This window comes from Rhodanobacter sp. UC4443_H10 (genome assembly GCF_052978325.1).
Window position 1 is genome coordinate 2,440,222 of sequence record NZ_CM129668.1, and the last position, 112,602, is coordinate 2,552,823.

Annotated in this window: 104 protein-coding genes, 3 tRNA genes, 3 rRNA genes and 1 pseudogene (2 of these 111 cut by a window edge); 54 read left to right on the forward strand and 57 right to left on the reverse strand. The window is 67.6% G+C overall.

Features of this window, described 5'->3' with window-relative positions; all coding sequences use genetic code 11:
* Window positions 1–761 carry the 3' portion of an IS30 family transposase gene (locus tag ACVCMB_RS11180; RefSeq protein WP_447105661.1) on the forward strand. It extends 253 nt beyond the left edge of the window, so the window shows 761 of its 1,014 coding nt (coding positions 254–1,014); its start codon lies off the left edge, out of view; its stop codon occupies window positions 759–761.
* Window positions 762–1,145: 384 nt separating this feature from the next.
* Here the strand turns inward: ACVCMB_RS11180 and ACVCMB_RS11185 are convergent, their stop codons facing one another.
* Window positions 1,146–2,333 (reverse strand): DUF262 domain-containing protein, encoded by a 1,188-nt coding sequence (locus tag ACVCMB_RS11185; protein ID WP_447106954.1) that lies wholly within the window; start codon window positions 2,331–2,333, stop codon window positions 1,146–1,148.
* A 442-nt stretch (window positions 2,334–2,775) separates the two neighbouring features.
* Here ACVCMB_RS11185 and ACVCMB_RS11190 point away from each other — a divergent pair, with 442 nt between their 5' ends.
* A complete protein-coding gene (locus ACVCMB_RS11190; protein ID WP_395118704.1) occupies window positions 2,776–4,005 on the forward strand; it encodes an ISL3 family transposase in 1,230 nt (409 codons plus the stop codon).
* A 499-nt stretch (window positions 4,006–4,504) separates the two neighbouring features.
* On the opposite strand, the gene ACVCMB_RS11195 is transcribed toward ACVCMB_RS11190, so the two are convergent.
* From ACVCMB_RS11195 to ACVCMB_RS11245, 11 genes are all read right to left on the reverse strand, one after another.
* Entirely contained in the window at window positions 4,505–5,398 is an 894-nt protein-coding gene (locus tag ACVCMB_RS11195) for a UbiA prenyltransferase family protein (RefSeq protein ID WP_447106955.1), read from the reverse strand.
* Between the two features lie 4 nt (window positions 5,399–5,402).
* On the reverse strand, window positions 5,403–6,113 hold the full coding sequence (ubiG, locus tag ACVCMB_RS11200; protein WP_447106956.1) for a bifunctional 2-polyprenyl-6-hydroxyphenol methylase/3-demethylubiquinol 3-O-methyltransferase UbiG: 711 nt from the start codon (window positions 6,111–6,113) through the stop codon (window positions 5,403–5,405).
* Window positions 6,091–7,239, reverse strand: coding sequence for a sedoheptulose 7-phosphate cyclase (locus ACVCMB_RS11205; RefSeq protein ID WP_447106957.1), 1,149 nt, complete (start codon window positions 7,237–7,239; stop codon window positions 6,091–6,093). Before ACVCMB_RS11205 ends, ubiG begins: the two co-directional genes overlap by 23 nt.
* A complete protein-coding gene (locus tag ACVCMB_RS11210) occupies window positions 7,236–7,721 on the reverse strand; it encodes an S-ribosylhomocysteine lyase (RefSeq protein ID WP_395120557.1) in 486 nt (161 codons plus the stop codon). The genes ACVCMB_RS11205 and ACVCMB_RS11210 overlap by 4 nt, the downstream gene beginning before the upstream one ends.
* A 3-nt stretch (window positions 7,722–7,724) precedes the next feature.
* Window positions 7,725–8,963, reverse strand: coding sequence for a sugar phosphate isomerase/epimerase family protein (locus ACVCMB_RS11215; protein WP_447106958.1), 1,239 nt, complete (start codon window positions 8,961–8,963; stop codon window positions 7,725–7,727).
* Window positions 8,964–9,209: 246 nt separating this feature from the next.
* On the reverse strand, window positions 9,210–9,644 hold the full coding sequence (locus ACVCMB_RS11220; protein WP_447101415.1) for a hypothetical protein: 435 nt from the start codon (window positions 9,642–9,644) through the stop codon (window positions 9,210–9,212).
* Between the two features lie 38 nt (window positions 9,645–9,682).
* Complete coding sequence (locus tag ACVCMB_RS11225) at window positions 9,683–11,389, reverse strand: tyrosinase family protein (protein ID WP_447110564.1); 1,707 nt, start codon at window positions 11,387–11,389, stop codon at window positions 9,683–9,685.
* A complete protein-coding gene (locus tag ACVCMB_RS11230; RefSeq protein ID WP_395120564.1) occupies window positions 11,374–12,333 on the reverse strand; it encodes a hypothetical protein in 960 nt (319 codons plus the stop codon). Before ACVCMB_RS11230 ends, ACVCMB_RS11225 begins: the two co-directional genes overlap by 16 nt.
* 2 nt (window positions 12,334–12,335) lie before the next feature.
* Window positions 12,336–12,617 (reverse strand): hypothetical protein, encoded by a 282-nt coding sequence (locus tag ACVCMB_RS11235; RefSeq protein ID WP_447101412.1) that lies wholly within the window; start codon window positions 12,615–12,617, stop codon window positions 12,336–12,338.
* A 496-nt stretch (window positions 12,618–13,113) separates the two neighbouring features.
* Window positions 13,114–14,403, reverse strand: coding sequence for a cytochrome c (locus tag ACVCMB_RS11240; RefSeq protein WP_395120568.1), 1,290 nt, complete (start codon window positions 14,401–14,403; stop codon window positions 13,114–13,116).
* Window positions 14,400–15,152 carry a c-type cytochrome gene (locus ACVCMB_RS11245; RefSeq protein WP_447106961.1) on the reverse strand — a complete coding sequence of 251 codons (753 nt, stop codon included), beginning with the start codon at window positions 15,150–15,152 and terminating at the stop codon, window positions 14,400–14,402. Before ACVCMB_RS11245 ends, ACVCMB_RS11240 begins: the two co-directional genes overlap by 4 nt.
* 385 nt (window positions 15,153–15,537) lie before the next feature.
* Here ACVCMB_RS11245 and ACVCMB_RS11250 point away from each other — a divergent pair, with 385 nt between their 5' ends.
* The 18 genes and pseudogenes from ACVCMB_RS11250 (at window position 15,538) to ilvA (ending at window position 36,189) form a co-directional block, all read left to right on the forward strand.
* Window positions 15,538–16,689: a homoserine dehydrogenase gene (locus tag ACVCMB_RS11250; protein ID WP_395120572.1), complete on the forward strand. Its 1,152-nt coding sequence runs from the start codon at window positions 15,538–15,540 to the stop codon at window positions 16,687–16,689.
* Window positions 16,686–17,675, forward strand: a complete 990-nt coding sequence (locus tag ACVCMB_RS11255; protein ID WP_447106962.1) for a homoserine kinase — start codon at window positions 16,686–16,688, stop codon at window positions 17,673–17,675. Before ACVCMB_RS11250 ends, ACVCMB_RS11255 begins: the two co-directional genes overlap by 4 nt.
* Window positions 17,676–17,773: 98 nt before the next feature.
* Window positions 17,774–19,054 (forward strand): annotated as a pseudogene (gene thrC / locus ACVCMB_RS11260) (threonine synthase); the annotation flags it as partial.
* Between the two features lie 418 nt (window positions 19,055–19,472).
* On the forward strand, window positions 19,473–19,823 hold the full coding sequence (locus ACVCMB_RS11265) for a hypothetical protein (protein ID WP_447106963.1): 351 nt from the start codon (window positions 19,473–19,475) through the stop codon (window positions 19,821–19,823).
* Between the two features lie 72 nt (window positions 19,824–19,895).
* Window positions 19,896–20,246 (forward strand): hypothetical protein, encoded by a 351-nt coding sequence (locus ACVCMB_RS11270; RefSeq protein ID WP_447106964.1) that lies wholly within the window; start codon window positions 19,896–19,898, stop codon window positions 20,244–20,246.
* On the forward strand, window positions 20,243–22,267 hold the full coding sequence (locus ACVCMB_RS11275; protein ID WP_447106965.1) for a hypothetical protein: 2,025 nt from the start codon (window positions 20,243–20,245) through the stop codon (window positions 22,265–22,267). The genes ACVCMB_RS11270 and ACVCMB_RS11275 overlap by 4 nt, the downstream gene beginning before the upstream one ends.
* Before the next feature lie 39 nt (window positions 22,268–22,306).
* A complete protein-coding gene (locus ACVCMB_RS11280; RefSeq protein ID WP_447106966.1) occupies window positions 22,307–22,843 on the forward strand; it encodes a hypothetical protein in 537 nt (178 codons plus the stop codon).
* Window positions 22,844–23,261: 418 nt separating this feature from the next.
* The gene (locus ACVCMB_RS11285) at window positions 23,262–24,884 is read left to right on the forward strand and encodes a 2-isopropylmalate synthase (RefSeq protein ID WP_447106967.1); all 1,623 of its coding nucleotides are present in this window, start codon (window positions 23,262–23,264) and stop codon (window positions 24,882–24,884) included.
* Entirely contained in the window at window positions 24,881–25,876 is a 996-nt protein-coding gene (locus ACVCMB_RS11290) for a branched-chain amino acid transaminase (RefSeq protein ID WP_395120584.1), read from the forward strand. Before ACVCMB_RS11285 ends, ACVCMB_RS11290 begins: the two co-directional genes overlap by 4 nt.
* Window positions 25,873–27,288, forward strand: coding sequence for a 3-isopropylmalate dehydratase large subunit (gene leuC, locus ACVCMB_RS11295; protein WP_447106968.1), 1,416 nt, complete (start codon window positions 25,873–25,875; stop codon window positions 27,286–27,288). The genes ACVCMB_RS11290 and leuC overlap by 4 nt, the downstream gene beginning before the upstream one ends.
* Entirely contained in the window at window positions 27,285–27,866 is a 582-nt protein-coding gene (gene leuD, locus ACVCMB_RS11300) for a 3-isopropylmalate dehydratase small subunit (protein WP_447106969.1), read from the forward strand. The genes leuC and leuD overlap by 4 nt, the downstream gene beginning before the upstream one ends.
* A complete protein-coding gene (gene leuB, locus ACVCMB_RS11305) occupies window positions 27,863–28,960 on the forward strand; it encodes a 3-isopropylmalate dehydrogenase (protein WP_447106970.1) in 1,098 nt (365 codons plus the stop codon). The genes leuD and leuB overlap by 4 nt, the downstream gene beginning before the upstream one ends.
* A 325-nt stretch (window positions 28,961–29,285) precedes the next feature.
* Window positions 29,286–30,998: a dihydroxy-acid dehydratase gene (gene ilvD, locus ACVCMB_RS11310; protein ID WP_447106971.1), complete on the forward strand. Its 1,713-nt coding sequence runs from the start codon at window positions 29,286–29,288 to the stop codon at window positions 30,996–30,998.
* Complete coding sequence (gene ilvC, locus ACVCMB_RS11315; protein ID WP_447106972.1) at window positions 30,995–32,005, forward strand: ketol-acid reductoisomerase; 1,011 nt, start codon at window positions 30,995–30,997, stop codon at window positions 32,003–32,005. The genes ilvD and ilvC overlap by 4 nt, the downstream gene beginning before the upstream one ends.
* A 68-nt stretch (window positions 32,006–32,073) precedes the next feature.
* Window positions 32,074–32,415: a hypothetical protein gene (locus tag ACVCMB_RS11320; protein ID WP_395120596.1), complete on the forward strand. Its 342-nt coding sequence runs from the start codon at window positions 32,074–32,076 to the stop codon at window positions 32,413–32,415.
* A gap of 49 nt (window positions 32,416–32,464) precedes the next feature.
* Window positions 32,465–34,327 (forward strand): biosynthetic-type acetolactate synthase large subunit, encoded by a 1,863-nt coding sequence (ilvB, locus tag ACVCMB_RS11325; protein ID WP_447106973.1) that lies wholly within the window; start codon window positions 32,465–32,467, stop codon window positions 34,325–34,327.
* 63 nt (window positions 34,328–34,390) lie between these two features.
* Window positions 34,391–34,639, forward strand: a complete 249-nt coding sequence (ilvN, locus tag ACVCMB_RS11330) for an acetolactate synthase small subunit (RefSeq protein ID WP_395120598.1) — start codon at window positions 34,391–34,393, stop codon at window positions 34,637–34,639.
* Window positions 34,636–36,189 (forward strand): threonine ammonia-lyase, biosynthetic, encoded by a 1,554-nt coding sequence (gene ilvA / locus ACVCMB_RS11335; RefSeq protein WP_395120600.1) that lies wholly within the window; start codon window positions 34,636–34,638, stop codon window positions 36,187–36,189. Before ilvN ends, ilvA begins: the two co-directional genes overlap by 4 nt.
* 37 nt (window positions 36,190–36,226) lie before the next feature.
* Here ilvA and ACVCMB_RS11340 read toward each other — a convergent pair whose 3' ends face one another.
* The 9 genes from ACVCMB_RS11340 to ACVCMB_RS11380 form a co-directional block, all read right to left on the reverse strand.
* Window positions 36,227–37,363 carry a GGDEF domain-containing protein gene (locus ACVCMB_RS11340; protein WP_447106974.1) on the reverse strand — a complete coding sequence of 379 codons (1,137 nt, stop codon included), beginning with the start codon at window positions 37,361–37,363 and terminating at the stop codon, window positions 36,227–36,229.
* Between the two features lie 99 nt (window positions 37,364–37,462).
* Complete coding sequence (gene fabG, locus ACVCMB_RS11345) at window positions 37,463–38,200, reverse strand: 3-oxoacyl-ACP reductase FabG (protein WP_447097794.1); 738 nt, start codon at window positions 38,198–38,200, stop codon at window positions 37,463–37,465.
* Between the two features lie 13 nt (window positions 38,201–38,213).
* Window positions 38,214–38,648, reverse strand: a complete 435-nt coding sequence (locus ACVCMB_RS11350) for a phosphotransferase (RefSeq protein ID WP_395120606.1) — start codon at window positions 38,646–38,648, stop codon at window positions 38,214–38,216.
* Complete coding sequence (locus ACVCMB_RS11355; RefSeq protein WP_447106975.1) at window positions 38,632–40,950, reverse strand: MMPL family transporter; 2,319 nt, start codon at window positions 40,948–40,950, stop codon at window positions 38,632–38,634. Before ACVCMB_RS11355 ends, ACVCMB_RS11350 begins: the two co-directional genes overlap by 17 nt.
* A gap of 2 nt (window positions 40,951–40,952) precedes the next feature.
* The gene (locus ACVCMB_RS11360; RefSeq protein ID WP_395120610.1) at window positions 40,953–41,609 is read right to left on the reverse strand and encodes a LolA-related protein; all 657 of its coding nucleotides are present in this window, start codon (window positions 41,607–41,609) and stop codon (window positions 40,953–40,955) included.
* Window positions 41,536–42,492, reverse strand: coding sequence for an LpxL/LpxP family acyltransferase (locus tag ACVCMB_RS11365; RefSeq protein ID WP_447106976.1), 957 nt, complete (start codon window positions 42,490–42,492; stop codon window positions 41,536–41,538). Before ACVCMB_RS11365 ends, ACVCMB_RS11360 begins: the two co-directional genes overlap by 74 nt.
* Window positions 42,489–42,791, reverse strand: coding sequence for a hydroxymyristoyl-ACP dehydratase (locus ACVCMB_RS11370; RefSeq protein ID WP_447106977.1), 303 nt, complete (start codon window positions 42,789–42,791; stop codon window positions 42,489–42,491). Before ACVCMB_RS11370 ends, ACVCMB_RS11365 begins: the two co-directional genes overlap by 4 nt.
* Window positions 42,788–43,507 (reverse strand): xanthomonadin biosynthesis protein, encoded by a 720-nt coding sequence (locus ACVCMB_RS11375; protein ID WP_395120614.1) that lies wholly within the window; start codon window positions 43,505–43,507, stop codon window positions 42,788–42,790. Before ACVCMB_RS11375 ends, ACVCMB_RS11370 begins: the two co-directional genes overlap by 4 nt.
* A 145-nt stretch (window positions 43,508–43,652) precedes the next feature.
* Window positions 43,653–43,919 carry a phosphopantetheine-binding protein gene (locus tag ACVCMB_RS11380; RefSeq protein ID WP_395120615.1) on the reverse strand — a complete coding sequence of 89 codons (267 nt, stop codon included), beginning with the start codon at window positions 43,917–43,919 and terminating at the stop codon, window positions 43,653–43,655.
* A 91-nt stretch (window positions 43,920–44,010) separates the two neighbouring features.
* Between ACVCMB_RS11380 and ACVCMB_RS11385 the strand changes: the two genes are divergently transcribed.
* Window positions 44,011–45,003, forward strand: a complete 993-nt coding sequence (locus ACVCMB_RS11385) for a chorismate transformation enzyme, FkbO/Hyg5 family (RefSeq protein WP_447106978.1) — start codon at window positions 44,011–44,013, stop codon at window positions 45,001–45,003.
* Between the two features lie 13 nt (window positions 45,004–45,016).
* Here ACVCMB_RS11385 and ACVCMB_RS11390 read toward each other — a convergent pair whose 3' ends face one another.
* Together ACVCMB_RS11390 and glmU are read right to left on the reverse strand one after the other, a co-directional pair.
* On the reverse strand, window positions 45,017–45,589 hold the full coding sequence (locus ACVCMB_RS11390; RefSeq protein ID WP_395120617.1) for a hypothetical protein: 573 nt from the start codon (window positions 45,587–45,589) through the stop codon (window positions 45,017–45,019).
* A gap of 113 nt (window positions 45,590–45,702) precedes the next feature.
* Entirely contained in the window at window positions 45,703–47,097 is a 1,395-nt protein-coding gene (glmU, locus tag ACVCMB_RS11395; protein WP_447101394.1) for a bifunctional UDP-N-acetylglucosamine diphosphorylase/glucosamine-1-phosphate N-acetyltransferase GlmU, read from the reverse strand.
* 159 nt (window positions 47,098–47,256) lie between these two features.
* Here glmU and ACVCMB_RS11400 point away from each other — a divergent pair, with 159 nt between their 5' ends.
* The gene (locus ACVCMB_RS11400; protein WP_447106979.1) at window positions 47,257–47,829 is read left to right on the forward strand and encodes a DUF3016 domain-containing protein; all 573 of its coding nucleotides are present in this window, start codon (window positions 47,257–47,259) and stop codon (window positions 47,827–47,829) included.
* A gap of 24 nt (window positions 47,830–47,853) precedes the next feature.
* Here the strand turns inward: ACVCMB_RS11400 and ACVCMB_RS11405 are convergent, their stop codons facing one another.
* From ACVCMB_RS11405 to ACVCMB_RS11460, 12 genes are all read right to left on the reverse strand, one after another.
* Entirely contained in the window at window positions 47,854–48,276 is a 423-nt protein-coding gene (locus tag ACVCMB_RS11405) for a F0F1 ATP synthase subunit epsilon (protein WP_395120620.1), read from the reverse strand.
* Between the two features lie 116 nt (window positions 48,277–48,392).
* Entirely contained in the window at window positions 48,393–49,826 is a 1,434-nt protein-coding gene (gene atpD / locus ACVCMB_RS11410; protein ID WP_395120621.1) for a F0F1 ATP synthase subunit beta, read from the reverse strand.
* 190 nt (window positions 49,827–50,016) lie between these two features.
* Entirely contained in the window at window positions 50,017–50,934 is a 918-nt protein-coding gene (atpG, locus tag ACVCMB_RS11415; protein WP_395120622.1) for a F0F1 ATP synthase subunit gamma, read from the reverse strand.
* A 124-nt stretch (window positions 50,935–51,058) separates the two neighbouring features.
* Window positions 51,059–52,609 (reverse strand): F0F1 ATP synthase subunit alpha, encoded by a 1,551-nt coding sequence (gene atpA / locus ACVCMB_RS11420; RefSeq protein ID WP_395120623.1) that lies wholly within the window; start codon window positions 52,607–52,609, stop codon window positions 51,059–51,061.
* A gap of 211 nt (window positions 52,610–52,820) precedes the next feature.
* Complete coding sequence (locus tag ACVCMB_RS11425) at window positions 52,821–53,354, reverse strand: F0F1 ATP synthase subunit delta (protein ID WP_395120624.1); 534 nt, start codon at window positions 53,352–53,354, stop codon at window positions 52,821–52,823.
* A 3-nt stretch (window positions 53,355–53,357) separates the two neighbouring features.
* The gene (locus tag ACVCMB_RS11430; RefSeq protein ID WP_395120625.1) at window positions 53,358–53,828 is read right to left on the reverse strand and encodes a F0F1 ATP synthase subunit B; all 471 of its coding nucleotides are present in this window, start codon (window positions 53,826–53,828) and stop codon (window positions 53,358–53,360) included.
* A gap of 89 nt (window positions 53,829–53,917) precedes the next feature.
* Entirely contained in the window at window positions 53,918–54,196 is a 279-nt protein-coding gene (gene atpE, locus ACVCMB_RS11435; RefSeq protein WP_136257245.1) for a F0F1 ATP synthase subunit C, read from the reverse strand.
* 70 nt (window positions 54,197–54,266) lie between these two features.
* Entirely contained in the window at window positions 54,267–55,082 is an 816-nt protein-coding gene (gene atpB, locus ACVCMB_RS11440; RefSeq protein ID WP_447106980.1) for a F0F1 ATP synthase subunit A, read from the reverse strand.
* 3 nt (window positions 55,083–55,085) lie between these two features.
* Window positions 55,086–55,451 (reverse strand): hypothetical protein, encoded by a 366-nt coding sequence (locus ACVCMB_RS11445; protein ID WP_395120627.1) that lies wholly within the window; start codon window positions 55,449–55,451, stop codon window positions 55,086–55,088.
* A gap of 258 nt (window positions 55,452–55,709) precedes the next feature.
* The gene (locus ACVCMB_RS11450) at window positions 55,710–56,096 is read right to left on the reverse strand and encodes a phasin family protein (RefSeq protein WP_324895272.1); all 387 of its coding nucleotides are present in this window, start codon (window positions 56,094–56,096) and stop codon (window positions 55,710–55,712) included.
* 152 nt (window positions 56,097–56,248) lie between these two features.
* Window positions 56,249–56,611 carry a 6-carboxytetrahydropterin synthase QueD gene (gene queD, locus ACVCMB_RS11455; protein WP_395120628.1) on the reverse strand — a complete coding sequence of 121 codons (363 nt, stop codon included), beginning with the start codon at window positions 56,609–56,611 and terminating at the stop codon, window positions 56,249–56,251.
* A 53-nt stretch (window positions 56,612–56,664) separates the two neighbouring features.
* Window positions 56,665–56,741, reverse strand: a tRNA-Met gene (locus ACVCMB_RS11460).
* Between the two features lie 173 nt (window positions 56,742–56,914).
* On the opposite strand from ACVCMB_RS11460, the gene ACVCMB_RS11465 reads away from it, so the two are divergent.
* The 10 genes from ACVCMB_RS11465 (at window position 56,915) to nudC (ending at window position 65,400) form a co-directional block, all read left to right on the forward strand.
* Complete coding sequence (locus tag ACVCMB_RS11465) at window positions 56,915–57,475, forward strand: RNA pyrophosphohydrolase (protein ID WP_395120629.1); 561 nt, start codon at window positions 56,915–56,917, stop codon at window positions 57,473–57,475.
* A 100-nt stretch (window positions 57,476–57,575) separates the two neighbouring features.
* Window positions 57,576–58,358, forward strand: a complete 783-nt coding sequence (locus tag ACVCMB_RS11470) for a hypothetical protein (RefSeq protein ID WP_395120630.1) — start codon at window positions 57,576–57,578, stop codon at window positions 58,356–58,358.
* A 20-nt stretch (window positions 58,359–58,378) separates the two neighbouring features.
* Entirely contained in the window at window positions 58,379–61,180 is a 2,802-nt protein-coding gene (locus ACVCMB_RS11475) for a kelch repeat-containing protein (RefSeq protein WP_447106981.1), read from the forward strand.
* A 4-nt stretch (window positions 61,181–61,184) separates the two neighbouring features.
* On the forward strand, window positions 61,185–61,832 hold the full coding sequence (locus ACVCMB_RS11480; protein WP_447106982.1) for a hypothetical protein: 648 nt from the start codon (window positions 61,185–61,187) through the stop codon (window positions 61,830–61,832).
* A gap of 114 nt (window positions 61,833–61,946) precedes the next feature.
* Window positions 61,947–62,132: a (2Fe-2S)-binding protein gene (locus ACVCMB_RS11485; RefSeq protein WP_395120633.1), complete on the forward strand. Its 186-nt coding sequence runs from the start codon at window positions 61,947–61,949 to the stop codon at window positions 62,130–62,132.
* Window positions 62,133–62,241: 109 nt separating this feature from the next.
* On the forward strand, window positions 62,242–62,712 hold the full coding sequence (bfr, locus tag ACVCMB_RS11490) for a bacterioferritin (protein ID WP_395120634.1): 471 nt from the start codon (window positions 62,242–62,244) through the stop codon (window positions 62,710–62,712).
* Between the two features lie 114 nt (window positions 62,713–62,826).
* Complete coding sequence (locus tag ACVCMB_RS11495) at window positions 62,827–63,579, forward strand: DUF6776 family protein (protein ID WP_395120635.1); 753 nt, start codon at window positions 62,827–62,829, stop codon at window positions 63,577–63,579.
* Entirely contained in the window at window positions 63,566–64,000 is a 435-nt protein-coding gene (locus tag ACVCMB_RS11500) for a bactofilin family protein (protein WP_395120636.1), read from the forward strand. Before ACVCMB_RS11495 ends, ACVCMB_RS11500 begins: the two co-directional genes overlap by 14 nt.
* A 46-nt stretch (window positions 64,001–64,046) precedes the next feature.
* Window positions 64,047–64,415, forward strand: a complete 369-nt coding sequence (erpA, locus tag ACVCMB_RS11505; RefSeq protein WP_395120637.1) for an iron-sulfur cluster insertion protein ErpA — start codon at window positions 64,047–64,049, stop codon at window positions 64,413–64,415.
* A 10-nt stretch (window positions 64,416–64,425) separates the two neighbouring features.
* Window positions 64,426–65,400 carry an NAD(+) diphosphatase gene (nudC, locus tag ACVCMB_RS11510; RefSeq protein WP_395120638.1) on the forward strand — a complete coding sequence of 325 codons (975 nt, stop codon included), beginning with the start codon at window positions 64,426–64,428 and terminating at the stop codon, window positions 65,398–65,400.
* Between the two features lie 83 nt (window positions 65,401–65,483).
* Here the strand turns inward: nudC and ACVCMB_RS11515 are convergent, their stop codons facing one another.
* Window positions 65,484–65,804, reverse strand: coding sequence for a hypothetical protein (locus tag ACVCMB_RS11515; protein WP_447106983.1), 321 nt, complete (start codon window positions 65,802–65,804; stop codon window positions 65,484–65,486).
* 61 nt (window positions 65,805–65,865) lie between these two features.
* Here ACVCMB_RS11515 and ACVCMB_RS11520 point away from each other — a divergent pair, with 61 nt between their 5' ends.
* Both ACVCMB_RS11520 and ACVCMB_RS11525 read left to right on the forward strand, forming a co-directional pair.
* Entirely contained in the window at window positions 65,866–66,114 is a 249-nt protein-coding gene (locus ACVCMB_RS11520; protein WP_447106984.1) for a hypothetical protein, read from the forward strand.
* A 67-nt stretch (window positions 66,115–66,181) separates the two neighbouring features.
* Window positions 66,182–67,051: a beta-lactamase induction protein gene (locus ACVCMB_RS11525; RefSeq protein ID WP_447106985.1), complete on the forward strand. Its 870-nt coding sequence runs from the start codon at window positions 66,182–66,184 to the stop codon at window positions 67,049–67,051.
* A gap of 76 nt (window positions 67,052–67,127) precedes the next feature.
* Here the strand turns inward: ACVCMB_RS11525 and ACVCMB_RS11530 are convergent, their stop codons facing one another.
* Entirely contained in the window at window positions 67,128–69,002 is a 1,875-nt protein-coding gene (locus ACVCMB_RS11530; protein WP_447106986.1) for an MFS transporter, read from the reverse strand.
* A 283-nt stretch (window positions 69,003–69,285) separates the two neighbouring features.
* On the opposite strand from ACVCMB_RS11530, the gene ACVCMB_RS11535 reads away from it, so the two are divergent.
* Window positions 69,286–69,861, forward strand: a complete 576-nt coding sequence (locus ACVCMB_RS11535; protein WP_395120642.1) for a helix-turn-helix domain-containing protein — start codon at window positions 69,286–69,288, stop codon at window positions 69,859–69,861.
* Between the two features lie 52 nt (window positions 69,862–69,913).
* On the opposite strand, the gene glyS is transcribed toward ACVCMB_RS11535, so the two are convergent.
* On the reverse strand, window positions 69,914–72,061 hold the full coding sequence (gene glyS / locus ACVCMB_RS11540; RefSeq protein WP_447106987.1) for a glycine--tRNA ligase subunit beta: 2,148 nt from the start codon (window positions 72,059–72,061) through the stop codon (window positions 69,914–69,916).
* Window positions 72,058–72,975, reverse strand: a complete 918-nt coding sequence (glyQ, locus tag ACVCMB_RS11545; protein ID WP_447097776.1) for a glycine--tRNA ligase subunit alpha — start codon at window positions 72,973–72,975, stop codon at window positions 72,058–72,060. Before glyQ ends, glyS begins: the two co-directional genes overlap by 4 nt.
* A gap of 99 nt (window positions 72,976–73,074) precedes the next feature.
* Between glyQ and ACVCMB_RS11550 the strand changes: the two genes are divergently transcribed.
* Together ACVCMB_RS11550 and ACVCMB_RS11555 are read left to right on the forward strand one after the other, a co-directional pair.
* Complete coding sequence (locus tag ACVCMB_RS11550; RefSeq protein WP_395120645.1) at window positions 73,075–74,895, forward strand: GspE/PulE family protein; 1,821 nt, start codon at window positions 73,075–73,077, stop codon at window positions 74,893–74,895.
* A 27-nt stretch (window positions 74,896–74,922) separates the two neighbouring features.
* Window positions 74,923–75,645 (forward strand): glutamine amidotransferase, encoded by a 723-nt coding sequence (locus ACVCMB_RS11555; protein WP_395120646.1) that lies wholly within the window; start codon window positions 74,923–74,925, stop codon window positions 75,643–75,645.
* Window positions 75,646–75,652: 7 nt separating this feature from the next.
* Here ACVCMB_RS11555 and ACVCMB_RS11560 read toward each other — a convergent pair whose 3' ends face one another.
* The 6 genes from ACVCMB_RS11560 to ACVCMB_RS11585 all read right to left on the reverse strand — a co-directional run bounded on the left by ACVCMB_RS11560 (window position 75,653) and on the right by ACVCMB_RS11585 (window position 81,997).
* The gene (locus ACVCMB_RS11560; protein WP_395120647.1) at window positions 75,653–76,336 is read right to left on the reverse strand and encodes a rhomboid family intramembrane serine protease; all 684 of its coding nucleotides are present in this window, start codon (window positions 76,334–76,336) and stop codon (window positions 75,653–75,655) included.
* A gap of 241 nt (window positions 76,337–76,577) precedes the next feature.
* Window positions 76,578–76,691, reverse strand: a 5S ribosomal RNA gene (rrf, locus tag ACVCMB_RS11565).
* 302 nt (window positions 76,692–76,993) lie between these two features.
* Window positions 76,994–79,872 (reverse strand): 23S ribosomal RNA (locus ACVCMB_RS11570).
* A gap of 204 nt (window positions 79,873–80,076) precedes the next feature.
* Window positions 80,077–80,152: transfer RNA gene (locus ACVCMB_RS11575), tRNA-Ala, on the reverse strand.
* A gap of 1 nt (window position 80,153) precedes the next feature.
* Window positions 80,154–80,230, reverse strand: a tRNA-Ile gene (locus ACVCMB_RS11580).
* 221 nt (window positions 80,231–80,451) lie between these two features.
* Window positions 80,452–81,997, reverse strand: a 16S ribosomal RNA gene (locus ACVCMB_RS11585).
* The 16S, 23S and 5S rRNA genes sit together here with 2 tRNA genes alongside, the layout of an rRNA operon.
* Before the next feature lie 8 nt (window positions 81,998–82,005).
* On the opposite strand from ACVCMB_RS11585, the gene ACVCMB_RS11590 reads away from it, so the two are divergent.
* Window positions 82,006–82,200: a hypothetical protein gene (locus ACVCMB_RS11590; RefSeq protein ID WP_395120256.1), complete on the forward strand. Its 195-nt coding sequence runs from the start codon at window positions 82,006–82,008 to the stop codon at window positions 82,198–82,200.
* A 200-nt stretch (window positions 82,201–82,400) separates the two neighbouring features.
* Here the strand turns inward: ACVCMB_RS11590 and tyrS are convergent, their stop codons facing one another.
* Entirely contained in the window at window positions 82,401–83,612 is a 1,212-nt protein-coding gene (gene tyrS, locus ACVCMB_RS11595) for a tyrosine--tRNA ligase (RefSeq protein WP_447106988.1), read from the reverse strand.
* Between the two features lie 206 nt (window positions 83,613–83,818).
* Between tyrS and ACVCMB_RS11600 the strand changes: the two genes are divergently transcribed.
* Window positions 83,819–85,264, forward strand: coding sequence for an OapA family protein (locus tag ACVCMB_RS11600; protein ID WP_447106989.1), 1,446 nt, complete (start codon window positions 83,819–83,821; stop codon window positions 85,262–85,264).
* 13 nt (window positions 85,265–85,277) lie between these two features.
* A complete protein-coding gene (locus tag ACVCMB_RS11605; RefSeq protein WP_447107164.1) occupies window positions 85,278–86,411 on the forward strand; it encodes an anhydro-N-acetylmuramic acid kinase in 1,134 nt (377 codons plus the stop codon).
* Here the strand turns inward: ACVCMB_RS11605 and ACVCMB_RS11610 are convergent.
* From ACVCMB_RS11610 to ACVCMB_RS11620, 3 genes are all read right to left on the reverse strand, one after another.
* The gene (locus ACVCMB_RS11610) at window positions 86,381–86,683 is read right to left on the reverse strand and encodes a hypothetical protein (RefSeq protein ID WP_395120650.1); all 303 of its coding nucleotides are present in this window, start codon (window positions 86,681–86,683) and stop codon (window positions 86,381–86,383) included. The genes ACVCMB_RS11605 and ACVCMB_RS11610 overlap by 31 nt on opposite strands.
* 181 nt (window positions 86,684–86,864) lie before the next feature.
* Complete coding sequence (locus tag ACVCMB_RS11615) at window positions 86,865–88,169, reverse strand: AmpG family muropeptide MFS transporter (RefSeq protein ID WP_395120651.1); 1,305 nt, start codon at window positions 88,167–88,169, stop codon at window positions 86,865–86,867.
* On the reverse strand, window positions 88,159–88,929 hold the full coding sequence (locus ACVCMB_RS11620; protein ID WP_395120652.1) for an exodeoxyribonuclease III: 771 nt from the start codon (window positions 88,927–88,929) through the stop codon (window positions 88,159–88,161). The genes ACVCMB_RS11615 and ACVCMB_RS11620 overlap by 11 nt, the downstream gene beginning before the upstream one ends.
* 101 nt (window positions 88,930–89,030) lie before the next feature.
* On the opposite strand from ACVCMB_RS11620, the gene pyrE reads away from it, so the two are divergent.
* Together pyrE and ACVCMB_RS11630 are read left to right on the forward strand one after the other, a co-directional pair.
* A complete protein-coding gene (pyrE, locus tag ACVCMB_RS11625) occupies window positions 89,031–89,678 on the forward strand; it encodes an orotate phosphoribosyltransferase (RefSeq protein WP_447106990.1) in 648 nt (215 codons plus the stop codon).
* A 126-nt stretch (window positions 89,679–89,804) separates the two neighbouring features.
* Window positions 89,805–90,446 carry a DUF4124 domain-containing protein gene (locus tag ACVCMB_RS11630; RefSeq protein ID WP_447097770.1) on the forward strand — a complete coding sequence of 214 codons (642 nt, stop codon included), beginning with the start codon at window positions 89,805–89,807 and terminating at the stop codon, window positions 90,444–90,446.
* Window positions 90,447–90,488: 42 nt separating this feature from the next.
* Here the strand turns inward: ACVCMB_RS11630 and ACVCMB_RS11635 are convergent, their stop codons facing one another.
* From ACVCMB_RS11635 to coaBC, 3 genes are all read right to left on the reverse strand, one after another.
* Window positions 90,489–92,828, reverse strand: a complete 2,340-nt coding sequence (locus tag ACVCMB_RS11635) for a phosphomannomutase/phosphoglucomutase (protein WP_447106991.1) — start codon at window positions 92,826–92,828, stop codon at window positions 90,489–90,491.
* Window positions 92,829–92,899: 71 nt separating this feature from the next.
* On the reverse strand, window positions 92,900–93,358 hold the full coding sequence (gene dut / locus ACVCMB_RS11640) for a dUTP diphosphatase (RefSeq protein WP_447097768.1): 459 nt from the start codon (window positions 93,356–93,358) through the stop codon (window positions 92,900–92,902).
* The gene (gene coaBC / locus ACVCMB_RS11645; protein ID WP_447106992.1) at window positions 93,355–94,560 is read right to left on the reverse strand and encodes a bifunctional phosphopantothenoylcysteine decarboxylase/phosphopantothenate--cysteine ligase CoaBC; all 1,206 of its coding nucleotides are present in this window, start codon (window positions 94,558–94,560) and stop codon (window positions 93,355–93,357) included. The genes dut and coaBC overlap by 4 nt, the downstream gene beginning before the upstream one ends.
* A gap of 97 nt (window positions 94,561–94,657) precedes the next feature.
* Here coaBC and radC point away from each other — a divergent pair, with 97 nt between their 5' ends.
* From radC to ACVCMB_RS11670, 5 genes are all read left to right on the forward strand, one after another.
* The gene (radC, locus tag ACVCMB_RS11650; RefSeq protein ID WP_395120658.1) at window positions 94,658–95,329 is read left to right on the forward strand and encodes a RadC family protein; all 672 of its coding nucleotides are present in this window, start codon (window positions 94,658–94,660) and stop codon (window positions 95,327–95,329) included.
* A 423-nt stretch (window positions 95,330–95,752) separates the two neighbouring features.
* Window positions 95,753–97,465 (forward strand): arginine--tRNA ligase, encoded by a 1,713-nt coding sequence (gene argS / locus ACVCMB_RS11655; protein ID WP_447106993.1) that lies wholly within the window; start codon window positions 95,753–95,755, stop codon window positions 97,463–97,465.
* Window positions 97,465–98,142, forward strand: a complete 678-nt coding sequence (locus ACVCMB_RS11660) for an SPOR domain-containing protein (protein ID WP_447106994.1) — start codon at window positions 97,465–97,467, stop codon at window positions 98,140–98,142. Before argS ends, ACVCMB_RS11660 begins: the two co-directional genes overlap by 1 nt.
* A 4-nt stretch (window positions 98,143–98,146) precedes the next feature.
* Window positions 98,147–98,902 (forward strand): SDR family NAD(P)-dependent oxidoreductase, encoded by a 756-nt coding sequence (locus ACVCMB_RS11665; protein WP_395120661.1) that lies wholly within the window; start codon window positions 98,147–98,149, stop codon window positions 98,900–98,902.
* Between the two features lie 122 nt (window positions 98,903–99,024).
* Window positions 99,025–100,698 (forward strand): tetratricopeptide repeat protein, encoded by a 1,674-nt coding sequence (locus ACVCMB_RS11670; RefSeq protein ID WP_447106995.1) that lies wholly within the window; start codon window positions 99,025–99,027, stop codon window positions 100,696–100,698.
* Between the two features lie 163 nt (window positions 100,699–100,861).
* Here the strand turns inward: ACVCMB_RS11670 and ACVCMB_RS11675 are convergent, their stop codons facing one another.
* The 3 genes from ACVCMB_RS11675 to speA form a co-directional block, all read right to left on the reverse strand.
* Complete coding sequence (locus ACVCMB_RS11675; RefSeq protein WP_447106996.1) at window positions 100,862–102,031, reverse strand: DUF3734 domain-containing protein; 1,170 nt, start codon at window positions 102,029–102,031, stop codon at window positions 100,862–100,864.
* Window positions 102,028–102,813, reverse strand: coding sequence for a 3-hydroxybutyrate dehydrogenase (locus ACVCMB_RS11680; protein WP_395120664.1), 786 nt, complete (start codon window positions 102,811–102,813; stop codon window positions 102,028–102,030). The genes ACVCMB_RS11675 and ACVCMB_RS11680 overlap by 4 nt, the downstream gene beginning before the upstream one ends.
* A gap of 123 nt (window positions 102,814–102,936) precedes the next feature.
* On the reverse strand, window positions 102,937–104,826 hold the full coding sequence (gene speA / locus ACVCMB_RS11685; protein ID WP_447106997.1) for an arginine decarboxylase: 1,890 nt from the start codon (window positions 104,824–104,826) through the stop codon (window positions 102,937–102,939).
* Window positions 104,827–105,095: 269 nt separating this feature from the next.
* On the opposite strand from speA, the gene speE reads away from it, so the two are divergent.
* A complete protein-coding gene (gene speE / locus ACVCMB_RS11690) occupies window positions 105,096–105,965 on the forward strand; it encodes a polyamine aminopropyltransferase (protein ID WP_447106998.1) in 870 nt (289 codons plus the stop codon).
* Between the two features lie 177 nt (window positions 105,966–106,142).
* On the opposite strand, the gene ACVCMB_RS11695 is transcribed toward speE, so the two are convergent.
* A complete protein-coding gene (locus ACVCMB_RS11695) occupies window positions 106,143–106,337 on the reverse strand; it encodes an antitermination protein NusB (protein ID WP_395120667.1) in 195 nt (64 codons plus the stop codon).
* A gap of 154 nt (window positions 106,338–106,491) precedes the next feature.
* On the opposite strand from ACVCMB_RS11695, the gene ACVCMB_RS11700 reads away from it, so the two are divergent.
* From ACVCMB_RS11700 to ACVCMB_RS11725, 6 genes are all read left to right on the forward strand, one after another.
* Complete coding sequence (locus ACVCMB_RS11700; protein WP_447106999.1) at window positions 106,492–107,517, forward strand: hypothetical protein; 1,026 nt, start codon at window positions 106,492–106,494, stop codon at window positions 107,515–107,517.
* Between the two features lie 162 nt (window positions 107,518–107,679).
* Complete coding sequence (locus ACVCMB_RS11705; protein WP_447107000.1) at window positions 107,680–108,312, forward strand: nucleotide-binding protein; 633 nt, start codon at window positions 107,680–107,682, stop codon at window positions 108,310–108,312.
* Between the two features lie 39 nt (window positions 108,313–108,351).
* Window positions 108,352–108,825: a SixA phosphatase family protein gene (locus tag ACVCMB_RS11710; protein WP_395120671.1), complete on the forward strand. Its 474-nt coding sequence runs from the start codon at window positions 108,352–108,354 to the stop codon at window positions 108,823–108,825.
* 138 nt (window positions 108,826–108,963) lie between these two features.
* Window positions 108,964–110,844 (forward strand): phospholipase D-like domain-containing protein, encoded by a 1,881-nt coding sequence (locus ACVCMB_RS11715; RefSeq protein WP_447107001.1) that lies wholly within the window; start codon window positions 108,964–108,966, stop codon window positions 110,842–110,844.
* A 69-nt stretch (window positions 110,845–110,913) separates the two neighbouring features.
* Window positions 110,914–111,126: a hypervirulence associated TUDOR domain-containing protein gene (locus ACVCMB_RS11720; protein ID WP_395120673.1), complete on the forward strand. Its 213-nt coding sequence runs from the start codon at window positions 110,914–110,916 to the stop codon at window positions 111,124–111,126.
* Window positions 111,127–111,130: 4 nt separating this feature from the next.
* On the forward strand, window positions 111,131–111,676 hold the full coding sequence (locus ACVCMB_RS11725) for a DUF488 domain-containing protein (RefSeq protein WP_447107002.1): 546 nt from the start codon (window positions 111,131–111,133) through the stop codon (window positions 111,674–111,676).
* A 622-nt stretch (window positions 111,677–112,298) separates the two neighbouring features.
* Here ACVCMB_RS11725 and ACVCMB_RS11730 read toward each other — a convergent pair.
* On the reverse strand, window positions 112,299–112,602 hold the 3' portion of the coding sequence (locus tag ACVCMB_RS11730) for a DEAD/DEAH box helicase (protein WP_447107004.1). The gene runs 4,928 nt beyond the window's last position; only the last 304 of its 5,232 coding nucleotides appear in the window; its start codon lies beyond the right edge, outside the window; the stop codon is at window positions 112,299–112,301.

Here is a 112,602-nt window from a genome sequence, read left to right on the forward strand (position 1 = left end):
AAGCGCTGCTGCGGGCGCGCTGGTCGCCGGAGCAGATCGCCGGGATACTGGCGCGAGGGTTTCCTGATACAGCGAGCTACCGGGTGTCCCACGAAACGATCTACACCGCGGTGTACCTGGTGCCTCGCGGCGAACTGCGCAAGGAACTGATCGGATGCTTGCGGCAAGGCCGCAGCACACGCAAGCCACGCACGCGCGGCACCGACCGGCGCGGCCAGATCCCGGACATGCAGAGCATCCACGTCCGCCCGCCAGAGGTTGCCGATCGCCTGATCCCGGGTCACTGGGAGGGCGATCTCATCAAGGGCGCAGGCAACCGTTCCTCGGTGGGCACGCTGGTCGAGCGCACCAGCGGCTTCGTGGTGCTGGCCAAGATGAGCAGCGCCAGCGCGGCCGACGCGCTGGAGAGCTTCGGCAAGGCCTTGAAGGGCATCCCCGAAGCGCTGCGCAAGACGCTGACGTACGACCAGGGCAAGGAGATGAGTTATCACGCGGCACTGACCTTGCGCACCGGCGTGCAGGTGTACTTCGCCGACCCGCACAGCCCGTGGCAGCGCGGCAGCAACGAAAACACCAACGGTCTGTTGCGGCAGTACCTGCCCAAGGGCACGGACCTGTCCGTCTACAGCCAGGCCGAGCTGGACCAGATCGCCCTGAGCCTCAACACGCGGCCGCGAAAGCGCCATCAATTCCGCACCCCGCTGGAGGTTTACAACGACCACCTCAGACTGGCTGAGGCAGAAGCAGGAACGATTCACTGATCATGTTGCACGTGGACCTTGAAACCGCCCTTCTGATTGCGTCGGGCAAGTCGGAATAACTGGACGAACGTGATGCGATTTGATCCGCGACTACTTCCACTATCTGCCGAATGCAGTACTCAAAGCGGCCGGCTAGATATAGCTGCAATGATCCCGATAAAACTGGCAAGTCCGTTCGTCGACACTTCGAAGCTTCATGCAACGATGTCGCGGCCGGCCACAGATCCGCGTCCTCGGCGTCCTTGGCCGGAGGAGTGCTGGCTCCGAAATCCTTGAAGCTTTTTACAAGGGCAAGAAGATGCTCCGCCCGCCCCACATCTGCATCTAGGTCTCGAAGGACTGAGTCTAGCCCACTTATGTCGATCTGGCTCATGGTGATCTGCATTAGGACTGCAAAATATATGTGGCCAATTCGACGCGCTGCCTAACAGATTCGATCGTATTACCTCGACCGACAAGTATCTCGTATGAAGAGCGGTTGCTTAATGCGCGAGACATAGCCGCGTTAATCTCGGCCTTGCGGCTTTCGACAGCTGTTTGAGGCTTTAGACTAAGCGCGATCATTAGCGCATCGTACAGAGGGCGGCTCGGCCGCTTGGTCGTTGGCAATCGAAATGGCGCTTGGTCAAAGACATCGACCAAACGCGACAGAGTCTGGGTGAATCGGGTTTCTAGATCATTTTCCTCTGAGGAGCCAATGTCTTTATTTCTGTCCATAAATTTATCTAGAATCCGCCGCAATGAACCAGATCGATTATTTACTATTGCATCTTGAAGCGCGAAGACTCGGAGCACAAGCTCGGCGTCAGCGAGAGAGGCAAACAATGCGTTTTTTAGTAATTCTTCAGAAGGTTCGGTGTCTTCGGTATTTTTGAATGGCGGAATTCCCCAGGTCTTTGTGAACGGGTCGGTTCGTGCCAATCGAATCAACAGTGCATTAAGTTTTCCCGGGTAGAGTGCATTACGCAACTCCTGTGGATTAAGTCTAATCCCTCCTGTATTCAAACGGTCGAACAGTACGCGGCGGACATCAATATCATCTGCGCCTACCCCCTTCGTCTCAGCGAGCAGAACAACCGCAGGCAGACTTCGACGCAGTAATCCTTTTTGTAAAACTATCGGCAGGTCATTGAATCTTTTTTTCTCTAGTTCCGGCCAGTACTCGAGACTGGAGAGAGGGAAGTCGTTTGCCAGAAAAGATCGAATAGTTTCGATCCTCTGCCTGCCATCAATGACTTCATACTCGTTATAATCGTGCTCAAATAGGAACACGGGAGGCACAGGAATGTTGAGTAGAAACGATTCGATCAAAAGTGACCGTTTCTTATTAGTCCAACGAAGTCGTCGCTGGTAACCGGGCGCAGTATCGATCAGTTCTTTGCCAGGCTGAAGCGCGTGTTTCAAGTAGTCGAGCTGATAGTCCTTAGTCTCCCGCACGACCCTTAGCTGGCTCCGGGCGTATTTCTCGCCGGGGTCCTGCGGTTGCACGGCAGCGGCCCCGGATGCTTCTGATGTCTCATCCTCGAACCACTCTTCGACTTCGTCCTGACTAACTGTTGGTTTAGTGCTCATGAGTTTTCTTTGGTTGTTCGATGGCGGAGATTTCGAGCCTAACAACTGCGGCCAGATACATATGCGCATACTTACCCATATAGGATCATCTCACAGGCGTCCCGGACGTGCCCGTACCATAGTCATTGGCACGATGGCGAAAGGTCTATGGTCGAAAGCAGAGTTCCACAATCGGCACTAGTAAATCGGAGGACCCCTTCCCGCGATCATGCGCCGAGCTTTGGCGCGGCCAGCCTCCTCAGGGCCACACCACAACCACCGTAACGATCAGCAACAACGCCAGCGGATACAAACTGGAACGATCAAACAGTCGCGCAGCAGCACGGCCATCGCGGGTCAGCCGCGAAACCGGGACGGAGGAAATTAAATAAGGTCCTTCCGGGATTCCCGTGGGTAGCTGGGGATAGGAGGATGGGCGGGAGCGGTGAGCGGAGCCCGTCCAATGCGCGATGTAGAGCTATACCGGCAGATCCTTGGTCTATCAGCACCCTGGCGAGTAGCGGATGTTCATCTGGATCTACCAGGGAATCGGGTTGAGGTAGAGGTGGATCATCCGGAGGGATGTCGCTGGCGTTGCCCCAAGTGCGACCAGGAACTGCCGGTCCATGACCATGCGCCGGCGCGCGCTTGGCGCCACTTGGATACCTGCCAGCTGCAGACGATCCTCAAGGCACGGGTGCCTCGTGTTCGCTGCCCGGATCACGGCGTGGTGCAGGTCGCGGTGCCTTGGGCCGAGCCACGCTCTCGCTTCACGTTGCTGATGGAGCGCTGGATCATCGACGTGCTGCAGCAGTGCGCCACGGTCAGTGGCACCTGCCGGCTGCTGCATCTGTCCTGGGACGAGGTGTTCGGCGTCATGGAGCGAGCGGTGCGCCGTGGTCAGTCGCGCAAGGGGCCGCTGTCGCTGCGTCGGATCGGCGTGGATGAAAAGGCGTTCCGCAAAGGCCATTCGTACACGACCATTGTCAGTGACGTGGATCGTTCCACCATCGAGTACATGGCAGATGAGCGCACGCGTGGATCGCTGGCAGAGTTCTACGAGACCCTGACGCCGGAGCAGTGTGAGCACATCCAGGCGGTGGCCATGGACATGTGGGATCCCTATTTCCAGGCCACCGTGTCGCATGTCCCCGCGGCCACCGACAAGATCGTCTTCGATCGCTTCCACATCATGCAGCACATGGGGCAAGCCGTGGATGCGGTACGCAAGGCAGAGCATCGGGCCCTGCGCGCGACCGGGGACAACACCTTGGCGCGAACCAAATACCTGTGGCTCTACAGCCGGGAAAACCTGCCCCAGCAGCGACGGCATCAACTGCGTGACCTGATGGGGCAGAACCTCAAGGTGGCTCGTGCCTGGGCGATCAAGGAGGCCTTGCGCCACCTGTGGTCCTACCGGCGTGAGGCATGGGCACGCCGTTACTTCAAACACTGGTTCCACTGGGCCACGCACAGCCGCCTGGAGCCCATCCGGCAAGTTGCCCACATGCTCAAGCGGCGTCTGGACAACATAGTCACCTACTGTCGCCTACGCATCACCAACGCCGTCGCCGAAGGCATCAACAGCAAGCTCATGGCCATCAAGCGCCGGGCCTGCGGTTACCGCAACCCCGAACACTTCAAGACCGCCGCCTACTTCTTCTGCGGCGGCCTCGATGTTTACCCACGCTAAAGCCGGAAGGACCTTAAATAAAGGAGGAAGCGGCCGGCGCGCCGCTTCCGCTTTGCTCTGGCTCTTCTGAAAAGTGCGGGCCACGATGGCCCGCTGCTCTGCCCGGGGCCCCTGTGCGGCGGTGAGGCGGGGACGACAGGCCGCGTAGCGGGCATCGGCATGGATGCCGATGCCTTTTCGCCAGCACATGGATGTGATGTCGAAAAGCCCGGCCCCGGCTCACGGACTTGCCGGGCAGGATGCCCGGCAAGCGCCAAGCGGGGTGGCCTTTCTCTTTGGTTATCTTTCTCTTTGGCCACGCAAAGAGAAAGTAACTCGGCTGCCGTAGGCAGACGAAAGCTCTTGCCTTTGAATGCAACAAGCGCAAGAGCATCGCGCACAAGGTGCGCTCCTACAGATGGTCGAGGCAGCCTGCGCACTTGGTCCGCGGACAGACCACTCGTCAAGACAGTCCACGGCCTTCCGACTCATGCACCGAGCTTCGGCGTGGCCAACCCGTTCAAGGCAACAGCACGAACGCCGTCACGATCAGCAACAACGCCAACGGATACAAACTGGAACGATCAAACAGTCGCGCCGCAGCGCGGCCATCGCGGGTCACCGCCAGCCGCACCGCCGGCACCACCAGCAGCACCACACCAGCCAGCAACACGGCGAGCTGGAACGACCAGCCCAGCATCAGCGGCGAGAGCCGCGCCAGCAGCAGGCTGCCGGCCACAGTGAGGGCGAGCAGCCCGAGCACCAGCCAGCCGGCGACGCGCAGGCCGAACACCAGCGGGATGGTGCGCGCGCCGATGGCGCGATCCTCCTCGATGTCGTTCCAGTCGGCGGGGATGTTCTGCCCGCCCACTTCCCACAGCATCAGCCAGCCCAGCATCAGCGCCAGTCCCGCCAGCGAGGGCGACGGCACTACCGCGAACACGGCGGCGACGGGGCCGGCGGATTTCACCAGGCCGCTGACCACGGTGCGCCACCAGGTGACCTTGAGCAGTTTCACGTAGGCCAGTTCCAGCAGTGCCGCGGCAAACAGGATGGCGAGGATCCACGGGTTGAGCAGCCAGATGCCGAGTACGGCCAGCGCGAACCACAGCGCGAACCAGGCCAGCGCGCCCTTCATGCTGATCAGGTTCTGTGCCAGCGGGTAGCGCATCGTGGAGGCCTCCACCGCGTAGCCGGGAGGGAGCCCGCGCGCCACCTTCTGGCGGTCGTCGCGGACGCCGGCCAGGTCGTTCAGCGCGTAGATCGCGGTGTAGCCGGCCAGTGCGGTGCCCAGGCAGAGCGCCAGCACCGGCCAGGCGGGGAAATGGCCGAGCCACAGCAGGGCGACGAAGCCGGGCATGGCGATGTCGAGCACGCCATGCAGCGAGCGCGAGAGGGCGAGGAAGCGGCGCATGTGTTCAACCCCGCTTCGTGAAGCTGGCCATGTAGTTGATGTCCTCGCGCCCCGGCGCCACGCGGAAGCTGCGCTTGAGCGGGTGGTACATGAGGCTCGCCACGGCGTTGAACTGCAGCCCCGCTGCGCTTGCCCACGCGCGCATCTCGGTCGGGCGGATCAGCTTGCGGTAGCTGTGCGTGCCGCGCGGCAGCAGGCCGAGGATGTACTCGCCGGCCACGATGGCGAAGGCGAAGGCCTTGAAGTTGCGGTTGATGGTGGAGAAGAACGCCACGCCGCCGGGCTTGAGCAATCGTGCGCAGGCGGCAATCACGCGCGCCGGCTCGGGCACGTGTTCGAGCATCTCCATGCAGGTCACCGCGTCGAACGTGCCGGCTTCCTCGCGCGCCAGTGTTTCCACGTCGATCTCGCGGTAGTCGATGGCCAGTGCGCCGCGCTCGGCATGCTGGCGCGCGACCTTGAGCGACAGCGTGGACAGGTCGATGCCGGTGACCCGCGCGCCGTGTTTCGCCAGCGCCTCGGCGAGGATGCCGCCGCCGCAGCCCACGTCCACGACGCGCGGCGCGGTGCCGGTCAGCCGATCGGTGATGAAGCGCAGGCGCAGGCCGTTGATGGCGTGCAACTGGCCCATCTTGCCGTGCGGGTCCCACCACAGTTGGGCAATGCGGTCGAAGTGGGCGATCTCCGCGGCGTCAACATTCGGCGAGTCGGTCATGGGCGGGTGCGATCCAGGATTGCAGGGTGGCGATGGCGGCGTCGAGTTCGCCGCGGCGGATGTCGTTGACGAACACGCCGGCACCGACGGCGATCGGCAGTGGCACGCGCTGGGCGCCGTTGCGGTGCTCGACGCGATCGAGCAGCGATTGCCACATCAGCGCGCCGTCGAGCAGTTCCAGCGGCGGCGCGAGGCCGAGCCGGCCGACCAGGGCGAGGATGCGCGCGGCGGCGGCATCGGCGAGCAGGCCGCGATGGTGGGCGATGGCGACGGAGACCAAGATGTCCAGCAGCACCGCCTCGCCGTGCAGCAGGCGATCCTCGTGGCGCGTTTCCAGGCCGTAGCTGAAGCTGTGGCCGAAGTCGACCACGCGTGCCAGCTCGTCCTCGAACAGGTTGGGCGCCAACTCCTGCAGCATGTCGTCGATGGCGCGGTCGAGGATGGCGCCGCCGTGCTCGCCCTGGAACGCGCCGGCCACGCTGGCGGCGCCGTGGCGTTCCAGTTGCGCGAACAGCGCCGCATCCTTGATCACGGCGAGCTTGATGATCTCGCACACGCCGTTGTGCAGGTGGCGGCGCGGCAGCGTGCGCAGCAAGCTGCGATCCAGCAGCACGCGGCGCGGCGGCTCGAAGCTGCCGAGGCGGTTCTTGCGGCCGTTGAAGTTGATCCCGGTCTTGATCCCCACCGCCGCATCCACGTAGCCCATCAAGGTGGTGGGCACCTTGATGTGCGGCACGCCGCGGCGATAGCTGGAGGCCACGAAGCCGACCACGTCGGTGAGCACGCCGCCGCCGATGGCCAGGATCGGCTCGTCGCGGCGGTGGATGGGGAACTCGTCCAGCGCGCGCAGCAGGTGCTGCCACGCCTCCATCGTCTTGCCGCCCTCGCCGCCGGGCAGCGCGACGATGCGCGCGGTCACGCCGTGCTGCGCAAAGTAGGCGGCGAGGCGCACGCCGTGGTGACGCAGCACCACCTCGTCCACCACCACGAACCGGCGGCCGCCGGCGCGGCGGCCGTCGGCCAGCAAGGCGTCGCAGGCCGGGTCGAACACGTCCGCGACGTTGCACAGCTCGTACTCGACGCGGCGCGTCTCGCTGACCCGCCAACGCGCGACCGCCGCGTTCACGCGACCTCCCGCCACGCCGCGCGCCGCGCCAGCACCTCGCGCGCCACCGCCTGCGCGGCGGCCAGGTCGTGGTGGCGCCAGTGGCCGCATTGCTCGATGCGCGCGTAGGGCACGGCGGTGGCGCCGAGCACGCCGTAGAGCACGGTTTCCAGGGTCCGCTCGATCACCTCGCGGCGACCCTCGTTCAACAGCGTGAGGTAGAAACCGGTCCGGCAGCCCATCACGCCCACGCCGATGAAGTGCCCCGGCAGCAGGCGGCCGAAACCCTCCAGCAGGAAGTGCTCCAGCGAATGCGCCTCGACCGTGCTCAGGCAGGCGTCGGCATTGGGCAGGCGCCAGCGCAGGTCGATGGTGCAGACCACGTCGCCGCCCGCCCCCGCGTGCACGCCGCGCAACTTCACGCTGGGTGCCTTCAACCGGCGGTGGTCCAGCTCGCCGACGGTGTCGGCGGCCCAGCCCCAGGCGTCGAGGTCGATCCGCATCGATCAGCCCTGCGCGATGGCGGCGAGGTGGCGATGGCTGGCCTGCAACGCCTCCTGCCACGCATCCACGTGGTGATAAAGCTCCACCGAACCGTAGCCATGGAAGCCGTGCGCGTTCAGCGCGGCGAAGCTGGCCGCCAGATCCAGCGTGCCCTCGCCGGGGATCTCGTGGAAATGCACGACGCCGGTGCGCGTGTTGGCGACCATGGCGTCCACCAGCGCGGGGCCGCGCGCGCCGCGCAACCAGGCGAGGATCGGGTGGGCGCGCTCCAGCGCGTCGAAGCTGATGCCGGGCACCGAGATCAGGTAGGTGAAGATCTCGTCGTCCAGCGGCGAGGTGCCGGCGTGCAGGCTGCCGTAATCCACCCAGCGTGCCGCTCGCGCGAGACCGGCACGCGCCAGCAGGGCATCGATGCGCCGCTGCCGCGCGGCATCCGGCGCGCGATCGGCGAAGTACAGCGGGTGACTGCCATCCAGCAAGAGGTAGTCGGCACCGTCGGGGAAATACACCAGCGTGCTGGCGTGGTCGAGGTTGACGGCGAGCGCGTCGCTGTCTTCCGCGATCTTCAGGTTCCAGCCCGCGCGCGCATCGGAGATGTGCAGGTAACGCGCCTGCGGCGCGGCCTGCGCCAGCGCGGCGAGGTAGTCCGGCTCGGAGCAGTAGGCATGGCAGAGGTCGATGTGCAGCGCGAAGCGCGGCGAACCGACCGCGGCGATCAGCGCCTGGCCCTGCGCCAGCGTCTCGATAGCCATGCCGGGCTCGGGTTCGATCAGCAGGGTGATGTCGTCGTCGTCGCGGATCTCGCCCAGACACTCGCGGATGGACTCGGCCAGCACGTCGAGCGGGTCCACCTGCGGCTGGCGCACATGCTCTTCGCGCACGAAGCCGCTGCCGCAGGTGACCAGGTTCGTGCCCAGCTGTCGCGCCACGCGAATGCCGCGCTTGACCAGGTCGATGCGCCGCTTGCGCCCGGCCGTGTCCAGCGACATCAGCGAAGGCTCGTGCGGCCGCGAGGGCGTGAAGAAGTGCGAAGCGGTGGCCACGCAGGCCGGCGCGATGCCGGCGCGCGCCAGTCGATGCTTCACTGCACCGAGATCGTCATCTCCGAGGTCGAACGGATTGAAGTGGTCGCGATGAAAGGCGATCTCCATCCCCGCATAGCCCGCGCGCGCCACCGCGTCGATGGCATCGAGGAAGGGCAAACGGGTGAGTCCGAAGCTGCTGTACGCGAGATCGATCATGCGCCGTGCCGGAGCGTGAGCCCGGTGTGGACAAAGTGGCGCAAGCGTGTCGGCGCGGTGGCCGGGTCGCCTTGATTCAGGTCAACGAAAGCGGCAACGGGAAGCGGGCGCGACAAAACGCGTCGATGCCGGCGACCGCCATCGTGCGCCGCGTTCGCCGGATTTGTCCTTCACCACCACCTTCGGCCGTGGCGCGAGGCGGCCTCGCGATCCGCCGCGGATCGCGCTGGACCGATACCGGGCGGCTCATCGGATGAACCGCACCGAGCCCACGCAGACGCTCACGACCTGCATCGCCGGCACCGGCTGCAACGGGACGAGCGTGATGCTCACCCTTCCTCCCGCCTCCAGTTTGCCCCCGGTCGCGACGATGAACGTGCCGGGGTTGTCCGGCGGAAACAAGCTGAAGCTTCCGAGGTAGCCGGCCTTGCCATCGCGGGCGTGGAAACGCACCACGAAGGAAATCGGTATCCGCTGCGGATTGACCACCCCGGCGACCACCACCCGGACGAACGCCTGCTCCGACGCGGCGACGGAAGCGGCCTCGACAGGCTGTTCCAGCGTCGGCGCCGCCAGGCTCAACCGGTGCCCGGAGCCCGCGCAACTGGCATGCTCGTGGCCACCGGCGGCCACGCCGGCGCAGGCGGCATGCAGGCACAGTGTCACCAGCAGCAGTTGCATGCGCTGCCGTATCCGATGGCCGGTGCGCCCGGGGAAGCTCATCCGTCGCTGGCCCTCACGTGTACCGGCGCGATGAGGAAACCGACGTTCTTCAGCATCAGCGGCATCGCCGGTTGCCGGAACTTGCCCTCGGCCGGCACGGCCACGATCTGCACCGCCAGCGGCTGGTCGGTTCGCACCACGCCGTTCCGGTGCAGCCGCTTCAGCGTCTGCGTCACATCGATGATGAAGTCGGTCTTGTGATGATGCGACGGGTGATCACCGGAATCGTCGGACGTGGCCTGCGTCCCGAAAAAAGCGTAGCTGCCGGCGTAGTGGATGTCGCTGGTCGGTGTCTGCGCATTGGCATCCGGCAGGTTGATGAACACGCGCACGAAGAAGTCGTTGGCTTGCGGCTGCTGCGCGTAGTCCACGTTCAAGAACACGCGTTCCCGGCGCGCGTCGGACTCCAGCAGTGCCGCAAGGTCCGCGGTCGTCAGGCGGGCCTGCCGTGACACCGGGCGGTCCAGGCGAAGCGTTACGTTTGCGGCGATCGGCACGCGTCGCCTGATGTCGAATCGCACCGGCGCACCCTTGCGGATGCGCGCCTCGATCAGCTTGGCCTGCTGCGCGCTCAGCCTGAGCATGTCCAGCGGCGTGGCAAAGTCCCCGACCCTGCTGCTTTCGTAGCGGTAGCTGAGCAGCGGCAGCAGCGGCGTGACACCCGCGCTGATGCTGACGGGGTTTCCGTTGCCATCGACGAAATGATTCCACGTGGTGTTGATCCAGGTCGGATCGCTCGGGTTGTCGTTGTGCAGTTCGATGTTCCACTTGGCCCAGCAGTAATCGACCATGCAGTGATGCGCCCAGAAAATCGGGTCCTGCGGCGAGCCACCCGTACCCATGTCCATGCCGATGATGACGTGTGCCGTGTTGTGCGGCGTGCCTTCGAGCTGCGAGCTGAAGGTGATGAAGTTCGCATCCGAGAGAATGGTGGTCATGGTCGGATCGTTGAACGCGGCATTCGACCCGACGGTGGTGTTGCTGCGCGGATGGTCGAGGGCGCTGCCGGCGGCCGTGAACGCCGGATGCATCGCGGGGTACCGGTTCCAGTTCCAGTAGGGCAGGCCGAAGCTCTTCTCCCCGGTCAGTTGCTGGCAGATGCGTTCGAAATACAGCAGATAGGCGCGGTGCCAGGAGAAGAAATGCACGGTGCCGTGCTGGCACAGGTTGAAGCCGCCGCTGACCGTTCCGTGCAGGGCGGCCTGCGCATTCCAGCTGCGCGGGTCGGAATCCGGCAGCGCACGCATCTTGATGACGGCCTCCCGATAGACGTCCAGCGCGTGCTGGACTTCCGGCGAGCCGGTGCGCAGGTAACGGCGCACCGGCCGGTTCTGGATGTCCTTGATGAGTTGCTCGCAGCCGCCGAACATCGCCGAGGTGACCAGGCCCAGGCTCACGAGGCCCAGGCCCTTCACGAACACGCGCCGATTCATGTCGCTTGGTTGATCCAGGTAGTTCATCCCGGTGCCCTCCCAGCTCGTTGGATAAATGCCCTCGAAAGGCGCACGTTGCAGAGACGACGATGTACCCATCAGCGCAGCCAGAACCACAGGCCGCTGGCGATGGCCACGGCAGCGGCAATGGCAAGCACCCCGACGGTGAAGTTGAGCGTCGAGCTCACGTTGCAGCCGGGCGTTCCCTTTGCCGCATCCCCGCGTTCCGATGTGCTCATGTCCGTCGACCCCGCTCAGAAGTACACACAATGCTTGCTCCACCTCACCAGCGCGATTTGCACGTTGGTGAGCACCGGGTTGGCGACCGGCGTCACCGGGTTCATCAGGTTGGCCGTGTCGCTGTCGTGCGGCAGCCAGCAGGCGTGACCCATCTCGTGGGCGGCCACGAACGCCTGGTCGGTCGGCTTGGCCTCGATGACCACGTAATTGTGAGTCGAGGCGAAGCTGCAGCCGTTGGTTCCGCTCGGGGTGACGTCCCGCACGATGAACACGATGATCTCCGCGCCCAGTCCGATCAGCCTGCGGAAGCTGTCCTTCGGCTTGCAGGTGGCGGAGGCGAACTCGAAATACGAGCCACCGACCCACCAGTCGCTGAAAAAGCCGCCGCCGTCGCAGCCAACCACCAACCCGTCGTCGGGAGCCGCGACGTCGGTGTGGCAGATGCCGGTGAAGATCATCCGGATGTTGCACAGACGATCGTAGAGATCGATGGCGGCGTCGACCTGGCGCTGGATATCGGCGTCGGTGACGATGGGGCGGCCATTCACCGACGGCACCACCACGCCGAAGTACATCTTCTTGCGCAGGCGGATGCCCAGCAGCGAGCCGACGAAGTCGAACAAGCCGACCAAGCGCCAGATCACTTCGGTCACCCAGTTGATGATGGTGCGCAGAATGCCGCCGAGGATCGGGATGCTGAGAACCATCTCGACGAGGAAGCCGATCGCGTCGAGCACGACGTTGACCATCTCGCACACCACGCGCGTAACCCACTTGCCGACGGTGACGACCACGAAGGTGACGACCTTCACCAGTACCCAGGTCATCCAGCACAGCCACTTGTTGCAGCACAGGCACCACCAGTTGCAGTCCTGCTCCTCGCAGACTTTCTGCAACTGGTTCACCCAGGTCTCGATGGGTTTCTCGACCTGTTCCTCGACCCAGTCCTGGACTTCCTTGCATACCCGCCCCATGGTCACGACTCCGTTGGCAAGGGAAACCGCACCGCGCGACGCGGCCGTCGCGCCAGGCAGCGATCCAGGCGACGCAGCAGCAGGGACAGACGCAAGCGGTTGCCGACAATGCCGGCCAGCTTGCCGAGAACGGCCGCCGCCACCAGTACGCCGATGCCCCGCAGCAGCGCCCCCGCGCTCACGCCCAAGCCGCCGGCAATCCACCACGCCAGCTGCACCACGAAACAGCCCGACACTGCCAACGCCGCAACCGCGCATCCGCACGCCCGGTGCAGGCGGTTCACGCGCGTCTGCAGAGCCGCCGTGGCGCTGCGGAACATCGGTGGGGAAAGGATGATGCGGGTGGCAGGCGAGATCGCGAATGGCAGCCACAACGTGTGGCGCAGCTGCGCCAGCGACGAGCGCGAGTCGATGCACCAGGAGTTCGGGCGAGCAGGTGCGGTCGGCCCCGTGCGTGCCAGCCGTCCCTCGGCGCGGGGCGGGGCAGTTGGCCTGGCCCTACGCTGCCACCACGCGACGGGCTCGGTTCGCGGCACCGGTTGTTGCGCCGTCTCGCGTTCCCTGTTCGCAGCGTTCCTCTCGCGCACGTGCTGCCCCTCCCGCCCGCGATGCCGGTTGCCGGCACCGCCCTGTTCGGCGTGAGCAAGTCACGTGCCATCCCGGCGGGCACGCCGCAGCCCGCCCTGTATCGGCTTCCACGCGCGTCCCCGCCTTGACGAATGGGGCAGCGCCGACCCGCTTTCACTCCTCTGGCGGGTCATGCGCTACCCGGCGCCCGGCTCAATCCACCGGCGTATGCCGCGAGCGGCTCACCTCGACGGGCGCCACCGCGCTGGCCTTGTTCGACCACGACTGGCGGACGTAGCTGACCACGGCGGCCACGTCCTCGTCGCTCAGTTGCTGCGCGAACGGCGGCATCGAGTACGGCCGCGGATTGGCCGCGGTGGCCGGCGCGAAGCCACCCAGCAGCACGCTGCGGATCGCATTGATGCTGGTCGGTCCGGTGACCGAGGTGTTGCCGTCCAGCGGCGGATAGATGCCGGCCACGCCCTGGCCGTTGTCGCCGTGGCAATCGGCGCAGTGCTTCGCGTAGAGCTTGCCGCCCTGCTCGTGGCTGGCCGCCTGGGGGAACGCGACCGGTGCGGCCGGCGCGCGCGGCGGCAACGCTTGCAGGTAGGTCGCCACCGCCTGCAGGTCGGCGTCGGTCATGTGCTGGGTGCTCAGCCGCACCACGTCGGCCATCGGTCCGAACGCGCTGCCTTTGGACGACTGGCCGGTCTTCAGCAGGTCGATGACGTCCTGCGCGCTCCAGCCTTCCAGGCCGCCGCCGCTGCGCGTGCTGAGATCGGGCGCATACCAGTCCAGCTGCGGGATCTGCCCGCCGGTGAGGTGCTGGTTCTGCTCGATGCCGCCGAGCGAATCGCGCGGCGCGTGGCATTCGTTGCAATGGCCCAGCCCCTGCACCAGGTAGGCGCCGCGATTCCACTGCGGCGACTGCGCGGGATCGGGTTGGTACACGCCGGGCTTGAAGTACAGCGCGCGCCACGCCACCAGGCTGCTGCGCACGTTGTAGGGAAACTCCAGGCCGGTCGGCTGCGCCGGCTGGTTCACCGGCGGCAGCGATTTCAGGTAGGCGAAGATCGACAGCGCATCGTCGCGCGTGACCCTGGTGAACGAGGTGTAGGAGAACACCGGGTACAGCAGCTGGCCGTGGCGGCCCTTGCCCAGGTGCAGCGCGGCCCAGAAATCGTCGAAGCTCCATTGGCCGATGCCGGTGTCCGCGTCCGGCGTGATGTTCGGCGCCGGCACGTCGCCGAACGGCGTGGCCAGCGAGCGGCCGCCCGCATACGGCTGGCCGCCGCGCGCGGTGTGGCAGGCGGCGCAGTCGCCGACGGTGGCCAGGTACTTGCCGCGCTCGATCCGCGCCGGATCGACCAGCGCGGCCGCATCGGCCTCGCGCTGGACCGGCGTGGACGGTGCGCGCTGGTCGCGCGCCAGATACCACCACGCTGCCGCGCCGATCAGCAGCAGGACCACCAGCAAGCCGACGCCGCGTCGCAACCACTTCATGGATTCACCTCGCTGTGGCCCATCACGCACCAGCCCGGCAGCGGCGTCGTCTGCGCCGCGGCGGGCTGCGGGTGCATGTCCGCCGCCGGCGCGTGGCTGGCCAGCCACGCGGACACCGCGGCGATATCCGACTCGCGCATGCGGTTGGCCACCACGCCCATGCAATACGGCCCTTCCGCCGCGCGGGTATGCGTGCGCCACGACACCAGCTGGTTGCTGATGTAGCCGGAGGACAGACCGACCAGGCCCGGCATCATCGGCTCGAAGCCGGTGAGCTTGTCGCCGTGGCAGCTTACGCACGAAGGCACGGCGCGGGCGGGATCGCCGTGCAGCACCACCTCCTCGCCGCGGCGCAGGACCTCGGTCGACACGGCGGGCTGCGGCCAGCGATGGTACGGCAGATCCTGCGCGGCGAAGTATTCCGCGATCTGGCGCAGGTAGGGCTGGCTCAGCTGGCGCACCACGTATTCCATCGGCGCATGCCGGCGCTGGCCGGACTGGAAGTACTCCAGTTGCTGCAGCAGGTAACCCGCCGGCTTGCCGGCCAGGCGCGGCGCCAGTACGCCGTCGGGGGAACCTTCGCCCTGTGCGCCGTGGCAACTGGTGCACGCGGCCACCCGCTGCCCGAGGGTATCGGGGGTGGCCGCGGCGCCCGCCGTGGCGAGGACCGACACCGCCGTGCCGCTGCAAAACGCAAACAGCACCAGCGCCGCGCGAAGCGACGAGCGTCGGGAAGGGAGACGGATCATCCGCCTATGGTAATCCCGCACGCCGTTTCATCGGTTGCTCGCGACAACCTGCCGCACTGCCACTTGGCGCCGATGCAACCATCCGGGTGCACCGAAAGTTGCAAATGAATCTGTTGACCGCAGCGCAACATTGCCCGTAAGGTCGAGCCATGTCGCCGCTCAGCACCCCCGCCCGCCTGTTCGCTGCCCCGGTTCGCACCGGCGCCGCGACGATGTGCGTGGGCGCCATCGCCACGACTACCCGCACGATTACCACCGGTACCACCAGTCCCGGGCGGAGCGTCGTGCGCAGCTGAGTTCTTCCACGCAACGGCCCGCCCTCGACGAGGCGGGCCGGTCCATACCGACACGCCAGCGAGCACGGGCCTCCACCGGAGAGGCCGCCGTGATCACCTGTGCACCCGAGCAAGCCAAGCATGTTCCGCTGCCGCCGCTGTCCCCGCATGCCACCGGCAGCACGCGGCTGCGCACGCTGGCGGTCGGCGTGATCGGCCCCGGCCGCGTCGGCAGCGCCCTGCTCGCCCAGCTGCGTGCGGCGCAGCCGCGGCTGGCGCGCACGCTCGGCCTGGACCTCAGGCTTTGCGGCGTGGTCGCCCGCAAGCGCATGTGGCTGGATTGCGACGATGCCGAACTCAACGACCGCCACGGCGGCGCGCAGACCTGGCGCCCGAATGATCTGGACGCGTTCGCCGCGCACGTGCGCGGCACCGATGGCCGCCATGCGCTGCTGATCGACTGCAGCGCCAGCGACGAAGTGGCCTCGCACTATCCGCAGTGGCTGGCCGCGGGCATCCACGTGGTGACGCCGAACAAGCTCGCCGGCAGCGGCCCGCTGCCGCGCTGGCAGGCGATCCACACCGCCTGCGCCGGCGGCGCGCGCTTTCGCTGCGAGGCCACCGTCTGCGCCGGCCTGCCGGTGGTGCAGACCCTGCGCGACCTGCTCGACACCGGCGACGAACTGCTCGCGGTGGAAGGCATGTTCTCCGGCACGCTGGCCTGGCTGTGCAACCGCCACGACGGCCGGCAACCGTTCTCCGCACTGGTGCGCGAGGCGCATGCGCTGGGTTATACCGAGCCCGATCCGCGCGACGATCTTTCCGGCCTGGACGTGGCGCGCAAGCTGGTGATCCTGGCGCGCGAGGCTGGCTGGCCGCTGTCGCTGGAAGACGTCGACCTGGAAAGCCTGGTGCCGGCATCGCTCGCCGCACTGGACCGCGAGGAGTTCTTCGCGCGACTGGGCGAGCTCGATGCGCCGATGGCCGCCGCGCTGGCCCGCTCGCGCGAGGCTGGCGGCGTGCTGCGCCATGTTGCCCACCTCGACCGCCATGGCCACGCCAGCGTGCGACTGCAGGTGCTGCCGGCCAGCCACGCGTTCGCGCACACGCGGCTGACCGACAACGTGGTGCAGTTCAGCACGCGCCGCTACTGCGATAATCCGCTGCTGGTGCAGGGTCCGGGCGCCGGGCCGGAGGTCACCGCGGCCGGCGTGTTCGCCGACCTGCTGCGCATCGCCGAATCGCTGGCGGTGCATGCATGAACACGCCGCTACAGGAACCGCTCATGGCTGCACACGCACGACCGCCGCACCTCGCCCACGCCTTCGCCCCGGCCAGCGTCGGCAACGTCGGCGTCGGCTTCGACCTGCTCGGCCACAGCGTGGCCGGCACCGGCGACCGCGCCGAGGTGCGCCGCATCGCGGAACCGGTGGTGCGCATCGCCGCCATCCGTGGCTGCGTGGAAGGCCTGCCGCTCGACCCGCGGCACAACACGGCCGGCACCGCGCTGCTGTCGCTGCATCGCGCACTGAAGCTGCCGTTCGGTTTCGAGCTGGTGCTGCACAAGGGCATTGCGCTGGGCTCGGGCATGGGCGGTTCGGCGGCCTCGTGCGTGGCCGCGCTGGTCGCCGCCAACGCCTTGCTGGAACAGCCGCTGTCGCGCGAGGCGCTGTACCCGTTCGCACTCGACGGCGAAGCGGTGGCCAGCGGCAGCCGCCACGGCGACAACCTCGGCTCGATGCTGCTCGGCGGCCTGGTCTTGGCCACCCACGAGCGCCTGGTGCGCATCGCCGTGCCGGCGGCATGGCACTGTGCGCTGGTGCATCCGCACGTGGTGCTGGAGACGCGCCGCGCGCGCGCCGCGCTGGCCGGCCACTACGAGCTGGGCGAGTTCGTGGCGCAGAGTTCGAACCTCGCCCTGGTGCTGACCGGCTGCCAACGCGGCGACGCGACGCTGGTGCGCGAAGGCCTGAAAGACGTGCTGGTGGAACCGCGCCGCGCCCCGCTGATACCGCACTTCGCGCAGGTGAAGCAGGCCGCGCTCGACCACCACGCCCTCGGCGCCAGCATCTCCGGCGCCGGCCCCAGCGTGTTCGGCTGGTACGACAACCGCGCCGATGCCGAGGCGGCCAGCGTGGCGATGCAGGCCGCCTTCGCCGACGCCGGGCTGGACAGCGATGCGTGGGTGTCGCCGATCGAGGGGCCGGCCGCCACGTTGATCGATTCTCTCGAAGAGACCCTGCCATGACCCGGCGCCCCACTTGCAGGAGCCCGCTCGCGGACGATGCTCCGACGGATCCCGAATCCCGGCTTCAAGAGCATCGCCCGCAAGCGGGCTCCTGCGCGAGCACACGCGGAGCGGCGCCGGCCGTACCGATCGGCGAGGCGATCGCCGCCGGCCTCGCCCCCGACGGTGGCCTGTACGTGCCCGAACAGCTGCCGCGGCTCGATCCCGCCGCCTTCGATCCGCGCGGCACGCTGGCCGACACCGCCACCACCTTGCTGGAGCCGTTCTTCGCCGGCGACGCGCTGGCCGACGCACTGCCCGCGATCTGCGCCGAAGCCTTCACCTTCGACGCACCACTTCGTCCGCTGCCCGCCCATCCGCACACGCTGATGCTGGAGCTGTTCCACGGCCCCACCTCCGCCTTCAAGGATTTCGGCGCACGCTTCCTCGCCGCCTGCCTGCGCCGGCTGCCGCGCGCCGATGCGCGACCGCTGACGATCCTCGTCGCCACCTCCGGCGACACCGGCGCCGCCGTAGCCGCGGCGTTCCACCGCCAGCCGAACGTCCGCGTGGTGATCCTCTACCCCGACGGCCGGGTTTCGCCGCGCCAGGCGCACCAGCTCGGCTGCTTCGGCGACAACGTGACCGCGCTGCGCGTGGCCGGCCGCTTCGACGATTGCCAGCGCATGGTCAAGGCCGCACTCAACGACGCGGCACTGCAGGCCGACGTACCACTGTCCTCCGCCAACAGCATCAGCCTCGGCCGCCTGCTGCCACAGATGAGCTACTACGCCCACGCCGCGCTGCGCTGGTGGCGCGAACACCGCACGCCGCTCAACTTCATCGTCCCCACCGGCAATCTCGGCAACGCCATGGCCTGCCTGTGGGCGCGCGAAATGGGCCTGCCGATCGGCGAAGTGCGCCTGGCCTGCAACGCCAACGCCACCCTGCCCGACTACTTCGCCGGCGCCGACTATCGACCGCGCGAAGCCGTCGCCACCCTAGCCAACGCGATGGACGTCGGCGCGCCCAGCAACTTCGAACGCCTGCGCTGGACCTTCCCCGACGAAACGGAACTCCGCCGTCTGCTGCAAGCCCGCAGCGTCGACGACGTCACCATTGGCCACACCATCGCCACGCACGCGCGCGACCACGGCGAGGTGTTCTGCCCGCACACCGCCACGGCGATGCACGAACTGGATCGGCTGCGCGAGGCAGGGGATGCGTCTGCGTGGGCCGTCGTCGCCACCGCGCATCCGGCCAAGTTCGAAGGCGTGGTGGAGCCGCTGATTGGTCATCCGGTGGCGGTACCGCCGCCCCTCGCCGCGTTGCTGGAACGCACCGCGCATGCGACGCCTTTGCCGGCCACCACGCACGCGCTGGTCTCGTGGCTTCGCTAGGAGCCAGATCGGGCCCGCGCCACTGCTCCCAGCAGCCGCTGACACGACGCAGGCTATAGACGGTAGTGATCAAGCGCAAAAGTCCTATTGCAAGGCGGCATTCGCGCTGCGAATCTCGGCAAGTCGCCCGATGGCCGTCGGCCGTCTGCCAAGGCGCGCAGGTGCAAGTGCGCTCCGGCCCGGAAGAGGGGGCCACCCGTCAATCAAGGAGGAACCATGGGTATCCAGGAAGGATTTCTGCACGGTCTGCCGCCGGCACCCCGCCGCTCTGACCGACAGAGAGAAAGCCGCTGCAGATCGGCCCCACCTCATCACCCCGGTCGATCATCGGCGCGCATGAACCCGTCGCCGAAGCAGCCCATGACCAACAAGCTCCCGAACCACGAGTTGCAGTCTCCATCACGGAGGAAACCACGCAATGACTCAACGCATTGACCCCGTAAAACTCAAGGCCGCCGCAGAGCACCTGGAGTGGGTGCTGAAGCAGTATCCGGACAGCGAGGACGTGCGGGGCCTGCTGCACTCGTTGGGGCCGCTGCTTGAGGAAGCCAAGGCCGGCAGAGTCGGTGAGCCCGTGGACAGCGTGAAGATCCCCGGCGCCTGGAACTTCTCGGACGGGCGTTACGTTCCCTACAAGGATCCAGGCGTCGACTCCGCTTATGTCGCTTTCGTTGTCGAAATGGAGGGCGGACTGAGCGAGCAGGAAGAACAGCTAAATGTTCACATGGATGCCACGCGCAGAGCCAAGGTCGAGGGCACTCAGCCATGAACGATGACGACCGGGCTGGTGAATGCCCCTCGGAAACCTCAAACCACAATCCATCACGCAGGAAGCCACGCAATGACCCAGAACATTGATCCGGTAAAGCTCAAGGCCGCCGCAGAGCACTTGGAGTGGGTGCTGAAGCAGTATCCGAATGGTGAGGACGCGCAGGGCCTGCTCCACTCGTTGGCGCCACTGCTTGAGGATGCCAAGACTGGCAAGCTGCTAACCCCGGTAGACAGGATGAAAATCCCGGGAGCCTGGAACTTCTCAGATGGACGCTACATTCCCTATGACAATCCAAGTGTTGACGAGGCGTACTCCAATTTCATTACCGAGATGGAAGGTGGCCTGACTGAGGAAGATAGACAGCGTATCGCTCGGCTGGATGCCATGCGCAAGGCCATGATGTCCGGCTCCCAGCCATGAGCAAAAGCGATCTCACGCCGGAGGCCATCAAACAGCAGCATGCCGAATCCGTCGCAAAAGGCGATACTTTCGAAACTCATGGAGTGAGCGTGCAGGCGGCGAAGGCTTACCTGAATACCGATGAAGGCGCCCTGTATTGGTGGCGAGTTGCCGAGATGTGCCCGCCAGACCTTTCGTCTCACATGATTGATAACCGCGCGATCGGCCAACTCATGTCGGGCCTGGAACTCCCGCGCATGGTAACCATCAGCCCCGGCGAGTCCCTCATCAAGCTTGTCGCCGAGGGCAAAAGTCCTACGAGTCATTCGCCCTACTGGGCCCGTGAATCCCAAGTCAACGCAGCGATCGCAGAAGGCAGAAATCTCTCCGAGTATTTCGCGCTGCCAATCGACAGCGAAGCGCCGCGGTTCGACGCCTACCGGATCACCGCAAGGTTCCCGACACAGGTTTTCATCAATACGGTAGCGCCCACCTCCGAGTTGGGCGGCCTGGTCACCAAGAGTGGTGGCGCGGAGCAGGTATTGGTCCCGAACCGCAAACTTTTTTACGACCCGGTGTACGTCAAGAGCGTCACGAATATTCCTGACATTGCCATCGGGGCTGAGCGCGGCGCGCTCGCATCCACCCTGGTTCGGGGCGCCGGCGCCCTCGGCGTTGCAGCGGCTGTGGGCGACGCTTACACCACCGCCAAGCAATACCAGACGCTAAGCGCACAGAGCAACCCGTTCGGCGCCGACGCGTTGCTTCGCCGCTATGAAGGGCGCACGGCGGGTGGCGCGATCGGAGGGATCGGAGCGGGTGCCGCCTATGGATTTGTGGCGGGCGCGGAAACTGGCCCCGGCGCGCTCGTCACTGGCGTGGTCGGCAGCGTGGTGGGGGCATTTGAAGGCGACCGGCTTGCCGTGACGATCACCGAGCACAAGGTCAATCATCAGACCGGCGCCGACGGCGTCACCTACCTGTACGAAGGCGGTGTCTGGAAGCACACGCACTATCAGCTCGATCCCGATGGCTCTGCGGTGCCGAACCCTTACGGCGCCCCATCGATGCAGGCGGCGGTGACGACGGCACCGGCCGAGCAGGTGGCGCAACTGGACTACCAGCGCATGACCGCGATCACCTCGCTGGCGCTGGCCAATCCGGCCACGCAGGACACGCGGCTGATCGAGCTGGATGGCATCCGCTGGCACGCCACGCGCACCGGTTGGGCGCAGACGGTGGAACTCCCCGGCCTGCCCAACAACAGCTTCGGCATTCCTGCTTTCACGACGGTGGACCGGCCTGCCGATGCGCAGACCGCCAAGGCGCTGGACCAGCTCGCCGCCAACCGGGAATTCAACAACACGCACTACGCCGAGGCCGTGGCTAACGCCTACGTGATGGATTACTACGGCAAGGGCTGGAGCGAGACCGGTCCTCTGCCCGAGGTTGTTACCCAGGCTCTCGGGCTGGCCAGCGAGCAGCACATCACCGACCCGCAGACCGGGCACGCCTGGAACGCCGACGGCCACGGGCATTTCAGCAGGGAGGAAACGCGGCTGATCGGCAGGGTGGTGATCCACGAGACGCACGGGGCGAGCGGCGAGGAGCTGTCGCGACTCAGCCAGCTGCAACAGTCGGCCGTTCGCGCGCATGCGGACTACGGCAGACAGTTGATCGCGCAGAAGTACGAAGAGTGGCGGGCGACGCAGCTGCATGCGCCGATCGAGCGCGGCGCCATCGGACCCGATCATCATCCAGCTCCGCCCGAATCCGTGCCAACGTCTCCCGACCTGACATCCGCATCCACACGCACGGCGCCGCCGATCACGCCGGCAAGTTCCGATCGCGCCATGTTCGATGCGCTGGTCGCGGCCGCGCGCACGATGGACATCGACGCCATGCGTTCGATCGGCCAGCAATACCTGCAGTCGGAACAAGGGCAGGCGTGGCTGGCGGCGGGGCAACAACTCAACCAGCAACTTGCGCAGCAGGCGGAACGGGAGGCGCAGGTGCGGCAAGCGGTGGCGATGCAACGATGAGGAAGGAACCCATGAGCCAAGACATCGACAAGTCGAACCATGCGCAGACGGAGGACTTGCGCGCGCTGGCGCTGCAACTGGCAGCATTCACCGGCGTGCTGGAGCAGCGCGGCCAGCAAGGAGGCTCACGACGCCGCGCAACGCCTCGATCGCGCTGCCCACGGCCTGGCCGGCACTTCCGAACGGCTGGCCGCCAGCGCCATCGACCACATCCGGCAAGCCGCGGCCAGCGCGGTGGCTGGCGGATTGCACCAGCCACTGGAGGGAGCCCGATACACCATGCAGGACGGCACCCAGCAACTCCAGCGTGCCCTCCACGAGCTGGAAGAGCGCACTTGCCGCCTCGGCAAGGCGTTGTCAGCGCATGCGTGGAAGACCTTCGTAGCCAGCGCCGTGGCTTCGCTGGCGGTGATCGGCGTGGCGGTCTGCGTCGGCGTGCGGGCGCATCGGGAAAGCGTGCGCGCCGAATGGATCGGCCAGATCAACACCGCCATCGCCAACGGCAAGCTGGCGCGTTGCGCCGACGGCGGATTGTGCGCGCGCGCGGGCAACAAGTGGATGCGTCTGGACCCCTAGGCGCAGCGCGACATCGTGCTGTCGGTAGCCGATCCCGGCGAGAGCCAATGGTTTCATCTGAATCTATTTGGAAGCCTAGCCGTCCAAATTGCGCCGCGGCGGCTTGGAAGATTTCGTCATGAAGATTTTTGTTGACAGGCTCGCCGGCATCGCTTACGGTCGGCTTCATGTCGCAACGCAGCAGCCACTGCCGCACCGCCGAAATGAACCGTCTCGCGACGGTTGACGGCCTGCTGCAGGCTCGCGGCACGCTCATTATTACCCTCGTACTCGTACTCCTTATTACCAACGGAGGTGCGGGCTGAGGGCATGTGTCCAGGTAGCTAGAAAAACCTGAAAACACCCAAAGAACCCCGCACCCGGTAACGGATGCGGGGTTTTTTTGTGCCTTCGGCGACGCCCACACAGCGAAGCCATGATGAAAAACCCCGACCAGCACAACGCCCCCGCCGGCGACGACGACGTAGCCGCCGACCGCGTGCGCATCTTCGACACCACCTTGCGCGACGGCGAGCAGACGCCCGGTTTCTCGATGGACCGGCGCGCCAAGCTGCGCATGGCGCAGATGCTCGAATCGCTCGGCGTGGATGTGCTCGAGGCGGGTTTTCCGCAGGCCTCGCCGGATGATTTCGCCGCGGTGGCGCAGATCGCCGAGTCGCTGAAATCCACCACCGTGTGCGCGCTGGCGCGCTGCCAGTCCGGCGACGTCGACAGCGCCGCCCGCGCGCTGGAGCGGGCACAGCGTTCGCGCATCCACGTTTTCATCTCCACCAGCGCGCTGCATCGCGAGCACAAGCTGGGCATGAGCAAGGCGCAGGTGCTGGATGCCGCGGTTGCCGCGGTGGAACAGGCGCGTGAACGCTGCCACGAAGTGGAGTTCTCCGCCGAGGACGCGATGCGCACCGAGCCGGAGTTCCTCGCCGAGATATTCGCCGCCGCCGTTGCAGCCGGCGCCAGCACGCTCAATGCACCGGACACGGTCGGCTACATGACGCCGGCCGAGATCGCCGAACGTTTCGCCTGGCTGCGTGCCCACGTCGCCGGCGCCGAACGCGTGGTGTTCTCCAGCCATTGCCACAACGACCTCGGCATGGCGGTGGCCAACAGCCTGGCCGCGGTGGAGGCCGGCGCGCGCCAGGTGGAATGCACCGTCAACGGTATCGGCGAGCGCGCCGGCAACGCCGCGCTGGAGGAGATCGTGATGGCGTTGAAGGTGCGCGGCGCGTACTTCGGCGCGGATACCCGCATCGATACGCGCAAGCTGCATCCCGCCTCGCGCCTGCTGTCGCAACTCACCGGCCAGCAGGTGCAGCGCAACAAGGCAATCGTCGGCGCGAACGCCTTCGCGCACGAGTCGGGCATCCACCAGCACGGCATGCTCAAGCATCGCGGCACCTACGAAATCATGCGCCCGCAGGACGTGGGCCTGGCCGAGACCAAGCTGGTGCTGGGCAAGCACTCCGGTCGTGCCGCGCTGCGCCAGCGGTTGCAGGCGCTGGGCCACGCGCCGGAAGAAGCAGCTTTGGACGCGATCTTCGCGCGCTTCAAGACGCTGGCCGACAAGAAGCGCGAGGTGCACGACGAGGATCTGGAAGCGCTGGCGCTGGGCCAGGACCCCGACGCGCTGGGTCCGTGGCGGCTGCTGCGTCTGGACACCAGCACGCACCTGGGTGGCGGCGCCTCGGCGGCGGTGAAACTGCGCCACGACGATGGCCGTGAAGCCGCCGAAGCGGCGATCGGCGACGGCCCGGTCGACGCGGTGCTGCGCGCCATCGAACGCGCCACCGACAGCGACCTGCGGCTGACGGATTTCCAGGTGCGCGCGGTCAGCGAGGGCGGCGATGCCCAGGGCCAGGCTCGGCTGGTCGCCCGCCATGCCGGCCGCGACTGGAACGGCGACGGCGTCAGCACCGACATCGTCGAAGCCACCGCGCAGGCCGCGCTGGCCATCGTCAATCGCATCGAACGACACGCGCCGGTCACGCCAGCGACCGCATCCCCAACCCCACGCAACACCAAAGCCCTGGGAGCCACCGCATGAGTACGCCCTTCGTCTGGCACAACGGCCGGATCAAGCCGTGGGCCGATGCCAACGTCCACGTCAGCACGCACGCACTGCACTACGGCTCGTCGGTGTTCGAGGGCGAGCGCGTCTATGCCACACCGAACGGGCCAGCCTATTTTCGCCTGGCCGAACACACCCGCCGGCTGTTCGAGTCGGCGCGCGTCTACGAGATCGAGGTGGGCTACAGCGAAGACGAGATCAACGCCGCGTGCCTGGAACTGATCCGCGCCAACGCGATGCCGTCGGCCTACGTGCGGCCGATCGTGTTCCGCGGCGCCGGCGGGTTGGGCGTGCTGGCAAGGGATGGCGCGCCGGTGGAGGTGGCGATCATCGCGCTGAACTGGGGCGCGTACCTGGGCGAGGCGGCCGAGCGCGGTGCCGACGTGTGCGTGTCGTCGTGGAACCGTCCCGCGCCGAACACCATCCCCAGCTGGGCCAAGGCCGGCGGCAACTACCTGTCCAGCCAGCTGATCGGACTGGAGGCACGCCGCAACGGCTACGACGAGGGCATCGCGCTGGGCCACAACGGCCTGCTCAGCGAAGGTGCCGGCGAGAATCTGTTCCTGGTGAAGCGCGGCAAGCTGCTCACCCCGCCGTCCAGCGCCGGCATCCTGGCCGGCATCACGCGCGACGCGGTACTCACCCTGGCCGCGGACCTCGGCATCGCGGTGGAGGAGCGCGAGCTGCCGCGCGAGGCGTTGTATTCCGCCGACGAAGTGTTCATGACCGGTACCGCCGCCGAAATCACCCCGGTGCGTTCGGTCGACCGCAAGGCGATCGGCAAGGGCGCACCGGGGCCGATCACGAAGGCTTTGCAGCAGGCGTTCTTCGGCCTGTTCGACGGCCGCACCGAGGATCGCTACGGCTGGTTGAGTGTGGTCAATGCAGTCGTCCCTGATTGTGGCTCAGCACCAGCTGGTGATCGCGCTCAGGGACGAGCGCACGAAGTGACGGAGGTCGCGGCATGAACCCGCGGACCCTCTTCGAGAAAGTCTGGGACGCCCACGTCGTCGTCGCCGAAACCGCCGACACGCCGGCGGTGATCTACGTCGACCTGCACCTGGTGCACGAGGTCACCTCGCCGCAGGCGTTCAGCGAACTGCGCGAGCGTGGGCTGAAACTGCGCCGGCCCGACCGCATGCTGGCCACGCTGGATCATTCCACGCCGACCCTGCCGACGAATGCCGACGGCAGCCGCCCGTATGCGAACGCCGAGGCGCAGGCGCAGGTCGCGCAGCTGGAAGCGAACTGCCGCGAGTTCGGCGTCGAACTGCACGGCTGGGACAGTGCCGACCGCGGCATCGTGCACGTGATCGGCCCCGAGCTGGGCGCGACCCAGCCGGGCATGACCATCGTCTGCGGCGACAGCCACACCTCGACCCACGGCGCGTTCGGCGCGCTGGCGTTCGGCATCGGCACCACCGAGGTCGGCCACGTGATGGCCACGCAGTGCCTGCTGCAACGCAGGCCGAAGACCATGGCTATCCACGTGGACGGCCAATTGCCACCGGGCGTGGGCGCGAAGGACCTGATCCTGCACATCATTGGCACGATCGGTGTCGATGGCGGCACCGGTTACGTGCTGGAGTATCGCGGCGCGGCGATCGAGGCGCTGTCGATGGACGAGCGCATGACCGTCTGCAACATGTCGATCGAGGCCGGCGCGCGCGCCGGGCTGATCGCGCCGGACGAGACCACGTTCGCCTGGCTGAAGGATCGCCCGCGCGTGCCGCAGGGCGCGGCGTGGGACGCGGCGGTGGCGAGGTGGCGCGCATTGCGCAGCGACGACGGCGCGCGCTACGACCGCGAGGTGCGCATCGACGCCGGCGCGGTGAGACCCACCGTCACCTACGGCACCCATCCGGGCATGGCGATCGCGATGGACGCGCCGGTACCGGCGGCGACCAATGCGCAGGAACGCCGCGCGCTCGACTACATGCAGAGCACGCCCGGCCAGCCGATGCAGGGCACGCCGGTCGACGTCGTGTTCGTCGGCAGCTGCACCAACTCGCGCCTGTCCGACCTGCGCGAAGCGGCGCGCGTGCTGCATGGCCGACGCATCGCGCAAGGTGTACGCATGCTGGTGGTGCCCGGTTCCGAGGCGGTGCGCCGCGACGCCGAGCGCGAAGGCCTGCACCACGTGTTCACCGCCGCCGGCGCCGAGTGGCGCGTGCCCGGCTGCTCGATGTGCATCGCGATGAACGGCGACCTGGCGCAGCCGGGCCAGCTGGTGGTGAGCACCTCCAACCGCAACTTCGAAGGCCGCCAGGGCAAGGGCGCACGCACCGTGCTGGCCAGCCCGGCCACCGCCGCCGCATCGGCGATCGCCGGGCGCATCGCCGATCCGCGCGAGTACACGACGCAGGAGCAAGCCGCATGAAACCGATCACCCGCCTCCACTCCCGCACCGCCGTGCTGGCCGACGAGAACATCGACACCGACCGCATCATCCCGGCGCGCTTCCTCACCACCACCACGCGCGAGGGGCTGGGCCAGCTGTGCTTTCACGACTGGCGCTACCAGGCCGACGGCAGCGACAACCCGGCGTTCCCGCTGAACCGGCCGGAAGCGCGCGGCTGCTCGATCCTCGTCGCCGGGCGCAACTTCGGCTGCGGCTCCTCACGCGAGCACGCGCCGTGGGCGCTGCTGGATTACGGCATCCAGGCGGTGCTGTGCAGCGAGATCGCGGACATCTTCCGCGGCAACGCGCTGAAGAACGGCTTGCTGGCGATCCAGCTCGCGGCGCGGGAACACCACTGGCTGCTCAAGCACCCCGGCATCGAGCTGGCGATCGACGTGCGCGGCCAGTTCATCGAACTGCCCGACGGCGGCCACATCCCGTTCGCGCTGGAGCCGTTCGCGCGGCACTGCCTGCTCAACGGCGTCGACCAGCTCGGCTACCTGCTGCAGCAGGGTGAGGCCATCCATCGGTACGAACAACAGGAGCAAGCGGCATGAAGGCACGCATCGTCACCCTGCCCGGCGATGGCGTCGGCCCCGAGGTCACCGCCGCCGCGGTGGCCGTATTGAAGACCGTGGCCGCGCGCCATGAGCACGTGTTCGCGTTCGAGGAACAGCTGATCGGCGGCATCGCGATCGACGCCACCGGCGAACCGCTGCCGGCCGCTTCGCTGGCCGCGTGCCGGTCCGCCGATGCGGTGCTGCTGGGCGCCGTTGGCGGCCCGAAGTGGTCCGATCCGAACGCATCCGTGCGCCCCGAACAGGGCCTGCTGGCGCTGCGCGCTGCGCTCGGCGTGTACGCGAACCTGCGCCCGCTGCAGGTGCATCCGGCGCTGGCCAACCTGTCGCCGCTGAAGAACGACAAGCTGGAAAACGTCGACGTGCTGTTCGTGCGCGAGCTCACCGGCGGCGCCTATTTCGGCGCGAAGACGCGCAGCGCCGACGCCGCCACCGACGAGTGCAGGTACACCGTGGCCGAGATCGAGCGCGTGGTGCGCCGTGCGTTCGATCTGGCGCGCGACCGCCGCCGCCATGTCACCTCGGTCGACAAGGCGAACGTGCTGGAAACCTCGCGGCTGTGGCGCAGCACGGTGCAGCGCATCGCCGCCGACTACCCCGACGTCAAGCTCGAGCACCAGCTGGTCGACTCGATGGCGATGCTGCTGCTGACCCAGCCGAACCGCTACGACGTGGTGGTCACCGAGAACCTGTTCGGCGACATCCTCACCGACGAGGCCGCCGCGCTGGCCGGCTCGCTCGGCCTGCTGCCGTCGGCGTCGCTGGGCGACGGTCGCCGTGGACTGTACGAACCGATCCACGGCTCGGCGCCGGACATCGCCGGCCAGGGCGTGGCCAACCCGGTCGGCGCCATCCTTTCCGCCGCGCTGCTGCTGCGCCATTCGCTGGGCCTGGAAGCCGAAGCGGCGGCGATCGAATCGGCGGTCGAGCAGGTGCTGCGCCACGGCCCGCACAGTCGCGACATCGGCGGCAGCGCCGGCACCGACGAGGTGCGCGATGCAGTGATCGCCGCGATCGACGAGCACGCCGGCAGCGCCGCCGTGTTCTTTGCCGGAGCACGCGCATGCGGCTGATCCGGTTAGCTTTCCCCGGCGGGCACACGGACGTGCCCGCATTTTCTGCCGCCCCCTGCGCGCATGCGACATGGATGGCTCCTGCACGCCGCGATGGCGCCGACTCCCTCGCCATTCCGTCGACCTCCCTCGCGCGCAGGGGGCGCTTTTTCCATTCGCTGCCGATCGACTTCATGGCGAGCACCCACCCCTCATCCGCCCCTTCGGGGCCCCTTCATTCGGGCCATCCCTGGCCCTCACCCTGCGGGCGGCTGGCGCCGTGCAAATCGGCCTTCCTGCCGATTTGTCTCCCCGTCAAGGGAGTTAGTCCTTCGGAGCTTTCTTCATGCGCAGTGACCTGATCAAGAGCGGCCCGGACCGCGCGCCCGCCCGTGCCATGTTGCGCGCCACCGGCCAGGACGACGCCGCGCTGAAGAAGCCGCTGGTGGCGGTGGTGCACACCTGGTCGGACGTCTCGCCGTGCAACCTCAACCTGCGCGATCTCGCGCAGGCAGCGATGGAAGGCGTGCGCGCTGCCGGCGGCACGCCGGTGGAGTTCAACACCATCGCGGTCACCGACGGCATCGCCATGGGCACGCCGGGCATGCGCTATTCGCTGGTCAGCCGCGAGGTCATCACCGACTCGATCGAGGCGGCGGTGGAAGGCCACCTGTGCGACGCCATGGTGGTGCTGTGCGGCTGCGACAAGACCATCCCCGCTGCCGCGATGGCAATGGCGCGGCTGGACATCCCGGCCGTCGCGCTCTATGGCGGCACCATCGCGCATGGCCTGCACAAGAACCGGCCGATCACCATCCAGCAGGTGTTCGAGGCGGTGGGCGCGCACGGCGCAGGCAAGATCGACGACGCGGAACTGCACGCGGTGGAATGCGACGCCTGCGGCGGCGCCGGCGCCTGCGGCGGCCAGTTCACCGCCAACACCATGGCGATGGTGCTGACCACGCTGGGGCTGTCGCCGATGGGACTGAACGACATCCCCGCCACCCACCCGGACAAGCTCGCCGCCGCGCGCCGCTGCGGCGAGCTGGTGATGGACTGCCTGCGCGAGGACCGCACGCCGCGTGCCCTGATCAGCCGCACCGCGATGCACAACGCCGCGCGCATGGTCGCGGCCACCGCCGGCTCCACCAACGCGGTGCTGCACCTGCTCGCGATCGCCCGCGAGGCCGGCGTGGACTGGTCGCTGGAGGATTTCCAGCCGGCCACCGAGGCCACCCCGGTGATCGCCGACCTGCTGCCCTCCGGCCGCTACACCGCGGTGGAGATGTTCGACGCCGGCGGCGCCGCGCGCGTGGCGCAGGAGCTGATCGAAGCCGGCATGCTGATCGACGCGCCCACCGTCACCGGCCGCAGCCTGTTCGCGGAGGCCGCCGCCGCGCCACGCTTCGCCGACCAACCGGTGATCGCGCCCGTGAGTGCGCCGCTGAAACCGCACGGCGGCTATTCCATTCTCTACGGCAATCTCGCGCCGGATGGCTGCATCCTGAAGATCCCCGGCAAGCACGGCCCCGGCCACGGCGGCACCCGCTTCGAGGGCAGCGCACGCGTGTTCGAGAGCGAGGAGGCTGCCTTCGCCGCCGTGCAGGAAGGCCGCATCGCGAAGGGCGACGTGGTGGTGATCCGCAACGAAGGCCCGGCCGGCGGCCCCGGCATGCGCGAGATGCTCGGCGTCACCGCCGCGCTGATCGGCCGCGGTCTCGGCGACGACGTGGCGCTGATCACCGACGGCCGCTTCTCCGGCGCCACCCACGGCTTCATGGTCGGCCACATGGCGCCGGAAGCCGCCCGCGGCGGGCCGATCGCGCTGCTGGCCGACGGCGACTGCATCCGCATCGACGCGCTCGCCCGCGAAATTTCCACCGACGCCGACCTCGCCGCGCGCCGCGCGCGGTGGCAGCCACCGGCACCGAAAGTCAGCCGCGGCGTGCTCGCCAAGTTCGCCCTGCTGGTGGGCTCTGCCTCCGATGGCGCCACCACGCAACCCGCCTCACCCGCACCGCACACCACCATCGCATCCAACCAGGGAGTCACCGCATGAGCAGCAACAACACCCTCGCCAAATCCCGCATCGCCGTGCTCGGCTACGGCAGCCAGGGCCGCGCGCACGCGCTGAACCTGCGCGACTCCGGCCTCGACGTGGTGGTCGGCCTGCGCCCGAACGGCCCGACCTGGCACAAGGCCAAGGCCGACGGCTTCAAGGTCGCCGAGCCGGCCGAGGCGGTGAAAGGCGCCGACCTGGTCGCCGTGCTCACGCCCGACATGGTGCAGCCCGCGCTGTACAAGGAAGCGATCGAGCCGAACCTCAAGCCCGGCGCCGCGCTCTTGTTCGCGCACGGCTTCAACGTGCACTTCAGGCAGATCGAACCGCGTGCCGACATCGACGTGATCCTGGTGGCGCCGAAGGGCCCCGGCGCGCTGGTGCGCAGCGAGTACGAGCGCGGCCGCGGCGTGCCGTGCATCTGGGCGGTGCACCAGGACGTCAGCGGCCAGGCCGAGGCGAAGACGAAAGGCTACGCCGACGGCATCGGCGGCGGCCGCGCGATGCTCATCAAGACCGACTTCAAGGAAGAGACCGAGACCGACCTGTTCGGCGAGCAGGCGGTGCTCTGCGGCGGCGCCAGCGAGCTGGTGACCAAGGGTTTCGAGACCCTGGTCGAGGCCGGCTACCAGCCGGAGATCGCCTATTACGAGGTGATGCACGAGCTGAAGCTGATCGTCGACCTGTTCTACGAGGGCGGCCTGGCCAAGATGCTGCAGTTCGTCTCCGAGACCGCGCAGTACGGCGACTACGTCAGCGGCCCGCGGGTGGTCGACGCCGGCGTGAAGGCGCGCATGAAGGAAGTGCTCACCGACATCCAGGACGGCACCTTCGCGCGCAACTGGACGGCCGAATACGCCGCCGGCCTGCCGAACTACAAGCGGCTCAAGCAGGCCGACCTCGCGCATCCGATCGAGCAGGTCGGCGCGAAGCTGCGGGCACAGATGCCGTGGCTGCAGCCAAGCGCGCCGAAGACCGTCGTCGAGCCGCTGAAGAAAGCCGGTTGAATCCCCGCGGGTCGGCCGGTACTTCGCCGGCGACCCGAATGACTTGTCCCGACATCACGAGGTCTGCCATGAAACGCTTCCACATCGCCCTGGCCGTTGCCGACCTGGACGCCTCCGTCGCCGATTACAGCGCCCGCCTGGGCCAGCCGCCGCACGCGCTGGTGCCCGGCAGCTACGCCCTGTGGCGTACCGACCAGCTCAACTTCTCGATCAGCCGCGAACCCGCGCACGCCGGACAGTTGCGCCACGTGGGTTTCGAGGACGACGACGCGCGCGGCTTCACCTGCGAGGCCGACGTCAACGGCATCGCGTGGGAGAACTTCTCCGCCGTGGCGCAGGAGCTGCGGATCATCTCGACCTACGGCGTGCCCGTGCACCAGGGCGCCGCGGAAGAACTGATCCGCAACTGAGCCGCACCTCTTCGACCCGCCGGCCCGACCGGCACCGCCAGGAGTCATCGTGACCACCTCTTCCCCACCCGCCAGCGCGGCCGTCGCCGTCACCCATCCCTCGCCCGTCGCGGTGCCGGCCAGCGGCGCCGAGGCGATCGTGCAGGTGCTCGCCGACGAGGGCGTGGAGGTGATCTTCGGCTACTCCGGCGGCGCGATCCTGCCGGTGTACGACGCGGTGTTCCGCCACAACGCCTTGCACCCCCGCGAAGACGGCGGCGAGTCGATGCCGCTGGTGGTGCCGGCCAACGAGCAGGGCGCCGGGTTCATGGCGGCCGGCTACGCGCGCGCCTCGGGCAAGGTCGGCGTGGCCATCGTCACCTCCGGCCCGGGTGCGACCAACATGGTCACGCCGGTGCGCGACTCGATGGCCGACTCGATTCCGCTGGTGGTGATCTGCGGCCAGGTCGGCACCGCCTCGATCGGCAGCGACGCGTTCCAGGAGGCGCCGGTCAGCAACATCATGGGCGCCTGCGCCAAGCACGTGTTCCTGGTCACCGATGCGGCGCAGCTGGAGGCGACCGTGCGCACCGCGTTCACCTTGGCGCGCAGCGGCCGCCCCGGCCCGGTGGTGGTGGACGTGCCCAAGGACGTGCAGAACGCCGCGATCGACTGGCACGGCAGCGGCGAACTGCTGCTCGGCGGCTATCGCTCGCGGCTGCGCACGGTGGAGCAGGCCAGCCTCTCCGACACGGACTGCGCGGCGTTCTTTGCCGCGCTGGCGCAGGCGCGGCGACCGCTGATCTACGCCGGCGGCGGCGTGATCGCGGCGGAGGCCAGCACGGCGCTGCGCGACTTCGTCGACGCCTTCGGGCTGCCGGTCACCACCACCTTGATGGGCCTGGGCGCGTTCGACACCGCCGACCCGCGCGCGCTGCACATGCTCGGCATGCACGGCACCGCCTATGCGAACTACGCGGTGGAAGACTGCGACTTCGTGCTGGCGTTGGGCGCGCGCTTCGACGATCGCGTGGCCGGCGTGCCGGACAGGTTCGCGCCGGGCGCGAAGTTCATCGCGCAGATCGACATCGACCCGGCCGAGATCGGCAAGGTCAAGCGCGTGGACTGGCACCACGTCGGCCCGCTCACGCGCGCGCTGGAACGGCTCACCGCGTACGGCCGCGCGCACGCCATCGCGCCGCAGCTCGCCGCGTGGCATGCGCACGTGGCCGGGCTCAAGCGCACGCACGCCATGGACTACGACCGCGCCAGCGCGCTGATCCAGCCATACGCGGTGATCGAGGCGCTCAACCGCCACACGCAGGGCCGCGCGATCATCAGCACCGGCGTCGGCCAGCACCAGATGTGGGCGGCGCAGTACTTCGATTTCCGCGCGCCACGGCATTGGCTCACCTCCGGCTCGATGGGCACGATGGGCTTCGGCCTGCCCGCGGCGATCGGCGCGCAGTTCGCGCACCCGGGCAAGCTCGTGATCGACATCGACGGCGACGCCAGCATCCGCATGAACATCGGCGAGCTGGAAACCGTCACCACCTACGGCCTGCCGCTGAAGGTCGTGGTGCTCAACAACAGCGGCGACGGCATGGTGCGGCAGTGGCAGCGGCTGTATTTCAAGGGTCGCTTTGCCGGCTCCGACAAGAGCCTGCACAAGAAGGATTTCGTGCTCGCCGCGCAGGCCGACGGATTCGCCTGGGCGCGACGACTCGACCAGCCGGCCGCGCTGGAGGCGACCGTCGCCGATTTCCTCGCCTTCGCCGGCCCGGCCTTCCTCGAAGTGGTGATCGACCCGGACGCCGGCGTGTACCCGATGGTCGGCCCCGGCGCCAGCTACGCGCAGATGATCACCGGCGATTTCATCGCCTCGCGCAAGGCGGCAGCCGTGGACGAAGGCGCGACGTCGCACATGTTCTGAGCTTTCGATTTTCCCTTCTCCCTCCGGTGACCGCAGGGAAAGGACCACCCACGGAGCATCGCCATGAACCACACCCTGTCCATCCTGCTGCAGAACGAAGCCGGCGCGCTGGTGCGCGTGGCCGGGCTGTTTGCCGCGCGCGGCTACAACATCGACACGCTGACCGTCGGCCCCACGCACGACCCGTCGGTGTCGCGGCTGGTCCTCACCGTGCAATGCGACGAGGCCGGGCTGGGCCGGATCATGCAGCAGACGCGCAAGCTGGTGGACGTGCTGCAGGTGGCGCACCCGGCCGCCGCGCTCGCCGCGTGAATGCAGCCGCGCCACTGCCGCTCGACGGCGACGACGCCCTGCTCGCGCAGATCCTCGGCGCCCGCGTGCATGACGTGGCGCGCGAATCGGCGCTGGACGAGGCGCCGTTGCTCGGCGCACGGCTGGGCCGGCGCGTACTGCTCAAGCGCGAGGACCAGCAGAGCGTGTTCTCGTTCAAGCTGCGCGGCGCGTACAACCGCATGGTGCAGCTGGATGCGGCACAGCGCGCGCGTGGCGTGATCGCCGCCTCGGCCGGCAACCACGCGCAAGGCGTGGCGCTGGCCGCGGCGAAGCTGGGTATCCGCGCCACCATCGTGATGCCGGTGACCGCGCCGCAGGTGAAGGTGGATGCGGTGCGCCGCTTCGGCGGCGCGATGGTCGAGGTGCTGCTGGCCGGCGACTCCTACAGCGAGGCCCAGGCCGCCGCCGCGCAACTGCAAGCCGAGCGCGCTGCGGTGTTCGTGCATCCGTTCGACGACCCGGCGGTGATCGCCGGCCAGGGCACCATCGCGCTGGAGATCCTGCGCCAGCACCCCGGCCCGCTGCAGGCGGTGTTCGTGCCGGTCGGCGGCGGCGGCCTGCTCGCCGGCGTGGCCGCGTGCATCAAGGCGCTGCGGCCTGCGGTGCAGGTGATCGGCGTGCAGGCGGCGGATTCGGACGCGATGGCGCGCTCGCTGGAGCGCGGCGAGCGCGTGGTGCTGGACGAGGTGGGCCTGTTCGCCGACGGCACCGCGGTGAAGCAGGTCGGCGCGCTGACCTTTTCGCTGTGCCGGCAGCACGTCGATGCCATGCTGCGGGTGGATGCCGACGCGATCTGCGCGGCGATCCGCGACGTCTACCACGACACCCGCAGCGTGCCCGAGCCCGCCGGCGCACTCGCCCTGGCCGGGCTGAAGCAGTACGCCGCCGCGCACCCCGGCGACGACGGCACGCTGGTGGCGATCGTCTCCGGCGCCAACATGAACTTCGACCGCCTGCGCTTCGTCGCCGAGCGCGCCGAGCTGGGCGAGCAGCGCGAGGCGGTGTTCGCGGTGACCATCCCGGAGGAGCGCGGCAGCTTCCGCCGCTTCTGCGCCACGCTGGGCCGGCACCAGATCACCGAGTTCAACTACCGCATCGGCGACACGCACAGCGCACACATCTTCGTCGGCGTGCAGATCGCCAGCCGCGCCGAACGCGAGGCGCTGGTCGCCGCCTTCCATGCGCAGGCCTTCGCCGTGCTCGACCTCACCGACGACGAACTGGCCAAGCTGCACCTGCGCCACATGGTCGGCGGCCGCTCGCCGCTGGCCCGCGACGAACTGCTGTACCGCTTCGAATTCCCCGAACGCCCCGGCGCCCTGGTGCACTTCCTCGACCAGCTGCACCCGGACTGGAACATCAGCCTGTTCCACTACCGCAACCACGGCGCCGACCACGGCCGCATCCTGGTCGGCCTGCAGGTGCCGGCCGCCGAACACGCCCTGTTCGCGCGGTTCCTCGCCACGCTCGGCTACCCGCACGTGGACGACAGCGCGCACCCGGCCTACCGCTTGCTGCTGCGCACGTGAGCGGGAAGCGTCCTGCGGACGGCCGAAGGATGAACGGCTAGAACAGGTCGATGCTGCCCGCGGCGAGGCCACGGCCGAGTGCGCCGCAGGCGCCGAGTTCCTCGTAGCCGCGCACGCCGTCGCGGCCGTGCTGCTTGACGAAATACAGCGCCTGGTCGGCGCGGTCGAGCGCCACGGCGGGGTAGTCGTGCGCGCCGATGCGCGAGTAGCCGATGCTGATGGTGACGTGACCGACCAGCGGGAAGGCGAAGCGGGCGACGTGCGCGCGGAAGCGTTCCAGCACGCCGTGCACGGTGACCTCGTCGGTGGCGCTGAACAGGGCCACGAACTCCTCGCCGCCGAAGCGGAACAGCACGTCGCCGCGACGGAAGCAGGCGCGCATCTGCTGTGCCAGCAGCAGGATCACCTCGTCGCCGTAGACGTGGCCGAAATTGTCGTTGATGTGCTTGAAATGGTCGATGTCCACGATCGCCAGCCACACCTGCGCCGCCTCGCCGGCCGGCGCCGCGCGCTGCTCCTGCGCGGGCGGAACGGCATGCGGATACGGCCGCAGCGGCGTATCGCGCAGTTGCAGCATCCGCTGCAACTGGCGCTCCAGGCTGCGCCGGTTGTACAGGCCGGTCAGCTTGTCGTGCTCGCTCTCGTGCAGCAGCGCGGTGTAGTTGGCGTAGATGCGCGCGAAGCCGTCGATCAGCGACCGGCTGCGCAGCGGCGCCAGCGCGCTGTCCAGTTGCAGCGCACCGATCGCATGCCCTTCACGCACGATCGGCACCAGCTGGCGATGCAGGCCGTTGCGGGTTTCGGTCTGCGCCTGCATGTCCTGCAGGCAGCGATGGATCGGGCCCAGCGCCGCACCCAGGCATTCCGGTTCCAGCGGATGCACCTGGTACGCGCCGACGCTGTCGGGCGAGCAGCACACCACGCTTTCCAGCGCGCTGTCCTCCGGGAAGCACTTGGCCAGGGTCACGCGACGCGCACCGGTCAGTTCGGCCAGGGTCAGCACCAGGCTGTGGTCGAGCGCGTCGAGATCGCGGTGGTGGGTGAGCGCCGCTAGCGAATCGAGCACGCGCCATTCGTCGGGCGCCTCGACGGCCACCGGCCGCGCCGTCAGCACCTCGCTGCACGGGTCGGCCAGCTCCAGGCTGTCTTCCTCGATGAATTCGTGCTCGATCACGGACACTCCCGGCGCCACGCGCCCGGACTCGGTTGCGGGGACCCGACTGGGCCCTCCAGTGTCGGTATCGGCCCCGCGGGGGCAGTCTTTAGCGCGGGATCAGGCCATCCCGCCGTTTACCCCGATCACCTGGCCGTTGATGTAGCCGGCCGCCTCCGAGCACAGGAACGCCACCAGTGCCGCCACTTCCTCCGGCGTGCCGGCGCGCTGGGCCGGCACCAGCTCGCGGATGCGTTCGGGCGGGAACGCGGCGTCGGCCATGCGCCCCTCGATCACGCCAGGCGCGACCACGTTGACGGTGATCCCGCGCGAAGCCATTTCGCGCGCCAGCGATTTGCTGGCGCCATGCAGCGCGGCCTTGGCGGCGGCGTAGTTGGTCTGCCCGCGGTTGCCCAGCAGCGCCGCGACCGAGCTGATCGACACGATGCGGCCGAAGCGCGCGCGCGCCATCGGCAGCAGCAGCGGCTGGGTGACATTGAAGAAGCCGTGCAGGCTCACGTCGATCACCCGGTGCCATTGCTCGGAGCTCATCCCGGCCATCGGCGCGTCGTCGTGGATGCCGGCGTTGTTGACCACCGCATGGATGCAGCCCTCGCCGAGCAGCACGTCCAGCGCCGCGCGGGTGACCTCGGCGTCGCTCACGTCGAAGGCGGTGGCCTGCGCACTGCCGCCGCCGGCGACGATTTCGCCGACCACCGCCTCGGCGCGATGCAGGCTGCGGTTCGCGTGCACGATCACGTGGTAGCCGCCGCCGGCCAGTGCCTGGGCGATGGCGCCGCCGAGCTCGCCGCTGCCACCGGTGACCAGGGCGCGTCGCAGGGAGGTGGGAGTGGGCATGGGCGACCTCGAATCAGGATTGGGGGTGGATCACCGCGGCGCGGCCGCGGCACAGCAGGCGGCCTTGGTGTTCGACGCGGAACGCATACTGGGCGCCGCCGTCGTCGGCGTACAGACATTCGGCATGGACGTCCAGACGGCCATCCAGATGGTCGACATGTTCCGCGAACAAGTCCACCTCGCGCAGGCTGACCAGCCGGCCGGGGCGCACCGTTTCATGGCCCCGCTCGCGCGCCAGCAATGCGCCATGCACGGCCATCGCCTGCGCACCGTACTCGGCCAGGTGCACCGCGTGCAGGCCGTGCCCGCCGCGCAGCGGGTTGTCCAGGCGCGCGTGACCGGCGCTGATGGCGTGGATGCCGCGCTCGTCCCACGCCAGTACCGCATCGAGCAGGCACATGCGGCCGGCGTGCGGGATGAGGTGGGCCCAGTCAGTCTTGTCGAGCATGCGGCGCCATCAGGATCGACAGGCAGAAGTGGAACGCCACGCCCAGGCTCACCGTGAGCCCGATCGCGCGCAACACCGGAATCGTCGCCCACGCCAGCATGCCGAACACCAGCAGCGCGGACAGCACGCAGACCAGGGTGGCGTGCAAGGTGCGCCGCTGCTCGGCCGGGTCGCCGGTGTCGCGCTCGAAGAACAGCGCGTAATGCAGGCCCAGGCCGCCGGCGAGGATCAGCGCGACCAGGTGGAACAGCGAGATCTCGATGCCGGCCACGCGCTCGACCGCGAGCACCAGGAAGGTTGCCAGCGTCATCGGCGCCAGCACGTGCCAGGCGCGGCGCGCGCTGCGCAGGGCGACCGAGATCGTCACCACCAGCAGCAGTCCGGCCGCCAGCAGCGCCTGGAGGATGCGCGTGCGATAGGCGGCCACCAGCGATTCGGAGGCGGCCTTGAGATCAAGCAGATGCACCGCGCCGCCGCGGTCCGCGCCCAGCGTCTGCAGCGCGGCGACGTCATGCACGCCGCTGACCGTGGCCAGGCCCAGCCAGTGGCCATCGCGCTGCACCAGCATCGCGGCCAGGCGCTGGCCCAGCGGCGTCTGCGCGTAGCGCTCGGGCGTCAGCGGCGGCAGCGCGCGTGCGGTTTCCACGTCATCGACGAACGGCTGGAACAGGTCGGCGCGGAACGGCATGCCCTGCAGCGCCCCGGCCAGCGCATGTTCGAGCATGGCGCGATCAGGCAACTTCTGCTGCCGCGCGCGCTGCTGCGCCACGGCAGGCAGGTAGCGCGAAGGCAATTCGATCGCGTCGACCGCATGTCGCGCCACCAGCGCGTCGGCCTGCGGCTGCAGCGATTGCGACAGCGCCAGCACGCCCTGTTCGGTGGGTGCCTGCAACAACAGCAGGTAACGCACGTCCGGCGCACCCAGCGCTTGGCGCAGACGCGCATCGTGCTGCAACAACGCGGTCGGCACCGGCGTCAGCGCAGCAAGGTTGTTCTGCCAGAACGGGCCCGGCGCCAGCGCCAGCATCGCAGCGATCGCCAGCGCCACCAGCAGCGGAATCCAGCGCGAGCGCGGCAGCCGGTCGAGCCAGCCGCGAGCACGGATCAACCAGCCCATCGCGGCCACGTCGCGCACGCGCCGCGGCAACAGATGCGGCAGCAGGTAGCGCGTGCTCAGGCCCGCCACCAGCAACCCCACGATGGTGAACACCGCCAACTGCTGCAGCCCGGCCACGCCGGAGGCGTAGAACGCCAGGTAGGCGATGCAGGCCGAGGCGATCGCGGTGAGCAGCAGCGGCCACAGGTCGCGCACGCTCTGCAACGCGTCCTCGCCGGCACGGCGGTGGCTGAGCACGCGGATCGGGTATTCCTGCGCCACGCCGAGCAAGGTGAAGCCGAAGGCCAGGGTGATGCCGTGCACTTCGCTGAACACGAGGGTGAGCGCGGCGATGCCGGCCAGTGCGGCGCTGGCGATCGGCAGCGCGGACAGCAGCAGCGAGCTCACGCTGCGATAGGCCAGCAGCAGCAGCGCGATGAAGCCCACGGTGGAGATGCGCCCGATCCAGTCGGCCTGGTGCCGCGTCTGCGCGCCGATCACCACGCTGAAGTAGCCCGGACCGCTCAGTTCCAGCCGCGCGTCGGCACTGCCGGGCAACACGTGGAACGCCTCGCGGATGCCGTCGATCGCCTGCTGCTGCGCGCCGGGGTCGAAGCCGGCGGCCACGGTCTGCACCAGCAGCAACGCTTCGTGCTGCGGGGTGAACCACACGCCGTCGCGCAGCTGGGGCGATTTCGCCGGCGCCCAGCGCTCGGCCAGTTTCAACGTCTCCAGCGTGGGATCGCGCGGCAGCAGGTTCTTCAGCAGGCTGGCGGCCGGCGAGGAGAGGTCGTCCAGCCGCTGCTGCAACTGATCGGCGAGATAGGCCTCGTCCAGCGGCTGCGTGTCCAGCGTGGGCGAGAGCAGGTAGCGATACGGCAGCAACCGGGGATCGAGCGACGCGAGGTCGAAGCTGCCGTTGAGCACCTGGCTGTAGCGCGCGTCCTTTTTCAGCGCGGCGGCGAGGCCCTGGCTCAAGCCGGCCAGTTGCCCGTCGGAAGCGCCGGAGATCGACAGCAGCAGCAAGCGCGAACCCGGCCCCTCGCCCACCTGCTCCATCAGCAGGCGCTGGTCCGGCGTGGTCGGCGCGGGCATGAAGCTGCGCAGGTCGCTGCTGACGTGCAGGCGCTGGCTCACGATCCAGCCGAGTCCGGCCAGCGCCAGCAGCCAGGTGACCAGCAGCGTGGCGCGGGCGCCGCGGTGCATGTTCAGGGCGAACCCGTGCACAGCGCCTGCAGCTCGGCGCGGGTCGGTTCGGCCGGCATCTTTTCGGCGAGCGGACCAAGCAGGTCGACCGCCAGGTCGCCGTCGGCCTCCTGCATGTGCATGCAGCGCGACTGGTCGCCCACGCCGTCGATGCGGATGCGCGCGACCGTCTTCGCCACGTGGGCGTCGCGCGGCACCAGGGTCAGCGTCCACGCGCCGGCGGCATCGCCTTCGCGCTGGATCTCGAACGCCTGCTCCAAGCGGGCAGCATCACCGCCGAGCAAGGCAACGAAGCTGTCCAGCAGCACCTGCAGCTGCGGCGCACGCTTGAGCGAAAAGTGCCGCGCCGGCTTGCCGTCGCGCTGCTGGGTCACTTCGCCGTCGGCGATCGTGGCGGTCTCCGCGCGAGGGTGCTCGACGCGCCGCTGCAGGCGGTCGTCGCCCAGCCAGGACAGTTGCCCGGAGACCACCAGCGGACGATCCAGCATCTTGAGGAAACGCGCCTCGGCGAACGCGGTGTGCGCCGGTGCCGGCTGGCGCAGGCCGGCGATCACGGCCTGGGTCGAGGTGGCCGCGACCGCCGGTTCAGACGCCCACGCGGTGACCGCCCAGCACGGCAGCAGCAGGTTCAGCAGCAGGCGGGTCTTGCCAGAAATCATAGAAGTTGAACCAGTTGTAGGGAGCGACGCGGATGTAGTGCTCCAGCCGTTGCGCGTAGCGCTCGAGCAGGCCGTCCAGCGCCGGCCCCCGATCATGCCGGGGAATCTCCACTCGTTCGCTGAACGGCTCGAACACCAGCCGGTAGCGATTGCCGCCGAGGTAAAGCCCGAAGCACAGTACCACCGGCACCTTGAGCGTATGCGCCAGCAACCACGGGCTGACCGGGAACGGCGCCGGCGAGCCCAGCAGGTCGACGCGGCGCAGCACCTCGTGGCCGCGGCCGCGGTCGGCCAGCATCGCCACCAGCGCGCCGTGCTGGCAGGCTTCGGCCATGGCCAGCGCGATCGAGGTGCCATCCTGCGCGGCGTCGATCACGCAGGCGCCCACCTCCGGCGCCAGCGCCTCCAGCAGCTCGGTCATCGCCGGGGTCTTCTGCTTGTCCAGCACCACCCGCAGCGGCAGCTCGGGCCGGCGCGCGCCGATCGCGCGCAGCGCCTCGAAGCTGCCCTGGTGCGAACCCAGCAGCAACACGCCGCGGCCCAGCGCAGCGCGCTGTTCCAGCAGGTCCAGGCCTTGCGTCTCGAACTGGAACGGCTGCTCGCCGTGGGCGAGCAGGAAGATCCGGTCCATGATCGTGGCGGCGAAACAGTGGATGTGCTTCAGCACCTGCCATGGCGTGGCCGGGCGACCGAACACGCGCTGCAGGTAGCGCGCCGAAGCCCGGCGCTCCGGCCCGCGGCGGCAGTAGAAGTACAGCGTGATCGGATACAGGCAGCAGCGGCCCAGCCGGCGCCCGCCGTGCAGGGCAATCGCGCGGATCAGCCACAGCGCGAAGCGGCCGCCGCCCTCGGGCCGGCTCTGCCAGTGGTCGCTGTCGCTCATGCCTCGCCCTCGATGACGCCACGCGCCAGCAGCATGCCGTCGCGCTCGATGCGGAAACGGACCCGCGAAGCCGATGCCGCGACGGGCATCAGTTCCAGCCGGGCCGCTTCGCCGGGCCGCAGCGGCGCCACGAATTTCGCCTCCGGCACGCGCACCAGCCGCTGGCCGCGCCACGCGCGCAGCGCCAGCGCCAGCTGCTCCAGCAGCAACACGCCGGGCACCAGCGGCTGTCCCGGGAAGTGGCCGGGCAAGGCCGGATGATCGGCCGCGAACTGCAACGCCTGTGCGTACCCGTTCATGGCGAGACGCCGCCGTTGCCGTGCAGCAGCTGCGGCCAGCGCAGGGCCAGTTTCAGCAGCATGTCGTGCAGGCCGGGGTGGCTGAGATGGCGCAGGCGCCAGCGCCGCCAGGCGTACTCCAGCAGGAACGCCGCGCCCAGCAGCAGGTAGCAGCCCACGTGCAGCCATGCCGAGGCCCAGCGCTCGGGCACCGACCACGCCGACGTCACACCGAGGCGCGGCAGCAGCCCGTCGCGTGCGGCGAACAGCAGCAGGCCAGTCAACAGCAGCGCCTGCGCCGCCAGCAGCACGGTCCAGAACCAGGTGATCTGCCGCGCATAGCGCGCCACGCCGGGCTCGCGCAGCCGCTCGGCACCCTCGATCGCCACCACGAAACGCGCCACCAGCGGCTCGCCGCCGAGCAGGCTGCGGCCAAACCAGCATGCCAGCGCCACGTTGATCAGGATCGGCACCGCCTCCAGCAGCAGGTCGGCCAGCCCGAGCCGCGAGGCCAGCCACACGCCGGCCAGCATCAGCAGCCACAGCAACCACGGCAGCGGTCGGCGCGACTGCAGCCGCGGCAGCATCAGCACGCTGGCCAGCACCGCCAGCGCCAGCAGCGCGAAGATCGGCCGATGGGTGACCACCCCGGCGATGGCGAACACCGGATAGGCGAGCAGCAACCACAAGGCGTGGCGCCGCGAGGTCGGAACATGGGGGGATACGGCGGATTTCATGCGCGATTCCGCGACGACTCGGTCGGCACCGGCAGCTTGCCACGCGTGGCGCACGGTGGCGTGACGAAGGCGGGAAGCGCGGTGCCATGCGGCGCCAAGGCGTCCATGACCAGCCCGCACGACCGCTCCATCCCGCACCGACCGTTCAGGCGCGGTGCTGCTCGACGTGGCTCGACAGATTGCGCAGGCTGGCGAAGATCTGACGGTTTTCCGGGTTGTCCGAGCGCAGCTGGAAGCCGTAGCGCTTGGAGACGGCCAGGGCGATCTCCAGTGCATCGATGGAGTCGAGCCCCAGTTCGCCCCCGAACAGCGGTGCATCGGGGTCGATCTGCTCGGCATTGACGTCCTCGAGGTTGAGGCATTCCACCACCAGGGTGGCCAACTCGTGCTGCGCCTCTGTCTGTTCCGCCATGCTCGATTCCGTACGCCAGATGCATTGCCTCCCCCCGGTGGCAGTGGGCGCAGAGTGTAACATAGCGGCCTTGTCGTTCCGGTTGGCCAGCATGATCCAGGGATGTGAAAACCCGCAGGTGGAAGCTCGGGCGCGGCGGGCGCCGCAGGTGTCCTATCGCATGGCGGAGGTCGCCACCCTGCTGGAGGCGCCGGGCACGCTGGCGGTGCTCGGTTTCGACCCGGCCGTACCCTCCGGTGACGATCCGCGCCACCTGCAGGTGGCGCTGGCCAGCACCGATGCCCCCGCGCCGCTGGAACTGTGGCAGGTGGACGCGCCGGTGCGCTGCGGCATGGAAGGCGCGTTGCGCTGGTCGACCGGCGGCGGCTGGCTGTTCGCCGCGGTCGAACTGGACGAACGCGAACACGGCGGTGCCCGCGCCACCGCAAAGCAGGCCTACGACTTGCTGCACCGGTTCGTCGCCGGCCGCGACGCACGGCACGTCCTGCGGGTGTGGAACTACATCGGCGCGATCAACGACGGCGAGGGCGATGCGGAACGCTACAAGCGCTTCTGCGAAGGCCGCGCCGCCGGCATGGGCGATTTCTTCGCCGAAGGTTTCCCCGCCGCCACCGCGATCGGCCACCTCGCGGCGGAACACCGCCTGCAGGTCTACCTGCTGGCCGGCGAGCAGGCCGGCCACCGGGTCGAGAACCCGCGCCAGGTCAGCGCATGGCGCTACCCGCGGCAATACGGCCCCACCCCGCCCAGCTTTGCGCGGGCGATGCTCCTGCCGGCCCGCGACACGCTGGCCATTTCCGGCACCGCCGCGGTCGTGGGCCATGCCTCGGCCCACCACGACAACCTCGATGCGCAGCTGGAGGAAACCCTGACCAACCTGGACGCGCTGCTGGCCAGCGCCGACATGCGCGCCGGCTTCGACACGCATTCACCGCTCAAGGTCTACCTGCGCCACGACGGCGACGCGCCACGCGTGCGCGACGCGCTCCGGCGGCGCCTGCCGGGCGTACCCCTGCTGCTGCTGCACGGCGACATCTGTCGCCGCGAACTGCTGGTCGAGATCGACGGCTGGCGCTACGTTTAGCGATGCGCCGGTTTCATCGGGAGTCCTTCGCCGATGGCTCCAGCGAATCCAGCAGCTCGATCATCTGGGAACGAACGTAGGGATTGGACGTTTTCCCGTGATCCGCAGCTTGCTGGTTCCTTACCGGCGACCGCATGAGCAATTTGCCGGTAGCGGCCTGGAATACCGAGATCACGGCCCTGTAACCGACCGTCGGCGCAAAGGACTCGCTGGACTGCTTGTACGAAGACGCCGAATAGCCAGGCGCCACCGAGGGGCGGTAGTCGATGGCCACCCGATACGGCAAGGCGATCTCCGCGGCGCGCGACGCGGTGGCGGTGAACGCCGGATCATCGGAGTCCACGTTGTGGACGGTCACGTCGTGATCGCGGGCCCAGGCGAAGACCGCGTTGCCGACGTTGACGCAATTGACGCTGTCGCTGGTGCATGCCACGTAAAGCGAGAAGCGCGGGGTGTCGTCTGCGGCGAACAGTTGCAGCGATTGCAGTTGTCGTTGCTGGGCGCCACTTGTCGTCGAGCCGGCGCCAGCGCAACCGTAGAGCGCAATCGACGAAACCACGATCAAGCCATTCAGCCATTTCTGCATCACAGTCCTCCTTCCTTGCCGAGTGTCACGGTCGGAACACGCACGGGGCCCGTCGCGGGCGCGCAGATCGCGTGGCGCGAAAACAGCGCGAGCGGCCCTTCAGCTTTCGCTCCTCACTTCTGTTTCACCGGTCGCCGCCAGCCCTCGAACGTCTGCTGTCGGGCGCGCGCCAGAGTCAGCTGGCCTTCCGGCGCGTCGCGGGTGATCACCGAGCCGGCGCCGAGGGTGGCTTGCGCGCCGATGCTCACCGGGGCGACCAGGGCGCAGTTGGAGCCGATGAAGGCGCCGTCGCCGATGCGGGTAACGAACTTGTTCACGCCGTCGTAGTTGCAGGTGATGGTGCCGGCGCCGATATTGACGCCACGGCCGACCACGGTGTCGCCGAGGTAGGTGAGGTGGTTGGCCTTGCTGCCTTCGCCGATGCGGGTTTTCTTGGTCTCGACGAAGTTGCCCACGTGCACGCCGGCGTCCAGCTCGGTGCCCGGACGCAGCCGTGCGAACGGGCCGATCGTGCACGGGCCGTGAGTGACCACGCCGTCGAGATCGCAGTGCGGATGCAGCACGGTGCCGGCGGCCAGTTGCACGTCCTTCAGGCGAGTGAAGGCGCCGATGCGCACGTCGTCGCCGAGCACCACGCGCCCTTCCAGGATCACGTCGATATCGAGCTCGACGTCGCGGCCGGCCTCGACCGTCCCGCGCACTTCCACGCGCAGCGGGTCGGCCATGCGCACGCCATCGCGAAGCAACGCGTGCGCGGCGCGGCGACGCCAGGCGGCTTCCAGCTCGGCCAGTTGCACGGGATCGTTGGCGCCGGCGGCTTCCACCGGGTCTGCGCACTCGACGCTGAGTGCGCCGCGGCCCTCGGCGGCAGCCATCGCGAAGATGTCCGTGAGGTAGTACTCGCCTTGCGCGTTGTCGCGATCGAGTTGCTTGAGCCAGCCGCGCAGGGCCAGCGCGTCGGCCAGCAGGATGCCTGTGTTGACCAGGTTGACCGCGCGCTGGCCGGCGTCGGCGTCCTTCTCCTCGACCACCTCGCGCACGTGGCCGTTGCCGTCGCACAGCACGCGCCCGTAGCCGGTCGGATCGGCCAGCCGCGTGGTGAGCAGGCTGAAGCCGCCTTCGGCGTCCAGCAGTTGGCGCAGCGTTTCCGCGCGGGTCAGCGGCACGTCGCCGTACAGCACCAGTACGCGTGCCGCGCGCGGCACGCCGGCGATCGCCTGCTCCACCGCGTGACCGGTGCCGAGCCGCTCGGCCTGCAACACCCAATGCAGGGCCTGCCCCGGCTCTGATCCGGGATCGTCCTGCCCGGCAAACGCCGCGCGCACCTGCTCGCCACAATGCCCGTAGACGACGTGGATGGCGGCTGGCTGCAAGGTTCGCGCGGTGGCGAGCACGTGCGCCAGCAGCGGCTTGCCGGCCAGCGGCATCAGCACCTTGGCGCGATTGGATTTCATCCGCGTGCCGGCACCGGCCGCCAGGATGATCACGTGCAGCGGCGTTGTTTCCATCGGTTGCGACCCCGTTCCGAACGAAGCAAAAGCATAGCAGCCGATGCCGCCGGTCCGGTGCGGCCGAGCCTTCGCCGCGGCTTGCGAAGGCGCATACAAAAGCGCAACGATCGCCGTGACAGACTGGTGCCGACAAGCAGCAAACAGACGAGGTGCAGCATGACGCGCATGACCGGAATCCATCCGTGCAGTTTCGTGGCCCTGCTTGCCCTGGCCGCGGCCGGCGGGCTGGCACCCGCGATGGCGGCGGCCGCGCCGCCGCCGACGATCGCCGTGGGCGAACCCGTTCCCGGCGCGCGGGTCACCGTGAATTACGTCAATCCGGAGGAGTTCAGCGAGGCCCGGCAATACGGCCTGCAGGACCGCTTCAACGGGAGGAGCTATCTGGAGCCGCTGAAGGCCCATCTGATCAAGCGCGCCACGAAGATGCTGCCGGCCGGCGATCGCCTGGAGGTCAACATCACCGACATCAAGCTCGCCGGCGGCTACGAGCCCTGGCACGGCCCGCAGCTGAGGTACGTGCGCTTCATGAAGGACGTCTATCCGCCGCGCATCGATCTCGACTTCAAACTGACCGACAGCAACGGCAAGGTGGTGCGCGAAGGTTCGCGCAAGCTGCGCAACCTGGGCTACCTGCAGAGTGGCGCCGCGCGCGTGGGCGATACCGATCCGCTGCGCTACGACAAGGCATTGATCGACAGCTGGCTGCGCCGCGGGCCGGAAAACCTCTAGCGGCAGGAATCCGGCCGCGGGGCCTCAGTGCTTGAGGTTCTTGCGCAGCCGCTCCAGCGCCTGCAACTGGGCCATCGCCTGGGTGAGCCGGGTCTGTGCCTCGGCCAGTTCGATCGCGTCGGTGCGGTTGGCCAGCGCGTCGCGCGCTTCCTTCATCGCCTGCTGCGCGGATACCTCATCCAGGTCCGCCGCCCGTGCGGCAGTATCGGCCAGCACGGTGACCACCTGCGGCTGCACCTCGAGGATGCCGCCGGAAACATAGAACTGCTGGCGCTCGCCGCCTTCCAGCAATACGTCGACATGGCCGGGCTTGAGTCGGGTGATCAGCGGCGCGTGGCGCGGCGTGATACCCAGCTCGCCCTGGTCACCGGTCGCCACGACCATGGTCGCCTCGCCGGAAAAAATCTCGGCTTCGGCGCTGACGATGTCGACTCGGATGGTTGTCATGGGATTTCTCGCTTTGCTCGAAGGGAATGGAGAATAGGGAATGGGGAATAGTGAAAGCGGGCAGGTCGCGGCAATTCCGATTCCCTATTCCCTATTTACTATTCCCGAAAGCCGCCTCAGGCGGCTTTCTTGGCCCCCATCTCCTCACCCTTCTTGATCGCCTCGTCGATGCCGCCGACCATGTAGAACGCCTGCTCCGGCAGGTGGTCCACGTCGCCGTCGACGATCATCTTGAAGCCACGGATGGTTTCGGCCAGCGACACGTACTTGCCGGGCGAGCCGGTGAACACTTCGGCCACGTGGAACGGCTGCGAGAAGAAGCGCTCGCACTTGCGCGCGCGGTACACGGCCTGCTTGTCCTCTTCGGACAGCTCGTCCATGCCCAGGATCGCGATGATGTCCTTCAGCTCCTTGTAGCGCTGCAGCGTACCCTGCACGCGGCGGGCCACGTCGTAGTGCTCGGCGCCGACCACGTTCGGATCGAGCTGACGGCTGGTCGAGTCGAGCGGGTCCACCGCCGGGTAGATGCCGCGCGAGGCGATGTCGCGCGACAGCGTCACGGTGGAGTCCAGATGCGCGAAGGTGGTCGCCGGCGACGGATCGGTCAAGTCATCGGCGGGCACGTAGACGGCCTGGATCGAGGTGATCGAGCCGGTCTTGGTCGAGGTGATGCGCTCCTGCAGCACGCCCATTTCCTCGGCCAGCGTCGGCTGGTAGCCCACCGCCGACGGCATGCGGCCGAGCAGCGCGGACACTTCGGTACCGGCCAGGGTGTAGCGGTAGATGTTGTCGACGAAGAACAGCACGTCCTTGCCCTTGCCGCTCTCGTCCTTCTCGTCGCGGAAGTACTCGGCCATGGTCAGGCCGGTCAGCGCCACGCGCAGACGGTTGCCCGGCGGCTCGTTCATCTGGCCGTAGACCATCGCCACTTTCGACTCGGGCAGGTTGTCGATTTTGACGACGCCCGCGTCCTGCATCTCGTGGTAGAAGTCGTTGCCTTCGCGGGTGCGCTCGCCGACGCCGGCGAACACCGACAGGCCGGCGTGCTGAGTGGCGATGTTGTTGATCAGCTCCAGCATGTTCACCGTCTTGCCCACGCCGGCGCCGCCGAACAGGCCGACCTTGCCGCCCTTGGCGAACGGGCAGACCAGGTCGATCACCTTGATGCCGGTTTCCAGCAGGTCGTTCGACGCGGCCTGCTCGTCGTAGCTCGGCGCCTCGCGGTGGATCACCCAGTGATCCTTCGCCTCGATCGGGCCGACCTCGTCGATCGGATTGCCCAGCACGTCCATGATCCGGCCCAGGGTGGCCTTGCCGACCGGCACCTTGATGCCTTCGCCGGTGTTGCGTGCCATGAGGCCGCGCTTCAGGCCCTCGGTGGAACCCAGCGCGATCGCGCGCACGATGCCATCGCCGAGCTGCTGCTGCACTTCCAGCGTGATGTCGGTGCCGTCGATCTTGAGTGCGTCGTACACCTGCGGCACCTGGTCACGCGCGAACTCCACGTCGACGACCGCGCCGATGATCTGAACAACTTTGCCCTGGCTCATGCTGATAGCTCCGGATGAATCTCTAAGTGTCTTGTCATAGCGCCGACGAAGCGTCGCTTCATTTGAGAGTGCAACCACGGATGGCTGCTTCTTGATCTTGCCCTGCGATCACGAATGATCGCTTTCCTTCAACAGTGCGGCCATGGATGGCCGCTTCTTGACTTGCTCTTGCAGGCATGGATGCCTGCACTCATACCGCCGCGGCACCGCCGACGATTTCCGATATTTCCTGCGTGATCGCCGCCTGGCGTGCCTTGTTGTAGGTCAGCGTCAGCGTGTCGATCACCTTGTTCGCGTTGTCCGACGCGGCCTTCATCGCGACCATGCGGGCGGCGTGCTCGCTGGCCAGATTCTCCAGTGTGGCCTGGTACACCACCGACTCGATGTAGCGGCCCAGCACGTGCTCCAGCACGGTCTGCGCGTCGGGCTCGTAGAGGTAGTCCCAGTCATGCCCGGCTTCCAGCTTCACGCCCGCATAGGCCGACTCGCCGGCATCCTCATGCGCTTCCAGCTCGGCCGCCACCAGCGGCAGCGGCAGCAGCGCGTCGATGGTCGGCTTCTGCGTCATGGTGTTGACGAAGTCGCTGTAGGCGAGGAACACGCGATCCAGGCCGTTGGCCGCGTAGGCGTCCATCATCACCTTGATCACGCCGACCAGCTGCTCCAGCCGCGGTTTCTCGCCCAGGTGGCTGACCGTGCCGACCAGGTTGACGCCCTTGATGCGGCGGAAGAACGAGATCGCCTTCTGGCCGATCGCCACCACGTCGACCTGCACGCCCTGCTTCTGCCACTCGGCGATCGCCGGCAGCAGGCGGCGGAACAGGTTGGAGTTGAGGCCGCCGCACAGGCCGCGGTCGGTCGACACCACGATGTAGCCGACCCGCGCCACGTTGTCGCGCTCGACCAAAAACGGATGGCTGAAATCCGTGCTGGCCTGCGCCACGTGCGCGATCACCTTGCGCATCAGCCGCGCATACGGGCGCGAGGCGCGCATCAGGTCCTGTGCGCGACGGATCTTGGCCGCCGAGACCATCTCGAGCGCGCGCGTCACCTTGCGCATGTTCTGCGTGCTCTTGATCTTGGTTTTGATTTCGCGTCCGCTTGCCATGGGTTCTCGCTCGCTTTGCTCGCTCGGGGGAATAGGGAATAGGGAGTAGGGAATAGTTGAAAGCCGGCGCCACGCGCCTTTGTTTTGCCTATTCCCTATTCTCCATTCTCCATTCCCTGCTCAATCACCAACTACCCGTCTTCTTGTACTCGTCCAGCGAGGCCTTGAAGGTGGCTTCGATGTCGTTGTCCCAGGCGCCGGTGGCGACGATCTTCTTCATCAGTTCCTCGTGGGTCTGATGCATGAAGGCGTGCAGGCCCTTCTCGAACGGCAGCACCTTGTTCACCGGCAGGTCGTCGAGGTAGCCCTTCTCGGCGGCGTAGACCGACAGCGCCAACTCGGCGATCGACAGCGGCGAGTACTGCTTCTGCTTCATCAGTTCGGTGACGCGCTGGCCGCGATCAAGCTGGGCGCGGGTGGCCGGGTCCAGGTCCGAGGCAAACTGCGCGAACGCGGCCAGCTCGCGGAACTGCGCCAGCGCCAGCTTGACGCCGCCGGAGAGCTTCTTGACGATCTTGGTCTGCGCCGAACCGCCCACGCGCGACACCGAGATGCCGGCGTTGACGGCCGGGCGGATGCCGGCGTTGAACAGGTCGGTTTCCAGGAAGATCTGGCCGTCGGTGATCGAGATCACGTTGGTCGGCACGAATGCGGAGACGTCGCCACCCTGGGTCTCGATGATCGGCAGCGCAGTCAGCGAGCCGGTCTTGCCCTTGACCTCGCCGTTGGTGAACTTCTCGACATAGGCCTCGGACACGCGCGAGGCGCGCTCGAGCAGACGCGAGTGGAGATAGAACACGTCGCCCGGATACGCCTCGCGGCCCGGCGGGCGCTTCAGCAGCAGCGAGATCTGGCGATAGGCCACGGCCTGCTTGGACAGATCGTCGTAGACGATCAGGGCATCCTGTCCGCGATCGCGGAAGTACTCGCCCATCGCGCAACCGGAATACGGCGCCACGTACTGCAGCGCGGCCGACTCGGAGGCCGAGGCGACCACCACGATGGTATTGGCCAGGGCGCCGTTCTCTTCCAGCTTGCGCACCACGTTGGCGATCGACGAACGCTTCTGGCCGATCGCCACGTAGATGCATTTGATGCCCGAATCGCGCTGGGCGATGATCGCGTCGATCGCCAGCGCGGTCTTGCCGGTCTGGCGGTCGCCGATGATCAGCTCGCGCTGGCCGCGGCCGACCGGGATCATCGCGTCGACCGACTTGTAGCCGGTCTGCAGCGGCTGGTCGACCGACTTGCGCCAGATCACGCCCGGCGCGACCTTCTCGACCGGCGCGGTGAGCTTGGCGTTCAGCGGGCCCTTGCCGTCGATCGGATTGCCCAGCGCATCGACCACGCGGCCGAGCAGCTCCGGACCGATCGGTACTTCGAGGATGCGGCCGGTGGTCTTGGCGGTGTCGCCCTCGCGCAGGTGCTGGTAGTCGCCCAGCACCACCGCGCCGACGGAGTCGCGCTCGAGGTTCAGCGCCAGCGCAAACGCATTGCCCGGCAGCTCGATCATTTCGCCCTGCATCGCGTCGGCCAGGCCGTGGATGCGCACGATGCCGTCGGACACGCTGATGATCGTGCCCTCGTTGCGTGCCTCGGCGCCGAGCTTGAACTGCTCGATGCGGCTCTTGATCAGTTCGCTGATCTCGGACGGATTCAGTGTGGTGCTGGACATGGTCATCTATCCCGGAAATGAAAAGCTCTTGTTGAACAGTCCGGCCCGGATGGCCGGCCTTGCTCTTCGCGAGATGGATCTCGCGTGAAACCAATCTGTCCGACCATGGAGGGTCGGGTTTTGCTCGTCGCGAAAATGGACTTCGCGTGAAACCAAACTGTCCGGCCCGAACAGCCGGTATTGCCTTTCGCGAAGCTGGCTTCGCGTGAAACTACTGGCTCAATGCGCCAGCCAGCTTGGCCAGCCTGCCGCGGGCGGAGCCGTCGATCACTTCGCTGCCGGTGTCGATCACCGCACCGGCCAGCAGCGAGGCATCGACCTGGGTATCCAGTTCGATCTCGCGCTTGAAACGGCGCTTCAGCGAAGCCTTGAGCTGCTCGGTCTGCGCTGCGTCCAGCGCCATCGCGCTGGTCACCTTGACCAGCAGCTGCGACTCGGATTCGCGCTTGAACGTCTCGTACAACTCGGCCACCTCCGGCAGCAACGCAAGGCGTCGCTGCTCGGCCATTTCGGCGAGGAACTGGCCGAATGGCGCATCGGCGGCGATGCCGGCCGGCAGATGCAGCGCGACGAGCTGCGCGGGCACCACCCGCGGATCGTTGCCGAGACCGGCCACGCGCGGATCGGCCGCGACCGCGGCGGCGAACGCCAGCGCCTGCGACCACGCGTCCAGCGTGCCGGCGGCATGCGCCACTTCGAACGCGGCGCGGGCGTAGGGACGGGCGAGGGTGATTGCCTGGGCCATCGATCAGATCTCGGCCGCGAGCTGGTCGAGCAAGGCCTTGTGCGTCGACGCATCGACCTCGCGCTGCACGATCCTGCTGGCGCCGGCCACGGCCAGCGCACCGACCTGCTCGCGCAGCTCGTCGCGCGCGCGCTGGGCCATCGAGGCGATGTCGTCCTGCGCCGAAGCCTTCAGGCGATTGATTTCGCTGACGGCCTCGCCACGGGCCTTTTCGATGATCTGGTTGGCCTGCTGCTGGGCCTTGTCGATGATCTCCGAGGCTTGCAGGCGGGCCTGCTTGATCTCGGCCTGCACCTTGGAGTCGGCAGCCTTCAAGTCGGCATGCGCGCGCTCGGCCGCATTCAGGCCTTCGGCGATCTTGAGCTGGCGCTCTTCGATGGCCTTGTTGAGATACGGCCAGATGAAGTGCACACAGAACCAGATCAGGATGGCGAACGAAATCATTTCGCCAATCAAGGTCGCGTTGAAATCCATCGCTGCGTTACCTGCAAATACGGGTTGAACCGAACCCGGGCGTCAGGACGCCCGGGTCGAAACGGCGGCGCTGTGCGCCGCCACGTGACTCAGGCACCGGCAAGCTTGGACAGCAGCGGGTTGGCCACGGCGAAATACATCGCCAGCGCCACGCCGATCAGGAACGCCGCGTCGATCAGGCCGGCGAGCAGGAACATGCGGCCCTGCAGCAGCGGCACCAGTTCCGGCTGGCGTGCAGCCGCTTCGAGGAACTTCGAGCCCATGACGCCGATACCGATACAGGCACCGAGCGCACCGAGGCCGATGATCAGGCCCAGCGCGATGGCGGTGAAGGACTGCACTTGAGCAATTTGAGTGATGAGTTCCACGACGGTCTCCTGAGAAAAGCAAACTGGGAATGGCAAAAACGGATGAAACGAAGGATTCGACAACAGCCAATCAGTGGTGATCGTGCGCCATCGAGATGTACACGATCGTCAGCACCATGAAGATGAAGGCCTGGATCGAGATGATCAGGATGTGGAAGATGCCCCACACCGTGTAGCCGATGATGCCCGCGCCGTACAGGGCCCAGCCGGCCAGGCCCGCGCCGGCACTGAACAGGCCGGCGATCAGCATGAACACCAGCTCGCCGGCGTACATGTTGCCGAACAGTCGCATCGCCAGGCTCACCGGTTTGGACAGCAGCTCGACCACGTTGAGCAGGAAGTTGGGCAGCCACAGGAACGGGCTCGAGCCGAACGGCGCGGTGAACAGCTCGCGCATGTAGCCGCCGGCACCCTTGGCCTTGAAGCTGTAGAAGATGATCAGCACGAACACCGTCAGCGACATCGCGAAGGTCATGTTGATGTCGGCGGTGGGCACGGCGCGGAAGTGGCCGACGCCGAACTTCTCGGTGATCCACGGCAACAGGTCGACCGGCAGCAGATCCATGGCGTTCATCAGGAACACCCAGACGAACACGGTCAGCGCCAGCGGACCCAGCACGCGGCGGTCGCCGTGGAACACGTCCTTGACCTGGCCATCGACGAACTCGAGGATGATCTCGACAAAGGCCTGACCCTTGGAAGGTACGCCGGCCGTCGCCTTGCGTGCCTTCAGCCAGAACCACAGGCAGAACAGCACGCCGAGCGCCAGCGACACGCTGACCGAGTCGAGGTGCACTGCCCAGAAGCCTTCCTTGCTCGCGTGCGGAACAAGATGCTGCAGGTGGTGCTGGATGTATTCGGTAAGCCCGCCCGACTCGCTCGCCATGCTTCAACCCTTGAATCTGAACGCCAGCAGATAGACCGCGTAGGCAGCCACCAACCCCGTGATGGCGGCCAGTGGCGGCAACTTGAATTGGAACAGGATCACGACCAGCCCTCCGACGATCACGATCCATTTCAGGAGCATGCCCGCCAGCAGCCGACCCAGCGCCAGGCCCGCGCCGCCGATGCCGCTGAACATCCGCGCCGACATCACCGCGGTACCCAGCGCCACCACCACCGCGCCTGCCGCGGCCGACACCGCTTCACGACGCCCCAGCGCAAGGAAGGCGAGTCCCGCCAGCAAAGCCACCGCGAACTGCAGCGATGCGATGCGCAAGGCGAGGCGCCGACCCGAGGCCAGGTTGTTGAGCAAGTGACGTCTCCGCGCGCGCCCTTGTCAGGCGACGCGATCCAGTCACCCGCCACGATCCGAATCCGTAAAAGTATATCAGTGCGCCGATTGCCCGGACAAGCCGCGAAGCCTGCCAATCGCCGCCGCGCCCGCCAGCGCACAGCTTGGCGCGAGGCCTGCGACGATCTGCCGCGATCGCACGATCTTGCGCACAAAAGAAGGCCGGACATCCCTGTCCGGCCTTCTCGAAGCTTTGTACCGCTGCACGGCAGCCGCGAATTACTTGGCGGCGGCCTTCTTGCCGGCGACCGGCGCGGTCACGGCGTCATTGGCCGCCTGGCGCTGCTCCTGCACCAGCGCGGTCAGCGACTCGGCGGTCTTCTGGGTGATCGACAGCACTTCCTGCGACACCGCCACGGCGCGCTCGGCATTCTCGCGGCTCAGGCTGCTGCCCTTCTCCCACAGGCCGCGCAGGCCGTCGACGTCGCGGGTTTCCATCACGTCGGTGACGAACTCGGCGGAGACCTTGGTCTGCTCCTCGAGCGCCTTGAGCTGCAGCTCGGCAACCTTCTCCAGCCCCTTCAGGGCCAGCGAATGCGCCTTGAACGCGCTGTCGGTGAACTGCTTGGTGAACGCAAAAAGCTGGTTGTTGAATTGCTGGGTCATGGCTTGTTCCTCGGGTGGAGGTGGGGTAGTGGCAGCCACTCTAGCAAGACTTCTGTTGCAATGCAACATGAATTTCCCGGAATCGCCAGACCAGTCGGCAAATGTTCATCCTGTACGCCAACTTGCGGAAATCACCCGCATAACGCAACGCGTCAGAAATCGGCCCGGCTGCAGCTGGCCCCCGAGGTGCAGGTCTCGTGCACCACCACCTTGTCCAGCCCCGCCAGCCGCGGCTCCAGCCGCTGCCAGATCCAGCGCGCCAGCATCTCGCTGGTCGGGTTCTCCAGCCCCTCGATGTCGTTGAGATAGTGGTGGTCGAGCTGGTCATACAGCGGCTGGAAGGTCGTCTTCAGCTCGGCAAAGTCCATCACCCAGCCGAGCCGCGGGTCCGGCTCGCCGGAAACATGAATCTCGACGCGGAACGAATGCCCGTGCAGCCGCGCGCATTTGTGGCCTTCCGGCACGTGCGGCAGGCGGTGGGCTGCTTCGAGCTGAAACACCTTGAAGATGTGCATGGCGACGTCCGCGCGGATGGACACGTCGGCGGGACAGACACGCGCGACACGTTTGGTGGCTATGGGTGGACTCGAACCACCGACCCCAGCATTATGAGTGCTGTGCTCTAACCAGCTGAGCTACATAGCCATTGGGAAGCCGCCGCGGGGCGATCGCCGGCGGGGCGCGGAAGTGTAGTGGGCGTGGCGCGTTCGTTCAAGTCGGCGAGCTTGCCGCTGCTTTGCGGGCTGTGGTTGAATCGGGGCAGGATCGCGCGGCCCTTTTGCCGCCGGTTCGCGGGGCCAAGCCCCGGGAGGCGACGCATGATTGATGTAGATGGCTACCGTCCGAACGTGGGGATCGTGCTGCTCAATGCAGACGGCCAGCTGTTCTGGGCGCGCCGGGTCAATCGTGACGGCTGGCAGTTCCCGCAGGGCGGCATGCGCACCGACGAAACCCCGCTGGAGGCGATGTACCGCGAGCTGGAGGAGGAAACCGGCCTGGCGGCACACCACGTGGAAGTGATCAGCGCCACCCACGGCTGGCTGCGTTATCGCCTGCCCGAGCGCTACGTGCGCCGGCACCAGCGCCCGACCTGCATCGGCCAGAAGCAGGTGTGGTTCCTGCTGAAGCTGGTCGGCGGCGAGGAGGCGCTGAAGCTCGATGCCAACGAGAAGCCGGAGTTCGACATCTGGCGCTGGGTCGACTTCTGGTACCCGGCCGCGCACGTGGTGAATTTCAAGCGCGACGTGTACGCGCGGGCACTGCGCCACTTCGCGCCGCTGGTGGAGGATTTGTTCGGCATGGAGATCGGCACCACGCCGCCACGCGAAGACGCCGACACACCCGTCGGGGGCCCGCGCACCGGACGCGCGGCGGCCTGATCCCGGCCTCCTTCCCGTCGCGCTGCGCAACGCCCATCCCGCGTTCGCCGCCGCACGCGCTGTCGTATAGTGCGGCGATTCCAGGGGAAGGAAACAGGGGATGGGTACCCAAGCCAGGCTTCGCGTCGCCCATCGGTGGATGGCGGCGGGCGTACTGCTGATCGCCAGTGTCGGCGTCGCCCGCGCCATCGGCCCGCGCGACGCGCGCAACGGCGAGGAGTGCCGCGCCCAGGTCAACGCTCACTTCGACGCGGTCGAGGCGGAGATGCTGGCGTACGGAAACTACAGGGGCATCGCGGTGACCGAAGACGAAGGCCGCGGCCCCATGTTGCTCGATTGCAAAGGGTTCGAGGATAGCCTGCAGGGCGAGCAGATCGCAGCCGCGCTGCAGCGATTGTCGTTGGCGATCGACACCTTGCGCACGGGCCACGCGCTCACGGCGGCCACGATCGAACAACTGGCAACCGATCGCGCCGGCATCGAGGAGATGTCGCCACAGCCCTATCGCCACGAATACCTCCTGCAGTATGCCGATTACCAGCGCTACCTGTCGTTGGAGACGACCCGCGCCGCCATGGCCCCCACGGGCGACTCGCCCAAGGCGATCCATCGCTGCGGCACGCCTGACCATCCGCTCTTCAGCGATCAACCCTGTGCGTCCCATGGGTCGACCCCGCACGCCGCGCTCGCGGAAACCTGCCACGGTTTGCGCGAACATCTGGCGGACAGCAAGCGCGCCTACGACGCGGCCGCCGCCGCGCTGGTGGCAAGCGCGGATGACGCCGGCGACGGCTGGCGCGCCATCGAAGCGCGGCGCCGCAAGTCTCTCTCGGATCTGCGCTGGTACGGCGATCGCGCCCGCCTGCAGGGCTGCCCTCCGTGATGGGCCGGTTCGCCTTTCTGATGCTGCTCCTCGCCGGCGTGCTCAGCGCAGGCCCAGTGTCCGCGCAATGGCATCCCACGGCGGGCCACCTGCAACCGTTTGGCGGTTACCTGACACCGCTGCGCGGAGGCACGGTGGACGTGCTGTCCGACGGCAGCGTCCTTGCCTACGGCTACGGCATGTCCGCCAACGAGTGGCGCGCCGAACAGGACCAGAACGACGCCTTGCGCCTGCGTCACGGCATGGAAAGCGGGCCGGACCCTTCGCCCAAGCTCTACGATCCCGCCGCCGGGGGCTGGGTGCGCGTACCGCGCGCGCCGCAGTGTCCGGACGGCCATGTCTACCTGCACACCAGCACCGTGCTGGCCGACGGCCGGCTGCTGATCGCCGGCGGCCTGTGCGACGTGGCGCAGGCCTTGAACGATTCGGCGCCGTATCCGCCGTATGCAGGCATGTCGATCTGGGATCCGCTCAAACGACAGTGGCAATCGGCGCCCGCGTTGGCGCAGACGCGCATCTTCCATACCGCCACGGGGATGCCCGATGGCAGCGTGCTGCTGATCGGCGGCGAAAGCGATCCGCAGTTGCCGCACGATGGCAGCGGCGTGCTTGCCAGCGTGGTGCGCTATGCAGGCGGCAAGCTGGTTGCCGCACCGAGGATGGCCACCGCGCGGGCCAAGCACAGCGCGACGGCGCTGTCCGACGGCAGCGTGCTGGTGCTCGGTGGCCTTGATGACACCAATCATCCGCTGGCTTCGGCCGAACTGCTCGACGCCCGCGGACAGGCCTGGCGAACGCTGCCACCGATGCACGTGGCACGCTACGCGCACACCGCCACCCTGCTCGCCGATGGCCGCGTACTGGTGGCCGGCGGCATGGGCGAGGATGGCCGGCCGCTGCGTTCGGTGGAGCTATGGGACCCGCGCAGCGGCGCATGGATCGAGGGCGCGGAGCTCCCGGTGGGGCTGTACGGCCACGCTGCGGTGCGGCTGGCCTCCGGTGCCGTACTGGTCGCCGGCGGCACCTGGCTGCAGCCGGTCCAGGGACAATCCTCGCCGTGGGCGTGGTTGTGGGATCCGCATTCGCAAGGTTGGCAACTTGCCGGAACCACTTCTCCCAGCGTGGGCAACGACGCGCCGCAGCCGCTCGGCATGGTGGCGCGATCCGATGGCAGTGCGTTGATCTTCACCGCCAACGGGGTGTTGCGCTGGTCACCCGAGACACCGGCTGCGGACGTGCCCGCTTGGCGATCGACGCCCGCGATCGCCGCGCTGCCCGGGCATCGCGTGATTATGGTGGGCTACCTCGCCGACGATTTTCGCGGGCTGCCGGTGGCGCGCATCTGGAACGCGCGCACCGATCGCTGGAGCAGCACCGGCCCGCTGGAGGCGGACTCGGCGGGACACCCCGCGGCCTTGGCGCTGCGGTCGGGGGATGTCCTGTATGTAACGATGAAATCGCGGCACGAGTTGCAGTGTCACCGCTGGTCGGCTCCCATCAACCGCTGGTCCGGCTGCGGCGGCGCGACCTTGCAATACCTGGCCGATTCACGGCCGCAACTGGGCCTGTTGCCGGACGGGCGCGCGTTTGCCCTGGTCAACATGCACGAGGCCGCGGTGCTGAACGAGCACACGGCGCGCTGGACGATCTGGCGCGTCGACTGGCACGACAAGGGGATCACCTACGGCGCGCCGGTGCACGGCCAGCAGCCGCTAGCCACCATCACCGACCCGACAGGACGCGAAAGCTTCGAGATCAACGACGCTGGCGCCCGCTTCGTGCACGCCGATGGTTGGCGGGCCACCGCGATGCTGTGGAACGCCGGCACCGGCTGGTGGGATTACGTGTTGATGGGGCGCCAGATGGGCGCCGACGCGCAGCGCCTGCCTGATGGCTGCGCCATCTCGACGTATCCGGTGGCGCTGTATCGGCCGGCGGATGCGCGGGTGTTCGCGCTGTCCGACCCTGGCTTCGGCAGCACCAGCCACGTTATGGCGGTCCTCGATGACGGCACCGTGGTGGTGGCGGGGCCGGGCCGCGACACGCTGGCAGCGGGCGCCGGCTTTTTCCATCGCCAGGCAAGCTGCCGCGGCTTTGCCCCGCCACCGCCGGGCGATCGCTACATCTCGCCCACCGTCGCGATCAAGCCGATCGCGCCGCCACCCGCGGCTGCTGCGCCCGTGGCGAAGGCGGCGGCGCCACGTGGACAGCAGCACTTCAGCTGGGACGGCATCGGCAACGTCAAGTGGGTCATCCTCGCCTGTCTGGGTTCGTGGCTGGCCTATCGACTGTTGCGCCGCGTCGCCTGGCCGCGCTTGCGCGGCGGCTATTCGCTGGCCGCCCGGTTGCTGGTGTATGGCGGGCTGGCCATCGTGCTGATGCCGTGGGTGCTGTCGCTGTCGACCTGCGTGCACCGCGTGCCCAAGGCCGACTGGGATCGCATGGGCGCGGCCGCACGCGAGACCGCCAAGGTGGCGATGACGCCGAGCCAACGGCCATGCGGGCTCATCGGCCTGTGGTCGTCCACGCACAAAGGCATCATGCGGCGCATCGAATTGCGCGACGACGGTCGCTACGTGATGACCCCCAGCGCGTTCGACCGGCGCTCGACCGCCGGCTTTACCGGCCGCTGGAAAGTGCAGGCTGACAAGATCGTGTGGCAGCCCGACGGGAGTGGCGTGATCGACGTCAACGCAATGCTGGAGGCAAGCGACGGCCGCTTCCAGGTGATCGAAACCGATGGCGCACCGACCCGTTTCGAGCGCATCCAGGCGAAGCCATCGACGCAGTGCGACAAACCCGCAAGCCAGGCACGGGAGTGATCGGATGACGCCCACGGTTCGATGGACGATCACGCTGCTGCTGGCGGCGACAGGCGTGTTTTCCGCCCGCGCGGACGACGCGGTCTACAAGTGCCGGGGCGACGTGTTCCAGGACCATCCCTGCGACGGCGCGGTCCCGGCTGCGCCTGCATCATCGACCGTGCCGCCCCCGCCTGCTTACGACGAGCGGGCACTGGAGCGCGAACTCGACCGGTTGCAGGCGCTGGGCGTGGGCATGATCCAGCGAACCCTGCCCGAGACGCAGCCGCCGCGGGTGGCGCCGGTGTCGAAGATGCACGGCTTGTTCAAGCCGGAACCGCGCCTGTCCCGCATGGCGCGCGAGTTGCGCGACCGGGCGATCACCGCGCGCATGCAGGCACAGGCCGAGCACGGCAATGCGGTATCGGCCGCAAAGCTTGGCCAGGCGATCGAACAACAGGAGCAGGACTGCGGCGGCGAACTGGCGAAGCTGCCCACGGTGGGCATGAGCGATGAGGCCTTCCGCCAGTGCACCATGCTGGCCCGCTTTGGCGAGGTGGACCAGATCGTGGTGAGTCAGGCCGACGGCGTGGCGTTGCGGCTGTACGTATTCCCCACGGCCGGGGTCCGCGTGTATTCCATCGGCGGCGTGGTGACCGCGATCAAGCCGTGAGCGGAGGGCCCACGCGGCGGGCAAGACCGACGCGCTGAACGGACGACCGCCCCGCCCAGTCGATTGTTGACAATCGTTCGCATTCGCGTTCTCATATGCGTCATGTACGTCTGCATGTGCAATGCCGTCACCGACCACGACATCCGCCGCGAAGCGGCCGATGGCGTGCAGACTTTTGCCGAATTGCAGGCGCGCACCGGCTGTTCGGACTGTTGCGGCTGCTGCGGCGACGAAGCCCGCGCCACCTTCGAGCAGGCTCGCCGGCAGGTGCTCTGCCAGCTTCCGCTCGTCGCCGCCTGAGCCGACCTCGGGCTTCGCGCCCGGCGGCAAACCATTGGCATTCTCATTTCCGTCCTGACCGTCGCGGAGTTTGTATAGTCCGTGGGTCCGTCGCGATGGAGGAAAGGCCATGAAGGGTGATGCCAAGGTCATCGAGTTTCTCAACAAGGTGCTCTACAACGAGCTGACCGCGATCAACCAGTATTTTCTGCATGCCCGGATGTACAAGAACTGGGGCTACACCGAGCTGGCCGAGCACGAATACAAGGAGTCGATCGACGAGATGAAACACGCCGATCGGCTGATCGAGCGCATCCTGTTCCTCGACGGGCTGCCCAACCTGCAGCGGCTGGGCAAGCTGCGCATCGGCGAGCATCCGGTGGAAGCTCTGCAGGGCGACCTGGACCTGGAGCTGGCCGCCACCGTCGACCTGCGCGAAGCAATCGCCTACAGCGAAGGCATCGCCGACTACATCAGCCGCGATCTGTTCAAGCACATCCTGCATGACGAGGAAGAACACATCGACTGGCTGGAAACCCAGTTCAACCTGATCAAGGACATCGGCGCGGAACGCTATCTGCAGAGCAAGATGCAGAGCTGACGCCGGTCGCGCAGCGCGCACGCCGCCACGGCGCATCCGCGCGGGCGTGCGCCCGTTCCTTGACGCTTTCGTCACGCCCGGGCTATACCTCGGGTTTTCCGGGAACGTCCTCCCATGGGTTCACGACCACCTCCGCGTCTCGTGGTGCGCAGGCACGACGACGTCGGCCATCGCTGGCGCCGCCTGGGGTGGGGTTTGGCGTGGTTGGCCAGCCTGCTGGCGGTGGGCGCGGCGGTGCATGTGCTGGGCGTGCGCGGCACGCCGGCAGTAGTCGACCACAAGCAGCAGCGTGCGCTGCTGGCCGAGGTCGACGATCTCAAGCAGCAGGTGGCGAACCTGCAGCGCGCCGGCCAGGTCAACGAGGTGGCCACCAGCGCCTTGCGCGGCACTCTCGCGCAGCGCGAGAAGGAGTTGAGTGCGCTGCGTTCGGACCTCGGGTTCTATTCGCGCCTGGTCGCCGGCAACGATCAGCGCCAGGGCCTCAAGCTGCAGGAGGTGAAGCTGCAGCCGATCGCCGGTTCGCGCGGCTGGACGCTGATCCTCAGCCTGACCCAGAACGCCAAGCGCGGCGCCGAGGTCAACGGCCATGCCACGGTCAGCGTGGAGGGCATGCGCAAGGACAAGGTCGTGACGCTGGACTGGCCGGCGCTGGGCGACGGCGCGCAGAAGGACGGCCTGCCGTTCCGCTTCACCTATTTCCAGCAGTTGCAGGGCACGATCGTGCTGCCCGCGGATTTCCGGCCGACACGGCTGCGCATCCGCGTCGATCCGGCCAGCGGCGAGACCTTCAGCCGCACCGTGGCGTGGAGCGCCGCCTTGTCCGGCAACATCACCACCGCCGAGGGAGACCGAGATGCTCAACCGTAGACGCAGCGACCGCAACCGCGGCAGTTCCGAAACCAGCCTGATCGCCCGCGGCACGGTGATCCGCGGCGACTTGCGCTTCAGCGGCGCCTTGCACCTGGACGGACGCATCGAAGGCACCGTGCTGGCCGAGGGCGACGATGCCATGTTCACTCTGAGCGAGCATGGCGAGGTGGAGGGCGAGGTGCGCGTGCCGCAGGCGGTGATCAACGGGCACATCACCGGCGACGTGTACATCAGCGTGCGGCTGGAGCTGGCGCCGCTGGCGCGCATCGACGGCGACCTGCGCTACCACACGCTGGAAATGGCTGCCGGCGCCCAGGTCAACGGGCACATGGCGCGCCAGGCCGAGCCGGCGCAGCGCGCGCTGGCGGCGCCGGCGACCGACGCCACCGGCAGCGACGAGGAAGCCTTGCCGGCCTGACGCGCTATGCTTGCATCTGTCCGCCTTCATCCCCATTCAGATCGCCATGGAAACCATCGTCGCAATCCCCGATTACCGCAGCGGCGGCGCTCCGCTGGAGTTCACCGCGGCCGCCGCGCACAAGGTGCATGAGCTGATTGCCGAGGAAGGCAATCCGCAGCTGAAGCTGCGCGTGTATATCTCCGGTGGCGGCTGCTCGGGGTTCCAGTACGGCTTCACCTTCGACGAGGCACAGGCCGAGGACGATCTGGCGGTCGAGCGCGAGGGCGTCACGCTGCTGTGCGATCCGCTGTCGCTGCAGTACCTCACCGGCGCGCAGATCGACTACGCCGAGAACCTCAGCGGCGCGCAGTTCGTGATCAGCAATCCGAACGCGAAGACCACCTGCGGCTGCGGCTCCTCCTTCACCGCCTGACCTCCTCGCCATGGACCAGGCCAGGCTGCCGCGCCCCAACACCTTCGCCGGCCTGAGCCTGGTGCTCGACCGCATGGCCGAGCATCGCGACGAGGCGACGTGGGTGGCCGCGCAGGCACGCGCCGACACGGCTCGCTACCTGCTGCTGGATGCCACCGGCGAGGCCTATCTCCGCCGCGACGACGACGCGCTGCGCTGGCTCACCGCCGCCGAACGTACGCAATGGCTGGCCGACACGCGTGCCAGCTTGCTCGGCATCGCGCACGGGCGGCCGCACTTCCTGCTGGTAGTGAGCGATCGCGAGCAGGGCGACGCGCTGGAAACCGCGCTGGACGCACGCCGCATGAGCCTGCGCAGCGCCGGCCTGTTGCTGCCTGCGGACGAGGCCGGCCTGTTCGCCTATGCCAAGGGGCTGTCGCACTGGCAACGTGAGACGCAGTTCTGCGCGTACTGCGGCGGGCCGTTGCAGCTGGTGGCCGCCGGGCATCGGGCGCAATGCCGCAACCCCGATTGCGCGCGACTGCATTTCCCGCGCACCGATGCGGCGGTAATCATGCTGGTGGAGCACGACGGCGCCTGCCTGCTGGGCCGCCAGCCCGGCTGGCCGCCGCACCGCTATTCCACCTTGGCCGGCTTCGTCGAGCCGGGCGAGGCGCTGGAAGATGCCGTGCGCCGCGAGGTGGCCGAGGAATCGGGCGTGATCGTGGACGAGGTGCGCTACCACTCCTCGCAGCCGTGGCCGATGCCGGCGTCACTGATGGTCGGCTTCATCGCCACCGCGGTATCGCGCGAGATCCGCATGCGCGACCTCGAACTGGAGGATGCGCGCTGGTTCACCCCGCAGCAGATCGTCGACGGCATCGCCGACGGCAGCTTCCTGCCGTCCACACGCTTGTCGGTGTCCTACCGGCTGCTGGCGCACTGGCTGCACGGGCGCGCCGGACTGGACCTGGACGCGTTGACCGCCGTCGCGCCCGTCGCCTGATCCCTTCCGGCGGAACTCCATCGCGGCGCGCGGGTCGTTGTCCGGGTACCCGGCCACGGATGGACCTCTCCCATGCACCCGACTCACCGCTTTCCGGCAGCGATGCGCGCATCGAGCGGGCGCGTCGCCATCCACGTGGCGGTGATCGGCGTGCATCTGGCGGCATGGCTGGTCTGTTTCCATGCCAGCCCGCGCGTCTGGCGGCCCGCCGCACTCTGGCGCCATCCGCCATCGACGCCGCTCACCCTCCGGTTGCTGACGGTGGTGGCCACGGCCGCACCGCCCAGGCGGCCATCGCGGCGTCCTTCGGTACGGCGCCCTCCGCCGCCCCGAGGCATCGTCACGTCACCGACGCCCACACCGCTGCCGGCGACGTCACCGGCGCGCGAGCGCAGCGCGATCACCACCAAAGCCGACGTACCCGGTTACGTCGCCGGCGGCAATCTTCTGCGCGGCGGGATGTCCATGCCGCGCCCGGTCCGCCTGCCCGGCTCCTCGACGCCGATCGTGGAGGGTTTCCGCATGGTCGACCCGCGCATGCAGGGCGTCGGCGGCGCCGTGCGCATGGTGCAGGCGCTGTTCGGCGTGGTCGACCCGCACTGCATGGACGTGGAGGTCTGGCGCGGCATGACGCCGGCCGAGCAGTTGGCCCGGCACATCAGCTCCACCGACGTCGAACGCACCGCCGAGCGCTACCACTGCGGGCCCGGCTGAGCGGCGAGCGCCAGCGGGCTGCACACGCGCTCGTTACAATGCGGCCATTGTCCGGGAGTGCGTCACCATGGCCATCCGTCTGCTCGTTGCCCTGATCGCCCTTGGCCTGCTGCATGTCTCGCCGCAACTGGCCAGCTGGCGCCGCGACGGCCTGTTCCGGCGCTGGGTGGCGCAGTTGTCCGACACCAGTGGCGCCGGCCGCGTGGTGCTGGCGCTGGCCCCGCCGCTGCTGCTGTGCGCACTGCTGGTGTGGCTGTTCGGGCACACCGTACTGGGCGAGTTGCTGCCGCTGCTGTTCTCCGTGGTGGTGCTGATCTACTGCTTCGGTCCACGCGAGTTCGAGCGTGACCTGGAGGCGATCCTCGCCGCGCCCGACGACGTCAGCCGCGAGGCGGCGGCGCAACGGCTGTCCGACGACGGGCGCCCGGTGCGCTGGCACGCCCCGGCGCTGGGCGAGGCGATCGTCTATGCAGCGTTGCGCCGACGCTTCGCGGTGCTGCTGTGGTTTTTCCTGCTCGGCCCGGTCGGCGCGCTGCTGTACCGGCTGGCGCAGACGCTGGGGCGCGACGACTCGCTGGCGCTCGACGGCGACAGCCAGCATGCCGCCCGCTACCTCGCCAACGCGCTGGACTGGTTGCCGGCCCAAGTGCTGACCTTCACCCTGGCCGTGGTCGGCCACTGGGATGCGGTGATCGAGGCGTGGCGGCGCTGGCACATCCAGGCCACGCCGACCAGCTGGTATCAGCGCGGCCCCGGCTTTCTCGGCGCCGCGGCGCAAGCCGACGTGCGCATCGACATCGAGGCCGGCGACGGCTATGCCGAGGAGCACAGCGATCCGCTGGACGAGCTGCGACGCCTGCGCGGCGCCTTGCTGCGCGCCTTGCTGGCCTGGCTCAGCGTGATCGCCTTGCTGGTGATCGGCAGCTGGGTGAGCTGAAGCCGGCGGGCGGGGCCGGCTTGGACCAGCTACGCCAAGGCAGGGCGGGCACTGCCCGCCGCTTGCCCCGCCGCGCTCAGGCAAGCTCCCCGCGCAATTCGCGAACCCTGGCTTCCAGCGATGCGGCGCTGGCCGCCTGCGGCGGCACCGGCGCATCCACGACCAGTTCCACCCGCGCCCGGAAGCGCCGCGGCAGGCGCAGGCGGCCGAGCCGGGTGTCGCGCCGGCTCCACACGCTGCCCCACAACCCCCGCAGCGCCAGCGGCACTACCGGCACCGGGCGCCGGGCCAGGATCTTCTCCAGCCCTGGCCGGAATGGCGCGATCTCGCCATCGCCGGTCAGGCCGCCCTCGGGGAAGATGCATACCAGCTCGCCGTCGGCCAGCGCCGCGTCGATCGCGTCGTACGCCTGCTGCAGCACGACCGGATCTTCCTTTTGCCCGGCAATCGGAATCGCCTTGGCCGTGCGGAACACGAAACGCAGCAGCGGGGTGTGGAAGATCCGGTAATACATCACGAAGCGCGCCGGCCGCCGCAGGTTGGCCATCAGCAGCAGCGGGTCCATGAAGCTGACGTGGTTGCACACCAGCAGCGCCGGACCTTCCTCGGGCAGATGCTGCATGCCGTCGACGCGCACCCGGTACAGCGTGTTCACCAGCACCCAGGTGATGAAGCGCATCAGGAACTCGGGCACCAGGGTGAAGATGTACACCGCCACCAGCACGTTGAGCAGGGCGGCCAGCAGGAAGATGGTGGCCGCGTCCATGCCCAGCCGGCCCAGCACCAGCCCGAACACCGCGGCCAGCACGATCAGCAAGGCATTGATGATGTTGTTGCCGGCGATTACTCGCGACAGCCGCTCGCGCGGCGTGCGCGACTGCACGAAGGCAAACAGCGGCACCACGTAAAAGCCGGCGAACACGCCGATGGCGGTGAGGTCGAGCACGATGCGCCAGCTGCCGGCGCCGTGCAGGAACGCCAGCCAGTCCAGCCCGCGCGTGGCCGCAAGCCCGTGCCGGGCCAGGTACAGGTCGATGCCGAACACGGTGAGGCCGAACGCGCCCAGCGGCACCAGGCCGATCTCCACCCGCTTGCCGGACAGCTTCTCGCACAGCAGCGCGCCGACGCCGGTGCCGATCGAGAACAGGGTCAGCACCAGCGTGTTGACCGAGCCGTCGCCGCCCAGCGTCTCGCGCGTGTAGATCGGCAACTGCGCGATCAGCACGGTGCCGAAGAACCAGAACCACGAGATGCCCAGCACCGCGTTGAACACCGCGCGATCGGCGCGGGTGATGCCCAGCACGCCGGCGGTCTCGCTGAACGGGTTCCAGTTGAACTTCAGGTCGGGCGCGGTCGCCGGCGCGGCCGGAATGCGCCGGCTGGCCAGATAGCCGGCCACCGCCACCGCGATGGTCGCGCCGGAGGCCAGCATGGGCCCCACGCCGGCCACCAGCATCAGCGAGTTGCCTGCGATCATGCCCACCAGCATCGCCATCTGCGTGCCCATCTCGACCAGGCCGTTGCCGCCGACCAGTTCCTCGTTCTTCAGTGCCTGCGGCAGGATCGCGTACTTGATCGGCCCGAACATGGTCGAGTGCATGCCCATCATGAACAGCACCACCAGCAGCAGCGAGGTGTGGTGGGTGTAGAAGCCGTACGCGGCCAGCGTCATCGCCGCGATCTCGAACAGCTTCACGTAGCGGATGATGCGGCTCTTCTCGTACTTCTCCGCCAGCTGGCCGGCGGTGGCGGAAAACAGGAAGAACGGGATGATGAACAGTGCCGGCGCCAGGTTGGTGTAGATCCCGACGGTGCGGTCGTCCAGCCCCATCTGGAACGCCACCAGCATCACCAGCGCATTGCGGAACGCATTGTCGTTGAAGGCGCCCAGCGCCTGGGTCCAGAAGAACGGCGCGAAACGCCGCTTGCCGAGCAATCCGAATTGGCTCATGCCTTGTCCTGTGATGGGTCCCCGGCGCCACCACGGCCGGCGGCGACCGGGCGACGGTAGCAGCTGCGGCGCACCGGACGAAAGATCGGCATGGCATGAAACTCCCCGCCATTCGCGCGGTCGCAACCTGGTTGCCGGCGCGGGTTCGGGATCGACGGCTTGGCACGGCACCGGCGGCGGGCGCAAAATGCTGCGTGGACGACCCGGTTTTCCCGCCGCGGCGATCGTCCCCGAAATCTTGCGCCCCGGTGCAGTCTCCTACCCTACCGACACGGCCACTCCCATGAGCAAGTCCTCTCCCCAGGTTTCCGGCGGCACCTTCGCCGACCGCATCCGGCTGCTGATCCAGCGCGTCGGCAGCGCCACCGAGATCGCCCGCATGTGCGGCTTCTCCGAAGGCGTGGTGCGCAGCTGGCGCGACGGCAATACCGACCCCTCGCGCGCACGCTGCGTCACCCTGGCGCGCACGCTGGGCATCTCGCTGGTATGGCTGGTGGCCGGCGAGGGCGGCATCCAGATCGACCCGACCCCGACCATGCAGGACGACCAGCACAGCAGCCAGGTCGTGCGCACCCAACGCGTCCACGCCAAATCCGGTACGGTCACCCGTCTGCCGTTGTCCGCGCAGATGCAGGGGTTGGACCCGCAGCGCCTGAACACGGCGATGCAGATGCTGCAATCGGAACTGGAACTGGCCGGCAGCCCGCTGGGCCTGGCCGAGAACACCGACCTGCTCACCGAGCTGTACGAGATCCTCGGCCCGGGCGGCGTCAACGTGGACGCCGGCGCGATGATGGCGTTCAACCGCCACCTCGCCCAGCGCCTGCGCAAGGATCGCCTGGCCTCCACCACGGCCTGAGATCCGGGCGCACTCCCGCGGGGTGGGCGTTCGCCCGTTCCGCGGTTCGGCGTCAGAGCAGGGCGATGTCAGCCACGGTGCTGAACTGGCTCTTCAACTGATTGAGCAGCGCCAGGCGGTTGGCCCGCACGGCGGGGTCTTCGGCGTTCACCAGCACGTTGTCGAAGAACGCATCCACCGGCACCTGCAGTTGTGCCAGGCGGGCCAGCACGGCAGCGTAATCGCCGGCGGCCTCAGCCGCGGCGCTGTCCTGCCGCGCGGCGGCCAGCGCATCGGCCAGGTCGCGCTCCGCCTCCGCCTCGAAACAGGCCGGGTCGACCGTCCGCCCGATCGGCGGCGCACCGGCCTCCTCGGCCTGCTTGCGCAGGATGTTGGCGACGCGCTTGTTGGCTGCCGCCAGGCTCACCGCCTCGGGCCGGCGGCCGAACTCGACCACCGCACGCAGGCGCCGGTCGAAGTCGGCCAGGCTGGCCGGCTGCACCGCCAGCACGGCTTCGAAGGCCCCGTGTTCGAAGCCCTGTTCGGCGTAGTAGCCGCGCAGGCGCTCATGCACGAAGTCGAGCAGCTCCTCCAGCAGGATCGCGCGCCGCGCGCCCGCCTGCAGCGCCGGCGGCTTGCCGTCCTTGCCGGGCTTGAGGCCGGCCGCCAGCGCGGCATCGGGCAACTGCTCCAGCGCCTCGATGAAACTCGCGCGCAGGTCCAGTTCCAGGCCGCCCTCGATCAGGGTACGCGCCAGGCCCAGCGCCGCGCGGCGCAACGCGAACGGGTCCTTGTTGCCACCGGGTTTCATGCCGATGGCGAAGATGCCGGCCAGGGTATCGAGCCGCTCGGCCACCGCCAGCACCTGACCCAGGGGGTCCGCGGCGATGCGGTCGCCACCGAAGCGCGGTTGGTAGTGGCTGTCCAGCGCCTCGGCCACCGCCGGCGGTTCGCCGTCATGGACGGCGTAATAGCGCCCCATCACGCCCTGCAGCTCGGGAAACTCGCCGACCATGCGGGTCAGCAGGTCGCACTTGGCCAGGCTGGCGGCGCGCGTCGCCAGCGCCGCATCGACGCCGACCCGGTTGGCCACCACCCGCGCCAGTTCGGCCACGCGCACGCTCTTGTCCCACTGGCTGCCCAGCGCCTGCTGGTAGGTGACGTTTTTCAGCTGCTCCTGGTAGCTGGCCAGCGGCGTCTTGAGGTCCTCGTCCCAGAAGAACTTGGCGTCGGCGAAACGCGGCCGGATCACCCGTTCGTAGCCACGGCGGATCTCGACCGGGTCCTTGCTCTCGATGTTGGCGATGCCGATGAAGTGTTCGGTCAGCTTGCCCTCGGCGTCGAACACCGGCACGAATTTCTGGTTCGCCACCATGGTGGTGACCAGTGCCTCGGCAGGCACTTCCAGGAAGCGGCGCTCGAAGGTGCAGGCGATCGCCACCGGCCATTCGGTGAGGTTGGCCAGCTCGTCCAGCAGCGCGTCATCCAGTTGCGGCGTGCCGCCGGTGCCTTGCGCGGCGAGCTCGATCTGCTGGTGGATGCGCTGACGCCGCTCGCGCGGATCGGCCAGCACCTTTGCGGCGCGCATCGCGTCGAGCCAGCCGTCGGCGTCGGCCACGTGCACCGGTTGCGGATGCATGAAACGGTGGCCGCGCGACTTGCGCCCGCTGGCCAGGCCCAGCACTTGGCCGTCGACGATGTCGGCGCCGTGCAGGATCACCAGCCAGTGCACCGGGCGCACGAAACTGTAGTCGTGGTCGGCCCAGCGCATCGGGCGCGGGATCGGCAGCGCCTTGAGCGCCTCGTCGATGATCCCCGGCAGCAGGGCCGCCAGCGACTGGCCCGGCCTGACCGCACGCCAGACGAACCACGCGCCCTTGTCGGTTTCGAGCTTCTCCAGCTGGCCGACGTCGACGCCGCATGAGTGCGCGAAACCAAGCAGGGCCTTCGACGGCCGCCCTTCGGCGTCGAGCGCGGCGGCCACCGCGGGGCCGCGGCGTTCGATGGATTGCGCCGGCTGCGCCGCCGCCACCGCAGGGATGAAGGCCGCCAGCCGGCGCGGCGAGGCGTAGGCCACCGCCTGGTCCAGCCCGGCGCTGACGCCGCGCGCGGCCAGCCCGCCCACGATGCCGCGCAGGAATGCGGCGGACAGCTCGTCCAGTGCGCGCGGCGGCAGTTCCTCGGTGCCCAGTTCGATCAACAGCGACTTGCCGGCGTTCATGCGGCCTGCTCCTGGTGGGCACCAGCGTGCTTGAGGCCGGGAAAGCCCAGCTTCTCGCGTTGCGCCACGTAGGCCTCGGCGACGGCGCGCGACAACGCGCGCACGCGCAGGATGTAGCGCTGGCGCTCGGTGACGCTGATCGCGCGGCGCGCATCGAGCAGGTTGAAGGTGTGGCTGGCCTTCATCACCTGCTCGTAGGCGGGCAGCGGCAGGTTGGCCGCCACCAGCTTGTTCGCCTCGCCCTCGCAGACGTCGAACCAGCGCAGCAGCTCGGCCACGTTGGCGTGCTCGAAGTTGTAGGTGCTCTGCTCGACTTCGTTCTGGTGGAACACATCGCCGTAGGTGACGGTGCCGCGCGGGCCGTCAGTCCAGACCAGGTCAAAAACGCTATCCACGTTTTGCAGGTACATGGCCAGGCGCTCCAGGCCATACGTGATCTCGCCGGTGACCGGCCGGCACTCGATGCCGCCGGCCTGCTGGAAGTAGGTGAACTGGGTGACCTCCATGCCGTTCAACCACACCTCCCAACCCAGTCCCCAGGCACCCAGCGTGGGTGATTCCCAGTTGTCCTCGACGAAGCGCAGATCGTGCACCAGCGGGTCGAGGCCGAGCTCCTTCAGCGAGCCGATGTACAACTCCAGGATGTTCTCCGGGTTCGGTTTCATCACTACCTGGTACTGGTAGTAGTGCTGCAGGCGGTTCGGGTTTTCGCCGTAGCGGCCGTCGGTGGGGCGACGCGACGGCTGCACATAAGCGGCCGACCAGGGCTCCGGGCCGAGCGCACGCAGGAAGGTGGCCGGATGGAACGTACCGGCGCCCACTTCGGTGTCCAGCGGCTGCAGCAGTACGCAACCCTGCGCCGCCCAGTAGCGGTTGAGGGTCTGGATCACATCCTGGAAGGTGCGCGCGGACATGGCTTTCCGTGACCTGGGTTAAAGCGCGTTAGTATAGCCGCAGCTCGCTTTGCGGCTGGAATTTCCGGCTGGCGGAGCCTTGCACAGGACACTTGCCGGATGGCTGCATCGCCACAAATTGCCTCGCTGCTCGGCCGTCGTGGCCGACTCGAACTGGACGAGGTGCTGGCCGCGCTGGTGGTCGACGGTTACGCGCTCGCCGAGGATGCGAAGAACGTGCGCATGGGCGCGCGCGCCGGCCGCAGCACGGTGGAGCTGCACCCGCTGGTGGTGATCGCCAACGCCAAGTTGATCAACCAGCGCGAGCCCGGCCGGCCATTGAGCCTGGAGACGCTGGCCGAGTGGCTGGCTGGCCATGCCGGCTTGCCGTACCTCAAGATCGATCCGATGAAGATCAACGCAGCCACGGTCACCCAGGTGGTGAGCCTGGCCTACGCGAAACGGCACCGCATCCTGCCGATCGCGGCGACCGTGGGCGAGGTGACGTTCGCCACCAGCGAACCGTTCGACGACGCCTGGGCGCCCGACCTGGCCCACATGCTGCGGCGGGACATCAAACGCGTCGTGGCCAGCCCGATCGACATCAACCGCTACCAGCAGGAGTTCTACGGCGTCCAGCGCTCGATCCAGCTGGCGCAGGACGCCAAGACCGGCAGCGACAGCTCCTCGGCGATCCTCAACTTCGAGCAATTGGTGGAGCTGGGCAAGAGCGGCGAGGTCGGCGCCGACGATCGCCATGTGGTGCACATCGTCGACTGGCTGCTGCAGTACGCCTTCGAGCAGCGCGCCTCGGACATTCATCTGGAACCACGACGCGAGACCGGCTACATCCGCTTCCGCATCGACGGCGTCATGCAGAAAGTGTTCGAGTTGCCGGCGCCGGTGATGACCGCAGTGACCGCACGCATCAAGATCCTCGCCCGCATGGACGTGGCCGAGAAGCGCCGGCCGCAGGACGGCCGCATCAAGACGCGCTCTGCCTCCGGGCGCGAGGTGGAGTTGCGCATCTCGAACATGCCCACCGCCTTCGGCGAGAAGGTGGTGATGCGCATCTTCGATCCGGATCTGGTGGTGAAGGATTTCGCCCAGCTGGGTTTCTCGCCGAGCGAGGCGGAGAACTGGCGCAACATGGTCGAGCGCCCGCACGGCATCGTGCTGGTCACCGGCCCCACCGGCTCGGGCAAGACCACCACGCTGTATTCCACACTCAAGCACCTGGCCACGCCAGAACTCAACGTGTGCACCGTGGAGGACCCGATCGAGATGGTCTCGCCGGAGTTCAACCAGATGCAGGTGCACGCGGCGATCGACCTCGATTTCGCCGCCGGTGTGCGCACGCTGCTGCGGCAGGACCCGGACATCATCATGGTCGGCGAGATCCGCGACCTGGAAACCGCGCAGATGGCGGTGCAGGCCTCGCTCACCGGACACCTGGTGCTGTCCACGCTGCACACCAACGACGCGCCCAGCGCGGTCACCCGCCTGCTCGATCTCGGCGTGCCGCACTACCTGATCCAGTCCACCCTCACCGGCGTGGTGGCGCAACGCCTGGTGCGCACGCTGTGCCCGCATTGCAAGCAGGCCACCACCCAGGACCCGCTGGCGTGGAACGTGCTGACCCGCGGCTGGGCGATGCCGGTGCCGGCGCAGGTGTACCGGGCGGTCGGCTGCCTGGAATGCCGCAACACCGGCTTCATGGGCCGCACCGGCATCTACGAGATGATGAAGCTCTCGCCGCATCTGCGCGGCATGATCTCGGCCGAACTCGACCTCAGCGGCTTCGGCCAGGCTGCGTTGGACGAGGGCATGCGCCCGCTGCGCATCTCCGCCGCCGACCAGGTCGCCGCCGGACTGACCACGGTGCAGGAAGTGCTGACCGTGTTGCCACCGATCGACGCCTTGGCCGATGATCCGCACTAGCGCGTCAAACCTCCCCCGAGACACCGCATGAAACCCGTCCTGATCATCCGTACCGGCCGGGCGCCGGACAGCATCCGTGCGCGCCACGGCGATTTTCCGCACTGGTTCCGCCTCGCCGCCGGACTGCGCCCGGAGCGCCTGCGCATCGTCGACGTGGCGGCCGGCGAAACGCTGCCGGCGGCGGGCGAGGTGGCCGGCGCCATCGTCACCGGCTCGGCCGCGATGGTCACCGAGAAACTACCCTGGAGCGAAGCGACCGCCGGCTGGATCCGCGACGCGATGGACGCCGAGGTGCCCTTGTTCGGCGTCTGCTACGGCCACCAGCTGATGACGCACGCGTTGGGTGGACGGGTCGATTACCTGCCCGGCGGGCGTGAGATCGGCACCCAGTCGATCGGGGTCAGCGCAGGGCAGGCGCACGACCCGCTGGGCGCTGGCCTCCCCGCCAGTTTTCGCGCGCACACCACGCACGAGCAGAGCGTGCTGGAGCCGCCCGCGGGGGCGCAGATCCTGGCCAGCTCGGCACGCGACCCGCACCAGTGGCTACGCTACGGGCCGAACGCGATCAGCGTCCAGTTTCATCCCGAGTTCAACGCCGAGGTGATGCGCGCCTACATCCGGCGCAAGCGCCACGACCTGCATCGCGAAGGTGCCGACGCCGCGCGCATCTTCAGTGACGTGGCCGCCACCCCGATCGCGCGCCGATTGTTGCGCCGCTTCGCCCATCTGCACGGTTGGGCCGGCGACTGAGCCGCCATCAGCCGCGCAAGCGCCTGGCGATCGCCTCGCGCGAGAACAGCGCAAACCCCACGCCGAACACGAAACCGCCGATGTGCGCCCACCACACGTAGGCACCATAGCTGGGCCCGGCATAGCTGAACAGCAATTGCAGCAGCACCCACATGCCGATCAGCAGGAAGGCCGGCACGCGCACGAACTGCAAGTACAGGCCGAGCGGCAACACCAGGCCCAGGCGTGCCCGCGGAAACAGCGCCACGTAGGCGCCCACCACCGCCGATACCGCACCGCTGCAGCCGATGATCGGCAGGCGCACGCCGGCCAGCGACAGCGCCCCGATCAGGTTGGCCACCACGCCGCCGATGACGAACAGCACCAGGAAGCGCAACGATCCCAGCGCACGCTCACCGGGCAAGCCGAAGATCACCAGGAACAGCAGGTTGCCCAGCAGATGCAGCCAGGTGACGTGGATGAAGAGCGCCGTGAACAGCCGCAGCAGCGCCGGATCGGTCAGCTGCGGCAGCAATGGCTCGTGCGCATCGAAGATGTTCGCCGGCACCGTACCCCACTGCAGCAGCAGCGCGATGCGCTGCGGCGCCGGGATCATTGCCAATCCGACGAAACAGACCACACACAGACTGACCAGCAGCACGGTCGCCCAATGCCAGCGCGGCCGGCGGCGCGTTTCCACATGGACAAACAAAAGCCATCCCTCCGCCTCGCCCGCGCGCTGGCGCGTGACCTGGCCATCATAGGCGATCGCTGCCGCATGACCTTGACGCAATGCGGCTCTTGGCCGGTGGCTGTCGCAGGGTCACCCGAGCGCAGGTCCACCTCGAGAACGAGCTCCCTGGCGGTGACCTGTTGCAGGTTGCGGGCGGCGGTGGCGGCGGCAGAAAAGAAAAACCCCCACCGTTGCCGGTGAGGGTGTTTCGGGATAAAGCCCCTGGCGGTGACCTACTCTTGCATGGCAAAGCCACACTACCATCGGCGCATGCGCGTTTCACTTCTGAGTTCGGGATGGGATCAGGTGGGACCACGCCGCTATGGCCGCCAGGGAAGGGGTGGGAGCAGCGCGCGTGCGCCAGCTCCACGTTTCTGAAGAGGCGGCCCTGACGGCCGGCTCTTCCGCGAAAGATCCCTCGAGGTGTTGAAGAGTCCGCCATGGATGGCGAGGTGTTGACTCCTCTTTCCGTGAGAGGGATCTCACGTGAGATAAATCGTAAACGAGTGACAAGCGTCGAGGTGAAATTCAAACGTTTCGAGACAGTGCTCGAGGCGGCTCCTTTGAAGAGTCCGGCCAGGGATGGCCGGTGGCTCCGCAGAGGGACCTGCGTCAAACAAAGCCACTTGGGGTTATATGGTCAAGCCGCACGGCTCATTAGTACAGGTAAGCTCAACGCATTGCTGCGCTTCCACATCCTGCCTATCAACCACCTGGTCTTGATGGTGCCTTCAGGAGAGTCAAGCTCTCGGGAGATCTCATCTTGGGGCGTGCTTCCCGCTTAGATGCTTTCAGCGGTTATCACTTCCGTTCATAGCTACCGGGCAATGCCTCTGGCGAGACAACCCGAACACCAGCGGAACGTCCACTCCGGTCCTCTCGTACTAGGAGCAGCCCCCCTCAAATCTCCAACGCCCACGACAGATAGGGACCGAACTGTCTCACGACGTTCTGAACCCAGCTCGCGTACCACTTTAAATGGCGAACAGCCATACCCTTGGGACCGGCTACAGCCCCAGGATGTGATGAGCCGACATCGAGGTGCCAAACACCGCCGTCGATATGAACTCTTGGGCGGTATCAGCCTGTTATCCCCGGAGTACCTTTTATCCGTTGAGCGATGGCCCTTCCATACAGAACCACCGGATCACTAAGACCTACTTTCGTACCTGCTTGATCCGTCGATCTCGCAGTCAAGCACGCTTATGCCTTTGCACACAGTGCGCGATGTCCGACCGCGCTGAGCGTACCTTCGTGCTCCTCCGTTACTCTTTGGGAGGAGACCGCCCCAGTCAAACTACCCACCATACACGGTCCCTGACCCGGATAACGGGCCGAGGTTAGAACGTCAAGCACTTCAGGGTGGTATTTCAAGGATGGCTCCATGCAAACTGGCGTCTGCACTTCAAAGCCTCCCACCTATCCTACACAGAAGAACTCAACGTTCAGTGTAAAGCTATAGTAAAGGTTCACGGGGTCTTTCCGTCTTGCCGCGGGAACGCTGCATCTTCACAGCGAATTCAATTTCACTGAGTCTCGGGTGGAGACAGCGCCGCTGTCGTTACGCCATTCGTGCAGGTCGGAACTTACCCGACAAGGAATTTCGCTACCTTAGGACCGTTATAGTTACGGCCGCCGTTTACTGGGGCTTCGATCAAGAGCTTCGCCTTGCGGCTGACCCCATCAATTAACCTTCCAGCACCGGGCAGGCGTCACACCCTATACGTCCACTTTCGTGTTTGCAGAGTGCTGTGTTTTTGATAAACAGTCGCAGCGGCCAGGTTACTGCGACCCATCGGTGCTCAGCTACGCATGTAGCCACACTGATGGGCGCACCTTCTCCCGAAGTTACGGTGCCATTTTGCCTAGTTCCTTCACCCGAGTTCTCTCAAGCGCCTTGGGATTCTCACCCTGCCTACCAGTGTCGGTTTACGGTACGGTTCTTCTACAGCTGAAGCTTAGTGGCTTTTCCTGGAAGCGTAGTATCAGTCACTTCGCCCAAAAGGGCTCGTCATAAGTGCTCGGCATAAAGGATCCCGGATTTGCCAAAGATCCATGCCTACCTCCTTTCCCCGGGACAACCAACGCCCGGTAGACCTAACTTTCTCCGTCCCCACATCGCACTGTAGAAAAGTGCGGGAATATTAACCCGCTTCCCATCGACTACGCATTTCTGCCTCGCCTTAGGGGCCGACTCACCCTGCGCCGATGAACGTTGCGCGAGGAAACCTTGGGCTTTCGGCGGGGGGGCTTTTCACCCCCCTTATCGTTACTCATGTCAGCATTCGCACTTCCGATACCTCCAGCAGACTTTACAATCCACCTTCACAGGCTTACGGAACGCTCCTCTACCGCGCACATTGCTGTGCACCCCGAGCTTCGGTGTCTAGCTTAGCCCCGTTAAATCTTCCGCGCAGACCGACTCGACCAGTGAGCTATTACGCTTTCTTTAAAGGATGGCTGCTTCTAAGCCAACCTCCTGGCTGTCTATGCCTTTCCACATCGTTTTCCACTTAGCTAGAACTTGGGGACCTTAGCTGCGGGTCTGGGTTGTTTCCCTTTTCACGACGGACGTTAGCACCCGCCGTGTGTCTCCCGGATAGTCTGTCCTGGTATTCGGAGTTTGCCATGGTTTGCTAAGTCGCGATGACCCGCTAGCCATAACAGTGCTCTACCCCCAGGAAGATTCGTCCGAGGCGCTACCTAAATAGCTTTCGAGGAGAACCAGCTATCTCCGAGTTTGTTTAGCCTTTCACTCCTATCCTCAGCTCATCCCCATCTATTGCAACAGATGTGGGTTCGGTCCTCCAGTGCGTGTTACCGCACCTTCAACCTGGCCAAGGATAGATCACTCGGTTTCGGGTCTACTGCCTGAGACTATGCGCCCTATTCAGACTCGATTTCTCTTCGCCTCCCCTATACGGTTAAGCTTGCCACAGACAGTAAGTCGCTGACCCATTATACAAAAGGTACGCAGTCACCCTTGCGGGCTTCCACTGCTTGTACGTATACGGTTTCAGGGTCTATTTCACTCCCCTCTCCGGGGTTCTTTTCGCCTTTCCCTCACGGTACTAGTTCGCTATCGGTCAGTCAGGAGTATTTAGCCTTGGAGGATGGTCCCCCCATGTTCAGACAAGGTTTCACGTGCCCCGCCTTACTCAATTTCATATCAAGTGCCCTTTCGTCGACTGGGCTATCACCATCTATGGCCGGCCTTTCCATGCCGTTTGACTAGAACACAAGATACTTTTGGGCTAGTCCGCGTTCGCTCGTCGCTACTGACGGAATCTCGGTTGATTTCTTTTCCTCCGGGTACTTAGATATTTCAGTTCCCCGGGTTCGCCTCGCATGACTATGTATTCATCATGCGATACCGCTTGCGCGGTGGGTTTCCCCATTCGGACATTGCCGGATCAAAGCTTGTTGCCAGCTCCCCGACACTTTTCGCAGGCTGCCACGTCCTTCATCGCCTCTGACTGCCAAGGCATCCACCGTATACGCTTAGTCGCTTGACCATATAACCCCAAGTCGCCTCGGGGCATGCCCCCTCCTCAGGGGCAGCCAAGTTACTTCGTTTCGTGCCTTAACACTTGCCTCGGTTCGGTTCGAACCAAGACGCTTGTCACTCGTTTACGTGTTTTCAAAGAACATCGTGCCGGCCTCAATGCCGGTCGATTTCAAAATCTTTCGTGTGCTGATACTTCACGCGCCCACTGGAGTGGTGGAGCCAGTCGGGATCGAACCGACGACCCCCTGCTTGCAAAGCAGGTGCTCTCCCAGCTGAGCTATGGCCCCATGGTGGGTCTGGGTGGACTCGAACCACCGGCCTCACCCTTATCAGGGGTGCGCTCTAACCACCTGAGCTACAGACCCATGAAAGGTGAACCCCAGAACCCGCGAGCCAAGCTACCTGGTCCCGCTTGACGGGGCCGTAAGCCTCGTTCGAAGCGGCTGTTGTGAAGAGTCCGGCCATGGAGGGCCGGTCTTGATGTTCGCTCTTCGCAACAGGGACGTTGCGTAAGCAAACCCTTCGCGTGAAGTACAGGTGTCTTGTGTGGACGTCTTGCACCGATCGGTGCGACGTGTCGTTCTCGAAAGGAGGTGATCCAGCCGCACCTTCCGATACGGCTACCTTGTTACGACTTCACCCCAGTCATGAACCACTCCGTGGGCGTCGTCCTCCTTGCGGTTAGACTAACGCCTTCTGGAGCAACCCACTCCCATGGTGTGACGGGCGGTGTGTACAAGGCCCGGGAACGTATTCACCGCGGCATAGCTGATCCGCGATTACTAGCGATTCCGACTTCATGGAGTCGAGTTGCAGACTCCAATCCGGACTGGGATCGGCTTTCTGGGATTGGCTCCACCTCGCGGTATTGCAACCCTCTGTACCGACCATTGTAGTACGTGTGTAGCCCTGGCCGTAAGGGCCATGAGGACTTGACGTCATCCCCACCTTCCTCCGGTTTGTCACCGGCAGTCTCCTTAGAGTTCCCGACATTACTCGCTGGCAACTAAGGACAAGGGTTGCGCTCGTTGCGGGACTTAACCCAACATCTCACGACACGAGCTGACGACAGCCATGCAGCACCTGTGTTCCGATTCCCGAAGGCACTCCCGCATCTCTGCAGGATTCCGGACATGTCAAGGCCAGGTAAGGTTCTTCGCGTTGCATCGAATTAAACCACATACTCCACCGCTTGTGCGGGCCCCCGTCAATTCCTTTGAGTTTCAGTCTTGCGACCGTACTCCCCAGGCGGCGAACTTAACGCGTTAGCTTCGACACTGATCTCCGAGTTGAGACCAACATCCAGTTCGCATCGTTTAGGGCGTGGACTACCAGGGTATCTAATCCTGTTTGCTCCCCACGCTTTCGTGCTTCAGCGTCAGTGTTGTCCCAGATGGCCGCCTTCGCCACTGATGTTCCTCCCGATCTCTACGCATTTCACCGCTACACCGGGAATTCCACCATCCTCTGACACACTCTAGCTCGCCAGTATCCATCGCCATTCCCAGGTTGAGCCCGGGGATTTCACGACAGACTTAACGAACCGCCTACGCACCCTTTACGCCCAGTAATTCCGATTAACGCTTGCACCCTTCGTATTACCGCGGCTGCTGGCACGAAGTTAGCCGGTGCTTATTCCTCAGGTACCGTCAGACTGCACACGTATTAAGCATGCAGATTTCGCTCCTGATAAAAGTGCTTTACAACCCGAAGGCCTTCTTCACACACGCGGCATTGCTGGATCAGGCTTGCGCCCATTGTCCAATATTCCCCACTGCTGCCTCCCGTAGGAGTCTGGGCCGTGTCTCAGTCCCAGTGTGGCTGATCATCCTCTCAGACCAGCTAGCGATCGTCGCCTTGGTGGGCCATTACCCCGCCAACTAGCTAATCGCACATCGGTTCGTCCTGCCGCGCGAGGCCTAAAAGGTCCCCCGCTTTCTCCCGTAGGACGTATGCGGTATTAGTCCCGGTTTCCCGAGGTTATCCCCCACGTCAGGGTAGATCCCGATGCATTACTCACCCGTCCGCCACTCGCCACCCAAGGAGCAAGCTCCTCTGTGCTGCCGTTCGACTTGCATGTGTTAGGCATGCCGCCAGCGTTCAATCTGAGCCAGGATCAAACTCTTCACTTAAGTTTTCGATGACCGAAGCCATCTATCTTTCCGAAGCGTATGTTCCCAACCAATCAAAACTCATTACTGACTTTTTACTTGGTGGGACGCTTGCATTGCTTGGACAGGTCACGACCCATCAACGCAAGACGTCCACACAATTCACCTGCGCACACTGTCAAAGATCTTCGCTGCCCGACCGCCTTTCGGTGATCGCCCCGTGACCTTTCGTCCCGGGTGAGCCGCCCATTCTACATCGCTTTCCGAGACCGTCAACACCTTCAGGGAAGTTCGTCGAGGTATCGCATGTCGCGCCCCATGGCGTTGGGCCGACGTGGGCCGCGAATCATACGGCCTGCGCTTTTTTTGGCAAGTGTTTTCTGCGTCGGCCGCGAATTCGCGCCGCGAGAATGCGGCTGTCGGTTCAGGCGACGACCAGCCGCACCCGCGCGAAATTGCGCTTGCCGACCTGCAGGACGCCCTCGAAGCCGGCATGGAAAACGCGCTGTGCGTCTTCCGCGACGGCCGCGTCGATGCGAACGGCACGCTCCTTCAGCTTCCGGGTTGCCTCGGAGTTGCTGGTGGTCAGGCCGGCGGCGGTGAGCAGCGCGGCCAGGCGCAAGCCCTCCGCCGGCACGGCGATGTCGGTTTGCGGCAGCAGCGCGGTGTCGCCTTCGCCGCGCACGACGGCGTGCCAGCCGGCGATCGCCTGTTCGGCGGCGGCAGGGGCGTGGAAACGCGCAGCCAGCTCGCGCGCCAAACGCAACTTGGCGTCACGCGGGTTGAGCTGGCCACCCTCGACATCGCGCTTCATGCGCGCCAGCTCGTCCAGCGACACCTCGAAGCTGAGCAGCTCGAACCAGCGCCACATCAACTCGTCGCCGATCTTCATCGTCTTGGTGACGATGTCGATGGCCGGTTCGTTGATGCCGATGTAGTTGCCAAGCGACTTGGACATCTTGTTGACGCCGTCCAGCCCCTCCAGCAGCGGCATGGTGAGCACGATCTGCGGCGGCTGGCCGTAGTGTTCCTGCAGGCTGCGGCCCATCAGCAGGTTGAACTTCTGGTCGGTGCCGCCGAGCTCGATATCCGCCTTCAAGGCCACCGAGTCGTAACCCTGGGTCAGCGGGTACAAGAACTCGTGGATGGCGATCGGCTGCTGCGCGGCATAGCGCTTGGTGAAATCGTCGCGCTCGAGCATGCGCGCCACGGTGTGCTGCGCGGCCAGCCGGATCATGTCGGCGGCCGACATCTTGTCGAACCATTCGGAGTTGAAGCGCAGCTCGGTCTTCTCGCGATCCAGCACCTTGTAGACCTGATCGGCATAGGTCTCGGCATTGGCCAGCACATCCTCGCGCGTGAGCGGCTTGCGGGTGACGTTCTTGCCGGTCGGGTCGCCGATCATGCCGGTGAAGTCGCCGATCAGGAAGATGACCTGGTGACCCAGATCCTGGAACTGGCGCATCTTGTTGAGCAGCACCGTGTGACCCAGGTGCAGGTCCGGCGCGGTCGGATCGAAGCCGGCCTTGACCCGCAGTGGACGCCCCGATTTCAGGCGCTCGACCAGCTCCTCGCGCTTGATGATTTCGTCGGCGCCACGCGCAATCGTGGACAGGGCGTGCTCGTGCTCGCTCATGGATTTCTCGCTGGATGGGGCATGGAAAATGAACCGGGCGGCGCGAAACGGAGAGGCGTTAGCCATTCGCTGCGTGCGGCGGAAGTTAATTGTGCGTTAATCAGGAATGGATCGCAAACCATTGATGGCAAAGGCATTGACGCTCTCTGCACATCGCCGTTATGGTACGCCGAGTTTTTGCTTGAGCGGTACGGGGTGAACACGGCATGGCCGAAGAGAACATGGGCGCGCTGCAGGCGCGCAAGCAGGCCATATGCCGCAAGGCACAGCGTCTTCACTGTCGCTTCTACGAACGTTGCGCGCACTGGTCGTTCAACCGGTCGAGCGATGTCGAACCGATCCGCTGGCACCGCGAACACTGGATGCTTGCCGGCACAGCGCTGCTGATCACCTTGTTGTCCGGCTTCATCATGCCGTCGTGGGCCAACGCGATGCGTCCGGCGCCCGCACCCGTGGCGCACACGCTGTTGCCGCTGGCCCTGCCCAAGGCCGACCTGGTCCAGACGCCGGTGTCCACCGTCGATGACTGGCAGGTGGTGCGGGTGCAGCCGGGACAGACCCTTTCCGACATCTTCACCGCCCATGGCCTGGGCATGAGCGACCTGCAGAAGGTGATGGACACCGCGGGCAACCACAAGGAGGCCCTGCACAGCATCCGTCCGGGCGAGGAGTTCGATTTCCTGCTCGGCAGCGACGGCAGCCTGAAGGGCTTCCGTTTCGATCCGGATGCCGCCAACCGCGCCGTCATCCGCTTCGACGGCGTACAACCCACGCTGGCCTTGCAGCCGCGCGACATCGACCGACGCGAGCAGGTGGCGCACGGCGTGATTCGCAGCAGCCTGTATGCCGCCGGTGACCAGGCCGGGGTGAACGCGGCGATGATCGGCAAGCTGGCCGACCTGTTCAAATACGACATCGACTTCGTGCAGGACCTGCGCGTGGGCGACAGCTTCACCATGATCTACGACGACATCTACCGTGATGGCGTGCGCTACGGCCAGGGCGACATCGTGGCTGCCGAATTCGTCAACCAGGGCAAGCGCTACACCGCTTACCGATTCAAGAAGGCCGACGGCAACTACGGCTGGTTCAGCGAAGATGGACGTCCGATCCAGAAATCCTTCCTGCGCATCCCGGTCGATTTCACCCGGATCTCGTCCCAGTTTTCCTCCGCCCGCATGCACCCGATCCTCGGCCGCATGCGCGCGCACAAGGGCGTCGACTACGCGGCCCCCAGCGGCACGCCGATCCACGCCGCCGGCGACGGCGTGATCAAGTACCACGGCTGGGAGCGCGGTTACGGCAACTTCGTGGTGATCCAGCACAACAAGACCATCAGCACCGCGTACGGCCACATGTCGCGGTTCGTGAAGGGCCAGCACGTGGGCGAGCGGGTGCGCCAGGGCGAGGTGATCGGCTACGTCGGCATGACCGGGCTGGCCACCGGCCCGCACCTGCACTACGAGTTCCGCGTCAACGGCGTGCAGCGCAACCCGCAGACGGTGACCCTGCCCAAGCCCGAACCGCTGCCCGCCGCCCAGCTGGCCCGCTTCGAGTCGCAGGTGGTCAAGCCGCAGCTGGCCCGGCTGACCGAGCTGGACAACCGGATCAAGCTGGCGCGCGCCAACGCTCCCGCCAATCACGACAACTGAGCTGCCCTTGCGCGTGGCTGAAGACGACTCGGCGCTCTACATCGGCCTGATCTCCGGCACCAGCGCCGACAGCATCGATGCGGTGCTGGTGCGTTTTCGCGAAGGCAAGCCGCACACCCTTGCCTGCCATGCCCATCCGTGGCCGCATGCCTTGCGCGAACGCATGCTGGCAGTGGCGCAAGGCGAGGCCGCGCTCGACCTGGACGGCTGGGGCCGGCTCGACGTTGAAATCGGGCAGCAGTTTGCCGAGGCCGCCTTGCACTTGCTCGATCGCGCCGGCACGACGGCCGCGGCGGTGCGCGCCATCGGTTCGCATGGACAAACCTTGCGCCACCGGCCCGGCGGCGAGCACCCCTTCACCTTGCAGCTGGGCGACCCCAGCGTGATCGCCGAGCGCTGCCGCATCGAGGTGGTCGCCGACTTCCGCCGCGCCGACGTCGCCGCCGGCGGCCAGGGCGCGCCGCTGCTGCCGGCGGTGCATGCCATGCTGCTGGGCGTGCCCGGGCGTACGCGCGCCGTGCTCAACCTCGGCGGCATCGCCAACCTCACTGTGCTCGCGGCCGACGGCGGTGTGCGCGGCTTCGACACCGGGCCGGCCAACGGCCTGCTCGACGCGTGGTGCCTGCGCCATCGGGGCGAACCGTTCGATCGCGGCGGAGCCTTTGCCGCCCGCGGCCGGGTCGTGCCCGAGCTGCTCGACGCCCTGCTGGCCGATCCGTACTTTGCGCTGCCGCCGCCCAAAAGCACCGGACGCGAATACTTTCATCTGGACTGGCTGGCCACCCGCGCGCCGCCGGCCATACTGGCACCCGCCGACGTGCAGGCGACGCTGCTGGAGCTGACCGTGCGCAGCGTCACCGCAGCCGTGATGCAGCATGCGCCGGAAGCGACGGAGGTGCTGGCCTGCGGCGGCGGCGTGCACAATGAGCGGCTGATGCAGCGCCTGGGAGAGACGTTGGCTCCACGCCGGCTGGACAGTACCGCCAGCTGCGGTGTCGACCCGGACTTTCTCGAAGCGACCGCATTTGCCTGGCTGGCGCGCCAACGCCTGCTGCAACTGCCCGGCAACCTGCCGGCCGTGACCGGCGCGCGCGGACCGCGGGTACTCGGGGCGGTCTATTCCGCGCCGGCACCCGGCACGTCGTAACGGATGCTCTCCGGCGCCAGCTGGGTCGGCCGCGTGCGGGCCAGCGCCAGCAACGCCTCCTGGAACGCGCCGCGCTCGGCGGCTTCCCAGTGACCATCGAGTACGGCCAGGGCGTGCGGATCGCGCAGGCTTTCGCTGTATCGGTGCGCCACCGACATGCCGAGGCCGACGCGCAGCGCGTCCAGCATCACGTCGTTGACCGGACACTGGCGCAGCTTGGCCAGCGCCGCGATGCGTTCGGCCAGCAGGCCATCGATGTGATGAACGATCATGTCCGGCACAAGCGTCACTCCCTGCAGCACCTGCCCCTGTGCCGGGGATGTTTGCACATCCGCGATGCACCGGTGCCGCGCCGTGGCGATTTCCGTGGCTGACTTGGCAGTTGCGCTGTGACCCGCGCCACTGTGGGCCACTGCAGATCCGCACCCGCTCGCATGGAACGGCCACAATCTTTCAGGTCACCGCCCGCGCGCGCTCGAATCCGCGAAAACGTCGCCACAATCCGGCGAACAGCAGCATCGCCGGGATCACCGCCAGCACGGTGAGCACGAAGTAGGCGCCGTAGCCCGCCGTCATGGCGATACCGCCGGCAAAGAAGCCGAGCAGCTTGCCCGGCAGGTTGACCAGCGAACTCAGCAAGGCGTACTGCGTCGCGGTGTGCTGCTGGTTGACCAGCGAGGACAGGAACGCCACCGTCGGCGGCCCCAGCATGCCCAGGGTGAGGTTCTCCACCGAGATCACCAGGGTCAGCATGGCCAGATTGCCCGGGTGCGCGATCAGCAGCAGGTACATGAGGTTGCTGCAGCCGCACAGCACGATGGTGACGCCCAGCGGCCGCCACGCGCCCCAGCGCGCCACCATGGCGCCGCCGACGAACACGCCGACGATGCCGATCCAGATGCCGTAGATCTTGGTGATCGTGCCGATCTCGGTCTTGGAGAAGCCCATGTCGCGGTAGAACGGGCTCATGATGCCGCCGATGGTGGCCTGTTCGGGCATCTTGAACAGCAGCAGGAACAGCAAGGTCACGCCGGCCAGCGCCCAGCCGTAGCGCCGGAAGAAGTCGGCGAACGGATCGATCACGCTCTCGCGCATCGCGTCGCGCCAGCGCGCGGCACGCACGCGCAGCACCGCCGGCTCGCGCGCCACCAGCGTGGTGACGATCGGCAGCAGCATCGCCAGCGCCATCATCAGGTAGACCACGCGCCAGGCGATGTGGTCGGCCAGGATCAGGGCCACCGCGCCGGCCACCAGCAGCCCGATGCGATAGCCCAGCGAATAGGTCGCCACCAGCGCGCCCTGGTCCTCGACCGGCGCGATCTCGATGCGATACGCATCGACGGCGATGTCCTGCGTGGCGCCGAAGAACGCCACCGCCAGCGTGGCCGCCACGAACGCCGCCAGATGCTGCGGCGTCAGCGCCGCCATCGCGAGCAGCCCGGCCACCACGCCCAACTGGGCGAACAGCAGCCAGCCTCGCCGCTGGCCCAGGCGCGCGAAGCCCGGGATGTGCCCGTGGTCGAGCAGCGGTGCCCAGAGGAACTTGAATGCGTAGGTCATGCCCGCGCTGGCGATCATCGTGATGTCGGCCAGCTCGATGCCGTTCTCCTTCAGCCAGTACGCCAGCGTGCCGGCCACCAGCAGGAACGGCAGGCCGGAGGAGAAGCCGAACAGGCACATCGTCCACGCCGCCGGCTGAGTGAACGCATGCCACACCGATGGCTTCGCCGGCCGTCGCGCCGTTGCTTCAGTCGACATAGTCGACCGTGTACGGCGCGTGGTCGGAAAAACGCTGGTCGCGGTAGATCGAGCACGCACGCAGGCGATCGCGCAGCGAAGGGGTAACCACCTGGTAGTCGATCCGCCACCCCACGTTGTTCGCCCGCGCCTGGCCCCGGTTCGACCACCAGGTGTATTCGACCGCGTCGGGCTTGAGTGCGCGGAAGCTGTCGACCCAGCCGCGCTGGTGGAACAGCAGGTCCAGCCACGCGCGTTCCTCCGGCAGGCAGCCGGAGTTCTTCTGGTTGGAGCTCCAGTTCTTGATGTCGTTCTTCGTGTGCACGATGTTCCAGTCGCCACAGATCACGTAGTCGCGGCCGCTTTTCAGCCACGCGTCGAAGATCGGCGTGATCCATTCCATCGCCTTGAACTTGAACTGCTGGCGCTCGTCGCCGGACGAACCGGACGGAAAGTACAACGAGACCACGCTGAGGTTGCCGAAGCGGGCCTCGATGTAGCGGCCCTCGTTGTCGAATTCGTCCCAGCCGAGTTCGGTCAGCACCTGGTCGGGCTCGCGCCGGGCGTAGATCGCCACGCCGCTGTAGCCCTTCTTGCTGGTGGCGTCGCGGTAGAAGCAGTGATGGCCGTCGGGGCGGAACATCGCGTCCGTGAGCTGGTCTTCCTGGGCCTTGGTCTCCTGCAGGCAGACCACGTCCGCGTTCTGCGCGCGCAGCCACTCGAATACGCCCTTGCTGCCGGCCGAGCGGATGCCGTTGGCGTTGAGGCTGATGATGCGCATGCGTACTCCCGGTCGACAGATCGGGCGATCATAACAACCCCGGCCGGCGGCACCGGCGCGTGTACCATGCGCGCACCGCCGCCATGCCAGCGAGACCGACCGTGCACGACTACCAACGCGACTTCATCGAACTCACCCTGCGCCGGCAGGTGCTGCGCTTCGGCGAGTTCACGCTGAAGTCCGGCCGGCAGAGCCCGTACTTCTTCAACATGGGCCGGATCGATTCAGGCGCCGCGCTGGCGCGACTCGGCCGCGCGTACGCCGCCGCCCTGGTCGAGGCGGGGATCGAGGTCGACATGCTGTTCGGCCCGGCCTACAAGGGCATCGCGCTGGCCGCGGCCACCGCCATCGCGCTGGCCGAACAGCACGGGCGCGACCTGCCATGGGCCTACAACCGCAAGGAGGCCAAGGATCACGGCGAGGGCGGCAGCCTGGTCGGCGCGCCGCTGGCCGGGCGCGTGCTGATCGTCGACGACGTGATGACCGCCGGCACCGCCGTGCGCGAGTCGCTGGCGCTGATCCGCGCCCACGGCGCCATGCCGGCCGGCGTGCTGATCGCGCTGGATCGCCAGGAGCGCGGCCAGGGCGAACGCTCCGCCGCGCAGGAAGTCGCCGCCGAGCACGGCATCCCGGTCATCGCCATCACCTGCCTGGACGACGTGCTGGAGTATGCCGGCGCGCAGCCGCAACTGGCTGCCGAACACGCGCGATTGCTGGACTACCGCGCCCGGTACGGCGTACCCCGCTGACCGGCGCGGCATGCGCCACCGGTTCATGCACCGGCCAATAGACTCCGGCCAACCCCATCACAGCAGCGCCGCGGGCAACCGGCCAGCATGGCGGAGCCAGCTATACTCGGGCCAACAGGAGAACCCATGCGCAAATCACTGCTCATTCTGGCTGCCGTAGCGATGGGCGCGAGCCTTGCCGCGTTCGCCCAGAACGCTGGCAGCGTGCGCTACAAGTGGTATGACAACCAGGGCCTGGTGCATTACAGCGACAGCCTCACCGCCGACGCGATGAAGTACGGCTACGACCTGGTCAACGATCGCGGCATGGTGGTGCGCCACGTGTCGCGCCAGCTCAACCCCGAGGAGCGCGCCGCGGCGGCCAAGCTGGCCGAGGCCGAGGCGGCCAGACAGCGTGCGGCGCAGGAAGTGGCCACCGCCGAGGCGCAGATGCTCAACGCCTACCCGGACGAGGAGTCGTACAAGATCTCGCTGCAGCAGACGCTGGACACGGTCGACCAGCAGATCCGCACCACCCGGATCAACCTGCGCAGCCAGGAGAAGGCGCTGACCGACCTGCTGGCCCGCGCCGCGGAAATCGAGAACGCCAAGAAGCCGGTGCCGAAATTCCTCACCGACAGCGTCGCCGCGCAGCGCAACGTCGTCACCGGCCTGCGCGCCACCTTGCAGCGCCAGCAGACCCTGCGCACGCAGACGGTGCAGGAGCAGGTCAAGCAGCTGGCCCGCTACCGCGAGCTGAAAGCCGAGCAGGACAAGGCTTCGCAGTAGCCTGGCTCGGGCCGACGCGGTCCGCGTCCCGGCCCGCCATCCTCAGAACGGCAGTTTCAGGGCAGGATCGACCGCCAGCATCTGCCGGCGGAACACCTGCTGGATGCGCTTGAGCGCCGCCTCGGTGTCGGCCTCGAAACGCAGCACCAGCACCGGCGTGGTGTTGGACGCGCGCACCAGTCCCCAGCCGTCCGGCCAGTCCACGCGCAGACCGTCGATACCGATCACCGAGGCGTCCTCGAAGCTGGCGCGCTCGCGCAGCCGGTCCATGAAACGGTAATGCTCGCCTTCGGCCAGCGGCACCTTCAGCTCGGGAGTGGAGACGCTCTTGGGCAGGGTGGCGAAGATTTCCTCCGGGCTGCGCCCGTGCAGGTCGCCGGCGAGGATCTCCAGCAGGCGAGCGGCGGCATAGATGCCGTCGTCGAAACCGTACCAGCGCTCCTTGAAGAAGAAGTGCCCGCTCATCTCGCCGGCCAGCTCGGCGCCGGTCTCGCGCATCTTGGCCTTGATCAGCGAATGCCCGGTGCGCCACATCAACGGACTGCCGCCGGCGTCCAGGATCTGCGCCTTCAGGTGGCTGGTGCACTTGACGTCGTAGATCACCGTGCCGCCGGGCTGGCGCGACAGCACGTCGCGCGCGAACAGCATCAGCAGGCGATCCGGATAGATGATCTCGCCGGCGCGGGAGACCACGCCCAGGCGATCGCCGTCGCCGTCGAAGGCGAGGCCGAGGTCCGCTCCGGTCTGGCGCACGGCGTGGATCAGGTCCTGCAGGTTGGCCGGATCGGACGGATCGGGATGGTGGTTCGGGAAGCTGCCGTCGACATCGCAGTACAGCGGGACCACCTCGCAGCCGACGCCTTCGAGCACCTGCGGCGCGATCGCGCCGGGAATGCCGTTGCCGCAATCGACCACCACCTTCAGCGGGCGCTCGGCGAGCACGTCGGAGACGATTTTCTCGATGTAGTCCGGGGCCACGTCGACCTGGCGCAGGCCGCCATGACCATCCTGGCTCAACGCGCCGCCGGCGATGCGCTGGTACAGGTTCTGGATCGCGCCCTCGGCCAGCGTCTCGCCGCCGATCACGATCTTGAAGCCGTTGTAGTCCGGCGGATTGTGGCTGCCGGTCACCGCCACGCCGCAGCCGGTGTTGAACCGGTACGCGGCGAAATACACCACCGGCGTGGGCACCGCGCCCAGGTCGATCACGTCGACGTCGGCCTCGCGCAGGCCGTCGGCCAGCGCGCCGGCCAGTTCGGAACCGGAAACCCGGCCATCGCGGCCGACCACGATCTCGCGCAGGCCGCGCTCGACCATCACCGCGCCGATCGCCCGGCCCAGCAGCCTGGCCACGTTGCGGTCCAGTGTCTTGCCGACCACGCCGCGCACGTCGTAGGCGCGGAAGATGCTCGGGTCCACCGGCACCGTGGCGGGTTCGGCCGGCGCGGCCGCGGGACGCGCAGTGGCCGGAGCGGGAGTCGACGGCGCGCGCGCGCGCGGGCGCGGCAGCGCGACCTCGGCCACCAGCGGCTCCTCTTCGGCCGGCGGCGCCGACGAAGCCTGGCGACGCCCGCGCAGCCACAGCAGATAGCCGGCTCCGCCCAGCCCCAACAGGCTCAGCAGCGCGCTCAACCACCACGAGTGCGGCAGCACGATGAACGCATCGGGCAGCCCGGCGCCCACGCGGAACGCGGTGCCGGGCACGGCCACGCTGTTGTCGCCGGTCTGCGCCGAGGCACTGCCGTTGGAGAACAACTGCACGCTGCCCGGCTCGTCTCCCTGGCGCAGATCGAGCCGGCCGCCGGCCGGCGGGATCGCGTCGAAAGCCCGCTGGACCCCGGCAAACGGCAGTTCCACCCACACCCACGCCTGGGTCTGATCAGGCGCACCCAGCGGCACGACCATGCTCAGCCGGCGGTCGCCGTTGCCGTAGTAGACGCTCTGCACCGGCGGCGCGCCCTCCGCCGTCTGCGCGGCCATCAGCTGCGCCGCCTTGGCATAGCCGAACTCGCGGTAGTTGGCGCGCAGCACTTCCTTGAGGTCGCCGCTGTAGATGTCCAGCTGCTGCGCCTGCGGCAGGCGCAGGCGCAAGGTGGCGATCGACTGCGCCGGGTCGTTCAGCACCGTCGCCGGGTCGACCAGCGCCAGCGCCTTCTGCACCGCACCGCGCTGGCGTGCGACCTCGTCGGCAACCGCCTTGACCGCCTGCGCCTGAGCGGCATGGACCCGTTCGTCGGCATGATGCTCGTCGGCGATCAGCCAGGTCTGCCAGGCACAGAACAGGCCCAGCAGCAGCAGCAAGGTGCCGCCGGCCAGCGGCAGCACGGCCGACCAGTCGACCTCAGGCCGGGCCAGCCGCCGCTTCGCGATTTTTGGTGCCATGCTCTGCCCCCACGGCTGAAACTGCGCGGTGGCGCGACCGCTCCGGGTCGCGCCGAGTTTCCGTGCCCATGCTATCGGATACCGGTGGAGCCGAAGCCTCCGGCGCCGCGTTCGCTGGGCGTGAATTCATTGACGATCTGCAGCCGCGCCTGCGCCACCGGCACCAGCAGCAACTGCGCGATGCGGTCGCCGACCGCGATGGTGTACGGGGCGTCGCCGCGGTTCCAGCACGAAATCATCAGCGGGCCCTGGTAGTCGGCGTCGATCACGCCGACCAGGTTGCCCATCACCAGGCCGTGCTTGTGGCCCAACCCGGAGCGCGGAACGATCAAGGCGCACCATTGCGGATCGCCGATGTGGATGGCGATGCCGCTGGGCACCAGCGCACTTGCGCCGGGTGCCAGGGTCAGCGGCTGCTCCAGTGCCGCACGCAGGTCCATGCCGGCGCTGCCGGGGGTGGCGGCATGCGGCAGCGGAATGCTGTCGCCCAGGCGCGGGTCGAGGATCTTCAATTCGACGTCGAGCGTCATCCGCGCGTCGCCCGGTAGCGTTCGGCCACTTGCGCGATGAGCTGGCGCGCCAGTTCGCTCTTGGCGGCGCGCGGCAAGGCCAGCTCGCCATCGGCCCAGTACAGCGTCAATGCGTTCTCGGCGACCTCGAAACCGAGTCCGTCGCCCACCTGGTTCGCCGCGATCATGTCCAGCCCCTTGCTGCGCAATTTGCCGCGCGCGTAACTGGCCACATCATGCGTCTCCGCGGCGAATCCGACCAGGAACGGGTGCCCGTTCTGCGCGGCCAGGCTGGCCAGGATGTCGGGGTTCTCTTCCAGCTGCAGCGAGAGCGGCGCGCCCGCGCTCTTTTTCAGCTTCAGCGCCGAGACGCTGGCCGGCCGATAATCGCCCACCGCCGACGCGCCGATGTAGATGTCCGCCGCGCGACTGGCCTCGAGCACGGCGGCCTGCATCTGCGCGGCGCTGCGCACGTCGATGCGCCGCGCCACCCCGACGGGCGTGGCCAGGCTCACCGGGCCGGCCACCAGGCTCACCGTGGCGCCCGCCTCCGCCGCGGCCGCGGCCACCGCGAAACCCATCCGGCCGGAGCTGCGGTTGCCGATGAAGCGCACCGGGTCGATGTCCTCGTAGGTCGGACCGGCGCTGACCACCACCTGCAACCCGGCCAGCGCGCCGTTGCCGAACGAGGCGGCCAGCGCGTCGCGCAATTCGTGCGGCTCCAGCATGCGGCCGGAGCCCATGTCGCCGCAGGCCTGCTCGCCGGCCGCCGGCCCCAGCACCTGCACGCCACGCTGGCGCAGCAGCACCAGGTTCGCCTGCACCGCCGGGTGCGCCCACATCTGCTGGTTCATCGCCGGCGCCAGGTACAGCGGTGCGGCGCTGGCCAGGCAGAGCGTGCTGAGCAGGTCATCGGCATGGCCATGGGCGAGCCGGGCGATGGTGTCGGCGCTGGCCGGCGCCACCAGGATGCGCTCGGCCCAGCGCGCCAGCTCGATGTGACCCATCGCCGCCTCGGCGTGCGCATCCCACAGGCTGCTGCGCACCGGCTGGCCGGAGAGCGCCTGGAACGTGGCCGCGCCGACGAAATGCTCGGCCCCTGCGGTCATCACCACGCGCACCTCGGCGCCCTGCTCGCGCAGGCGGCGGACCAGTTCGCAACTCTTGTAGGCGGCGATGCCGCCGGTCACTCCCAGCAGGATGCGGCGTTGGGCGAGGCTCATGTAAGGCGGGCCTGACAGTCGGGCAGACGCTTAGCTTACCGGATTCAATCCGCGCCACTGCTGCCTGCCGGCGACCCCCTTCGCCAAGCTGGCACGCATGAGCATCCGCGACTGGCCCGAAGGCGAACGACCCCGCGAAAAACTGCTGGCCCGCGGGAGCGCCGCGCTGTCCGACGCGGAGCTGCTGGCCGTGCTGCTGGGCAGCGGCAGCCGCGGCAAGGACGCCATCGCGCTGGGCCGCGAACTACTCGCCAACGCGGGCGGCGTGGCTGCCTTGCTGGGCCGGCCGGAGCAGCAGATCCGCGCCGGCGGGCTGGGTCCGGCCAAGCGCGCGCGGATCGCCGCGGCGCTGGAACTGGCCCGGCGCAGCCTGGCCGAGCAGTTGCAGGAGCGGCCCAGCCTGGGCAACCCGCGCGACAGCGGCGACTACCTGCGGGCCCGCCTGCGCCACCTGCCCTACGAAGTGTTCGGCTGCCTGTACCTGGACAACCGCCATCGCGTGCTGGCCTTCGAGGAGCTGTTCCGCGGCACCGTCGACGGCGCCAGCGTGCACCCGCGCGAAGTGGTGCGCGCCTGTCTGCATCACAACGCCTGCGCGGTGATCTTCGCCCACAACCACCCCTCCGGCGTGGCCGAACCCAGTGCCGCCGACCGCGCGATCACCCACGAACTGCGTGATGCCCTGCACCTGGTCGGCGTGCGCGTGCTCGACCACCTGGTGATCGGCCACGGCGAGCCGGTGTCGATGGCCGCCCGCGGCCTGCTCTGAACGCGGCCGTACCGGGCCGCCGCTGCGGCGCGCATCTCCCCACCTTCGCCCGACAAGCCGGCTCTGCCGCGCTGCGGCACACCGTGCGCCAACCTGTTCGTGCGCACAGAAGCGGCCGCCAAGTGGTCGAAACTTATGCACAAAATGCAACGACAACCGGTTGCCGTCGCAATCGCCAGTCTTGCGCAAAGTTGCTGCTTCAACATGATGATTTTGCTTGATAATTTCTTGCGACTTGACAAAGACCAGCCAGCCGCTGCCTCGGCGCGATCCCCGCCGGCGAATTTCCCCACAGAGTTATCCACAGGACGCCTCGACGCGGTGCAACACGAGACTACCCCGCGTCCGGCACGGCCTTCGCCGCCGGCGTGCGCGCGCCGGTCTGTTAGAATTGCCGGTTCCATCACGAAACCGATCCCACCCGTGAAAGCACAGCTGCGCAACCTGGTGTTGCAGGCCATCCACGCCCTGCAGCACGACACGACCCTGCCGGCCGAGCTGGCCATCCCCGACTTCGTGATCGAGCGCGCGCGCAGCCGCGAGCATGGCGATTTCGCCTGCAACGCGGCGATGCTGCTGGCCAAGCATGTCCTGAGCCCTGTCGAAGGGGCGGCGCGCGCCAAGCCACGCGAGCTGGCCGAAAAACTGGTCGCCGCACTGCCGGCCAACCCGCTGGTGGAAAAAGTCGAGATCGCCGGCCCCGGCTTCATCAACTTCTTCCTCGCCGCCGGCGCCTATCACGCCGAAGTGCGCCGGATCATGGCCGAGGGCAACGCCTACGGCCGCAATGCCAGCGGCGGCGGCAGGACCGTCGGCGTGGAATTCGTCTCGGCCAACCCGACCGGCCCGCTGCACGTGGGCCACGGCCGCGCCGCGGCGATCGGCGACTGCCTGAGCCGCCTGCTCGATGCCAGCGGCTGGAACGTCAAGCGCGAGTACTACTACAACGATGCCGGCGTGCAGATCGCCAACCTGGCCGTGTCGGTGCAGGCGCGCGCGCGCGGCATCACGCCCGAAGACAGCAGCTGGCCCGACAACGGCTACCGCGGCGACTACATCGCCGACGTGGCGCGCGCCTACCTCGATCGCGAATCGGTGGTGGCCGACGGCGAGACGGTCGTCGCGGCCGGCGACGTCGACGACCTCGACGCGATCCGCCGCTTCGCCGTGGCCAGCCTGCGCCGCGAGCAGGACCTGGACCTGCAGGCATTCGGCGTCGGCTTCGACACCTATTTCCTGGAGTCCTCGCTGTACAGCGACGGCAAGGTCGAGGAAACCGTGCGCGAGCTGATCGCCCACGGTCACACCTACGAGGAAGGCGGCGCGCTGTGGCTGCGCACCACCGCGTTCGGTGACGACAAGGACCGCGTGATGCGCAAGTCCGACGGCACCTACACCTACTTCCTGCCCGACGTGGCCTACCACCTGAGCAAGTGGCAGCGCGGCTACCAGCGCGCGATCACCGAGCTGGGCTCGGACCACCACGGTTCGCTGGCGCGGGTGAAGGCCGGCCTGCAGGCGCTCGATTGCGGCATCCCCAAGGGCTGGCCGGAATACGTGCTGCACCAGATGGTCACCGTGATGAAGGGCGGCGAGGAGGTGAAGATCTCCAAGCGCGCCGGCAGCTACGTCACCTTGCGCGACCTGATCGACGAAGTCGGCAAGGACGCCACGCGCTACTTCCTGATCGCGCGCAAGAGCGATTCGCAGCTGGTGTTCGACGTCGACCTGGCCCGCTCGCAGTCCAACGACAACCCGGTCTACTACATCCAGTACGCGCATGCCCGCGTCTGCAGCGTGCTGCGCCAGGCGCCGGAGAAAGGCTTTGCCTTCGACCTCGCCGACGGCCTTGCGCACCTGGACCGGCTGGACAACGAGCACGAGCAGATCCTGCTTACCGAGCTGTCGAAATATCCCGAACAGGTCGAAGCGGCGACGGCCAACCTGGAGCCGCACCTGATCGCCGGCTGGCTGCGCGAACTGGCCAACGCGTTCCACACCTACTACAACTCGCACCAGTTCCTGGTCGAGGATGCGAGCCTGCGCAACGCGCGGCTGGCGCTGGTGGTCGCCACGCGCCAGGTACTGAAGAACGGACTGGATTTGCTGGGCCTCAGCGCCCCGGAGAAGATGTAATGGCAGCACGCAAGGGCAGGGGCCGGCAGGCCGTACGCAACGGCCGCAGCGGATTCCCGGGCTGGGGTTACGCGGTGATCGGCGTCCTCGCCGGCGCGATCCTGATGGCGATCGTGATGCGCGGCAGCCTGTTCACCAACCTGCGCACGCCGACCGGACCGCAGGCCAACCCGCAGGCCACCGCCCAGCGCGGCAGCGAGCCGGGCGTGCTGGAACCGGCCCCCGGCGAAAGCACGCCGAAGAAACCGCAGTACGACTTCTACTCGGTGCTGTCGGAGAAGGAAGTGCGCATCCCCGACGCCGAGATCAGCGCGCAGGCCAAGGCCGAGCAGCAGCAGGCCGCCACGCCGGCACCGGCGACGACGCCCGCCAGCACACCCGGCGTGGCCGTGCAGAACGTCACCGCCGCGCCGGCCGAAGCGGTGGAACCGGCCAGCGGCGGCAACGGCTACCTGCTGCAGGTGGGCGCGTTCCCCGACCCCGCCACCGCCGAGGCACAAAAGGCCAAGCTGGCCCTGCAGGGTTTCGTCGCCAACGTGCAGACGGTGAATGTCGGCGGGCAGACCTACCACCGCGTACGGCTGGGGCCGTTCCGCTCGGCCACCGAGCTGGAATCGACCAAGCAGAAACTCGCCGCCGCCGGCATCCCGGCGATCGCCCTGAAAGAAGGCAAGTAATCGTATGAACGGCAAGATCGCCTGGATCACCGGTGCCACCGCCGGTTTCGGTGCCGCCACCGTCGAGCGCTTCGTCGCCGGCGGTTGGCGGGTGATCGCCAGCGGCCGCCGGGCCGAACGATTGCGGCAGCTGGTGGACCGCCACGGCGCCGAGCGCGTGCATGCGGCCGCCTTCGACATGCGCGACGAAGCGGCCATGCGCGCCGCCCACGCCGCCCTGCCGCCGTCGTTCGCCGGCATCGACCTGCTGGTCAACAACGCCGGCCTGGCGCTGGGCACCGCGCCCGCGCAGCAAGCCGAGCTGGCGCAATGGAAGCAGATGATCGACACCAACGTCACCGCGCTGGCCACGATCACGCACCTGCTGCTGCCGCAGCTGATCGAACGCCGCGGCGCCATCGTCAACATCAGCTCGATCTCCGGCAGCTACGCCTACCGCGGCGGCAACGTGTACGGCGCCAGCAAGGCCTTCGTCACCCAGTTCTCGCAGAACCTGCGCACCGACCTGCACGGCAGCGGCGTGCGCGTGACCTCGATCGAACCGGGCATGGCCGAGACCGAATTCACCCTGGTGCGCACCGGCGGCGACCAGGCCGCCTCCGACCAGCTCTACGCCGGCGCCCACCCGATCACCGCGACCGACATCGCCGACACCATCTGGTGGATCGCCAACCTGCCGCCGCACCTCAACATCAACCGCATCGAGCTGATGCCGGTCAGCCAGTCGGCAGCCGGGCTGCAGGTGGCGCGCGACGCCTAGGCGAACCGGCCCGCCGGGCCGAGTCGCATCGGCATGCCGGCTTCCGACACGCGCTACGCGCCGATTGGCTACACTCCCCAGGGTGGAGACCGGCCGGCGGCCGGTGGGACGGGGAGTACAAGTTGGCCGATGGCGGCGGCTTTTTCGAAGAGCTGAAGCGTCGCCACGTGTGGCGCGTGGCAATCGCCTATGCCGTCGTCGCATGGCTGCTGGTGCAGGTGGCCACGCAGGTATTCCCGTTCTTCAACATCCCCGATTGGACGGTGCGCCTGGTGGTGATCCTGATCGCGATCGGTTTCCCGATCGCGGTCATCTTCGCCTGGGTGTACGAGCTGACACCCGAAGGCATCCGCCGCACCGCGCCGGCTGATTCGCCCGAGGCACGGGCCGCGCACGACAGCCGCCAGATCGGGCGCAAGCTCAACGCGGTGATCATCGGCACGCTGGTGCTGGCGGTGGGCCTGCTGGGCTGGCGCCTGTTGGCGCTGCGTCAGGCGCCGGCCGCCGTTGTGGCCCAGACATCCGCGCAGGCGACGGACGCGCGCAGCGGGACGGCCTCCTCGACCGGGTCGTCATCTCCGGCATCCGCGGCGAGCGTCCCCGGCAAGTCCATCGCGGTACTGCCGTTCGAGAATCTCTCGGCCGACAAGGACAACGAGTACTTCGTGGCCGGCATGCAGGACTTGATCCTGACCAAGCTGGCCGACATCGGCGACTTGAAGGTGATCTCGCGCACCTCGACCCTGCAGTACGGTAGCCATCCAGAAAACCTCAAGACGGTCGGCGAGCAACTCCGCGTCGCGACGATCCTTGAAGGCAGCGTGCAGAAGCAGGGCAACCAGGTGCTGGTCAACGTGCAGTTGATCAACGCCAGGACCGAAAGCCATATCTGGGCCGAAAGCTACACCCGCACGCTGGACAACGTATTCGGCGTCGAGGGCGAGGTGGCGGGCAAGATCGCGACAGCCCTCAACGCCAAGCTGTCGCCCGCGCAGAGCGCGCAACTGGCTGAGGCGCCGACCACCAACAAAGCCGCCTACGACCTGTTCCTGCGCGCCGAGTATCAGGCTAACAAAGGTCTCATCAATTACGACACGGCTAGCTACAAGGCTGCGATACCGTTGTATCAGCAAGCCATTCAGCACGATGTCAACTTTGCATTGGCCTACGCGCGGCTGTCTTATACCGAAAGTGAGCTTGCATGGTTCGGCGGCGGCGGCGGGAACGTGAAGCAGCTTGTCCAACAGGCGCGCGCGGATGCGGAACAAGCACTGCAATTGCAACCCGATCTGGCCACCGCGCACCTCGCCATCGGCTACAGCGAATACTACGGCCGCGGCGATTACGCCGCCGCGTTGCAAGCGTTTTCGACCGCGCTCAAGCTCAAACCCAACGATGCCGAGACCCTCGCGGCGCAAGGTTACGTAGAACGCCGCGAGGGACGAGTGGACGACGCGATTGCCTCGTTCAGACAAGCGCAGGCTCTCGACCCACGCAATTCCGCACTGGCCTACGAGTTGGGCACGACGTACCAGGCGGCGAGCGCCTATCCCGAGGCCGAGGGCGCCTTCCAGCGCGCGCTGGCGCTGGACCCGGACAACCGCAACGCCAAGGCCTACTATTCCAACGCGATATTGTTGAGCACGGGCGATATTCCGCGTGCATTGGCCGCGGTGCAAGGCGACGATCCGATCCGCCACGAACCGCGCTTCCAGGCGCTGCTGCGGAAATACGCGAAATACCAACCAGCCGTGATTCCTGCCGCTGACAGTACCGCAGCGATTCCGCCGACGTGAACTGGTCGGGCGATCGTACGACGGTTGCCCGACCGATCAACCGAAGACGATCCAGCTCCGCTTCGTGGCTTCGCCGAAAGATCGTGGATGCGGCCTGGTGGTTCTGGCGCCCCGACACCGAGCCGACGCAGGTCGCGCCTGCTCGTCACGGGCCAGGGTGCAGTCAATTGGCGTTCGCGCGATGCACGTCGTGCGTCACGAACGGATGTCCGGGGTCGGGGGCGGCAAGCCACTGCGGGTGCGCCAGGGTGTGGCGCATGTCGTCCAGGCCGCCCTGCCAATGGCTGCGCATGCTGGTGGCGCTGAATTCGTAGTCCTTGAAGTGGCCTTCGTGGGGCCGGTCCTGGTAGATCAGGTGGATCACGTTGGTCAACGCCTCCGCCGCGCGTGCCTCGGCATGGCGGTACGCCGGGTCGCCGCGCCGCTCGGACGGCACCAGCGCCATCACGTCGTGCAGCAGGCGGCGCTGCTCCTGCATGCGGCGCATGAACTCGGTGACCAGCCGGGTGCGGCTGGAGTACTGGATCTCCTTGCTGCGCTCGGCCACGTCGGCAAGATCGCGCGGCAGCGTGCCGCGGGCGCTCCACAGGTCGACCTGGAACACCAGCGTGTCGCAACCGGGGCGTTCGCTGAGCACCTCGTAAAGCGGCGTGTTGGAGACCATGCCGCCGTCCCAGTAGAACTCGCCGTCGATCTCCACCGCGGGAAAGCCCGGCGGCAACGCGCCGGAGGCCATGAAGTGCTCGGGCCGCAGGCGCTCGCGGCGATTGTCGAAATAGGCGAAGTTGCCGCTGCGCACGTTCACCGCGCCGACCGCCACGCGCATCGTGCGCGCATCGTTGAGGCGGTCGAAATCGACCAGCCGCTCCAGCGTGGCGCGCAGCGGCTTCGTGTCGTACCAGCTCACGCTGCCCGGCGTGGCGTGCCCGCCCAGGAACGGCGGCGGCTGGCGCGGGTGGAAGAAGCCGGCCTGGCCCTCGGTCATCGCGCGCCAGGCGGCCAGGCCGCTCATGCCGTTGAGCCATGCCGTCGGCCACGCCACCGCATCGAACCACGGCAGCGCCGGCACGTCCGGCCACAGCGGCGAGCGGCAGATCGCCTCCCAGAATTCGCGCAGCCGTTCCACCCGCCGCTCGGGCGCGTTGCCGGCGATGACCGCCGCGTTCAACGCGCCGATCGAGATGCCGGCCAGCCGGTTCGGCTGCAGGCCGGCCTCGTCCAGCGCCTCGAACACGCCGGCCTGGTAGGCGCCGAGCGCGCCGCCGCCCTGCAACACCAGCGCGACGGTGCGGTAGTCGCGGGCTACCGTTTCCGCCAGCGACGGCGTGGTCACTGCATGAACCAGCCGTGGCTGACCACGATCGACTGGCCGGTCAGTGCGGCGGAGGGGAAGGTGGCCAGGTACAGCGCGGTCTGCGCGATGTCCTCCACCGTGGTGAAGGTCGCGTCGACGGTGTCCTTCAGCATCACGTTCCTGATCACCTCGTCTTCCGTGATGCCGAGCTCCCTGGCTTGCTCGGGGATCTGCTTCTCTACCAGCGGCGTACGCACGAAGCCCGGGCAGATCACGTGCGAGCGCACGTTGTGCGGCGCACCCTCTTTCGCCAGCGTGCGGGCCAGCCCGAGCAGGCCGTGCTTGGCGGTGACGTAGGGCGCCTTCAGCTTCGAGGCTTCATGCGAGTGCACCGAGCCCATGTAGATCACGATGCCGCCGCGGTCGCCCTGGTACATGTGCTTGAGCGCGGCCTTGGTGGTGAGGAAGCCGCCGTCGAGATGGATCGCCAGCATCTTCTTCCAGTCGGCGAAGGCGAACTGGTCGATCGGATTGATGATCTGCACGCCGGCATTGGAGATCAGGATGTCCAGATGGCCAAATGCCGCCACCACCTTGTCCGTGCCGGCGTTGACCGCCTCCTCGCTGGTGACGTCCATCGCCACGCCGAGCGCCTTGCCGCCGGCGGCGTTGATCTCCGCCGCCACCGCATCGGCAGCCTGCTGGTTGATGTCGGCGATCGCCACGCTGGCGCCGTTCTTCGCGTACAGCTCGGCGATCGCCTTGCCGAGGCCGCTGGCCGCGCCCGTGATCAGGGCGACCTTGCCGTTGAGACTGCTCATGCGTTGCTCCTGTGCGACTGGAACTGGATGGAACGGGTCATGCTGGAGTCCGCTTGCGGGCGGTGCTCTCGGCGCCGGTATTCGGAATTTGCGAGAGCATCGCCCGCGAGCGGGCTCCTGCGATCAGTGGGTGTCTTCGGCGAGGTAGGTGTAGGCGGTGAGGCCGGCGTCAAGCGCATCGTACAGGCGCGCCGCCTCGTCGCCGGCGACGCCCGCGTCGGCAATGCGCGCGCGGTAGCTGGCGCGCAAGGCCTCCAGGTCGTAGCCGACGTAGTCGAGCATCAGGTCGGTGGTGTCGCCGCGACGCTTGTTGGCGAACACGTAGCCGTCGCCCTCGACGCGCACGTTGACCGCGTCGGTATCGCCGAACAGGTTGTGGATGTCGCCCAGGGTCTCCTGGTAGGCGCCGACCATGAAGATGCCCAGCCGATAGCTCTCGCCGTCCTTCAGCGCGTGCAGCGGCAGGCTGACGTCGACACCATCGGCTTCCACGTAGTGATCGATGCGCCCGTCCGAATCGCAGGTCAGGTCGACGATCACCCCGCGGCGGGTCGGCTCCTCGTCGAGGCGGGCGATCGGCACGATCGGGAACACCTGGTCGATCGCCCAGACGTCGGGGACCGATTCGAACACGGAGAAGTTGGTGAAGTACTTGTCGACCAGTTTCTCGTCCAGCTCGTCCAGCACCTGCCGGTGCGCCCGCTCCGCGGGCAGCAGGCGCGTGCGCACCGCGTTGGCGATGGCGTAGAACATCTCGTCCAGTCGCGCGCGGTCGGCCAGCGACAGCTGGCCCAGCGCGTACAGCGACTGCCCTTCGGCCAGGTGGTGCTGGGCTTCGTGGAACAGCTCCAGCGGCGGGCGCTCGTCCAGCGCCGCGTGGACCTCGCGCAGATGGCGCAGCACCGCCGGCTCGTGCTCGCCCGGCGACGGCAGGCTGCCGGCCGGCACCTGCTCCACCTCGGTCACGTTGACCACCATCACCGCGTGGTGCGCGGTCATCGCGCGGCCCGCTTCGGTGAGCACTTGCGGCGCGATCAGGCCCTCGACGGCAACCGCCTCGGCCAGCGACTGCACGATGGTGCTCGCGTACTGCTCCAGCGAATAGTTGATCGAGTTGTGGCTGCGCGAGCGCGTGCCTTCGTAATCCACGCCCAGACCGCCGCCGACGTCGACGATCTCCAGCGGCACGCCCATGCGCGAGAGTTCGACGAAGTAGCGGGTGGCCTCGCGCATGCCGTTGGCGATGTCGCGCACGTTGGAGATCTGCGAGCCCATGTGGAAGTGCTGCAGCTTCAGCGTGTGCTTGAGGCCGGCCGCATCGAGCCGCTCGACCAGCCGCAGCACCTGCTGCGGCGACAGTCCGAACTTGCCCTTGTCGCCGCCGGTGTTCTGCCACTTGCCGGCGCCGATCGAGGCCAGTCGCACGCGCACGCCGAGCAGCGGCTCCACGCCCAGCGCCTTCGCCTCGCTGAACACGTGGTCGAGTTCGGACAGCTTCTCGATCACGATGTGCACGCGCAGGCCGAGCTTCTTGCCGATCAGCGCCAGGCGGATGTACTCGCGGTCCTTGTAGCCGTTGCAGATCACGATGGAACCGGGCCGCGCCATCGCCAGCACCGCCATCAGCTCGGGCTTGGAGCCCGCTTCCAGGCCGAAGCCCTGGGTGCCGGCGGCGACCAGCTCGCCCGCCACGCTGCGCTGCTGGTTGACCTTGATCGGATAGATCGCGGTGTAGCCTCCGGCGTAGTCGTGCTCGGCGATGGCGCGGGCGAAGGCGCCCTGCAGCTGCGCGAGACGGTCGGCGAGGATGTCCGGGAAACGCACCAGCAGCGGCAATCGCAGGCCCTCGGCGCAGGCGCGGTCGACGATCGCCGGCAGCGCCAGCGCCGGGCCCTCGGCGCCGCGCGGGTGCATCAGCAGGTTGCCGGCGGCATCGATGTCGGCGTAGCCGTCGCTCCAGTAGGGCACGGCATAGGTGTGGCGGGCAGTGGCAATGGTCCAGGGCTTCGACATGGGGCCTCCCTCGGGAAACGTAGCAGGGGATGTCGCAGCGGCGAGCCTTGACGAGGTTGCTCGATGGAGCGGAAAGCCGGCCGGCCGGAAGCCTCGCACGCCGCGGGGCCGGATGGGCTTGCCCGGCCTTCGTCACGCCTTCGCGACGACTGCCCGGGCCACCATTGTAATGGCCGCGCGGCGCGCTGCACGGCGCTGGCGGCCGGGACGTCAGCGGCGGTTGCCGCTACAATTGGCCTTCTTTGCCCACGCTTCGCGGAAACATCCCCATGTCGCAGCCCGCCCCCCTCACCGAAGCCCACTGGTTCACCGAGGGGCACCAGGCGTCCGGTTCGTCCATCGGCTTTCGCACCGAGCAACTGCTGCACGCGGAGAAGACCCCATTCCAGTCCATCGAGATCCACAAGACCACCGACTGGGGCAACCTGATGGTGATCGATGGCTGCGTGATGCTGACCAGCCGCGACAACTTCTTCTACCACGAGATGATGACCCACCCGGCGCTGTTCACCCACGCGCGCGCCAAGCGCGTGGTGATCATCGGCGGCGGCGATTGCGGCACGCTGCGCGAAGTGCTGCGCCACGAGGAAGTCGAGCACGCCGTGCAGGTGGAGATCGACGAGCGCGTGACGCGCCTGGCCGAACAGTATTTCCCCGAGCTGTGCGAGGCCAACGCCGATCCGCGCGCCGAGCTGCTGTTCATCGACGGCATCAAGTACATGGCCGAGTGCGAGCCGGAGTCGGTGGATCTGGTGATCGTCGACTCGACCGACCCGGTGGGCCCGGCGGAAGGCCTGTTCAACGCCGCGTTCTACGCCAGCTGCTACAAGGCGCTGCGCCACGGCGGCCTGCTGGTGCAGCAGAGCGAATCGCCGCTGGCCCACCTGGACCTGATCCGCTCGATGCGTTCGGCGATGCGCACCACCGGCTTCGCCGCGGTGAAGACGCTGCCGTTCCCGCAACCGTGCTACCCCACCGGCTGGTGGAGCTGCACCATGGCGCGCAAGGGCGGCGACCTCTCCGGCTTCCGCGAACGCGGCGCGCTGAGCAAGAAATTTCCCACCCGCTACTACAACGCCGAAATCCACAAGGCCGCCCTGGCCCAGCCGGAATTCATGCGCGAGGCGCTGGGGGACTGAAAGCCGGGAATAGGGAATAGGGAATGGGGAATGGGGAATAGGGAATAGGGAATGGGGAATGGGGAATGGGGAATGGGGAATGGGGAATGGGGAATGGGGAATGGGGAATGGGGAATAGTAAAGAGCCGCCCGTCGTTGCTCTTCCATTCCCTATTCCCCATTCCCTATTCCCTGCAACTAAAACATCTTCGACCGCACCTTCGGCAGCAGCACCAGCAGCAAGGTGGCGAGCGGGCCGAGCAGCAGCGAGAGCAGGAACCACAGCAGCCCGCTGCGGTTCTTGCCCTGGGCCAGCGCCGCGTTGATCAAGGCCAGCGTGCCCCAGCCGACAAACCATGGGGCGCCATCGGTCCACAACGAAAAATGATTCACGACACTCTCCCGAGCGATGGGTGGCGTCGTCCTGCGCCCGAACAGGCATCCTAACAAGCCTGGCCGCCCCGCCGACCGGCGGGCGGCGCGTCGATCAGGCGAGCTTAATCTGCACTCGCTATGCTGGCGCCTTTGCCGCCGAGGGAAGTTCACGATGCCTGGAATGCGCTGCGTTGCCGTGAGTTGCGTGTGGCTGCTGTTCGCCGCGCCGGTGCTGGCGGGCAAGGCGCCGCCCGCCGCGAAACCCGCGGCGACGACGTCCAGGGCGGCGCAGGCGCGCGACCAGGCGCAGCTGGCCTTCCAGCGCGATCTGGTCAGCGTGCTGGCGCCGCGCGCCGATGCGATGCCGCTGCTCGGTGCCGCGCTGCTGGCGCGGCCATTGTTCAACCAGCCGCCGGGCAACAGCTTCCACGCCCTGATCGAGCGCGCCGCCGCCGCCGAAGGCGCAGGCCCGGCGGTGAACTGGGCGCGGCTGGCCGATTGCGAGGCCAAGGCCGGCAACTGCCCCAACGCTGCCGCACTGGATGCCTTGCTCACGCAGGCGCCGGACAACGCCGCCGTGTGGCTGGTCAAGCTGGGCGCCGACGCGCGCGACCACAAACAGGACGACGCCCGCGAAGACCTGCGTCGCGCCGCCGCCGCCAAGCTGTACGACGACTACGCCGGGATCAGTCTGCAGGCGTTGGCCGATTCGGTCGGCGTGCTGCCGCCGCCCGCCGCCGCGCTGGACCCGAACCACGCCGCCGGCGCGGTCGGCATGCAGACCGTGCTGATCTTCGGCCTCGCCAGCGCCCAACCGCAGCCGAGCCTGCAGCTGGTGGCCAAGTTGTGCGAGAACGCCGGCGAGGATGCCTCGATCAAGGCCGACTGCCTCAATCTGGCCAAGCTGCTGCAGTGGGGCTCCAGCCCCCTGGCCCGCTCACTCGGCCTGCACCTGGCCGAGGTGCTGGCCGACGACCCGGCCGCGGCCCAGGCCGCCAAAGACGCCCGCCGCCGCCTGATCTGGCAGGTGCGCAGCTTCAACCAGCTGCTGGCCAAAGTGCAGGACGACACCCCCCTCGCCCGCCACCTGCTGTCGCTGGCCCGCAACGGCGGCACCGAGATGAGCCTGCAGGCGGCCGCCCTGCGCGATGCGGGCATTGCGCTCGATCCGCCTGCGGCGGGGGAAAGCGAGGAGTGAGAAATGAGGAGTGAGAGGTGAGAGGCGGAACACGCCGTGCATTCCGCTTTTCTCTCACTTCTCACTCCTCTCCACTCACTCCTCGCTCCAGGCTCCTGGCCTGTTCCCCTTTGCCGCCCCGCCCGTTAGGCTGGACCCACCTTCCGTGGCAGGGGCGATCCGATGCTTACGACGCTGGTGGCGAGCAGCAAGGGCGGGTGCGGCAAGAGCACGCTGGTGACGCAACTGGCGTCGCACTGGGCCCAGGCAGGGCAGCACAGCACCATCGTCGACGCCGACCGGCAAGGGTCCAGCTTCCGCTGGGCCGCGCGCCGGCCGGAGAACGTCCCCGGCGTGCTGGCGCTCGAAGGCGGCCGCCGCTCGCTGGCGAAACTGCCGTCGGACACCGCGCAACTGCTCATCGACACCCCCGCCGGCGCGCGCGAGCGCGAGCTGGAACCCTATCTCGACCAGGCCGACGTGCTGCTGGTGCCGGTGCTGCCCTCCTCGTTCGACCTCGACGCCACGCTGGCCTTCACCGAGGAGCTGCGCGCGATCAACCGCATCCACCGCGGCAAGCTGCCGGTGGGGCTGGTGGCCAACCGGCTCAAGCCGTGGACGCACGCCAGCCAGGATGCGCTGACCCAGCTCGCCGAGCAGTCGCCGTTCCCGATCGTGGCGCAGTTGCGCGACAGCCAGGCCTACGTGCTGCTGGCGGCGCTGGGCAAGGGCATCTTCGACTACCACAGCGAGCAGGTGCGCAGCCACCAGGAGGACTGGAAACCCCTGCTGCGCTGGATCAAGCGCCAGTCCTGACAGCGGCCCACGCCTCTTCCCTTTTCGCCGGAGCCTCCCATGCACGAACTGATCCTGCTGCGCCATGCCGAAGCAGTGCCCATAGCCGACGGCGGCGACGACCGCGAACGCGCACTGAGCACGCGCGGCGAACAGGAGGCGCAGGCCGCCGGCCTGTGGCTCGCCGCGCACGGGCTGCAACCGCAGCGGGTGCTGTGTTCGCCGACCCGACGCACCAGCGAGACCACCCGGCTGGCACTGGCCGCGCTCGGCACCGCGCCGGCGCCGCGGATCGCCGAGGAAATCCACGAGGCCACGCCGGGCGAGCTGTTGCTGCTGCTCGACCAGCACACCGACGCCGACACCGTGATGCTGGTCGGCCACAACCCCGGCGTCGAACGGCTGGTCGCCCTGCTGGTGGAGGGCCGCTCCGACGAATTCCGCGGCATGCCGCCCGGCGCGCTGGCGGTACTGCATCTCGATGGGCCGCTGGAGCCCGGCCAGGCGCGACTGGACGCCTTCTGGTCGCCCTAGGTTGCTTCGATCAAGCCTTTTTGCTCGTCATCCCGGCGAATGCCGGATGACGGATGACGGCTTGCTCGCACCTTCGCTGGCGCCCCACGCGCCGCGCATCGTCACGGGACGGTGGCACACAACCGTTATCATGCGGCGATGTTCCGCGACCTTCGCCGCCTCGCCCTGCCGCTGCTCCTGCTGGCCACCGTGCTGCAGGGCTGCACGCTGTCCAAGGCACAGATCCGCCGCGCCGACGCGGTGGTGGCGGCCACCGTCGACCGCCAGCAAACCTGCCACCAGGCCGATCACTGCGCGCAGCCCTCGCCGCTGCTGCAGGCCGCCGACCAGGCGCTGGCCGAATCCACCGCCGGGCACCCGGTGCACGTGGTCACCCTGCTCGGCGACAGCGAGCCGGCGCTGGCCGCGCGGATCAACCTGATCCGCGCCGCACGGCGCTCGATCGACGTGCAGACCTACATCTGGAGCCAGGACGACGTCGGCCAGCTGGTGCTGGACGAACTGGTGCGCGCCGCGCGCCGCGGCGTGCAGGTGCGCATCCTGGCCGACCAGCTGTTCTCCTTCAACGACCCCGACCTGCTCGACGCGCTGGCTCGCGCCAGCGCCAACCTCGAGGTTCGGCTGTACAACCCGACCTTCCACAAGGCGCGCACGCCGCCGCTGGATTTCGCCGCCGGCGTGCTGTGCTGCTTCATGCAGTTCAACCAGCGCATGCACAACAAGCTGCTGCTGGTGGACGACGCCATCGGCATCACCGGCGGGCGCAACTACCAGGACCGCTACTTCAACTGGGACGACACCTTCAACTACGTCGACCGCGACGTGATGGTCGGCGGTCCCGCCGCCACCGCGATGGCCAGCAGCTTCGAGCTGTTCTGGCGGCACAAGCGCGCGGTGCCGCTGACCCACCTGCGCGACGTCAACCAGCGCATCGTCGCCGACCGCGCCGCGCCGAGCTGGCCCCAACCGCATTATCGAAAACCCCAGCGGGTCGCCCAGCTGCTGCAGGCCGCCGAGGACCCGGCCTGGCTGCGGGCGTGGCTGGTGGAACCGTCGCTGCGGGTCGGCAACGTCGAATACTTCAGCGACCTGCCGGCAAAAACCGACGATCCCGGCGGCAAGCGCACCGCGGCGTTCACCCGCCACATCATGCAGATGATCGGCCAGGCCTGCCACGAGGTACTGCTGCAGACGCCGTACCTGGTGATGAGCCGGCGCGCCCAGGGCATCTTCCGCCGCCTGCACCGGCGCGCCGACCCGCCGCGGGTGATCGTGTCGACCAACTCGCTGGCCTCCACCGACGCGTTCGCCGTCTACGCGATGTCGTACAAGCACCGCAAGCGCTACCTGAAGAAGTTCGGCTTCGAAATCCACGAGCTGAAGCCGCACGCACCTGGCCCCGCGGTGGACTATGAGCTGGCCAACCTGGACGCCGACACCGCGCAGGTGCCGGCCGCCACCGCCACCCCCGCCAGGGCCTCGCGCACGCGCTTCCACCTGCTCGGCAGCGGCAGCGGCAGCAGCAACCGCCCGGCGCCGCTGCGCAGCGAGGGCCGGCGCTCCGGCCTGCACGCCAAGTCGATCGTGATCGACGACGACTTCAGCATGGTCGGCTCGCACAACTTCGACCCGCGCTCGGACCACTACAACACCGAGTCCGGCGTGATCGTCTACGACCACGCCTTCGCCGACGAACTGCGCCAGGCCATCCTGCGCGACACCGAGCCGCAGAACGCCTGGGTGATCGCGCCGCGCCGTCCGGTGGTGCCGGTGCTCACCGACATCAACCAGGCCATCGGCACGGTCTCCGAGAGCCTGCCGTTCTTCGACCTGTGGCCGTTCCGCTACGCCACCAGCTTCGACCTCAAGCCCGGCTGCCCGCCGCTGCGCGCCAGCGACCCGCGCTTCTACGCATGCTACCAACCGGTCGGCGACTTCCCCGACGTCAACCTGTCGCCGAAGTGGGTCATCACCCGCCTGATCACCGCCTTCGGCAGCAGCGCCAAGGGCATCCTGTAGCGCGCTGACCTCGCCTGCACGTGCGGCGTCGTTCAATGGGGTTCGAGTCACGTCAGGAGACACGCAACCATGAGCCATGCATTCAAGGTCGGCGACCACGTGCGCTGGAACTCCGAGGCCGGCCACGTCAGCGGCAAGATCATCAAGGTCCACACCCGCGACACCGATTACAAGGGCCACACCCGCCACTGCAGCGAGGACGATCCGCAGTACGAGATCAAGAGCGACAAGACCGACCACGTCGCCATGCACAAGGGCGCGGCGCTGCACAAAGTCGATTGACGCAATGCCCGAAAGCCCCGCCACGATCTGGACCATCGGCCACTCCACCCGTCCGCTGGAGGAGTTCCTCGGCCTGCTCGACCACTACCGCATCCAGGCCATCGCCGACGTGCGCCGCTTCCCCGGCTCGCGCCGCCACCCGCACTTTGCCAGCGAGGCGCTCGCCACGTCGCTGCCCGCCCACGGCATCGCCTATCAGTGGATTCCCAGACTCGGCGGTCGCCGCAAGGTGCAGCCGGACTCGCCCAACACCGCCTGGCGCAACGCCTCCTTCCAGGGCTACGCCGACTACACCGCCACCGCGGAATTCGCCGACGGCCTCGCCGAACTGCTGCAACTCGCCGCCCGCCAGCGCACCGCCATGATGTGCGCCGAAGTGGTCTGGTGGCGTTGCCACCGCTCCATCGTCTCCGACGTGCTCAAGCTGCGCGGCATCGAAGTCATCCACATCCTCGACGCCACCCACACGACGGTGCACCCGTACACCTCGGCGGCGCGCGTGGTGGATGGGCGATTGAGTTATGCGGCGGCGCAGGGGGAGTTGCTGTAGCGGGCGGCGGCCTCGTTCTCGCACCGTTCTCCCGACACGCAAGCACCCCTACCCGGTTATGCCTGCGAAGGCAGGCATCGCACTTCGACTCACTCCCCCACCCGTCATGCCTGCGAAGGCAGGCATCCAGCGACTTTCGGGTTGCGCTGAAGGTTGCATGGAGCAGAGCGGTCGGGAGCCGCTGTAGGAGCGCGCTTGCGCGCAATGGTCTTGCTTTTGGTTGCGTTCAAAGCCAAGAGCTTTCGTCTGCCTTCGGCAGCCGAGTTACTTTCTCTTTGCGTGGCCAAAGAGAAAGATAACCAAAGAGAAAGGCCACCCCGCTTGGCGCTTGCCGCCCATCCATGGGCGGCAAGTCCGTGAGCCGGGGCCGGGCTTTTCGACAGCACATCCATGTGCTGACGAAAAGGCATCGGCATCCATGCCGATGCCCGCTGCGCGGCCTGTCGTCCCCGACTCACCGCCGCGCAAGGGACCCCGGGTAGAGCAGCGGGCCATCCTGGCCCGCACTCGGTGCGCCCGCTGCGCGGGCGAGAAGCGGAACGGCGCCCTGTGGTCATTGTGTCGCGACCTTTTGCTTGCCCGCCCTACGGGGCTGGCGCGCGACCCGCTTGTGCGGGAAGGTTCAAGGAAGATCGAGCGGCGGCAGGCTGCGCACGATCTTCATGGTTTCCAGGCTGACGGTGATCACGCGCAGGAACAGTTCCAGCGGGTAGCGCGGGTTGTGCATGGTTTCGGTGGCCCAGTCGTTGGCGTCGTTGACGATGCCGCTGTCCTTGTCGGTCTTCACGCACTGGCGCTCGATCACCCAGTCCAGCGCGCTCTTGCCGTTGACCACGTAGTCGTAGGCTTCGGGCGGGATGCCCGTGACGGTGATGCGACCGTTGTAGATCAACCGGGTGAGGTCCTTCTCGCCGCCGATCTTGGGC

What these genes read in the sequence shown, in the direction of transcription:
- ACVCMB_RS11185 (WP_447106954.1), bottom strand. Translation starts at nt 2,333, where the DNA reads ATGAGCACTAAACCAACAGTTAGTCAGGACGAAGTCGAAGAGTGGTTC.
- ACVCMB_RS11190 (WP_395118704.1), top strand. Translation starts at nt 2,776, where the DNA reads ATGCGCGATGTAGAGCTATACCGGCAGATCCTTGGTCTATCAGCACCC.
- ACVCMB_RS11195 (WP_447106955.1), bottom strand. Translation starts at nt 5,398, where the DNA reads ATGCGCCGCTTCCTCGCCCTCTCGCGCTCGCTGCATGGCGTGCTCGAC.
- ubiG (WP_447106956.1), bottom strand. Translation starts at nt 6,113, where the DNA reads ATGACCGACTCGCCGAATGTTGACGCCGCGGAGATCGCCCACTTCGAC.
- ACVCMB_RS11210 (WP_395120557.1), bottom strand. Translation starts at nt 7,721, where the DNA reads ATGCGGATCGACCTCGACGCCTGGGGCTGGGCCGCCGACACCGTCGGC.
- ACVCMB_RS11215 (WP_447106958.1), bottom strand. Translation starts at nt 8,963, where the DNA reads ATGATCGATCTCGCGTACAGCAGCTTCGGACTCACCCGTTTGCCCTTC.
- ACVCMB_RS11220 (WP_447101415.1), bottom strand. Translation starts at nt 9,644, where the DNA reads ATGCAACTGCTGCTGGTGACACTGTGCCTGCATGCCGCCTGCGCCGGC.
- ACVCMB_RS11230 (WP_395120564.1), bottom strand. Translation starts at nt 12,333, where the DNA reads ATGGGGCGGGTATGCAAGGAAGTCCAGGACTGGGTCGAGGAACAGGTC.
- ACVCMB_RS11240 (WP_395120568.1), bottom strand. Translation starts at nt 14,403, where the DNA reads ATGAAGTGGTTGCGACGCGGCGTCGGCTTGCTGGTGGTCCTGCTGCTG.
- ACVCMB_RS11245 (WP_447106961.1), bottom strand. Translation starts at nt 15,152, where the DNA reads ATGATCCGTCTCCCTTCCCGACGCTCGTCGCTTCGCGCGGCGCTGGTG.
- ACVCMB_RS11255 (WP_447106962.1), top strand. Translation starts at nt 16,686, where the DNA reads ATGAACACGCCGCTACAGGAACCGCTCATGGCTGCACACGCACGACCG.
- ACVCMB_RS11265 (WP_447106963.1), top strand. Translation starts at nt 19,473, where the DNA reads ATGACTCAACGCATTGACCCCGTAAAACTCAAGGCCGCCGCAGAGCAC.
- ACVCMB_RS11270 (WP_447106964.1), top strand. Translation starts at nt 19,896, where the DNA reads ATGACCCAGAACATTGATCCGGTAAAGCTCAAGGCCGCCGCAGAGCAC.
- ACVCMB_RS11275 (WP_447106965.1), top strand. Translation starts at nt 20,243, where the DNA reads ATGAGCAAAAGCGATCTCACGCCGGAGGCCATCAAACAGCAGCATGCC.
- ACVCMB_RS11280 (WP_447106966.1), top strand. Translation starts at nt 22,307, where the DNA reads ATGCGCAGACGGAGGACTTGCGCGCGCTGGCGCTGCAACTGGCAGCAT.
- ACVCMB_RS11285 (WP_447106967.1), top strand. Translation starts at nt 23,262, where the DNA reads ATGAAAAACCCCGACCAGCACAACGCCCCCGCCGGCGACGACGACGTA.
- ACVCMB_RS11290 (WP_395120584.1), top strand. Translation starts at nt 24,881, where the DNA reads ATGAGTACGCCCTTCGTCTGGCACAACGGCCGGATCAAGCCGTGGGCC.
- leuC (WP_447106968.1), top strand. Translation starts at nt 25,873, where the DNA reads ATGAACCCGCGGACCCTCTTCGAGAAAGTCTGGGACGCCCACGTCGTC.
- leuD (WP_447106969.1), top strand. Translation starts at nt 27,285, where the DNA reads ATGAAACCGATCACCCGCCTCCACTCCCGCACCGCCGTGCTGGCCGAC.
- leuB (WP_447106970.1), top strand. Translation starts at nt 27,863, where the DNA reads ATGAAGGCACGCATCGTCACCCTGCCCGGCGATGGCGTCGGCCCCGAG.
- ilvD (WP_447106971.1), top strand. Translation starts at nt 29,286, where the DNA reads ATGCGCAGTGACCTGATCAAGAGCGGCCCGGACCGCGCGCCCGCCCGT.
- ilvC (WP_447106972.1), top strand. Translation starts at nt 30,995, where the DNA reads ATGAGCAGCAACAACACCCTCGCCAAATCCCGCATCGCCGTGCTCGGC.
- ACVCMB_RS11320 (WP_395120596.1), top strand. Translation starts at nt 32,074, where the DNA reads ATGAAACGCTTCCACATCGCCCTGGCCGTTGCCGACCTGGACGCCTCC.
- ilvN (WP_395120598.1), top strand. Translation starts at nt 34,391, where the DNA reads ATGAACCACACCCTGTCCATCCTGCTGCAGAACGAAGCCGGCGCGCTG.
- fabG (WP_447097794.1), bottom strand. Translation starts at nt 38,200, where the DNA reads ATGCCCACTCCCACCTCCCTGCGACGCGCCCTGGTCACCGGTGGCAGC.
- ACVCMB_RS11350 (WP_395120606.1), bottom strand. Translation starts at nt 38,648, where the DNA reads ATGCTCGACAAGACTGACTGGGCCCACCTCATCCCGCACGCCGGCCGC.
- ACVCMB_RS11355 (WP_447106975.1), bottom strand. Translation starts at nt 40,950, where the DNA reads ATGCACCGCGGCGCCCGCGCCACGCTGCTGGTCACCTGGCTGCTGGCG.
- ACVCMB_RS11360 (WP_395120610.1), bottom strand. Translation starts at nt 41,609, where the DNA reads ATGATTTCTGGCAAGACCCGCCTGCTGCTGAACCTGCTGCTGCCGTGC.
- ACVCMB_RS11365 (WP_447106976.1), bottom strand. Translation starts at nt 42,492, where the DNA reads ATGAGCGACAGCGACCACTGGCAGAGCCGGCCCGAGGGCGGCGGCCGC.
- ACVCMB_RS11370 (WP_447106977.1), bottom strand. Translation starts at nt 42,791, where the DNA reads ATGAACGGGTACGCACAGGCGTTGCAGTTCGCGGCCGATCATCCGGCC.
- ACVCMB_RS11375 (WP_395120614.1), bottom strand. Translation starts at nt 43,507, where the DNA reads ATGAAATCCGCCGTATCCCCCCATGTTCCGACCTCGCGGCGCCACGCC.
- ACVCMB_RS11380 (WP_395120615.1), bottom strand. Translation starts at nt 43,919, where the DNA reads ATGGCGGAACAGACAGAGGCGCAGCACGAGTTGGCCACCCTGGTGGTG.
- ACVCMB_RS11385 (WP_447106978.1), top strand. Translation starts at nt 44,011, where the DNA reads ATGATCCAGGGATGTGAAAACCCGCAGGTGGAAGCTCGGGCGCGGCGG.
- ACVCMB_RS11390 (WP_395120617.1), bottom strand. Translation starts at nt 45,589, where the DNA reads ATGCAGAAATGGCTGAATGGCTTGATCGTGGTTTCGTCGATTGCGCTC.
- glmU (WP_447101394.1), bottom strand. Translation starts at nt 47,097, where the DNA reads ATGGAAACAACGCCGCTGCACGTGATCATCCTGGCGGCCGGTGCCGGC.
- ACVCMB_RS11400 (WP_447106979.1), top strand. Translation starts at nt 47,257, where the DNA reads ATGACGCGCATGACCGGAATCCATCCGTGCAGTTTCGTGGCCCTGCTT.
- ACVCMB_RS11405 (WP_395120620.1), bottom strand. Translation starts at nt 48,276, where the DNA reads ATGACAACCATCCGAGTCGACATCGTCAGCGCCGAAGCCGAGATTTTT.
- atpD (WP_395120621.1), bottom strand. Translation starts at nt 49,826, where the DNA reads ATGAGCCAGGGCAAAGTTGTTCAGATCATCGGCGCGGTCGTCGACGTG.
- atpG (WP_395120622.1), bottom strand. Translation starts at nt 50,934, where the DNA reads ATGGCAAGCGGACGCGAAATCAAAACCAAGATCAAGAGCACGCAGAAC.
- atpA (WP_395120623.1), bottom strand. Translation starts at nt 52,609, where the DNA reads ATGTCCAGCACCACACTGAATCCGTCCGAGATCAGCGAACTGATCAAG.
- ACVCMB_RS11425 (WP_395120624.1), bottom strand. Translation starts at nt 53,354, where the DNA reads ATGGCCCAGGCAATCACCCTCGCCCGTCCCTACGCCCGCGCCGCGTTC.
- ACVCMB_RS11430 (WP_395120625.1), bottom strand. Translation starts at nt 53,828, where the DNA reads ATGGATTTCAACGCGACCTTGATTGGCGAAATGATTTCGTTCGCCATC.
- atpB (WP_447106980.1), bottom strand. Translation starts at nt 55,082, where the DNA reads ATGGCGAGCGAGTCGGGCGGGCTTACCGAATACATCCAGCACCACCTG.
- ACVCMB_RS11450 (WP_324895272.1), bottom strand. Translation starts at nt 56,096, where the DNA reads ATGACCCAGCAATTCAACAACCAGCTTTTTGCGTTCACCAAGCAGTTC.
- queD (WP_395120628.1), bottom strand. Translation starts at nt 56,611, where the DNA reads ATGCACATCTTCAAGGTGTTTCAGCTCGAAGCAGCCCACCGCCTGCCG.
- ACVCMB_RS11465 (WP_395120629.1), top strand. Translation starts at nt 56,915, where the DNA reads ATGATTGATGTAGATGGCTACCGTCCGAACGTGGGGATCGTGCTGCTC.
- ACVCMB_RS11470 (WP_395120630.1), top strand. Translation starts at nt 57,576, where the DNA reads ATGGGTACCCAAGCCAGGCTTCGCGTCGCCCATCGGTGGATGGCGGCG.
- ACVCMB_RS11475 (WP_447106981.1), top strand. Translation starts at nt 58,379, where the DNA reads ATGCTGCTCCTCGCCGGCGTGCTCAGCGCAGGCCCAGTGTCCGCGCAA.
- ACVCMB_RS11480 (WP_447106982.1), top strand. Translation starts at nt 61,185, where the DNA reads ATGACGCCCACGGTTCGATGGACGATCACGCTGCTGCTGGCGGCGACA.
- ACVCMB_RS11485 (WP_395120633.1), top strand. Translation starts at nt 61,947, where the DNA reads ATGTGCAATGCCGTCACCGACCACGACATCCGCCGCGAAGCGGCCGAT.
- bfr (WP_395120634.1), top strand. Translation starts at nt 62,242, where the DNA reads ATGAAGGGTGATGCCAAGGTCATCGAGTTTCTCAACAAGGTGCTCTAC.
- ACVCMB_RS11495 (WP_395120635.1), top strand. Translation starts at nt 62,827, where the DNA reads ATGGGTTCACGACCACCTCCGCGTCTCGTGGTGCGCAGGCACGACGAC.
- ACVCMB_RS11500 (WP_395120636.1), top strand. Translation starts at nt 63,566, where the DNA reads ATGCTCAACCGTAGACGCAGCGACCGCAACCGCGGCAGTTCCGAAACC.
- erpA (WP_395120637.1), top strand. Translation starts at nt 64,047, where the DNA reads ATGGAAACCATCGTCGCAATCCCCGATTACCGCAGCGGCGGCGCTCCG.
- nudC (WP_395120638.1), top strand. Translation starts at nt 64,426, where the DNA reads ATGGACCAGGCCAGGCTGCCGCGCCCCAACACCTTCGCCGGCCTGAGC.
- ACVCMB_RS11520 (WP_447106984.1), top strand. Translation starts at nt 65,866, where the DNA reads ATGCCGCGCCCGGTCCGCCTGCCCGGCTCCTCGACGCCGATCGTGGAG.
- ACVCMB_RS11525 (WP_447106985.1), top strand. Translation starts at nt 66,182, where the DNA reads ATGGCCATCCGTCTGCTCGTTGCCCTGATCGCCCTTGGCCTGCTGCAT.
- ACVCMB_RS11530 (WP_447106986.1), bottom strand. Translation starts at nt 69,002, where the DNA reads ATGAGCCAATTCGGATTGCTCGGCAAGCGGCGTTTCGCGCCGTTCTTC.
- ACVCMB_RS11535 (WP_395120642.1), top strand. Translation starts at nt 69,286, where the DNA reads ATGAGCAAGTCCTCTCCCCAGGTTTCCGGCGGCACCTTCGCCGACCGC.
- glyS (WP_447106987.1), bottom strand. Translation starts at nt 72,061, where the DNA reads ATGAACGCCGGCAAGTCGCTGTTGATCGAACTGGGCACCGAGGAACTG.
- glyQ (WP_447097776.1), bottom strand. Translation starts at nt 72,975, where the DNA reads ATGTCCGCGCGCACCTTCCAGGATGTGATCCAGACCCTCAACCGCTAC.
- ACVCMB_RS11550 (WP_395120645.1), top strand. Translation starts at nt 73,075, where the DNA reads ATGGCTGCATCGCCACAAATTGCCTCGCTGCTCGGCCGTCGTGGCCGA.
- ACVCMB_RS11555 (WP_395120646.1), top strand. Translation starts at nt 74,923, where the DNA reads ATGAAACCCGTCCTGATCATCCGTACCGGCCGGGCGCCGGACAGCATC.
- ACVCMB_RS11590 (WP_395120256.1), top strand. Translation starts at nt 82,006, where the DNA reads ATGACCGAAGCCATCTATCTTTCCGAAGCGTATGTTCCCAACCAATCA.
- tyrS (WP_447106988.1), bottom strand. Translation starts at nt 83,612, where the DNA reads ATGAGCGAGCACGAGCACGCCCTGTCCACGATTGCGCGTGGCGCCGAC.
- ACVCMB_RS11600 (WP_447106989.1), top strand. Translation starts at nt 83,819, where the DNA reads ATGGCCGAAGAGAACATGGGCGCGCTGCAGGCGCGCAAGCAGGCCATA.
- ACVCMB_RS11610 (WP_395120650.1), bottom strand. Translation starts at nt 86,683, where the DNA reads ATGATCGTTCATCACATCGATGGCCTGCTGGCCGAACGCATCGCGGCG.
- ACVCMB_RS11615 (WP_395120651.1), bottom strand. Translation starts at nt 88,169, where the DNA reads ATGTCGACTGAAGCAACGGCGCGACGGCCGGCGAAGCCATCGGTGTGG.
- ACVCMB_RS11620 (WP_395120652.1), bottom strand. Translation starts at nt 88,929, where the DNA reads ATGCGCATCATCAGCCTCAACGCCAACGGCATCCGCTCGGCCGGCAGC.
- ACVCMB_RS11630 (WP_447097770.1), top strand. Translation starts at nt 89,805, where the DNA reads ATGCGCAAATCACTGCTCATTCTGGCTGCCGTAGCGATGGGCGCGAGC.
- ACVCMB_RS11635 (WP_447106991.1), bottom strand. Translation starts at nt 92,828, where the DNA reads ATGGCACCAAAAATCGCGAAGCGGCGGCTGGCCCGGCCTGAGGTCGAC.
- dut (WP_447097768.1), bottom strand. Translation starts at nt 93,358, where the DNA reads ATGACGCTCGACGTCGAATTGAAGATCCTCGACCCGCGCCTGGGCGAC.
- coaBC (WP_447106992.1), bottom strand. Translation starts at nt 94,560, where the DNA reads ATGAGCCTCGCCCAACGCCGCATCCTGCTGGGAGTGACCGGCGGCATC.
- radC (WP_395120658.1), top strand. Translation starts at nt 94,658, where the DNA reads ATGAGCATCCGCGACTGGCCCGAAGGCGAACGACCCCGCGAAAAACTG.
- ACVCMB_RS11660 (WP_447106994.1), top strand. Translation starts at nt 97,465, where the DNA reads ATGGCAGCACGCAAGGGCAGGGGCCGGCAGGCCGTACGCAACGGCCGC.
- ACVCMB_RS11665 (WP_395120661.1), top strand. Translation starts at nt 98,147, where the DNA reads ATGAACGGCAAGATCGCCTGGATCACCGGTGCCACCGCCGGTTTCGGT.
- ACVCMB_RS11680 (WP_395120664.1), bottom strand. Translation starts at nt 102,813, where the DNA reads ATGAGCAGTCTCAACGGCAAGGTCGCCCTGATCACGGGCGCGGCCAGC.
- speA (WP_447106997.1), bottom strand. Translation starts at nt 104,826, where the DNA reads ATGTCGAAGCCCTGGACCATTGCCACTGCCCGCCACACCTATGCCGTG.
- speE (WP_447106998.1), top strand. Translation starts at nt 105,096, where the DNA reads ATGTCGCAGCCCGCCCCCCTCACCGAAGCCCACTGGTTCACCGAGGGG.
- ACVCMB_RS11700 (WP_447106999.1), top strand. Translation starts at nt 106,492, where the DNA reads ATGCCTGGAATGCGCTGCGTTGCCGTGAGTTGCGTGTGGCTGCTGTTC.
- ACVCMB_RS11705 (WP_447107000.1), top strand. Translation starts at nt 107,680, where the DNA reads ATGCTTACGACGCTGGTGGCGAGCAGCAAGGGCGGGTGCGGCAAGAGC.
- ACVCMB_RS11710 (WP_395120671.1), top strand. Translation starts at nt 108,352, where the DNA reads ATGCACGAACTGATCCTGCTGCGCCATGCCGAAGCAGTGCCCATAGCC.
- ACVCMB_RS11715 (WP_447107001.1), top strand. Translation starts at nt 108,964, where the DNA reads ATGTTCCGCGACCTTCGCCGCCTCGCCCTGCCGCTGCTCCTGCTGGCC.
- ACVCMB_RS11720 (WP_395120673.1), top strand. Translation starts at nt 110,914, where the DNA reads ATGAGCCATGCATTCAAGGTCGGCGACCACGTGCGCTGGAACTCCGAG.
- ACVCMB_RS11725 (WP_447107002.1), top strand. Translation starts at nt 111,131, where the DNA reads ATGCCCGAAAGCCCCGCCACGATCTGGACCATCGGCCACTCCACCCGT.